A 114,256-nucleotide genomic window follows, 5' to 3' on the forward strand; every position below is an offset into this window, starting at 1 on the left:
GGCAGACAATATTCCACCGCTTCGCCCGTGTAGCTGCCGTCCACCGATACAAACATTTGGCTGTATGTGCCGCCATCTTGTACGGGTTTGCGGGCTTTCATCACCGTCCATTGCCAGTTGTGCGACAAGGTCGGTTGTGCCAAATAATCAACATTTTGCCATGCAGGGGAATTACTGTAGTGCAGCACGATTTTGCCGTTTTCGGGCTGCCCTTCGGGGACGCGGGCGCACACCGCCAAAATGTAATATTCGCCTTTTTCCCATAGGGCAGCAACGGTATAAATGCCTTTGGTGCTGCCGTTGCGCCCCTGCCACGAAATGCGTACGGCACGGGATTTGTCCGCGCCGCCGTCAATGCGGGTAACGGTGTGCGCTTGGGCGGTACGGTTGTTGTTGTACACATACCAAGCAACAGGCAGGGCGGGATTGCCCGTCCAGTTGTCCAAACTGGCATTGGGCAGCAGGTTTGCGCCCGCCGCCCTGCCGAATGATGCCCGCAGTTCGCTGACGGCGGTGGCTGCCGCTTGGCGGTCATTGGCAACCGTCTGCCGCAGTTCGCCGATGCCGCTTTCCGCCGCGCCCAATCGGATTTTGGCGGCATTCAGTTCGCGGGTATTCGCCGCATCGCCGTCTATCCGTGCTTGTCGTTCCGCCGTCAGCGCGGCGGCGTGCTGCCCCACCGTTGCCGCCAGCGTTTCGCGGGCGCGGGCTTCGGCGGCATCGCCGTTGGCGCGGGCGGTTTTTTCCGCTTCAAGGGCGGCGGCGGCGGTGCGACCTTGCGCGGCGGTTACGGTTTGGATGGCGCTTGCCTGTTCGCGATTGACGCTTTCGGCGGCAGTAATGCGGTTGCCGAGCTGCTGCGCGGTGCGTACCAATTCGGCGGTTTTGCCGTCCAGCGCGGTTTGCGCCTGCTTGAGTTCGCCGTCTTTGGCGGTAAGCTGCGCCACTTGTGCCGCCAATTCGCTGCGGGCGGTTTGCGCTGCCGATGCGATGGCGGTGTTCAGTCTGCCCGATTCGGCACGCAATGCGGCCGTTTGTTTGTCGGCTTCGCGGCGGATTTCGGCGGTTCGTGCCTGTGTTTCCTGTTGCAGGGCGGCAGCGCGGGCTTGGGCTTCGGCGCGGTCTGCTTCGGCACGGGCGCGCGCTTCCGCCGCCACTTTATTGGCGGCATCTGCCGAAGCTGCGGCTTTGGCGCGGTTTTCGGCGGCGGTGTCGTCCGCCTTGAGTTGGTTGATTAAGGCTTGGCTCAAGCTGCTTTTTTCCACCGCGCCGCGTATCTGTGCCACAATCGGCGCGGGGTTCGGGTCGGCACGTCCGACCACCGCCGCCGTCCACTCGCCCGCACGCCCGTCCGCATCAGCCAGCCGCGCCCAGAAATAATAAGTATCCGTTACCGCCACGCCGGTCAGAGTGTAGCTGTTTTGCGGATAAGGCAGCTTTGCCAAGGGCAAGGCTGCCTGAAAGTCCGCGCGTGTGCCGTAACGCAGTTCGGTTTGCACCTTGCCGGTAACGGTTTCGGGCAAATTCCACGCCAATTCAATGGCAAGGGTTTTGCCGGTGGCACGCAGTCCCTCGATGGCATAATGGATGCGCCAAGCCTTTTGCAGCGTTACCGACCACTCACCGCGTGCGTTGCGGGCGCGGATATCGGCGCGGTAGTCGCCATCGGGCAGGTTTTCCAAGCGGATTTCGGCGGCGGGCGCATCGGGAATGTGGCGGTACAGGCTGCCGTTGCGGTAGATTTTGACATCATACGCCAACACATCGCCGTCCGCGCCGCCGCCGTCCCATGTCAAAACCAATGCGCCGTTATCGCCGCGCACTTCGCCGCCGCCCAATTCGGGCGTTTGACCGTGCAAAGTGGTGCGTTCAAACGCCGCGCTGCCGTCCACCGCCGCGTATTTGGCGGGGTCGTGGCGCAGGGCGGTAACGGTGTAAGTGCCGTCCTCCGTGTTTTCGCGCACGGACAAGGCTCGGTACAAACGCGGTTTGACTTGTCCCGCCAACGCCCACACCGCGTTTGCCGCCACATCTGCGGCGGTTTCCACGCGCAGGGTGTCGGGCGCGGTTTGCGCGGCAATGCGGACGTTTTTCAGGCTGCCGTCCGCCGCCGCGTAATGCAGGATTTGTCCCGCCGATGCGGTAACGGCGCGGTCAAGCGTCATCAGGCTGCCTGAAACCGCTTTGACGCGCCCGCCGATGTCCGCACCCGCATAATCGTTGTCGGCGATGCGGATAATGTCGTGCGGCAAATGGCGCAAACCCTCGCGCCCAACGGTAAACGTTACCGTATCCTGCTGGCGCAATTCGGTTTGCAACAGCCATTCGCCGAAACGCACGGCTTGACCGCGCGAATCGCAGCCGAATGCCGTTACCGCCTTGATATTTAATCCGTAACGGGCGATGGCGGCATCATCGGCAAGGTATTCGGTTTTCATGCGCCAACCATCGTGTTTGTCGGCATAACGGACATGGACGGCGGTATGCACGGCTTTGAGTGCCGCGCCCGCATAGGCAAACGCACCGTCCACCACATTCGTATTGCCGTACTGCGCCACCGGTTCGGCGGCAGTATCGGCACGCAGCGACAGGCGTTGGCCGTCCCACACCGGCAAAGCGCAAAACGCCGCCGCCAAATCCGCCAACACGTCCGCCGCCTGCCGCGCATCGGTGAGGTAGGCATTGCAGACAAATCGCGGCTCTTGCCCGCCGAAACCGTCCGGCACGGGCGCATCGCAGTATTTGGCGATTTCATACAAGGCCCATTTGTCAATCTGCGCCGCCGTCAAACGCCGCGCCAATGTGGAATAACGCGGATTGGTGAGCAAATCGTAAAACACCCACGCGGGATTATTCGTCCACGCGGTTTTAAAACTGCCGTCCCACAAGCCCGCATATTGGCGGGTTTCGGGGTCGTAATTGGACGGCACTTGCAACAGCTTGCCGCGCAACAGATAATTGCGGCGCGGAATTTGGTTGCCGAACTGGTCGGAGTCAATTTTTAAGGCAGCCAGCGCGGTATGCGGATACGACAGTTTAATATCGGTGATTTCCACATAAGACGCAAAAAAGGTGTTGTTGATGACGCGGTCGCTGTCGGAATCGGGCGTGTTGCGGCGCACGCGCAGATTAAACGGCACGGGCGGCAGCGCGTCAAACTCCACGTCCTGATAATACGCGCCGCTTGATTTTTCACCGAACAACACGCTGCGGGCTGCCTGAACGCCGTTTGCGCCCACCAGCTCCACCACCAATTCGGTGTTTGCCGCCAAAGTGTCGCCGTTGTCCTGCACCGCCAAATTACGCTCCACGCCCACCGTTACGCGCAGACGGTCGGTTTGCGCGGCGGTTACGGCGCGGACGACCGGCGCGTGGCGTTTGACCGCCGCGCCGACCGCTACCGTGCGCTCGGTGGCGGCGAAGCCCGGAATATAGGGCTGGTCGGGCGTGCCGCGCACGAAAAACGCGGACACGCCTTTGAAATTAAAGCTGCCGTCCGCGTTTTGTACGGGCGTATCGTTAAAAAATACGCTTTTTAAGGGCGCATCGTCGCCGTTGCCGAAGCCTGCCAGTTCGCCCTCCGCCACCGCGTCAATCACGCGCAGCACTTGTGCGCTGCTCAAGCTGTTCGGGGCTTCGTAGGGGACGTGTGCGCCTTGTTCTTTTTTGCCGCCCATATTCTATCCTTTTTCAATCAAAACTGCCGTATAGTTACGGGCGCGAACGGAATCGTTGTCAAAATCGGTGCGGTAGGGCTGCCCGTTGGGTGCAAGGGCGGCCGTGCCGCGTACAAAGGTTTTACGGATATTCACTTCGCGGGCGGTGGGGTTGTCGGCGGCGGGCGCGTCCGCGCCGGTGCGCCGCGTTTCAATCCCCTGCGACACCACGCGGCTGCCGCAGTAAACCAATCCATACGCCAAAGGCACGGGCTGACCTTGCCCCGCCGTATTGTCCAAATTGCTGAATGCGCTGTTGCGCGATGCCGCCACGCCCGTGCGTTCCACTGCTTTGGGCGGGCGTGCCAGCATCTGCGCCACACCGCCCGCCACCAAACCGATGCCCGCGCTGGTAATCCCCGTCAGCAATGCGCCGCCCGCCGCCCAACCAAAGGGATTCCACCATGCAAAGGCTATCAGCACGACACCGGCGACAATCTGTCCTGCACGTCCTGCGCCTGCGGTGCGCGGCACAAGATGCAGTTCGCCAGCAGCAGGCTGCCTGAAACGGTGTTCTGCTTCGTCTGCGGACAAAACCGCGCCGTTGAAGCGCACGAGAAAATGCCCGTCCGCCACCATCTGCCTCAAACCGTCAATCTGCAAAAACAAAGCCCGCAGGGCTTCTGCGGGCGTGTCGGCGTGTAAATCAAAACGGCTGCCGTAAGATTTCAGGCAGCCGTGGAAACGGACGGTAATCATAATTCAAGACCATGTATTAAAAAGAAAAATAATTGGTTTTTTGTGTAGAAAATCCTTGCTGAAAATCATAGTATGTACTATAATTCAATTCATCGGATAAGCCGATACGGGAAACCCCCTACCGAAGCAGGGGGCAACAAAGAAAGGCTAAAAAATGAAGCTGTTACTGCTGATTGTCTTGTTGCTCATTAGTTCTAACGCATACTAAAACAAGACAAACAAAATGAGATAGTGGTAAAACAAGGGGTTGGGTGGCAGCCCACCCCTTCAGCTTCACAAGCTAGCCTTTACAATATACCCTTTAATCACTTTTTTTGCAAGGACAAAATCATGGCACAAACCCAAGCACAAATCCAAAAAAAATCCGATGAAAAACGCGGCGTTAAGCTGTGTTCTTTCAAATTTCATAAAGAAACCATCGAGTTACTTAACCACGCCGCCGAACAAAGCGGTTTATCCAAAACCGCCTTATTAGCCGCCGCGCTGCAAGAATACGCAGAAAAACACAATTTAAACACAATGGATTAAGTCATTACCCACGGCAACCATACAGCCATCGCGCCAATCCCGATGCCGCCACACCGATGCCGTCCGTTGTTGCCAAAAATCGCTGTAGGGTTCGCGGCGCGACAACTGCCCGTAAGCATGGTGCAGCACTTCGCCGCCGCCCAAATACAACATGGCATGATTGGCATGGCCGTTGTGGGCGGTCAGCAGCACATCGCCCGCGCGTAAAGAGGTAAGCGGTACACGGTAAAAACCCGCTTTCGGTGCAAGGGTTTCAAACAGGTTTTGCGCCGCGTCCGTGTCCATCTCACCCCGCTCCACCGCAATCAATTCAATACCCGCCAAATGGTAGGCATCGGCAATCAGGCTGTAGCAGTCCGCCGTGCCGTAGAAAAATTCGCGCCCGCGCAAATGCGGCACGGGACGGAATACGCGCACACGCCTGCGTACCGCCAGCACCCACGGCAAAGCCGTTGCCACCTGTGCCTGTCTGTCCGCGCCCGATAAAAACGGCTCGCCGTCCGGATGCGAATGCACCACCGCCCGCACCGCATCGCCGTAATGCAGCCAATCTTCGGGCGCAATTTCAAAGTTTTTGCGCGGGTCGGCGGCGGTATTCAGGCAGGGGCGGTAAGCCAAGCCGCCGTTCTCAAAAACCAAAAAACCGCAGATTTCCCGTTTCGGGAAAAAAGCGGCGTGGGATAAAATAGCCCGTTTCAGGCTGTCTGAAAGTTCAAGTATCATAATGGGATTTCCACAAGGCAAGTTGGCGGGGCAACGCTGACAGCTTCATAATTGCCGTTCGCACAAATCCGCTCGCCGTTTTCGCGGTTATAGTGAATATCCGCACAACCGTATTGCGTGCGGAGTTGCATTCTAATGTGTTGGTGTGTCCAAGTGATTTTGACGGATTCTGTTTTCACATCATCATGCACTTGGGCATATAATTTTTGTGGCAGCAAATCCATATACTCTAATGCGCCAAACGCCCATGACAAACGGTTATTTCGGTATACTGTTTCAAACTGGCCGCAATCGGTCCGGTAAGTTACCAATACTTCATGCTTACCTGCATACACAACATTTACAGAGTGAATTTTCATGATTTCCATCCGATTTAATCCCTCAATATTCATCAAACATTTGCAAAAAAACATTTTATCCGCCGACAGCTTGATTAAAACCGCCATGCAAACTGACGATATTATCGGCTCGGTACTCCGCACCCACCTGACTGCCGAACAAATATTGACCGCATGGATTTATGCCGCCTGCAACCGTGAAAACTTTTTACACGGCACGCAACTGACTTTCGGTATCAAACTCACGATTGCCGATAATTTGGGTCTGCCCGAATATGCAAGCAAGATATTTCGCAATATCAATAAAATCCGAAACAAACTTGCTCATTCCGGAACAGAAGCGGAAATTGACCCTGACTTGTTGCAGAGTACCAAAGACCTTTTCCACCGCTATATCGCTCACACTTATGACCCCAAGCAACAATACGGAATTTCTTTTTTTGACACTGACGGCAATGCGGAAGTACAGGCTGCATGGAATGATTCCGAACAGCCGCCGCATATTACTTTGGCAGTGATGGTTTCACTGGTTTTATGCAAATTGGCGCAGGACAGTACAAAGCTATTAAAAATCAACCTGCCACCTTGTCCGCACTGACAAACGCCCCAATCGGCAGCACCGCCGTTGCCCCGAACCGCGCCCGACAGCCGCGCAGCGTGCGCGAACACACATCTTTGGCGGGATTGTCTGTCGGCATATCGTCTTTATCGGCAACGGGTCTGCCCGTATAGCCGCAGCCCTCGCCGCGATACTGCCAGCAGCACACGTCCGCCAAAATCAGCCGCGCGGGAATCACCGCGCCATCGGCTTCGGCGGGCGCGGCCAATTCAAACTGCGCCGTTTCCGCCGTCAAAGCCGACAGCCGCTCAATCACAAATTGCGACACCGCTTCCTGCAACGGGTCGGCCTGCGGATTGCCGCCGTCAAAATTGCCCGCGTCCAAAAAACGGGCATAGGTTTGGCGGCGGGTAACTTTTGCGCCAATCAGTTTGTTATGACGCTCTGCCAGTCCCGTTACCAAGCCGAACAGGTTGGACACGGTGAGTTTCGGGCGGTTGCCCGCGCCTTGCGCCGTCAGTTCAAAACCGTCCCCTTGAATGGGATAGCTTTGATACTTTTGCCCTTTCCACAATACAAATTCCTGCCCTTTGCCGTTCAAATGATTGCAAAAGCGCAGCAATCCGCCACCGAAAGGGCGCAAATCCACTTCCCACAGTTCCAGCAGCGCGTCTTGTTCCAGTTCCGACAGCGCGGCTGACATTTTGCTTTGCATCGTCAAACCTCCTCAAATTTAAACGAGATTTCCCACACAATGCCGCCCTGCGTTCTGCGCTCGTATTCCTGCACCCGTACTTCCGCTTCGTTGTACGCCCAAATAAACGATTTGACCCCCTCATGACGGTCAAAAAAAGCAGCGATTTGGTCTATCGTTGCCTTGCTGCCCATCACACTTTCCGCCCAAATGCGGCGGCGGGTGTTAATGCCTTTCGGTTGCACTTGTTTGTAACCGTCGCCGAGCCGCACTTCGCGCACGTCAAAACGCACCGTTTCGGCGTGTTCTGCCGATGCGGTGCGCCAGCGAAAGATTTCTTTGCGTTTTTCTGCCATATTTTAAGCCCTTACCGTTTGATAAATTACGCCATTGGGACGGCATTCGTTGGCAATTCCCTGTTTTACCAAAGATTCAATCAATTTGGGGATTGCCGCTTCCACGCCTTTGCGGGCTTGGGTTTCGGTGTCGCCGTCTCCGCCGTGCACATGGACGGTTACGGCAATCTGTACGCCCGCCGCCGCAGACTGCCGCCTGAACAGGGCAGGGGAGGGCGGCACGCCCACCGCACCGCCGCCCGCATAACCTTTGGCGCGGTGCAGCAGCCCTTCAATCGCGGCTACGCCGCCGAGCTGTCGGACGTTTTCTTGGCTTAAGACGTATTCGCCTTTGTGGACAATGCCGGCGGGTTCGTATTTGCCGCCGTCTCCCGTGTAGCCGCCGCGTGAATAGCCGCCCGACATCGCACGGCCCAATGCACCGACCCAGCCGCCTTGTCCCGCCATAGACTGCCCCGCGTATTTCATGGCGTTAAACACCGCCATTTTCACGGTCATTTTGCTGATGTCCTGCAAAACGGACTGTGCAAAACTGCGAAAATCCGTTTTGCCGGTGGCGACAAAATCCGCCAGTGCATCAGACATTCTGCCCGCGCTGTCGGCCACCAAACCCGTTACCTGTTCGCGCATCGTGCCGAAACGCGCCATATATTGCGACACGCCGTCATTGATGCCGCCCAGCCAATCTTTGTCATAGACGGCCTGTTTTTCAGCCAGCACGCGGCGGGCTTGTTCGGCGGCATCTTTTTGCTGGCGCAAACCGTCCACATACTCGGCAGACGCGCCCGCCGCGATGGCCTGCATGATGTGCATATCGTATTCGCGGGCAAGGGTGAGTTTGGCGATTTCGTCTTTGGTTTTGCCTGCCAACGACAATTCAAACAGTTTTTGATTAAAGCTGTTTTGCGTTTGCTGTGCCAGTTTGTCAATCAGTTCCGATGCCTGCTTGTCGGCTTCAAACTGTTTTTGGCGGGCATCAATCTGCTGTTGCAAAGTGAGCAGTTGCGCTTTGGCTTCGGGCAGCAGGTGTTTCAGGCTGCCTGATTCCAATTCGTACTGCAGACGTTCCGCTTCGGTGGTTTTGCCGACCAAATCCAGCTTTTTCTGCTGGGTTGCCAAATGTTCTTGCGCCAACGCGGTGAGTTTGGCTTGGGTGGCTTCTTGGTCGGCGGCGCGGGCTTTCGCCAGCTCGCCTTGCTGCTGCTCCGCCGTCCAAGTGCCGTATTCGCGGCGGCTGCGTAAAGCCAGCTCGTTTTCAATACTGCCAAACGGATTTTTCGCCCGCAATTCGCTTTCCAGCTTCAGGCGGCGCAGCTTGTCGGCAAAGGTTTCGGTGTATTGCTCGTAATCGGATTTTTTCGGCGCAGCCAAATCCTTATACAAGCCCATGCTGGCAAAGGCTTTCGCCTGCCCGTCCGCGCCGCGTGCGAAACGCGCCGCAGACAGCGCGTTTTGCGATTGAAAATGCCAATGGTCGCCGGTGGAAACCGTGCCGTTTTTATTGCGCTGCCCCGATTTTTCAAATTTAATGCGGAAATCTTTGCCGTCCGCAAAACCCAATTCTTGCAAATAGGCTTTGATTTGCTTCGGCACGGCGGCGCGTTGCGCGGCAGACAGGTGCGCGGCGGGCGTGGCATCAAACGCCAAACCCTGATTGTGTTTGCTGGCTTTGCCGATATGGTAACGGTCATTGATTGCGCCAAAGCGTATCATATTGTTGCCAAGCAGCTTTTGAAAAGCGTGCGCCATCGCGTAAGTGCCGCCGTGCGCTTTGCCGCCCGCTTCCGCCCCCGCTTTCAGGCGCAGCCCTGCGGCGGTAGTCGGAAAGGCAAAACGGCTGCCGCGCGTTTCGCGGAAGGCGGATTTTTTGGCGCGTTCTTGCGCTTCGGCAAGGCGGGCTTGAATATCCGCTTTTTGGATTTTGGCATCGGCTTCGGCTTGGGCAATGGCTTGTTTATTACCTGTGGCACGAACTTTTGCCAAGTTTTCATCTACAACAGATAATTCTTTGCGTAGTTTCTGCACCGTAGGCAAGGCAGCTTCTGCGCCGCGCCGCAATGCGTCCATAGCGGTTACACCGTCTTTTTCGGCTTGCGCTTTTTGCTGCTTGCGCTCCGCCGCAAAGTCCGCCCGCTCTTTCTGCCGCGCCGTTTCCGCACGCTGCTGATACAGGCGGCTTAAAATATTCGGGTTCGGGAAAGGACGGTTTTCTTCCAGCTTGATTTCGTGTTCCAGCAGCGCAAGCTGTTTTTCCAAAGTCGGCTCCGCACCGATGGATTTCATTTCCTGCCAAACCCATGATGCCGTATCGCCGATTTTTTTCCACGCGCTTTCAATCAGCCCCAAATTTTCGGTAACTTTCCGCGCCATATCCGCCGATTCATCGGCGTATTTTTGCTGGATAAGGCGCACGGCTTCCTGCTCGCGCCCCTGTTCTTTCAGTGCGGCGGCTTGGGCGTACACTTCGGCGGTCATGGATTTGTATTTGCCCGACAATTCCACCACCGCTTTCACGGGGTCATCGCCGATTTTTTTGTATTCGCCCACCAAATCCGCCACGCTGCGCCCCGTGGCTTCCGACATCAGCGTAACCGATTCGCCGAAACGGGTGTAATCTTCGGCGGCAATATTGCCGATTTTGCTAAATTCCAGCGCGGCTTCGCGGGCTTGCGCCCAGTTGCCGGTGCTGCGGCCGACACTTTCGGCCATTTGTTGTAAACGTCCGGAAGTGATGCCTGCGGTATCGCCCGCCAAAGTCAGGGCGTTTTGGTATGCGCGGCTTTCTTTGCCGCCCTGATACATGGCATAAGCCAAGCCACCGACTGCCGCCGCGCCGCCGCCCACTGCCAGCTTGAACGGGCTGATGGTGGAAGCGATGCCGCGAAACATATTTTTAAATCCGCCGAAGCTGTCGCGCAACTGTCCGCCCTGTTGCAGCAAGATTAAAAACGGATTTTGCCCGCCCGCAAGCTGGGTAACAATATCCGTCATCTGCATGGGGACGGTACGCAGCGCGGCGTTGTACTGCCCGATGCTGATGGTGTTTTGATGGGTGAGTTTGCGGGCGCGGTCAAGCTGTTGCAGCATCGGCTCAAACCGTGCCGCGTTCAGCCCACGCTGTCGTGCCAAACTTTCGTAATATTGGCGGCTGCCGCGCTCGCCCGCTTCCAACAGGGCGATTTGCCGTTGCAAAGTCCGCTCAATGCTGCGGGCGGCGCGTTCCTGCGATTGGGCGTTGCGGGCGGCGGCTTCGCCGGTGCGGTTCAGGCTGCCTGCGGCGCGGTTACCCGTTTGTTCGGCGGTTTGCCCGAAATGTTGCAGGCTGCGCTCGCCTTGCTGCAAACCTTGCTGCAAGCCGCCCACGTCCGCGCCGATGCGGACAATACTTTCATTTGCCATTATTACGCTCCCAAATCACATTTAATGCCGCCGCTTCCATGATTTGGATATTTTCCAAAAACTCCGCCCATTGGTCGGGTGGGATTTGGCGGATTTCCAGCAGGGTTTTGACGGCGGTGTAATCCAAACCGATGATGCCGCCCATGCCGATGCGCCATTGCGTTTCGCAGTCGATAAACAGCATTACGGCTTCCCAATGTTCCGCCCATATTTCACAAACAGACTGTTCGGAAAAATCGGCTTCACTCAAACCAAACGCCGCCAGATGGTCAGCGTCGGCGGCAGGTTCGTACAAGGCGCGGGCTGCGGCGGTTAGTTTTTTTGCGCGGCTTTGGTGTGTTCGCGCAGATAGGCGTGGATTATCAATTCCGCCGAGCCGATATAGTTTTCTGCCAACAGTTCAAGGTTTTGGTCGTTAAACGGCACGTCCAAATCCCAGCCGGTTACAATATCGGACAAAATGGCGGCATCGCTGCCGTATTCGGGCATTTTTTCGGTAAATTCATTCAATTCCTTGCGGGTACGCGCTTTGCAGGTCAAAACCACCGTTTCGGCTTCCGTCTGCCCCGGCACGGGAATATCCACAGGCACTTTAAAGGTGGGATTGGGTTGCAATTTCAATTTTGCCATGATGTTTTCCCTTTAAAAAAACGTAAAAGATTTCAGGCAGCCTGAAAACGGGCTGCCTGAAACGGGTTTAATAACGGGTCGGCTCGCCGTTTAGGGCATAAGCAAACGATACCGTCATCAACTGCCCTTTTTCCAAGCTCGGCACTTCGTCCAGCGAAGCATAGCCGTTGTACAATACTTGCGAGCCGCCGACCAAATCAATCCGCATCGGAGTCGGCTCACCCGATTCGCCGGCGGCTTTAGCGGCTTTATACCCTGCCAGAGACGGGTCATCGCCAATCGTAAAAGTAATGCTGCGTGCGGAGCGCGTGGTCGGCATCTGCCGTTCAAACTTTTCTTCAAGGTACGAAAACTGCCCGTATTGCTGTTCGCCGCCCTGCATCTGCACATTGGCGATTTGGCGGATTTGCGTCCAAGTATTGATTTTGCGGTAACGACCAATGCCCGCACCCGCAGGATAACGTTTGGTATCGGTGGTATTGATGCCGTCCAAACGGAAACTGTTGGCATCGGCAGACGTTACCTTAAATACACGCCCGTCCAATTCACCCCAGCCTGATTCCAGCACGATAAAATCACCGTTAGCCAAACCGTGTGCATTACTGGTTGCTACCGCCGGATTGGCATTGGTCAGAGCAGTAATGCTTTTTGCCGCCGCCAGTGCCGATGCAATATGAACGGTTGCGCCGTCCGGAAATTTGGAAGCCATAACAAGCCTTTCTTGTTTAAAAAATCCATAAAAAAGCAGCCCGTTCAGGCTGCCTGAAAAACCATTTGCCGCATTTTGCGGTAATTGGCGGTTTCGGTTTCGGCCCAGTGCAAAGCCCGCCAATCGCGCTTCTCCCACAACGTCCAATAATGGGCGTTCCAACGGCAGCACTGGTCTATGTAAAACAGGCTTTCGTTATCCAAATCAAACATCTGTCTGCTCCAAAACGATAAAATCCTGCATCATGCCGCGCCAACCTGTGCCGTCATCAAACGCCGACACCGCCGCGCCCGCCGCCGATACTTCGGGCAGGGCGTACAAGGCAGTTTCAATTTGTTGCGACAGCTCCACCGCCGCCAAACGTTCCGCCGCCCACGCGCTGATTTGGACGCGCACTTCGGCGGCGGCATCACCACCCAAATAAGGCCGTCCCGCACCGCCGACACGCGCCAGCAGCACAAACGGCGGCTTGGCTTCTTCGGGCGCAAAGTCGTGATAAACTTTGGCATCGGCGCGGGCGGCTTTGACGGCGGCAATCAATTTTCGTTCAAGCATTTTGCACCGCCCGCATCACCGTTTCCAACATCAATGCCTGCGCTTCGTCTTTTTTGGCATCAAAAGCAGGGCGGACAAAAGGCGCGGCAGGCTGCCGCACCGTGCCGTATTCCACCATGTGCGCGTATGGCACATAGCCGATGGCGGACGAGCGTTTGCGCCACGAAATCTGATAAACCTCTTTTTCGCCTTTGATTTGCAATTCGTCAAGGTGTTTGAGGTAGATGGACTTTTTCAGGCTGCCGGGCCGGAACAGGTATTTTGCCCCCGCTTGGTCGTCTTTGTGGCGGCGGCTGTAAAACCAGTGCGCTTTTTTGCTTTGCGGAGCGCGGCGGTGGGCTTCATCAAAAACCAGTTTCGCGCCTTTAAATGCCGCTTCGCGCACGCTGTTTTCGGCACGCTCGCCCATGCCGCGCAACTGCGCCAGCGCGGGCGACAAATCCACTTTCATGTTAATCATCAAAGTTCCTTTTGGTTTAAAATCTCGCCGTTTGAGGTGGTAAAATAAGCTTTTATTCGGATGGAGCGTAACTCCATCCGGAATCAGGGCAACACATAGAACTGTGCTTTATGTGTACCCCTGTGAGTTGAAACAGGCTAATCATGGCATCACTCCGTTTTTTCGCACAATAATTCGGTGTATTCGCGTTTTAAATAATCGGGCTGCACGGTCAAAATATTGTAAACCGCACCGCGATAATGCACGCGCATACTGTGGTTGATGCGCTCGGTAAAGCGCACGCGCACGGTGATATGCGGCGATTCGGACAGCTTGCCCGCCTGTATGCTTTCCACGCCGCCGGTTTGCCGGACATGGTGGATGCTCGCCCACAGGCGAAAAAAAACCGCCCAATTTCGGACGGTGGCACCGGCGGCATCTTCGCTTTCGGTTTGGTGGCGGATTTCAATCCGGCAAGTCAGGTTTCCGGCGTGTAGCATGGCACACTCCCACACCCCGCAGGGCAAACCGTGCGGAGTGCTTAACTATTTAATCAAATATTTAATGCTTCAAAGTTTCCGAAGCCGCTTCCATCAGCATGGTGGACAAGCCGTTTAAAATCTTGCCCGCTTCCGCCACTTGCGCCATTTCCTTTTTGCTCAAACGGTCGCTGTCGTAATTGATGTAGGTCAAATGGTCAAACGTGCCGCGCAGCAAAGCCATATCCTGCAAAGCAAATGCCACATCGCCGTCATTCGGTGTTCTTGCACCGTAATTAAACAAAACCTGTCCGATGCTGCCGTCCGAAATCAGCAGTCTCGGCAATGCTTCCGCTTCTTTCGGCTGCAAGGACAAATCCAGCAATTTAAAATCATTGCCCAATACCTGTTTCATGGCAGTTACCAATTTTTCCAACTGTGCATAGCTTGCGCTTTCCAAACTGACGGGGTAGTTCAAATAGGCATTTTGGCGGTTGTGGAAAAATTTTTCACCCAGCCAGCTTTCCAGTTGGTAGTCGTTCCAGTTTTCAAAATCCCGTTTGTAGGCGCATTGACGTTTGAAAATATTGAGCAAATCATCGCGGCGGACACCAAAATCCACCGTAGGCAGCTTGTCCAGTTCTTCATGCAGCCACTCCGCCGCACGCAAAAAAAACCATTTGGACTGATTGAAAAAAGATTCATTGACGCGCCCTTTTTTCTCAATCAGTTGCTGCTCAATTTGACGTTGCGACACGCCCTTGTGTTTTGCCAGTTTCCCCACCAGTTTGTATACATACGCGGCTAAAGGTGCGGGCAATTCAGTCTGTTCTTCTACGGTCAGGGCATAGGGATTGGCGGGCGGCAGGGCGGAAGCTTGCGGTGCGGCGGATTGCTTGCTGTTTAAAAAGGTTTGGATAACCTGAATGGAAAAGGCGGGGCTAATCCACATGCCATAATGCACCACCAGTTCTTTGCAAACGAATGTACCGCGATTTTTGCCGCCATTTACAGTTTTGATGATGCGTTCACGCAGACTTTCTTCATCATCTAAAACAATTTGCTTTGCTTCTTTGCTAATTCCTTGTTTCTGTTCCACTTCTCGTTTTTGAGACTTGGTCATTTCATCAATAAAATCAATGGTTTTTTGACTTCTTAACCAATTAAGCGGTTTATTCTTGGAAGCGTTTCCACTTGCCTTATGCAGGTCAGCCAGCGAATACAAGCCGTTTACTTCACGAATTTGGGTGTTGGCAATGCAGATTGCAGAAATTTGAGTGTTCATTTTAAGTTACTTTCTTTGGATTAGTTGAAAATCCCGACCTAACACCAAATAGGGCGGGCAAACTGGCGGATTGGCGTACCGCTCCAAAGTAACGGCGTATCTTGCGATACTCCGCCAGCTTCCCCATAACAGGTAACTTAAAATGCAACAAAAGAACCGCACGCGGCGGCTTTGAAGCCTTTGGATAAAACGGAACGCCAATTCCGCACGGCTGATTGGAGCCGTATCGGAATGGTAGCGATGCTTTGCTTTGGTGTCAATCAAAAAAGTTAAATTGTTGATTTTATTCCAGAGAACAAATCTGAGCACTGAAATAAAATCAAGCACTTAACAAAAAAGCAAGCCTTTCAGCCTACCATGAAAAAACCGCCTTGCTTGCGCTTGGCGGTCAATAGTCAAAAATTAACGTCTTCGGGAGCGGGTATGTGGTCGTACATACGTTCCATCTTTACGGTAATAACCACGTACATGCACAGTGCCATACCCACTATAAGAAGATGCAGGTTGATAAACAACAGGTGTAGGACATCTACGTTTTTCCCCATTTTTCGTATAGTAGAAATCAATACATCTTGTTTTCTCTCCAAGGCGTATACCAACATTAGTATCACTATTAAATACCGATGTACTTGCTACTTGTGATGGTACTTCTATTTTTGCCTGCCCCGAATCAGACAAACGATTATTTAATTTTGCTGTCTTGGTAAGACCATCTTTCCAGTCTGCCAAGCCAATTTCATATTTTATTTGCTCCGTTAAAACAGCATGGTTTGGGTATCTATCAGGCAAGTCTTCAAAATATTCAACAAATTCTTTTGCGCGGCTTAATTTACATTTGGCAATCCATGCGGATTGTTCTGGAACAGATTTATATAAAGAAACAAAATAACCACATTGATGAATCGCATCTTTGAAAGTTTTAGCATCTCTCCTGATACTGCTGGACTTCAACACATCGGTTTCACTATCCGCCAAACTTTCTATCAATTTGCTACCTACTTGTTCAAGTCTTTCAGCAGCTTCTCTACGACATTGTTCCTGCCCCCTCATAGAATTTTGGCTACTTACCATGCAAGTCAGCATATTGAAGGCAATACTTTGCTTTTCTGTAGTTATACTAGTACCATTATGAGCAAATAAAAATTGCCCACTAAAAAATAAAATTCCAATTAACCAAAGTCGTTTCATTTGCTTCAAATTCCGTCAAATTTAAAGCAAAATATTGTAAAGCCGTTTTAACAAAAACTCAAACCAAAACCGCCCTGCGGCGGCTTCTGAAAATCATCTTTCCCGTTCAATCAAAAACTTATTATTTAAGCCGTTATCCAAAGTCAGCAAGGTCAGTCCATGTACCAAAGCCGTTGCCAACACGATATTGTCCGCCAATTTGATTTTATGGCGCTTTCGCAATTCAACCGCCTTGTTTTGCACGGGTTTGTCCATTTCCAAATGGCGGACTTGGCTTAAAAAAGCCGTCAGTTCCTGCTCATCGCAGGGCGTGATGTCGTGGTATCCCAATAATTCAATCCGGTTTACCACGCTCACGCAGCATTCCGCAAACGGCACATTCCGCATCAATTTGATTGCCTGTTCGTTTTGGTTGTACAAGCCCAAAATAAAACAGGTGTCCAGCAAATATTTACTCATCGCGCAGGGCTTTCTGCACGGCCACGGGGTCGTTGCCGAAACTTTCCAAACGTTTGCCTTGCACAAATTGCGCCACGCTGGGCGGTTGTACCAGCGTGCTGATGTGTTGGAGCAGATAATGCTCCAAGCTCATGCCCGCCTGTTGCGCCTGTGTGATGACGGCACGCTCTACGTTAAGCGGCAAATCCAAAGTAATCATGATATTATCCTTTTGTTTTGCATATTGTTCCAACTTCAGGAAATCATACCATATTCAAAAGCCCATAGTAAAATGACCGTTTCACACGCCCGCCCGTTTGCGGTATTTGTCCAGCAGCCTTTCGGCAGCAAGCGGACGCTCGGCGCTGTCTTCGCGGTGGGCGTACCGCCACGAAAAAACCAGCAATATGGCGGTTTGAATATCGCGGTTGAGCAATACGCCGTCCGTTTCTCCTGCCGCTTCGCCCGCTGCCCGTTCCTGCTCGTCCGTATAAAGCGGACAGTTCAGATAGGCGCGGCAATGTTCTACCGCGCCGTCCAACAGCAGTTGCAACAGCGTGTCTTCTTCATCGCCGTCTATGCGGGCGTGCAGCTTTGCCAGTTCCAGCGCAATCATGTGCCGTCCGCAGGGGGATTTTCGCCATTACCGTTGTTTTCGGCAGGCGGGTTATTTGTGTTGTTGCCGTTATTGTCTGCGGGCGGGGTACTCTCATCTGCGGGCGGCGTGTTGGGCGCGGGCGGCATATCAGATTTGGACTTTTTACCGTCTTTCAGGCAGCCTGCCTCACGGGCGGCTTCTTCCAATTCGGGCGGACATTCATCGCCCTTTTGATAGTGGACGGGGTAAAACGCGCCGTCAGGCACGCCGTAAAAGGGTTTAATCAGTTTCATCTTGTTTTTTCCTTGTCAGGCTGCCTGAAACCTGCTTCGGGCAGCCTTGTTAGGGGTTAGGCGGCAATTTTCAACAGGCGCACCGCTTCGGGGTTGTTTACACCGCCGCCCGTGCGTTTGGTGGTATAAAACTGCACAAAAGGCTTGCGCGTATAAGGGTCGCGCAAAATAGACACGCCTTTGCGGTCAAGCACCATATAGGCGCGTTTCATATCGCCAAACGCAATCGGCAGCGCATTGGCGGCAACATCGGGCATTTCCGCCACTTCATAGCAGGGATAGCCCAACAGCGTGCTGGGTTGTCCCGTCTGCAAGCTCGGCTGCCACAGGTAATTATTGGTGCTGTCTTTCAGCTTGCGGACGGCGGCAAGGGTTTTGCGGTTCATGATAAACACCGCACCTTGCGAAAACTTGGCAGGCAGGTCATACACCAAATCAATAATGCTGTCGGCGGTCAAACCGTTGGCACTGCCGCTTTTAACGGTTTTAATCGCACCAAACGGGTGTTTGTTGGCATTGGTTGCGCCTTCCACATAGGTCAGCAGCCCGAAAGGTTTGCCTTTTTCGCCGTCGCCGCTAATAAAGGCTTTGTTTTCCTGAAGCGAAAACTCCGCCTGTACTTCTTCTGCCAAGAATTTTTCCAAATTGATTTCGGCATCATCCAAAATCTGCTGCGTGGCGGCAGGGTTGGCATAAATCTCGCCCGTTTCAAATTTCAGTTGTTTGAACGTGGGCGTATTGGTGTTGTTGCGGGCATCTTCTTCGCCCACCCAGCCCGATGTCGCGCCGTGCAGGTTATACAGCTTTTCAAAATGCGGCGTGGAAACGGTCTGAACATGAAAAATCCGCCGCAACGGGGAAAATTCCTGCAATTTGTCGGTAATGCTTCTGTCCCACTCGTCCGGCACCAAATAGCCGCCGTTTGCGCTGTCGGATTTTTTCAATTCGGCACGTTCTTCGCCGCGCCGCATAAACGCCAATACCGCTTCGGCGTGTGCCTGTGCGTCCTTATCGGGTTTGCCTGTGCCGCCGTTCAGTTGCGCGGCGGCAAACTGTTCGTTCAGGGCATTCAGCGCGGCTTCGGCGGCAGTCAGTTTTTCCGTCAGCGATTGCACGCTTTCGCTGTCGGCGGTTTTTGCCAATTTTGCCTGCAAATCGGCAATTTCTTGGGTTTTTTCAGTTTTAAATTCTTCAATACCCTTTGCCAGTTTTGCCAGCAGGGTATTGGCATCGGGGGCTTCGCCTTGCGCAAATACGCCAAGCAAGCCGCGTTTCGGGGTAAAAGTCGGTCTTTGTTTCATGTTTTAACCTTTCAAGTTATCCAGTAATTGTTGCAATGCTTCGGGGTCGGGGGTGTCAGCGCGTGGCATGACGGGTACGGCAGCGCGGGGCGTGCCGTGTTTGTAGCTTTGGATAATGGCGCGGGCTTGGCTGCGGCTGTAACCTTGTGCGCGTAAGGCACTTTCAATTTGTGCTTTGGCTTTGCGTTCCGCGCCGCCGTTGTCAGGGTCGGATACGGGGGCATCGTGCAGCTTGGCGGTGGCAAAGCCTTCGGCAAGGGCGGTGTCGGCATTGAGCCATGTTTCTTTATCCATCATGGCGGCAATATCGGCTTGGTCTTTGCCGGTGCGGGCGGCATACAGGCTTGCCATGGCTTCGTCAATTTGGGCGAGCAGGTCTATGCTTTGCGCCAATTCATGACGGTTGCCCCATACTGCACCCCAAGCATTGTGTATCATCACAAACGCGCCATCGCCGATTAGGATTTCATCGCCCGCCATCGCAATCACGCTGGCGGCAGATGCGGCATCGCCGATAATCTGCACGGTGATTTTGTGCGGGTGCGCCCGCAGCAGGTTGTAGATGCCGATGCCTTCAAAATAGCTGCCGCCCGGACTGTTGATGGATACGGTAACATCTTGCCGCTCTGCCAAGAAAGCGGATACCCGCTCGGCAGTAACGGGCTTGTCGCACCAGTCATCGCCGACAATGCCGTACAGTTCCAAGACGGTTTCGCCCGCTTGGGCGCGGGCGGTTTTGTCGGGTTGCCAATGGTTCAGGGCTTCATGAGGCGGGTCAAAGCTGATTTGGGTGCTTTGACGGGCTTGGATTTCGGGCAATTTAATCAGGCTCATCGTCTTTTTCCTTATTGGTTCGGTCTTTGCCTTGCTGCGGCGGTCGCAATTTGTCGGCTTCGGGGTCGGCGATACGCGGCGAATCGCTGATTTCGCGCACTTCGTTTTGCGTGAGCCAGCCGCCGTGTCCGCCGCTACCCAAGGCTTTAGCAAAAAATTCCGCCTGTTCTTTCAGGCTGCCGCGCAACAACGCCCCTGCGTTAAATTTGAATACATAACGGTCTTGCTCTTGGGCGTTCAGCAGGCTGCGGTTGAGTGCCTGTTCCCAAGCGGTCAGCCACGGCAGCAGCCCGTATTTGTGAAAAAACAAACCCAATTCGCTGATGCCGCTACCCCAACTGGTATCGTCCATCATCAACAGGGGGCGCGGCACGGCAAACAGGCGGGCGATTTCTTCAATTTGGTGGTTGCGTTGTTCAATATGCTGGGCATCGCTGGCGGTATTCGCCCATTTTTCCGCTTTTAAACCCTCTTCCAAAATCATAAAGTCGCCCGCCTTATCCGCGCCCTTGTGCCGCTCGTGCAGGCTGTGTTTCAGCCGCTCGTAAGCCTTATCGCTTAAGGCATTGGGCGCAGACAGCGCACCGCCTGCCAATACGCCGTTTTGAAACAGGCTTTCGGCGGCGGTTTCCGCATCAAAAGCAATACCCAGTGCCTTTTTCGCCAGTTTGACCCGCGAAATACCGACAATCCCGTCATCGCTAAAATCACGGATATGCAGCATTTGGCTGCCGTCCAAATCCAGCAACGCCCCGTCTTTACGGGTAATTCGGTAGCGCAGGCTGAAATCGGGGTTTTGCTCTGCCTGTACCTGCATCGGGTGGATAGGGTGCAATGCCAGCACTTTACCGCCCACGCCGCGCACAATGCGGGCATAGGCATTGCCGTATTGCAACACCCAGCCCTGCATCAGCAGGCGGAACTCATAGGCGGTTTGGTAGGCATTGGGCTGTTTTTTCAACAGGCGGTAAAGCGGATTGTCCGTTGCCGCCTGTTTGCCCTCATCATCGTGTATCAGATTAAGCGGCAGCATGGCAACGCTTTGGGCAATCAGGGTAACGCAACGGTACAACGCCATATTCGCCAATGCTTTGCGTCCGTTGCTGTTTACCCCGCTTTGGGTCTGCCCCGTGCGGATAAATTCCAATACCTCAGGGTCATTCAGGCTGTCAAAGCTCTGCCCGCCCGATTCGGCGCGGACACGGGCGGATTTTTTGGTTTTGTGTTTGTCTTTTGCCATAAGTTACTGTCTATAAAAAACGCAAACCGCGCTGTTCATATACCGAGCGGCGCGATTGCGGGTTCAATGCCATCAGCGAAACGGCGTTAAACAGGGCTATCAAAGGGTCAATTTTTGCCGTGCCGGAAGCCTGTTTGGTAATCAAAATACCGTTGGCACGCGCTTCCACACGGGCATTGCCCACCACCCAATTCATCATCGCGCTGCCGCCGTGTTTCAGGCAGCCTTCGGCAAGTTTGCGTTCGGCGGTTTTAATCGCCGAACCGAGTTTCCAGCCCTGCGAGATTCCGATAATGGCATCTTCCGGCAGCCCGCGTGCCAGCATTGCGTCCAAAATCGCGCCCACGCCGTGCGGGTCAAGCCCGATTTTGTCCAACAGCCCGCTTTCAAATATATCGGCACAAATGGCGGCAACATCATCGGTGTCTTCGCCGATGTGGTTTACCAGAGTCAAATCGCCGGCGCGGGCAAAATCGTGCAGTTTCGGCGCGATTTCCTTACGGCGTTGCAGCACGGACGGGTGCGCCCATGCGTGATGCCATGCCAGCCATTGGCGCGGATTGCTGCGGCTGCGCCCCACCACCGCCAAACCGAGCAGGTCGTCCAAGCCGCCGCCGTCTATGCCGATGGTGATGACTTCGCTTTCGGCGACAATATCGTCCAGCGAACAGTTGGCAATGGCGGCGGCTTCCCAAAACTCCGCGCCCGCCCAATAATCCGCCGACAGCGAAAGTCCGATTTCAACGTTTAGATGTTTCGCCATAAAACGGCGCAGCGCGGTTTCGCCATCGTGCCGCGCCGTGGCAAATTCGCCCAGCAAAAAGGCTTCCGATACGGAAGCCCCCAAGTTTGGATTGGTGATGTAAAAATTTTCAGGCAGCTTGTGCCGTCCGTCCGCCAGCATGGCGGGCGGAAATTCGTATAACACGGGCAGAAAACGTTTGTTTTCTACTTTGCCATCGCGCACGGCGCGGGCGCGTTTGAGCAGGTCGGCAAATACGCCCGCAGGGGCTTCGTCCGAATGGGTGGACAGGTAAATCACAAAGCCTTCGGGTCGCGCTGCCAAGCCGCCTTTGGCTTCAATAAACATATCGGCGGCTTTGGGGCGTTTGCCGAACAGCCAGACTTCCTCAATCAACACGCCCGTGCCTTTGATGCCGGACACGGTGTCGCTTTCGGCGGCGATGACTTTCAATACCGCACCGGTTTCGCGGTGGACGATTTCGCGGGTGTGGTCGCGCACCTGAAACAGGGCGGACAGCCGCGCATCGGCGCGTATCATGGCTTTGGCGGGTTTAAAGCTGTTGTTTGCCACTTCTACGGTGGGCGCGATAATAAAAAATTCGGCTTCTGCCCGCCAGTTTAAAATCAGGGCGGTGAGCATAATGCCCGCGCTGATGGTGGACTTGGCGTTTTTCTTTGAGATTAAAAGAAAAAACTCTTGTATCAACCGTTCGCCCGTGTTGGGGTTGTATGCGCCGAACACGGCGGCGACAAAATCGTAAATCCATTGCCGCGTTACCATGCCGATTTTCGGCACGCCCGCCACATCGGGCAGCACCAGTTCTTTGAATACCCGCAATGCCAAGTCTGCCTGTTCGGGGAACAGTGCGCCGCAGGGTATCAGGCTTTGTTTTTTGACTATGCGGCTTTGCCAATCGGGGCAAGCAGTGCTGTAATGGGGGTAAGGGTGGCGCATATCAGTGGGTTACGGCGGAAAATAAGCTGTTTTGCTTGTCGGGCGGCGGCGGCATGGGGGCAAACAGGCTGTTTTGCACCACTTGGCGGGCGGCTTCGGCTTCCGCGCCTTTTTTGCCTTGGTCGCCGATTTTGCCGTGCGCGAAAGGCAGCAGGGCTTTGGCTGACTCTTGCTGTTGTTTGCTTAAGGCAATCACGCCGAGCATATGCAGGGTGAGCAGGTCTTTGGGGTCAGACAGGGTGTAGGTTTGTCCGTCCAGTTCCACCGTTTCGCCGTTGAAGACGGCGCGGGCGCGCGCGGGCGGTATGGCGGGTGCGGCTTCGGTCGGCGCGGGCGTTTCCGCTTTTGCGGCAGGGTTTGTCGGTGTATTTTGTGCCATTGCCGTCATCAGGGCTTGCACTTCGGGCTGTTTTGCCAAGCGTGCGCCTGCCGCGCTGGCGGTTTTTTTGCTGTATCCGGCTTCTATTGCGGCTTCTTTATTGCTGGCCCCGCGCACGCGGGCGGCGGCAAACAGGCGGTATTTTTCTTCTTTGCTGCGTTCCATGATGATGCTCCGTGTGTGGGCGGTGGTTTTTTTTCAGGCTGCCTGAATTTGGCATAAAATGCTAAAAAATATTGGTGTTTCAGTTTGTTAAAATGGGATTTAACATTTTCTACAGGGGAAAAAATTCTGCGAATGGGAATCTGCGCGGTGTCCGCCGCCAAGCTGCCCAGACTTTTACCGCCCCCCGCCCTTGCTTTCGGCGGCGGTTTTGGCGGCATGGCAATCGGTGCAAAGTGTTTGCAGATTGACCAAATCATCTGTGCCGCCGCGTGCGGTGTTAATAATATGGTCGGCTTGCAGGTTTTCGGGCAGACAAACCCGTCCGCAATGGCGGCAAGTGTAGCCGTCCCGCAATAAAACCTGCTCACGCAACCGCCGCCAAGGTCTGCCGCCGCGCCCTTTGCCCCAATTTTGAACTTCAGGGGCGGATTTGATGCGGGCGGCGGGCGATGCGGTGATGCGGCTGCCCAATGTTTTTAATCTTGTCATGGCGATTGCCCCATGCAAAACCGCCGCAATACACGGGGCAAGCGGCGGTTTTTGATTTAATTTAAATTCATTAAACCTAATTTTTGCATAATTTAAACATCAAACCGAACCTTTTTCAAGCTGCTTTAACAAGATTTTTGATTAACTGATGGCTATAAATTTGTTTAAATGCAGAATTTAAATTTTTCTCATACGCTCTTAAACCGACACCCATGCGGGCGGCTTTGTCTTTTTGCGTACCGGTTTCCAAAAATTCCAAATACACCGCTTCACGGCGGCGGCGCGGCAACTGTTCAATCACATCATTGATTTGACGATACATCATATCGGCACACCACCGAACCGCCCCACCCTTGCGGAAAGCATAAGGCATTTGCGAGCCGCCCGCACTGCCACCGCCGACATCGCCCGCCATCAAGCGGTAAATCATATTGGGCGGAGAACGGTAAGCGGTTTCATATTCTACCACACCACATTTCCATTTTGCCCAACGCAGCAACAACAAACGCACATTCTGTTTTGACACACTCCTATCCTGACCGACCACACTGAATTTATACAAACGAGCAAGACCTATCGCCAAGCCCTTATTTTTATTTATTCCGCGATTGAATTCGCCGAACACAAGATTATGCAGGCAGCTGTCTTAAACAGTCAAGAATACACAGTCTTTTGTTTTTAAACGGTTCTCATTGTTTTTTAATTTTTCTCCTAATTTCTCCGAACATTTTCTCCTAAATAGACAACTGATTTAAATATGAAAAGATATTTTCTCCTAATTCTCCATGCGGTTTTATTCCATACGCGAGCAATGTTTTTCAAAACCACAACAAATAAACAAATACGGAATAAACAAAAAATATTCTCCCGCACACGGAGCAAAAACATTGTGAGAAATTGAGAGAAAATACAATAATCCAAATAAAACAATGCTTAACTTAGGAGAAAACACTTGGAGAAAATAAGGGATATTTGGAGAAAATCCAAATATCCCTTAAAAACAAAGTTTAATTTAGGAGAAACGGTTTACAGCCAGCTCTGCTTACTCATGGCGCGGGCAAATTTATCAGCCGAATGCAAATAAAATCTCGGCATCGGCATATTATCAGGTTTTTTAATATTTGGGGGAACAACCAGCCATACCTGCTTCTGACTGCCCTCTACCGCCGTCCGAATAACACGGATACCGTTCAAATGGTTCAATGCCATTTTAAAACGTTCTTTTGACATGCCCTTTTCTTTGACCATAACGCACCAAACATTGAAAACCTTAAAGCAGTCATCCAATTTGCACGGAATATACGGCAAACCCAACTCACCGCTCTGCCAATCGTCCGCATAGACTTCATACGGATGGGCATTCCATTTTTTCATGGCTTTTTTGGCATCGGTTTCTGGCGCATGGGTATGGGCATGGTAGGTTTTGCGGCGACCGAAATCGTCCGTATACAATAAGGGTAAGGCATACAGAAAGTCTACAAAATCCTGCACCGCATTGTCATCATAAATTTCGGCCGCCACCGCCGCCGCAAACTGCTCATCCATTTTGTGTTGCGGCGACACAATACAAAAGCGGCGGTCATTTTGCTCTGGCACGACAGGGGAATGGTAATTGGACAAATACACAAAACCGATATAGTTTCGTTGATATACCGTGTCCATACCCTTTTTCTCAATCCGTATAAACTCCCCCGTAATCTCATTTTTCAGCCTGCCCATCAAATCAAAGCGTTTACGCGGGCTGTTTACTTCTTCGTAAACAATGTACAGCTTGTTTTCATACACACCCGAAAATTGGCTTTCCATGTCCGACTGCCCCAACACACCCGCCCAACGTCCGAAAATTTTCGGCAGCAAGGTAGCGAAAATCAAAGACTTGCCCGCACCCTGAACGGGAGAGGCAAAAACCAACGCCGTATCCTGTTTGACGGCGGGGTGGCGCAGCCTGTAGGCAATCCAATTCAACACCCACTCGGTAATGCGGACATCATGATTGCACAGCAACTCAATGGCAGCCAAAATATTGCGGCAACTTTCATAACCAAAAATCAAATCCCGATAATGATTAACCTTTTCCAATTCGCAAATATTTTTCTGTTTAAACGGCAAACCGTCATAAATATTGACGCAAGATAAGAAATTTTCTTCGTCAATATCCAGCGTTTTCCGCAGTTTTTCAGGGTCTTTGCGGTCTTCTTCCGATAAAGCCACATTGTCTTTTCTCGCCATACCGTGCGGGCTGTCGGGGAAAAAACCGAAATCATTCACGCGCACTTGCAGGCGGTTCGGATTGTCTTCCCAAGCCGAATAACGGTCTGCACCCAATGCCGCCCGCAATGCTGCCGCAGGCATTCGTCCGTCCGTACCGCAATAGCCCATTTCTTTGGTGTCGCATACATCGGTTGTGCCGTAAATCAGAACATAACGGTTGGCGTCAAGTTGAAAAATCGGGTCTTGTGCGCGAATTTTGGCATCATGGCGTTCCTTAATCGTATCCGTGCGGACTTTTGACCAATTACGGAATTGGGGATGCGCCAACAATACGGCATAACCGTTTTTCCCCAAACGGTTTGTCAATTCACGTTTTGTCCAATTTGCCGCCAACGGGATGCAAAAAAACCGCTCTTTTCCGTCTACTCGCACCACATTAGCCAACACCCACGCCAATACGCCGCCGTCATCGGCATCTTCCGTTGATGCGGGCGGAACGCCCCCGCCACCCCCGTCAGCAATGTTGGAGTCGGGCGTTCCGTCCGCCCCATCACTTTGAAGGGGCTGCGCGGGGAAACTTGCATTATCATCAACAAATGGATAAACCCGCAAATCCGACAAGGCTGCCTGAAGCGACACCGGCGGCGCGGCATCGTCCAGCAAATCCGCCACATCGTAACCGCACGGCCACACCCCCGCTTCCGGCACGCGCACAAACGACACCGCACAACCCATGATTGCTAACTGCTCCGCAATCCCCAACATCGCCGCCATGCCCGGCTGCTCATCGGCGGGCAGATAGGGCATATCCGATGCGGTCAAACCCGCCGCTTCATCTTTTTTGGTAAGTTTGCGGCGTTGGCTGTCGCAGTCCGGCCAGCATACCACCCGCCGCCCCGCCAACGGCTGCCAATCGGTTTTTTTCCAAGCGTTTGAGCCGCCCGCCCACGACACCGCCACATAGTCCGACAAATCCGCACAAGCCGCCGCCGCGTCTTTGCACTTTTCGCCCTCTACCAATAAAACAGGTGCATCGGGTTTCGCCGCCAGCGCTTCCAAACCGTAAAGCGGGCGCGGCTCGTCAAATCCCCGAAACCGCCACATCATGTTTCCGTGTTGGTCGCGGCAAAAAGTGCAAGGCATATCATCTTTGCTACCGTCCGCATGGCGGAAACGCATCACCGCGCCTAATACCCGCCCTTGTGCATCGCGGTATAATGACACCCGCTCTGCATTTTGCCGCCCCTTGTCCTTAAAGTGGTGCGAAGTCGGCATGGAAGCCAAATAACGCTCATCAACGGGCAAAATAGGTGTCCAAGTATTCCGCGCTTTTTTGGTGGCGGTAAAAGCCTGTTTGTCGGCGGCGGGAAAATTACCGATACGCAGTCGCTCCGCCACCGCCCGACACGCTTCGCCCTGCGACACGCCGAACAAATAGGCATACAGCGATACTAAATCCCCGCCCTTGTCATCAGTGGCAAAGTCCGCCCACGAACCTTTGCGGACATTGATGCGGAACGAACCGGCATGTTTGTCGGCGCGGGTGGGGTTGAGTGCCACATATTCGTGGCGGTCATAACGTCCGCTAGGCAACCATTCGGCTAACAAACCGTCCGCGTGCGCCAACGCTGCCGATTTGACTGTCTCAAAATCCAATTTATCCATGATGTACCCCCAAACAGCCAAACAGCCATTCAAACAAGGCCGCCACCACCGCAAACGCCAAACGCTCCAAACGCAAGCGTTCCGCCGCCGATACCGAACCCGCCGCTTGCACAGACAATACTGCCTGAAACAATTCAGCCAGTGATAAAGACACCGTCATCACACTGCGCTCGCCATCATTTTCCCACCCGCATTTCGGCAAAGGCACAAACACCCCGCCCAACAGCCGTGCCATTTCCTGTACCGTGTGGCGACTGCCTGAAACCTGTTGCAAAGCCACCAACTCATCAGGGTGCAAAGCCTGTCCGCGAAAATTAGTGATTTTGTGGCGCAAACCCTGATTGCTGCCGCATACGGCGCGGCTCAAATCCGTCTGTCTGCCTGAAAACGCAGCCGCATCAGCCTTGATTGCCGATGTAAGCAACACATTCAAATTTTGCATAAACAAATACCTACATGATTACTGCCGAAAGGTAGATAAAAAACGATTTAAATTAAACGGGTTTTAAACTAAAATTCGGCTTGTGTTGGCAAAGACAAAAAAAGCCCCACCCCGCGCAAACAGAGTGGGGAAAACCCGCCTTGTGGTCGTAGGCGGCAAACCAAAAGCCGGTCAAGTGCGTTGCTTTAAACGCAGTTTTTCCAGCAAAACCAAAGGGCGCAAATCGGCATCGTCCAATGCACCGTCTGCGGCCTCTTTCATTTTGGCAGCCAAACGCAGGCTGGGAATTTGCCGCCCGCCGCTAAACGCAGACAGTTGGTTGTAATGGCAACCGCAACGCGCGGCAAAGTCGCGTTTTTCGGCAGCCGAAAGCAACCGCCAAAATCCCGCGAAATCGGGTGTAAAACCTGTTTGGCTCATCAAGCTCTCCTGATTTAAATTTGATTAAATTTAATCAAATTTAAATCAATAGTTCAACCTATTTTTTAAATTAATTACCTAAACCGATATGTTTAAAGAGAAAAAAAATGAATTAAGCGACATTCGCCGCATTTTGATTCAGCAAGTTATCGCCGAAGATTTTCAAGGCCATCAAAGCAATTTTGCCGAGAAAGTCGGAAAACCCGTCCAACAAATCAATAATATCATTCGCAACCAACGTGCGGCGGGCGATAAAGTCGTGCTGGATATTGAAACCGCTTTGGGCAAACCTGTCGGCTGGCTTTCGGACAGCAAAAACATCAACCCGAACTTTTTAAACGTAGTGATGGTGCAAGAAAAATTTGAACGGGACTTTGAAGAGATTGAAAGCGCGTTTACCCAGAATTTGCCTGTGAATTGCGTTGAAATTCCGATTTTTAACGTGGATACGGTCGGACAATATGTTGGTGGAAGCAATCCTCCGCCCATCAACACCACATTTAGCGGCATTCAGGCAGGAACGGGCTTATTCGGTTTTTTGATGCCGGACGACAGCATGTTTGACCCCAATACCACGATTTTTTTTGATAAAGATGATGTATTGATTATTTCGCCTGAAATCAGAAATTTGCACAGTAGCGACTGCGCTTTGGTACAACTGAAACAGCCCGAACAAACATTTATCATTGCACAGTTTTACAATAATATTCGCGGGCAGTATTTTAAACAGCACCAGGAAGATGAAATCTTAACATTTGACAATATTGAGCAAATTGTCGGCATGGTAGTAGAAAAGCAAAAACCCCTTTTTGATTCCGCCACTTTACAGCAAAAACTCGCCAACCAATAAATTTGATTTTGTTTTAAACCACCGCCTTTCTTATCCGAAAGGCGGTTTTTTTGCGCTTGTTGTCAAAAGAATTTCTTTTTAAAACAATATTAAATACAAAATTTAAAACTTGTTAAACTATTTTACGTTTACTTTTTATTTAAAATGGTTTAAATTTGAAAATAATTAAAACAAATTCATGGGAAAACACCATGCAGAGAACGCAAATTTTTACCGATGCCGTTTTATCCAAAATCAAAGACGCGTCAATTCATGCCTTGATTTTGCTGGAACGCGGAGATTTTAACGCTTTTGATGCTGCCGCCCAAAAACTGAAAGGCATGCTGCAAACCGTTGTTGCCGCTTACGCGGTTGGCATGATTAGCACGGCGCAACACCGTCAAATCCAGTTTGTTTACCGCACGTTCCGCAAACAGGCAGATGCAACGTTTATCCAATTATCACAGTAAGGGAAACCTGCCATGAAAACAACCAAACTCCCCCGCAAACTCCAAGCCATCTTGGACAAAGTAAACGTTCCCCTCCCCAACCGTCCGGAGGGCGATGAAAACGAATTTATCCGCAACCACATCATTCGGCGTTGGCAAGCCCAAACCAAGCTCAAAATGCCCCTGCATCAAAAGCTGTATTTCGCCGAGCAATCCATGCTCTCCGCCAACAGCGATTACAAAAGCAAACCCGTTTATTCACTCACCAAACAGAAGGCAGTCTGAAATGGAACAAGAAATCACCTTTACCCTGTCCTTATATACTCTTGTCGGCGGCTGTCTGCTCGGCGGCATCGTCTTGGGCGTATTGCTGGCGGTGGCGTTTTATAAGCGCGGCCATCTCAAAGACCTAGTTAATGAAAAACTGTAAGCCGCCATGTCCGCCCCAAAAGGAAAAATCATGCAAACCGACACCCCGAATACTGCCTTTATGCTGGCGATGCGCTACCAATCCACCACCGTGCCGCTTGATGAAATCCTCAAACACTATCTGCCGCATATCGGCATAGACCAAGCCAAACGCCGCGCCGCCGAACAAACCCTGCCGTTTCCCGCATTCAAGGCCGACAAAAACAGCAAAAAATCGCCGTATCTGGTGCGCGTGGCGGACGTGGCGGCTTGGTTGGACAGTCAGGCGGCGGAAGCGGCAGATGATTGGCGCAAGGTAAATCATTAAAACAAACCGCCCGAAACAGGGGCGGTTTACATTCAAAACAAAGTACTTTGTGTTTCTACAGGAACAGTAATTTCGCTAACATCAACAGCTTGAATTTTAAATTGCTGTTCGGCCAAATATCGTGCCGCGTTAAGTAATCCTTTATCATTTGAAATAATCAACTTTGCTTTATTGCTAATGGCAATAGCAAGAATTTGGCGGTCTACTTTGACTTTTTGACGCGGCTCTTTACTACACTCATTCGGACGATTATTCATTATATCCGAAATCATCGTACACATTACCGAGCTTTTCATATCAAAATCCAATATTTGATATACCTTGCTTTTTCCGGAAAATAAGCTTAAGAATTCTTGGCGTTTGGCCGGATTGGGTTCGCCAATCAGAAATTCTGCCAATGCAGGAGCGGGGATGCCGAAAGTTTTCTTTGCCCGTTTCTGCTCATCAAATAAATATTGCATTTTATGATGCAAATCTTGCTGGCCGCCGGCAGGACGATATAAAAAAACCAACGCATTATTATCCAAAACAATCATTTCAGCCTTCCCGAATAGATTCCAACTTGGCAATAGGGTCAGCAATATACCGCCATTCGGAATCCACTGCTCTAAACCGACTCAACCAATCTTCATAAACGGCATCATTAACTTCATCTAACAATTCAAAATCATAAATACAAAACTTGTCGCCAACCGGTTTCCACTCAAAATCATCGGGATGAAAACGTAAAATCCCACCGCCTTTGCATTCCATAAAGCGATATAGATTCATTGCCAATTTTTGTGCCAGCTCTTTGCTTTCCACCATTAAAGAAACGGTTGCCGAACCGTCATCGTCTGCCAATGTCAGGGATACATTTTTTTTGCCTTTACCGCCAATTTGTACCAACCTTCCCCGAAAGACGTCTTCCTGATAGACTTCGTAGCAGAAATTTTCTACCGTATCCGGTATCAATTCCCTTACAACGCCTTGTGTATCCAACAAAGTGGCACGGTGTCCGTTTTGTTTAAGGCAGTTTAAGATTTTCTTAAAAGGAATTTCACCCAACATACGCAGGCTGCTTGCAAGCCGTTCAAACTCTTGCAAGGGCGGGCGCAATGCGATTTGTGTACAGCCTTCGCTGATTTCATCAAACAAAATACTGTCTTTGCTGATTCCTTCTTGAGCCAGCAGGGAAGTAAACAGGCGCAGATATTCCTGCATAGCCTGCGCGGAAGTTGTGCGTGGGGTAAGATGCCTGTTTTCATCCAGCGATGAAACGCTTAAGGCAAACACGCCTTTTTCGTGGATTTTTATCATTTCATCACCTGTATTGGAAAGTTGATGGAAGAATGGTTTTGCGCTGCGTAAAAGGAAATTTATTTATTCAGTTTCGTATCATAATGGATTTGCCCTGCTGTGGAAACAACGATTTTAGTTTAAAGTTGAATTTGTATCGTTATTATGTCGTATCGCAGCAGACCGAATCAAAAACTCAACAAATTGATTGCTTATAGCATTTCCCCATTTCAGGCAGCCTGAAACTTGCCGCCCGATGCCACCCGCATCGCATCGGCAAAATCCAAACGCTCCGGCCGCCGCCTTAAGTTTACATAACGGCGCAAGGTCTCCCAACTCTCATGCAGCGTGATTTGCTGTATCTGTGGAATCGTCAAACCGTCTTCAGCCAGCCGCGTGCTTGCCTCATGGCGTAAGTCATGAAAACGCAAATCCTCGATACCCAATACTTTGCACGCTGCCTGAAACGCCGTACCGATGCTGGCACTGTTACCGCCAATCAGATAAGCTGCTCCCAATCCGCGCCGTTTCAGCCGCCCGCGCACCGCATCCGACATCATAACGTCCACCACCGTCCGCACGTCATCGCGCACCAAAAACGCATGATGGTTGCCCTTGCTGCCGCGCGGGTGTTTGATGTCGCGCACCAGCCATTCGCCGTGCTGCCTGTCCCAATCGTCCAAACGCAGGCGGGCAATCTCGCTCACGCGCCGCCCCGAATATACCGCAAACCAGATAATCAAGTGCATCGGATATTTGCATTGCGCCGGATAATCCCGCCATTGCCGGTAAAAAAACGTAGTGAGTGCCTGCAACTCCGCGCCGGTCGGCAAGCGGTCGCGCTCCTCCGATTTGCCGATAATGCGCCCGCGCCGCAAGCCCTCCATCGCCAAATCCAAATCCGACCAGCTTACCGGCATGCCCCACACAAAATAAGCGTGTTTCAGCAGCGAGCGCAGATATTGCAAGTCATTGTTGATGGTGGACGGCGACACCGGCGCAATGCCGCGCGAACCTTGCCGCCGCGACAAGGCAAAATCGGAAAAATCTATCTTTCGCAAACGGTCAAGGCGGATTTGGCCAATCGGAAAACGCGCCATAAAACGCATCGATGACGGCTTGTTGCGGCCGAAGTCCCCGTCTGCTTCGGCAATGTAGCGTTCCACCGCTTCGGCCACCGTAGGCATCAGCTCGCGCTTGCGCCCTTTTTCAAACAGAAGGTCGGGATTGGCTTCCAATTCCGCTTCGCGCTTTTTCAGCCACGCGGCGGCCAAGGCTCGTTTGGAAAACGTTTTGCTTTCGGAAAAATTAGGGTATCCTGCCCGAGTGATGCGGATTTGGGCGCGGTAAACCGTTTCGCCGGACGGATTGCTACGCTTAATGATGCTGCCCATTTGCACCATCCTTTCACAGTTTGAAAATGGTGTAGATATGGTACAGCGAATGCGCGAAAATACGCAGGAATAAACGTGAAAACGCGGGTAAAAACAAGATGGATTGTGATAAAAAACGAAAAGAAAACAAGCAAGTTATTGAAAAGTTAAAACAAGCCCGCGTGCTGCTCGCCCCGATGGCGGGCATCACCGACAAGCCCATGAGAATTCTGGCAAAACAATTCGGCGCGGATTGGGCGGTCAGCGAAATGATTACCGACAACCCCGCCTTGCGCCACACCCGCAAAACCTTGAGCCGCAGCGACCATGCGGGCGAAAGCGGTGTGATTGCCGTACAGATTGCCGGCAGCGACCCGCAGCAGATGGCGCAAGCGGCGCGATACAACGTTGCCAACGGCGCACAAGTGATTGACATCAATATGGGCTGCCCCGCCAAAAAAGTGTGCAATGTGCTGGCGGGCAGTGCCTTGTTGCAAAATGAAAAATTGGTGGAACAGATTTTAAACGCGGTGGTGGCGGCGGTGGACGTGCCCGTTACCCTGAAAACCCGTTTGGGCTGGAGCGATGAACATCAAAACCTGCCCCTTATCGCCCGCATCGCCGAGCAAGCGGGCATTGCGGCGCTGGCGGTACACGGGCGCACGCGCACACAAATGTATCGCGGCGAAGCGCGTTATGAATTGATTGCACAGGTAAAACAAGAAATCAGCATGCCCGTGTGGGTAAACGGCGACATAGATTCGCCGCACAAAGCCGCCGCCGTACTCGCACAAACCGGCGCGGACGGCGTAATGCTCGGACGGGCGGCGCAGGGCAATCCTTGGCTGTTCGCGCAAATCAAACAGTTTTTGGAAAACAACACTTTGCCACTGCCCGTACCGTTTCAATCAGCCTGCGAAACGGTTTTGGCGCATTTGGCGGCGATGCACGGCTTTTACGGCGAAACGGCAGGGGTACGCATTGCCCGCAAACACATCGGCTGGTATGTGGCGCATTTGCCCGATGGCGAAGTATTCCGCCAATCATTCAACCGCTTGGACGCAGCGAACGCGCAGCAGGACGCTCTGGCGGCGTTTTTGGCGAAAACGGGGCAATGCCGCGCATTTTGGCATGATGACGCACCCTAAAGGACAAGTCATTCCTGCGTAGCTTGGGTTGAAGCGTAGCGCAAACCCAACAATACATTGTTTTATCGTGAAATCGTTGGGTTTTCACTTCGTTCCAACCCAACCTGCCACTGATTTTCAGTGAAAAAGTCTAAATGATGACACGCTTTAGCCACTTTTCCGCTCGAACACGGCGGCGAAAAAGCCGTCCGTGCCGTGTCGCGCCGTATTCAATTGCAAGTATTTGCCCGTATCCAAATCAATTTTTTGTGTTTGCAGCAATCGGGCGCAGTCCAGCAGCATAAAATCGGAGTGGCTGTCGAGAAAGCGTTGCGCCTGTTGTTCGTTTTCTTCGGGCAGTACGCTGCAGGTGGCGTAGAGCAAACGTCCGCCGTCCCGCACCAATGCGGCAGCCGCTTTCAAGATGTTTTCTTGCTGGAAAACAAGATTTTGCACGGTGGCGGCGGATTGGCGGTATTTCAGGTCGGGATTGCGCCGCAGTGTGCCCAAGCCGGAGCAGGGTGCGTCCACCAGCACGCGGTCGGCTTTACCGCGCAAACGGGCGATGCGCGGGTCGCGTTCGGAGCTGATGCGTTCGGGGCTGATGTTGGTCAAGCCGGCGCGGCGCATGCGCGGTTTGAGCTTGGACAGGCGTTTTTCCGATACGTCAAAGGCATAAATGCGCCCTGTGTTGGCGGTTTGTGCGCCGATTGCCAGTGTTTTTCCGCCCGCGCCCGCACAAAAATCCACGATGATTTCGCCGCGTTTGGCACCGAGCAGCAGGGCGAGCAGTTGGCTGCCTTCGTCCTGTACTTCCAGTGTGCCGTCCAAAAACAGGGGGTGGCGGTTGAGCGCGGGTTTGTCGTGCAAACGCAAGGCATGGGGCGCGTAGGGCGCGGCTTGGGCATCGGGAAATTCTTTTTGCAGTTGTGCCAATACTTTATCGCGCTTGCTTTTCAGGGTATTGACGCGCAAGTCCAAAGGTGCGGGGCGGGAGACGCTGCGTCCGAATGCGGTGATTTCCGCATCCGTCCAATGGGTTTGCAGGTGGGCGAGCAGCCATTCGGGTAGTTCGGCGGCGGTATTGGGGTCGGCGGCAAAGTCGGCTTTGCGGGCTTTGAGCGCGGTGAGAAAATCGCGGTCGCCGTCTGCCAGCAAGGTTTCCAGTTGGCTGATGTTGCAGCCGCGCCCCAGCACCAATGCCGCCAATGCCGCACGTTGGGGGGCTTGGGCAGGTTGGGGCAAAACCGCTTGGATTTTTTGCAGATGGCGCAGGGCGGCGAACGCGGTTTCGGCGATTTCGCGGCGGTCGTTGCGCCCGAGCTTGGGGTGGCGGCGGAAATACGCCGACAGAACGGCATCGGCAGGCTGGGCAAAGGTAAGCATCTGCGCCAAAACGGCGGCAGTGTGGTGCAATTGGGCGGCTGTGGGCGTCATGATAAACAATCCATCGGCAAAATGCTTGATTTTATCGCCAATGGCGCTTAAAACCAATAATCAGCCCCAAGCGTTGGCGGCGCTTGGGGCGGACACGGGTTTATTTTGCGCGAATCAGCTTCATACGGCTGTTGCCCATTTCCATTTCAAATTCTGAACCATCGGCTTGAATGTGTAAAACACCTTCTGATGTGCCTTCCCCCTCAATGTTGAGATTTTTATCTTCCGTTTTCATTTTTGCCTGAACGGAAGAAAATACGGTTACCGGCGCGGTAAAAGCATTTCCTTTATTTTTCAAATCGTTGATTTTTAATTTATAGTTAAAATTGCCTTTTTGCAAGCCCATTTTTTCGAGAAATTCTTTTGTTCCGATGGATTGCTTCACCGCGCCGGTGCAATCAGATTGTTCGTATTGTTCGGCATGTGTGAATTTCAGTGTAACCGTATCGCGACTGTTCCGGCTGATTTTTTGCCTGATGGCAATACCGTCCTGACACATCATCCATTTCCCTTTCAACAGCGCGGCAGCATCGGCGGGCTTGGATTGTTCGGTTAAAGGGGCGGCGGCACAGGCTGCCAGTGCCAGCGCACACGCGCACGCGGCAAACGGTTTGTAAAAAGAACGGATTGTTTGGTTTTGCATGGTTTTGCCTTTGTTGGAGGGTTGTAATCGAAAAGAATTGTAAAAAAAAAAAAAGAAACGTCAAGAAAAGATTTATCATACCGCCGCCAAAATTGAATTTCCCCGATTTCCCGCTTATACTTAACGATTTTTCCGCGCCCCTTGCGGAAACAATGGAATCAATTGAAATGATGAAAAAATCCCGTTACTGCTCGTTTTGCGGTCAAGCCGAAGCCGATGTTGTCCGCCTGATTGAAAATGATTCGGGCAATGCCTTGATTTGCAATGAATGTGTCCGCGATTGCGGTGAGTTGATGAACGGCGGCAGCAGCCCCGCCGAAGCCGCGCCCGCCGCCGAAGAAAAAACCGCCGCCCCCCAAACCGAAGCACTGCCCACGCCGTCCGAAATTGTCGCCCAACTCAATGATTATGTGGTGAAACAGGACGCGGCGAAAAAAGCCCTTGCCGTGGCCGTGTACAACCACTACAAACGTTTGCGCCACCCGCAGGAAAACGGCGCGGTGGAGCTTTCCAAATCCAATATTCTGTTCATCGGCCCCACCGGTTCGGGCAAAACCCTGCTGGCGCAATCGCTGGCGCGGAAATTGAACGTGCCGTTTGCGATGGCGGACGCGACCACGCTCACCGAAGCGGGCTATGTGGGCGAAGACGTGGAAAGCATTGTAACCAAGCTGCTGGTCAGTTGCGAGGGCGATGTGGACAAAGCCCAGCGCGGCATTATCTACATTGATGAAATTGATAAAATTTCCCGCCGCAGCGACAGCCCGTCCATCACCCGCGACGTGTCGGGCGAGGGCGTGCAGCAGGCTTTGCTGAAGCTGGTGGAAGGCACGGTGGCGAATGTTGCGCCGCACGGCGGCCGCCGCAGCCCCGACCAAAAACTGATTGCGGTGGACACCAGTAATATTCTGTTTATTTGCGGCGGCGCGTTTGCGGGACTGGAAAAAGTGATTCGCCAGCGCACCGAGCAGGGCGGCATCGGCTTTGGCGCACAAGTTCACAGCAAGGACGATAACGCCGATATTACCGAATTGTTCCAACAGGTTGAGCCGGAGGATTTGATTAAATTCGGTTTGATTCCCGAACTGATTGGGCGTTTGCCCGTGATTGCCACTTTGGAAGAATTGGACGAGGAAACGCTGGTGCATATTCTCACCGAGCCGAAAAATGCGCTGGTAAAACAATACCAAACCCTGTTCGCTATGGAGGGCGCGGCGTTGGAAATCACACCCGATGCGCTGAAAAGCATCGCCAAACTCGCCATGAAACGCAAAACGGGCGCGCGCGGTTTGCGTTCCATTATGGAAAAGGCTTTGCTGGAAACCATGTACGCGCTGCCCGACAAAAAAGGCGTGGCGAAAGTGGTGGTGGACGCACAGGTGATTGAAGAGGGTGCGCCGCCGAAATTGTTGGACGCGGCGGGGGCGGAAGTGTCATAATGTCATTTGCAAGCGAAAGCAGCAAAAAATTCAAAAACCAAATAAAAGGAAATATCATGAAAAAACTTGTATTTACCGCTATTTGTTGCGCCTTGTTGGGCGCGTGTTCCGCCAACGGCGGCAGCCAAACCCAAATGTACGGCGAAGTGGGCGGCGGCGTGGAAAGCAGCAAAGCTTTCTAGGGTGTGTCATCATTTGACTGCAAAATAACAACGCCGTCATTCCCGCGCAGATGGGAATCCACTGCCCGATGCGTGGCAAGCCATGTGTTATCAAGGTTTGTCGGGCTTTGATTTGGATTCCCGTCTGCGCGGAAATGACGGTGTTGTGTTTTCTTGGTCAATGGATATTTGCCATCAAAAAACAGTCTCTTGCTTGGAAAGAGACTGTTTTTTGATTAGGGTGCTGCCACTGTTTCGGCATCGTCCGCCACCGGTGCGGCGGCGGGCAGGGCAGACGGCGGCGGCAGATTCCGCAGCAGCCGAATCAGCTCCGCCACCCGCATTTTCAGTTCGCGCCTGTCCACAATTTGGTCAATCGCACCTTTTTTCAGCAAAAATTCCGCACGTTGAAAGCCTTCGGGCAGCTTTTCGCGCACGGTTTGTTCAATCACGCGCGGGCCGGCAAAGCCAATCAGCGCATTCGGTTCTGCCAGCACCACATCGCCCAAGAAGGCGAAACTTGCCGATACGCCGCCCATGGTCGGGTCGGTGAGAATGGAAATGAAAGGCAGTTGCTTTTCCGAAAGCAGATGCAGTGCCGCGCTGGTTTTTGTCATCTGCATCAGTGAGTTCAGCCCTTCCTGCATGCGCGCGCCGCCTGATGCCGCCACGCAGATGAAGGCGCAATCGTCTGCCACTGCCCGTTGCACGCCCTGCACGAAACGTTCGCCCACCACCGAGCCCATCGAGCCGCCGATAAAGCGGAATTCAAACGCCGCCGCCACCGCGTCCATGCCGTGAATCCGTCCTTTGGCAACCACCAGCGCATCTTCTTCGCCCGTGCTTTTGCGGGCGGCCGACAAGCGGTCGGGGTATTTTTTGCTGTCTTTAAACTTCAAAATATCAATGGGTTTGATGTGGGCGGCGATTTCTTCGCTGCTGCCTTCGTCCAGCAGCATGTCCAAACGCGCCCGCGCACTCATGGCGTGGTGGTGGGCGCATTTGGGGCAAACGTGGTGGTTGCCCGCCAATTCGGTGGTGTAAAGTGTGGTGCCGCAAGCGGCGCATTTGCTCCACAAGCCTTCGGGAATGGCGGATTTGCCGCCGTCGTTGCCGGCTTTTTTGATTTTCGGGGGCAGGATTTTGTCCAACCAACTCATCACAAACTCCTTGTACGCAAGTACGGAAAACGGGGATTATACCCGAAAAAGCCCAATTCTAGAGTAATCGCATGATAAAGCCCTCCCGCACGGGGGAGGGCGCACAACGGGGGTTTACACCACGATTTCTTCTTTTTCCTGCTGCTGCTTGACGATGTTGCTGCGGTTCAGCCCGAACATCAGCAGCAGGGGGCTGGCCACCAACACCGATGAATAAATGCCGAACACGATGCCGATGGTCAATGCCAGCGCAAAGCCTTCCAGTGCCGCGCCGCCGAACACCAGCATGGAAATCACCATCGCTTCGGTCGAGCCGTGTGTGATGACGGTGCGCCCCATGGTGGCGGTGATGGCGTTGTTGATGATTTCGGGGACGGAGCGGTTACGCATTGAGCCTTTGCGGAAGTTTTCGCGGATGCGGTCGAACACCACCACCGATTCGTTCACCGAATACCCCAATACCGCCAACACGCCCGCCAGCACCGTCAGCGAAAATTCCCATTGGAAAAAGGCAAAGCAGCCAAGAATAATCACCACGTCGTGCATATTGGCGATAATCGCCGAGACGGCAAAACGCCATTCAAAGCGCATGGACAGGTAGATGATGATGCCCACCACCACCATGCCCATTGCCAGCAAGCCGTTGCTTACCAGTTCTTCGCCGACCGAGGGTCCGATAAATTCGACTTGTCGCAGCGACACATCGGGCGTGTCTTTTTTCAAGATGTCCATCACTTGATTGGAAAGCTGGGCGGACGGCACATCGGTTTTGTTCGGCAGGCGAATCATGATGTGTTTGTTGGTGCCGAGTGCCTGTACTTGGATTTCGCCCATGTTCAGGGCTTCCAAACTGTGGCGTACTTTGTCGAGTTGTGCGCCTTGTTGGTATTCGACTTCCATCAGTGTGCCGCCGGTAAATTCCACGGAGTAGTTCAACCCGCGCGTAACCAAGAAAAACACCGACAGGACAAACGTAACCAGTGAAATCAGGGTGGTCAGTTTGCCATAGCTCATAAAGGGAATGTCGCGTTTGAAATGAAACAGTTCCATGATTATTTCCTTTCCGTGTCCGCAGTGGGGATTTCACGGTCGAGTACCGGCGGGTAAGAAACGCCGATGGACAGTTTTTTCAGTTTGCGGCGGCGTCCGTACCACAGGTTTACCAGTGCGCGGGAGACGACCACGGACGAGTAAATCGAGGTAAGAATGCCCAAGCAATGCACGATGGCAAAGCCGCGCACGGGGCCGGAGCCGAACACCAGCAGGGCGATGCCCGCAATCAGTGAGGTGAGGTTGGAGTCCAAAATGGTGTCCCAAGCGTGGTCGTAGCCTTCTTTGATGGCGATTTGCGGTTTTTGTCCGTTACGCAGTTCTTCGCGAATGCGCTCGTTAATCAATACGTTGGAGTCAATCGCCATGCCGAGCGTCAGTGCCATCGCGGCGATGCCCGGCAGGGTGAGCGTGGCTTGGAGTGCGGACAAGATGGCGAACAAGAACAGCAGGTTGGCACTCAAGGCGATGGTGGAGAACACGCCGAACAGGCGGTAGTAAAACACCATGAACACGGCAACGGCGGCAAAGCCCCAAACGGTTGAATCAATGCCTTTTTTGATGTTTTCCGCGCCCAGAGACGGGCCGATGGTGCGCTCTTCGACAATTTCCATCGGTGCGGCCAGCGAGCCGGCACGCAGCAGCAGGGAGACGTCGTGGGTTTCGGCGGTGCTGAAGTTGCCGGTAATCTGTACGCGTCCGCCGGTAATCGGTTCGTTGATGCGCGGGGCGGTAACGATTTCGGATTTGCCTTGGTCGATTAAGACCATTGCCATGATTTTGTTTTTGTTGGCGGCGGTCAGGTCGGCGAAGATGGACGCGCCCGCGCTGTCGAGGTTGATATTGACGGCGGGTTTTTCGTGTTGGTCGAAGCCCGCTTGGGCGGCGTTGATGTTGTCGCCGGTGAGTTCGACCTGTTTGGACACGAGCAGGGTGTATTGGTCTGCGCCACTGCCGCCGCTCAACATTTCGTAGCCTTCGGGAACGTTGCCCGCTTGGGCTTGTTGCAGCAGGGCGGGGTCTTCGGACACCATGCGTACTTCGAGGGTGGCGGTGCGCCCGATGATGTCTTTGGCTTTGGCGGTGTCGGTCATGCCCGGAAGCTGTACCACGATGCGGTCGGCACCTGCTTGTTGAATCACGGGTTCTGCTGTGCCCAGTTCGTTTACGCGGTTGTGCAGGGTGTTGATGTTTTGTTTGACGGCGTCGCTGCGGATTTGTTGCAGCAGGGCATCGGGCAGGGTGAGGGTGAGGCGGTTGCCTTCGGCAGCCAGTGTTACGCCTTCGAGTAGTTTTTGCAGCTCGGGAAAGGCGGTTTTCAAGTCGGCTTCGTCTTGGAAGGGAACGGTGAGGCTGTTGCCGCTTTTTTGTACGCTGCCGGTGCGGATTTTCAGTTTACGCAGTTCGCGGCGGATGTCGCCGGCGTAGCGGTCGAGCGTTTTGTCGAGTGCGGCTTTCATGTCCACCTGCATGGTGAAATGCACGCCGCCGCGCAGGTCAAGACCGAGAAACATCGGGTTGGCATTGATTTTGCCCAACCATTCGGGGCTGTTGGAAATTTGGTTTTGCGCCACGATGTAGCCTTCGCCCAGTGCGGCATCGATGGCGTCGCGGGCGCTGATTTTGTCGGCATCGGAAACGCGCACTTTCAGGCTGCCGCCGGCGAAAAACATGCCGCCGTGTGTGATTTTTGCCTGTTGCAGGGCGTGCTCGACCTGTTTTTGCGTGTCGTCGTTTACCGACAGCGATTGGCGGTTGGTGGAGATTTGAATGGCGGGGGTAACGCCGTAGAAGTTCGGCAGCGTGTACACCAGCGCCAATACCACCGTAAACACAATCAGCAGGTATTTCCAAAGCGGATAACGGTTCATCAAAATTCCTTTTTGGTTTGAAGCCCCGCCGTTTACGGCGGTAAAATGGCTTGATTATTCGGGCGGGGCGTAAGCCCGTCCGAATCGGGGCAACGCATAGGGCTGTGCTTTAGGTGCAGCCCTGTGGGTTGAAACATCGGCATTCCTTAAGTGGTCTGAATCGGGTGGGGAAATTGCCGCGCTCGGGGCGTGCCGTCAATTGCTTTGGGTAGCGGTTTTTCAAGCAAAAATCCGCAGATGCAAGGGTTTGCAATGCGGCAGGTGCGGACTTTGGCTGAACATACCGCCGCATAAGCAATTGACGGCACGCCCCGACAGGCGCGGCGGGCGCGTTATTCGGTTTTGGCGGGCTCTTCGGCGGGGGTGCTGCCGTCTTGGGCGGCTTTGGCGGCAATGGCGTTGCGTTCCACTTCCACCTGCATGCCTTTGCCCAATTCGATGGTGAACACGTGTTCGCCCGGCTTGACCACTTTGCCGTAAAAGCCCGACACCAGCAAGACGCGGTCGCCTTTTTTCAGCTCGGCAATCATGGCTTGACGGGCTTTTTCGCGCTTTTGCTGCGGGCGAATCATCATAAAATACATCAGCGCGAAAATCGCAATCCACGGCAAAATGCCCATCCAAGCGTTGGGTTGGGCGGCGGTGTCGGCGGCGTGGGCAAATTCAATCATGTTGTTTCCTTTGAAAAGCAAAAAAAGCAAAAACGGACATTTTAACAGACTCCGCACCGGCGTGTTTCACGCTTTTGCGGTGCGGGACGATGCGGGGGCGCGGCAGGGCGTGCCGTCCGCTCGGGAAAGCCGCCATTATACCGCCATCGGCGGCGGTTTGCGGTAAAATAAGCCCTTTGTTGCCGAACAAACACGATACCGCCGCACACGGCGGGTGTCCGAACCGAAAAGGAACTGCGATGAAGCCCGTCTTTCCCCTGATTGCTTTGGTTGCCGCCGCGCCCGCCGCCGCCCAAAATTTGCAAAACGTGGTGCGCGAAGCCCTCTCCAAAGACCCCGCCGTGATTGAAGCGAACGCCGATGCCGCCGCCGCCGCAGACGACATCCGCATCGCCCAAGCGGGGCATTATCCCACCCTGTCGCTCACCGGCACGCAAACGCTGCTGCACCGCGACCGCTCGGGGCGCGAACGCAAGTACAAACTCAACCCGGGGCTTCAGGCAACACTGAACCTGTACGCATGGGGCGGGGTGGACGCCAAAGTGCGGCAAAGCCGCCACAAATTCCGCTACCACCGCCACAAAACCGATGAAGTGGCGGGCGAAGTCGGACACGAAGCCGGCACGCTCTATCTGGCGGCACTGCGTGCCAAAGAGCTGATACAAACCGCCCGCCACAACCTGCAACGCCACCACGCCATCATCAAAGACCTGCAAATCATCACCCGCCACGACAAAGGACGGCTCTCCGAACTCGACCAAGCCCAAGCGCGGCGTTTGCAGGTTGAAGCCTACCTTGCCGAACAAACGCGGATTTTGGAATTGAGCCTGAGCCGTTTGGGGCGCTACACCGGCACGCGCATTGCCCCGCAAAGCCTGAACAACCCCTTCGTGCGCGACACCCCCGACAGCTTGGTTACACGCTTCCGCCGTCCGGACTTGGCGCAACTGCCCGGCTACCAAGCCCAAGCCGCCGAGCGCGAAAGCGTGTTGGCGGAAGGCGCGGCACGCAAATCGTCCCGCTATCCCAGCATCAACCTGATTGCCGGCGCCACCCGCGACAACCGCGAAATCTACCTGAACCTCTCGTGGGACGTGTTCAACCCCGCCGCGCACTACGAAGTGAAAAAAAACGCCCACACGCTGGTTGCCGCCGAAGCGAAAATGGACGCCCTGCTGCGCGACAGTGCCGAACGCGGGCGCAGTGCCGAAATGGACATGCGCCAAAGCCTCAAACGCGCCGGCATCGCCCAGCAGCAAATTGCCGCGCAAAAAAAAGTCATCAAAGCCTACGAATTGCAATTCAAAATCGCACGGCGCACCCTGATTGACGTTTTGGACGCTTATTCCGACCTTTCCAACATCGAATTGACCGAAGTGGCGGCGCAAAACGACTTTCGCGATGCCGCGTGGACGTATCTGGCATCGCAAGGCGCGGTGGCGCAATGGGCGCAAGCCGCTCCGCCCGCCGCCCCCGCCGAACCGGCGGATTTTGGCGCACCCCTGCGGCGTTGGCACGACAAAATCAGCGACACCCTGCGCCGCAAAACCAAAAACAAAAACAAAACCGTTGCCCAAACCTTGCCCGACGTGCCTGCCGGCACCAACGCCGCGCCCGCCCGCACCCTGCGCGAACCGAACCCGTTTTCCCCCACCGCCCAACGCGCTTGGCTGCTGGGTCAGGCGAAAAAACAAAAAGCGCAACAGGCAGCAGCCCGACCCGCCGTCAAACCGCCCAAGCGGACGGACGCCGCGCCGCCGCTTTTGCGCGTGGGCAAAGCGGTGGACTTTACCGCCGCCCGTTCCGCCCCGCCCGTGCTGGGCGTGGACACGACCAACGCCCCCGCCTTTGCCGTCAAGCGCACCCCCCTGTAAACCCTACCCCTCCCCGTCATGATGCAATCCATTATCGAACACCTCTCGCTCGCCACCCGTCATTACGGCACGCCCGTTGCCGAAGCCGCCCTGTCTGCGCAAGTGCCGCACGGCGGCGCATTGGGCGACAGCTACCGCGCTCTTTCCGAAGTGTTGCTCAGCTTCGGCTTTGAAAACAGCCTTGCCAAACGCGAGCTCGCCGACATTCCCGCCCTTGCCGTGCCTGTGGTTTTGGTGCTGCGCGACAACGAAGCCGCCCTGCTTACCCGCGTCAGCGGCACGGGGCGTTTGCGCCGCTATGTGCTGCGGCAGGGCAGCCAAGTGGCAATCGAAATCAACCACGAAGATTTGGTGCAGCGTTACTTGGGCTACTGCTGGTTTGTCAAACCGAAAATCGCCGCAGACGGTCGCTCCGAACTGCCCGAATACAGCCTGCCCAAAGCGTGGTTTTGGAAAGTCATCGGACGCTTCCGCCGCTACTACTACCAAGTGATTTTGGCGACTTTCGTGATTAACTTTCTCGCGCTGGTCAGCTCGCTGTATGTGATGCAGGTGTACGACCGCGTGATTCCCAACAAAACCTACGAAACCCTGTGGGCGTTGAGCATCGGCGTGGTGGTGGCGATTGTGTTTGAACTGATTGCCAAACTGGTGCGCGGCCATCTCACCGACATCGCCGGCAAAAAAGCCGATTTGATTATCAGCGCCGCGCTGTTCCGCCGCGTGATGGCGCTGCGGCTGGCTGAAAAACCCGCCTCGGCAGGCTCGTATGCCAGCAATCTGCGCGATTTTGAAGCCGTGCGCGAATTTATGACCAGCGCCAGCCTGCTGGCATTGGTGGATTTGCCGTTTCTGCTGCTGTTTGTCGGCGTGATTGCGATGGTGGGCGGCAAACTCGCACTCGTTCCGCTTACCATTATTCCCACCGTCATCATCGTCAGCCTGCTGGTGCAACGCCCCTTGTCGCGCTACATCAACGAATCCATGCGCGAAAGCTCGCAACGTCAGGGCTTGGCGGTGGAAGCGGTGGAAGGCATTGAAACGCTGAAAGTCAATAACGCGGCCAACTGGGCACAGCAAAAATGGGACGCCTACACCGCCAAAACCGCCGCCGCCTCCATCAAAGTGCGCGACACCAGCAATTTTCTGGTGAATTTCGCCGTGGCGATGCAGCAGTTGAACACCGTGTTTTTGGTGGTGGTCGGCACGTTTCTGATTCACAGCAGCAATCCCGAAGAACAAATCAGCATGGGCGCGTTGATTGCTTCGGTAATTTTGTCGGGACGCGCCCTTGCCCCGCTCGGACAGATTGCCGGTTTGGCAACGCGCTACCAGTCTGCCAAACACGCGCTGGAGGGCGTGAACAAAATCGTGGAACGCCCGATTGAACGCAATCCGGAACGCCAATACATCACTTTGAACGAACCGCGCGGCGAGCTGTGTTTCCGCCAAACCCGTTTCGCCTACCAGCCCGATGCCCAACCCGCGCTCGGCGGCAGCGATTTGCGGATTGCGGCGGGGGAAAAGGTCGCCGTTCTCGGCAGCATCGGTTCGGGCAAATCCACGCTGCTGAAGCTGGCGGCGGGGCTGTACGAGCCGCAGCAGGGCAACGTTACGCTCGACAACGCCGATTTGCGCCAGCTTGACCCGAATTTTCTGCGCCACCACATCGCCCTGCTGAACCAGTCGCCGCGCCTGTTTCTCGGCACTTTGCGGGAAAATATGGATTTGGCGCGTTCGGACGGCACGTTTTCCTCCGACCAAGATTTGTTGGACGCGCTGACCCGTTTTGGTTTGGACAAATTGGTGCAAAACCACCCCAAAGGCTTGGACATGCCGCTCGGCGAAGACGGTTTGGGCTTGTCGGGCGGACAAAAACAGATTGTCGCGCTGGCGCGGCTGACTTTGCGCCGTCCGCGCGTGGTGCTGCTGGACGAGCCGACTACGGGACTTGACCCCTATACGGAAAACCTTGCCCTGAACGCACTGGCGCAATGGGCGAAAGACAAAACCGTGATTGTGGTAACACACCGTCCGCAGGTGTTGAAAATGGTGGAGCGGATTATCGTGATGGACAACGGCATGGTGGCGATGGACGGGCCGCGTGATGCCGTGTTGCAAAAACTGATGGAAAACGAGCGGGCGCAGCAAGCGCAGGCCGGCTGAAGCTGTTTACTCCCTCCCCCCGCTTGCGGGGGAGGGCTGGGGTGGGGGAAAACACGGCATTCCCTTGTTTGTTTCCGTAATCTTTTTTAGAATGACGAAGCATGAGCCGTTAAGCCGAATTGGAAGCACATCATGACAACCCCATCTTTCCCCGAATGCGTGTATCTGGGCGGTTTTCACTCGCCGCAACTGGGCGGCATCGCCGCCTGCCTGCCCGCCGCGCAAGGCGGATTTTGCCTGCACTTCGCCCCCGAACACGAACAGCAAGCCTTACGTTTGGCGGAAAACGCCGCTTTAGCGCTGCTGGCAGACAGCCCCGCCGCCCTGCTGCACCTGCACATCATCGATTTCAGCAACCGTCCGCGCTTTCCCTATTTGAACCAACTGGTCAAACAGCAGCTCTGCCGCACCCTGCTGAACGGACAAGCCGCCCTGCAAGCCTTTAACGAATTGGAACAAATCCTGCAACACCGCTACCACACCCTGTTCCAAAACGGCGAAAACTTTTGGCAATACAACGCCCGCAGCCGCCGCGCCGAAGCTTGCCATGTGCTGATTGTCAATACCGCCTGTTTTCCCGAATACAACAGCCCGTCCCCGCAAAGGCTGCAAGACTTTCTCCGCAACGCGGGCGATGCGGGCGTGTACATCATCGCCCTGCACAACCAAGCCACACCCGCCGAACCGCAGAATCCCTCCCGCGAAAGCCTACTCGCCGCCCTGCCCGCCATACGCCTGAACGCGCAAGGCATCCACACCGATGATGTGCTGCCCGCCGCAACCTTATACCGCGCCGGTTTTGCCTTTACCCCGCTCGATGTGAACCAAGACCAAATTCTCAACACCCTGCGCCAAAACCTTGCGCCCCAATCCGCAGACGAACAAGACTTCCTGCGCATCAAAATCGGCAGCTTTGCAGACGGCAGCGATGCTTATTTTTCGCTCGGCAACGCCTGCGGCAGCCATCACGCCCTGCTGCTCGGCGGCACGGGTTCGGGCAAAAGCAGCCTGTTGAAAAACCTGATTATCCGCATCGGCGAACAACACCACGCCCAACAATTCCGCCTGTATCTGATGGACTACAAAAACGGCGTGGAATTTAATGCCTTCCGCAACCACCCCAATGTGGAAAAAATCTTTTTCAGCCGCGAAGACAATGTACGCGCGGGCATGGACTTTTTAAAACAGGTGCAAGCGCAAATCGAGCAGCGCAACACCCTGTTCCGCGATGCCGCCGTGCAAAACCTGAACGACTACAACGCCAAATACCCCGACACGCCCCTGCCGCGCATTTTGCTGATTATCGATGAATTTCACATTCTGCTGCGCGGCGATTTCCGCCACCAGCAATACGCCAACACCCTGCTGGAAGACATTGCCAAACTGGGTCGTTCCGCAGGCGTGCATTTGCTGTTCAGCACCCAGAGCCTGCGCAATGTGAATTTGGATGCCGCCACCCGCGACCAAATCGGCTTGCGCATCAGCTACCGCGTGGCGGACGAAGGCGCATTGGGCTACGAACTGTTCCGCAATGCCAAAGACATTGTTTCGCTGCCGCCCTATCACGCCTGTTTCCAAAGCGGCGGGCGCAGCGACAGCGTGCAGATTGACCCGCCGCAAGATGCCGAAGCCGCCATCCGCCGCATTCGCGCCGCACGCCCCGCCCATTTGCAGGTGCAAGCCGAAATCATAGACGCGCTTGAAGCGGCGGACGTGCCGCCCGTTGCGGATGCGGAACGCCCCGCCGAAGCCGCCGCGCCCAAAGCCAACCCCATAAAGCAAAACTTTGACGAATTTGACAAAATATGGCAGCAGCCCCCCGCTCCTGCTGAAACAGCTAAACCGGACGATGATGACGAAATATTAAACCCCAAATGGATAAATGAGGAATAAAACCATGCACACCCAATATCAATACTATGCCGACTACCGCCAAGATTTGGATAAAATATTGGTAAAGATTGCGGAAAAAGAACGCCAAGAACAAGAAGCCCGATGGCGGCGCGAGCAGGAAATACAACGCCAACGGGAAATTGAAGAGCAGCGCAAACGTGAAGCCGAAGAAGCAAAACGGCGGCGTGAGCAGGAAGCACAACGCAAACGTGAAACGGAACGAAAACACCAAGCAGATTTACAATCTATTATTGATTGGGCAATTAAAAATAAGATTCCTGCAGATAAATTGCCGCGCAATACTCAGAAATTGTATGAACAGCAGAATTTGGATTTATCAGGATGTAAATTGACCTCACTACCGGAAACTATCGGTAAATTGTCAAATTTACAAACATTGCAGATTAGGTACAACCAATTGACCGTGTTGCCTGAAAGCATCGGCGAGCTGTCAAATTTACAACTATTGGACATTGAAAACAACCAACTGACCGCGCTGCCTGAAACTATCGGCGAATTGGTTCGTCTGAAAGAATTTGATGTCTGCAGTAACCGCCTAACCGTGCTACCCGAAGCCATCGGCAAGCCGAACAATTTGCGGGTATTGCGGATTTCTAGAAATTACCTGACCACGCTGCCTGATGCCATCGGCAAGCTGAGCAATTTGCAGAAGTTGGATGTTGACGGCAACCAACTGACCGCGTTACCTGATGCCATCGGCAAGCTGAACAATTTGCAGAGCTTGAGTGTTGCTGATAACCAATTAACCGCGCTACCTGATACCATCGGCAATCTGACCAATTTGCAGGAATTGTTTGTTAGCTGCAACGAACTGACCGCGCTACCTGATACCATCGGCAATCTGACCAATTTGCAGGAATTGCTTGTTAGCTGCAACGAACTGACCACGCTGCCCGAATCTATCGGTATGTTGTTAAATCTTAAAGAATTGAGTATTGCACTTAATGAGTGCATGACTACATTGCCTCAATATATTCAGGCTGCCGATTACATCTATAAGGAACATGTCATTGCAGAGATAAACCGCAATGCCGAACGCCAAGAACGCGAACGCCAAGAACGCGAACGCCGCGAAATGGAAGAACGCAAACTGATTAACCGTGTGAAAAAATGGTGGTCAGACCTATGAGCAAAACCCCTTTCTACCGCATCTACACCGGCGATTACACCGCAGTGGGCTATCAAAACGGCGTGGCGGACGGCAAACAGGGCAAACCCAAAAACCATTTCGGTATGCTCAAACGCCATTGGTTCAATTATTTTTGGAAAAGCCAAGAAAGCAGCAATAGCTATAGCGCGGGCTACAATTCGGGTCATCAAGACGGCTTGAAAATCCGCGAAAACATTTACCACCAAACAGGAGCAGGCAATATGAATTTGGAGCATTACGAACGTATTTTGACGGGTTTGCGCACCGCCGAAAACAATGTGCGCCAAAACATCAACCAATTGGAATCTTCATTGGCGCATTACGAACGCCAAATCAATGCCATGCAAAGTGCGGGCTTCTTGGAAGATTATGCCGTGCAACTGCGCAAACAGCAGGGCTTGGAAATGCGTATTAAAAAGCTTCAGGAGTTTTTGGAAGAATTGTTGCGTAAGCTGAAAGAAATCGAGCAGCGCATTTTGGCTTTGAAAGCCGAAGCAGAGCGCGGTGGTGCGTAACCATATTGATTTAAATAAAGGAATATATCATGAGCCAAGCGAAATTAAGCGACCAACTGGGCTGGTGCATCACCAGCAAAGACCATTTGCAAAACCTGTCCGATGCCGTGCAGGTGTCGGCAAACAATTTGGATAATATCATTCAAATGATGCACCAAAGCAGCTTTGCCGAATACAACGCGCTGTTGCTGCCCATTCGGGAAAGGTTTAATCAGGGCAGCACGGAAACACAAAAATTTATTGCCGAACACCATTTGGCTTATTTGGAACGGCAAGCCAAAAGAATTGTTGCTGAATTGAATGGTTTGGGTTGAAAGCAGTAATGCCCCATCTGGGTCGTGTCATCAATTAACCGAAAAAACACCGCGCCGTCATTCCCGCGCAGGTGTAGGTTGGCTTGGCGCGAAGCGCAAACCCGACAAAATCCATAAATTTTCGGAAAATTGAAAATCAATGAAGTATAAAAACTGCCGTCATTCCCGTGAATGCGGGAATCCACTGTCCAATGACCTGCGGGCAATGTTTTTTCAAGGTTTGTTGGAATGTGTTTTGGATTCCCGCCTACGCGGGAATGACGGTGCTGTGTTTTTCGGTCAAACGATTTTTGATTTTCAAACTGCCTGAAACCCCAAAAAACCATTGGAAACCATCATGCCAAACCGTAACAACAAAGATTTCGTCTCCCAATCCGACCTGCATTTAATCAACGACTTAAACGCCGCCCTGCAAACCGAAAAACATCGCGGCCTGTTTGCGGTGGTGCTGCTGCTGTTTGCGCTGGCGGCGGCGTTTGTGGTGTGGGCGTACAACAGCAAGCTGGAGGAAGTAACGCGCGGACAAGGCAGCGTCATTCCCAGCAGCCGCGAACAAATCGTGCAAAGCCTTGACCCCGGCACGATTGCCGAAATGCTGGTCAAAGAAGGCGATGTGGTGGAAAAAGACCAAGTGTTGCTGAAACTGGACGACACCCGCAGCATGGCAGTGCTGCGCGAAAGTGCGGCGAAAGTCATCAATTTGGAAGCAATGATTGCGCGTTTGCGTGCCGAAGCCTACCACGCGCCCCTGAAGTTTCCCGACCATATTCCGCCCGATTTGCGCCAGCGCGAAGCCGCCGCCTACCACGCCCGCCGCCGCGCCATGACCGATTCGGTGCAGGGTTTGAGCGTAAGCAAGGCCACGCTTGACCGCGAAATCGCCATCACCGAGCCGATGGTGAAACAGGGCGTGATGTCGGAAGTGGAATTGCTGCGCATGAAGCGCGAGTCCGCCAATCTCGCCCTGCAAATCGCCGACAAGCAAAACCACTACGCCGCCGAAGCGAATAACGAGCTGGTGAAAGTGGAAGCGGAATTGGCGCAGGCGCGGGAAAACATGGCGGTACGCGCCGACCCCGTTGAGCGTTCGGAAATCCGCGCTCCGCTTCGCGGCATTGTGAAAAACATTAAAATCAATACATTGGGCGGCGTGGTGCAGGCAGGTCAGGAAATTTTGGAAATTGTGCCGCTTGACGACAAATTGCTGGTGGAAGCCTATATCCGTCCGCAAGACGTGGCGTTTATGCGCCCCGGCTTGGAAGCGGTGGTGAAAATCAGCGCCTACGATTACGCCATTTACGGCGGTTTGAACGGCAAAGTTACCCTGATTTCGCCCGACACCTTGAGCAACCAACGCCGCGCCGATGATTTGAAGCTTGACCCGAACCAGCAGTATTACCGTATTTTGGTGGAAACGGACGGCAAGGGCATTACCGACAAAAACGGCAAGCCGATGGAAATCATTCCGGGCATGGTGGCGACCGTGGACGTGAAAACGGGCGAAAAAACCGTGTTTGATTATCTGATTAAGCCGATTACGCGCTTGAAGCAGGCTTTGCGCGAGCGGTAAACAGCGTTTTCTGCTTGGGGTGTGTCATCTATTTTCCGCAAAAAGCACCGCATCGTTATTTCTGTGAATAAATTCAAACCAACCTTGCTAAAACATTGCTTGCCAAGCATCAGGCAGTGGATTTACGCATGCACGGGCATGACGGTGCAGGGGTTTTTCAGTCAAATGATGACACAAGGGATGCGGTTTGCCACAACAAAGCCCCCGCCGCAAACACGACAGGAACTTTTTGCAGTCTCACAACATGAGAACAATACCAACTATTCCCACTCAATCGTGGCGGGCGGTTTGCCGCTCACATCGTACACCACGCGGTTGATGCCGCGCACTTCGTTAATGATGCGGTTGGACACGCGCCCCAGCAAAGCATACGGCAATTCCGCCCAATGCGCGGTCATAAAATCGCTGGTTACCACCGCCCGCAGCGCCACCACATAATCATAAGTGCGCCCGTCTCCCATCACGCCCACCGATTTCACCGGCAAAAACACCGCAAACGCCTGACTGGTCAAATCATACCAAGACGTGCCGTTGTCATCTGTGCTGCGGCGCAGTTCTTCAATAAAAATATCATCGGCGCGGCGCAGCAAATCGGCGTATTCGCGTTTGACTTCGCCCAAAATCCGCACTCCCAAGCCGGGGCCGGGGAAAGGGTGGCGGTAGACCATCTCGCGCGGCAGACCGAGTGCCACGCCCAATTCGCGCACTTCGTCTTTAAACAGGTCGCGCAAAGGCTCCAGCAGTTTCAAATTCAGCGTTTCAGGCAGCCCGCCCACGTTGTGGTGCGATTTGATGGCGTGGGCTTTATTGGTTTTCGCGCCCGCGCTTTCAATCACATCGGGATAAATCGTGCCTTGCGCCAACCACTTGGCATTGTGCAGCTTGGCGGCTTCGCGCTGGAACACGGCCACAAATTCCGCGCCGATGATTTTGCGTTTTTGTTCGGGGTCGGACACGCCCGCCAGTTTGGACATAAAGTCGTCCGCAGCGTCAATATGCACCACGTTCACGCCCAAGTTGCGGGCAAACATCTCCATCACTTTTTTGCCTTCGTTCAGGCGCAGCAAGCCGTGGTCGACAAACACGCAGGTGAGTTGGTCGCCGATGGCGCGGTGAATCAACGCCGCCGCCACGCTGGAATCCACGCCGCCCGACAAGCCCAACACCACTTGTTCGCCGCCGACCTGTTCGCGGATTTTGGCAACGGCTTCGTCAATATAATTGGGCATCGTCCACGACGGTTGCGCGGCGCAGATGTCCAGCACAAAGCGGTTCAGCAAGGCACGTCCTTGCTTCGTATGGGTAACTTCGGGGTGGAACTGAATGCCGTACCAGCGTTTGTCGGCGCGTTCCATGATGGCAACGGGGCAACTGTCGGTTTTGCCGGTGATGGCAAAGCCTTCAGGCAGCTTGGACACTTTGTCGCCGTGGCTCATCCACACGTCCAAACCGCCCGCTTCGCCGTCAAACAGTCCGCGCGTCAAATCGCTGTCGGCGGTTTGCACGCGGGCGTAGCCGAATTCGCGCTGGTTGCCCGCTTCCACCGCGCCGCCCAGATGGTGCGCCATAAACTGCATGCCGTAGCAGATGCCCAGCACCGGTACGCCCAGTTCAAACAGGGCGGGGTCGGCGTGGTATTCGGAGCCGTAAACGGAATTGGGCCCGCCGGAAAGGATAATGCCTTTGGGATTAAAGGCTTTAATCGCTTCCAAAGGCATATCGTAGGGGTGAAGCTCGCAGTAAACGTGTGCTTCGCGCACGCGGCGGGCGATGAGTTGCGTTACTTGCGAACCGAAATCGAGAATCAGGATTTTGTCTTGGGTCATGATGCTTGGCGCGGGAAAACGGAAAAGGCGGATTTTAACACAGACACGGGACGCGGGTGGTTGCGCCCGTCAATCATGATGCGCCCTAAATGACCGGCAAGCGATGTTTTGTCAAGGTTTGTTGTGCTTTGACTTGGATTTCCGCTTGCGCGGGCATGACGGCGCGGTATTTTTTGGATGATTGATGGTACGCCCTAACGGGTTTGCTGCAACAAGTGGTTGATGTCCTGCTGTAATTTGCCGAAACGCTCGGGGTGTTCGGCGGCATACGGCGCAATCAGCTTGGCGGCTTCGCGCAGCAGGGGTTTGGCGCGGTCGGGCTGCCGCCATTCGTGGTAAGCCACGGCGAAATGAAACAGCGTTTCCGCCACTTGGTATTCAAAATGTTGCGGCTGGCTGCGGGCGAGACGGCGGTACAGTTGCAGGGCTTCGCGGTGCAAGGCTTCGGTTTCGCGGCGGCGCTGCGGCTGGTGTTTGAGCACCGCCGCCAAGCCGTTCAAGGTGTTGGCAAGATTGGCTTGAAACACTTCGGGACGGTCGGCCGCCAAACGGCGGTAGGCGTGCAGGGCTTGGCGGAACAGTTGCTCCGCTTCTTCGCGGCGGGCGGGGTCGCCGCCCAACAGCATCGCCAGATTGCTTTGCGCCGATGCGGTTTCGTGGGCGAACACTTCGGGTGTGCGTGCCGACAAGGTGCGGTAGTTCGCCAACACTTCGCGAAATAGCTTTTCGGCTTCGTGTTGCCGTGCCGGGTCTTGCGCGGCGATAATGGCGAGATTGTTGGTGATGCCGGTCAGCTCCGGCAAAAATACGCCGGGCGTGTGCTGCGCCAATTCGCGGTAACCGTCCAAAGCCTGACGGAACAGGGTTTCCGCTTCGGCGCGGCGGTTCGGCTGCTGCACGGTGAAAACCGCCAAATTGTTGCGGACGGCGGCAAGGCGCGGCACAAAATATTCGGGACGTTTTTCAGACAGCCTGACGTACGCCGCCACCGTTTCGCGGAACAGGGCTTCGGTTTCGCGGCGGCGTTTGGGGTCTTTGGCGAGCAGGGCGGCGAGATTGTTCAAGGTTTCCGCCGCATCGCCCGCAAAGGCGGGGTTTTCAGCCAGCCTGCGCCGCAGCGACAGGGCTTCGCGGTACAGCGTTTCCGCCTGCCGCCAACGGGCGGGGTCTTTGGCAATCAGCACCGCGCAGTTGTTGAGCGTGGCGGCAAGGTCGGGTTCAAACGCGGCGGGGCGGTTTTGCGCCAAAGTCCGGTAGCGTTCCGCCGCCTGCAAATACAGGGTTTCCGCTTCGCGGTGGCGGAACGGGTCATGCGCCAGCAGCAATGCCAAATTGTTCAAGGTTTTGGCGGTGTTTTCCCGATAAGCGTCGCCGTTGTCGTCCCGCATTTGCGCGTAGGCGTGCCACGCTTGGCGGTAATACGCTTCCGCTTCACGGTAATATTTGTTTTGTTGGAGGAAATAGGCGTATTGGAACAGGGTTTCCGCCGAGCGTTCCGCCCGCAAAGCGGTTTCAAAAGCGGCGCGGGCGGCGGGAACGCGTTGTTCTTTCAGGGAATAATCCATCGCCGTCAGTTGCGCTTTCAGCAGCCACTCTTGACCGTTGTGCGACAGGCGTTTTTTGTTTTCCGCCGTTTGCGCCGACAAACGCTGTTTGTCCGCCAGCAGTTGTTTTTGTTCCGACAACAGGGTTTCGCCGTTTAAAACGGCGCGGGCTTTGTCCAAACGCCCTTGCTGGAAATAGGCGCGGGCTTGGCGCAAACGGCGGGTGTCGGGCGCGGCGTGGCGGAAGGTTTGCGCCAGTTGCACCACATCGTTTTGAAATTGCTGCACATGGTTGCGGGCGGTTTGCCATTCCTGCTGCACTTCGGCAAGTTCTTGTTTGAAATCGTCATCATCGGGATAGCGGCGCACTTTTTCCTGCAATTTCACATAACGTTGGCGCAGTTTGGTTTCGGCGGCGAGCAATTTTTGATAGTCGGCGGAGGAGGCGATGATGGCTTCGGCATTGGCGGGCGCGGGCGGGAACAGGTGTTTGACGACAGGCAGGTTTTTCGCCCAATCCGTACCGGCGTTGCCGATGATGCCGCCCAGCAGCGCGGTAAACACGAAGACGGTAACCACATTGTTTTTCAGGAACAAACAGGTTTTGCGGCTGCCGCGTTTCAGGCAGCCTGCGGCGCGGCGCAATATCGGCAGCCAAACGGTGCGGGCGGTGGCGGAGAGGATTTTGAGTAGGCAGATGAGTTTGATGACGGCGGTTTTGACTTTCATTGTTGATTTAAAAGGTTATAAAAAAACAAACTGCCTGATAGATTTTTCAGGCAGCCTGTAATTTTACAAAATAGGCTGACGGGCGGACAAGCGCGGGCGCGGTACGGTGTCGGCGGCGCGGTTTTTTGTGGCAAACGGTTGTGGCGGCGCGGCAATGATTTTAGAAAATTTGCCGTTGCGCCGATATTTTTCCGAATTTTGTGCGGATAATTTGCCTGAAAATACCAATTTACTGCCTGATTTGTGTCATCTGATTGAAAAACCACGACACCGTCATGCCCGCGTGGGCGGGAATCCAAACAAACGTTGAAAAACATCGTTTGCCAACCGTCAAACAGTGGATTCCCGCCTGCGCGGGAATGACGGCGGTTTTTATATTTCTTTGATTTAATGATGACACGCGCTGATGCCTGACAAACAGGCTTTCTCGTCCGCCAAAATGTTGTCCAGAGTTTCCCTGCGCCGTATCAGTTTCGCTTCGCCGCCGCACAACAGCACTTCGGCGGCGCGGGGGCGGCTGTTGTAATTGCTCGCCATCGATGCGGCATACGCGCCCGCGCCGTGCACCGCCAGCAAATCGCCCGCCTGCGCTCCAATCAGGCGGTTTTGCGCGAGAAAATCGCCCGTTTCGCACACCGGCCCGACAATATCGGCAACAAAGGCTTCGCGCTCGGCGCTGACGTTGCTGATGTGGTGGTAGGCATCGTAAAGCGCGGGGCGCAGCAGGTCGTTCATGGCGGCATCGGTGATGACGAAATCTTTGTTTTCACCGCGTTTGACATACTCCACCCGCGTCAGCAGCACGCCCGCGTTGCCCACCAAGCTGCGGCCGGGTTCCAAAATCAGTTCCAAACCGCGCCCGTCCAGCAGACGGCGCACGGCGGCGGCGTAGGCGGCGATGTCGGGTTCGGCGTCTTGTTTGGGGTCGTACACGATGCCGATGCCGCCGCCCAAGTCCAAATGTTGCAACACGATGCCTTGCGCCGCCAAGCGGTCAAGCAGTGCCAACAGCCGTTCGCACGCTTCCACCATCGGCGACAAATCAATCAGTTGCGAACCGATGTGGCAATCCATGCCCAGCACGTCCACGTGCGGCAGTTCGGCGGCGCGGCGGTAGGCGGCTTCCGCGTCCGCCATGGCGATGCCGAATTTGTTGTCTTTCAAACCGGTGGAAATATAAGGGTGGGTTTGCGCGTCCACATCGGGGTTAATCCTCAGCGACACGGGGGCGCGGCAGCCCGTTTCGGCGGCAAGGGCGTTGATGCGCTCCAATTCGGGCAGGCTTTCCACGTTGAAACATTTAATCTTGTTTTGCAAGGCGAAACGGATTTCGTCCGCGCTTTTGCCCACGCCGGAAAACACGGTTTTGGCGGGGTCGCCGCCCGCCGCCAGCACCCGCGCCAGCTCGCCGCCCGACACGATGTCAAAACCGCAGCCGCGTGCGGCAAAATGTTTCAAAATGCTCAAATTGCCGTTGGCTTTGACGGCGTAACAAATCAGGGCGCGGCTGCCTGAAAAAGCGTTGAAGTAATTATCTATCGCGGCATCAAGGGCTTGCCGGTCGTAAACGTAGAGCGGCGTGCCGAAACGCGCCGCCAAATCGGTGTAAACGGTGTTCATGGTTGGTTTTCGGGGTCGGGTTGGAGCGGGAGCGGCGCGGTTTGAATCACGCCGAAACGGTTGTCGTCATCGGCTTTGGGCAGGTACAAATCGCCTTTGTAGCCGCAGCCGCCCAGCAGCAGCGCGGTCAAAGCCGACCAAAGTTTCATTCGCGCAAACATGGGTTTCATTTCAAATAAAACGGTCGGGCGATTGTAAACCAGTTTCGCGGCTTTTGCACGGCGCGGCGGGCGGAATGGTTTTTTTACTCTAAAAAACCGCAATGCCGCCGCCATTTGCGCGTTTTTACGCCGAAAAGCCGAGATTTCGCTGGACTTTTGCCATTTTTGCGCTCAAAATCACATGATTTTTACGCCGCAACGCTTTGCTTGCGGCCGCCGATTATCTCTGCGAGGACATACCGAAATGGATTTACGCAAACTGAAAAAACTGATTGATTTGGTGGAAGAATCAGGCATTGCCGAAATTGAAGTAACCGAAGGCGAGGAAAAAGTCCGCATCACGCGCACCGTTGCCGCGCCCGCCGCCCCCGCGCACACGGTTTACGCCGCCGCGCCCGCCCCCGTTGCCGCACCTGCCGCCGCCGCGCCGTCTGCCGCACCCGTTCAGGCAGCCGCGCCTGCCGCGCCCGCCGCCCGCGATTTGTCCAACGCGCAAAAATCGCCGATGGTCGGCACGTTTTACCGTGCGCCCAGCCCGTCTTCGCCGCCGTTTGTGGAAGTCGGTCAAACGGTTAAAGCGGGCGACACGCTGTGCATTATTGAAGCGATGAAGCTGATGAACGAAATCGAGGCGGAAACTTCGGGCGTGGTCAAAGAAATTCTGGTGGAAAACGGCACACCCGTAGAATACGGCGAGCCTTTGTTTATTATTGAATAAACGGAAGGACGGCGCATCATGGCAATCCAAAATCCCGACATCCGCTTAAACGAATGGTTAAGCGAAATGTATGAAGATGATTATTATCCGAATTTTTTGGTGGATAAATGCAAAGCCGTTTTTGAAACCGTGTGCGGACGCATTGAAAGCGAACGCCCGGAAAATTTGGACGCTTTATACGCCATTACCCATGCCGCCACCGAGCAACTCAATGATTTGCAAGATGAGTTTGAGGAAAACGATAGCGAAATTGAAACAGTGGCGCGGGATTGTTTGGGCGTAACCATGTATGTGATTGCCAAAACATACGGTTTTGATGATGCGGATAGTGAAGAATTGATTGCACCGCGTGATTGGTAGCATTTCAGGCAGCCTGAAAACCGTCAAATAAAGGATTAGCACGATGAGTACGCGAAACTCCTTGGAAACGCTGGCGCGTTTCAAGCGCGAAGTGGTCGGCACAGAACATCTGCCGCGCGATTTGGAAGTATTGGCTTGGGCAACGGTTACCGACGCGGGTACGCCCTTTGATGAATTGGAATTGTCTGCCATTTTGCCGGACGAAAAAGAAGCCTTGTTAGATGAACTTGTGTTCGGGCATTCGTATTTAAGCGAAACCGAATTGGCCGACCCCGATATTCAAGCCAATATCAGCGCGATTGAACAGGTCGGGCGCATGATTACTTTTGTCGCCAAAGACGGAGACGGTAATGTGTACGGCTATTGGCACGGTCAATCAAACCGCCCGATTGAACACGCGCCCATCGTGCAATACGATACCGAAGGACAGTTTTACATCATGCCCGGCGCGTCTCTAACCGAAGCGTTTTGCGCGTCTTACTGTTTTGAGGACGATGATTTGTTTGATGATTTCAAACAGGCATTTGCCGAATTGGACGTTCGGTTTGTTTGTGATGGTTGGCAGGCGGTGTACGACAGCGAAATTACGCCGGAAGACGACCCTGCCAACCTGCATTCGGAAATTTATAACCGTGAACGGGTAAAAAGGGGTTTGCCTCCTGTTGAATGAGGTTTCAGGTAGCCTGAAACCCAAATTTTGGGAAAGAAATATGTTGAAAAAAGTCCTTATCGCCAATCGCGGCGAAATCGCCCTGCGCGTGTTACGCGCCTGCCGCGAAATGGGCATCGCCACCGTTGCCGTGCATTCCGAAGCCGACAAAGACAGCCTGCACGTCAAGCTGGCGGACGAATCCGTCTGCATCGGCCCTGCGCCCTCGCCGCAAAGTTATCTCTACATTCCCGCGCTGATTGCCGCCGCCGAAGTTACCCATGCGGACGGCATTCACCCCGGCTACGGCTTTTTGGCGGAAAACGCCAGCTTTGCCGAGCAGGTGGAGCATTCGGGCTTTGTGTTTATCGGGCCGCGCGCCGACACGATTCGTTTGATGGGCGACAAAGTGTCCGCCAAAAAAGCCATGCTTGAAGCGGGCGTGCCGTGTGTGCCCGGTTCGGACGGCGCATTGCCCGACAACCCCGATGAAATTTTGAAAATCGCTGACAAAGTCGGTTTCCCCGTGATTATCAAGGCTTCGGGCGGCGGCGGCGGACGCGGTATGCGTGTGGTTGAAAGAAAAGAAGATTTGCTCAAAGCGGTGGAAATGACCAAAGCCGAAGCTGAAGCCGCGTTCGGCAATCCGATGGTGTATATGGAACGCTTTTTGCAACGCCCGCGCCACATTGAAATTCAGGTGTTGGCAGACGAACACGGCAACGCCATTTATTTGGGCGAGCGCGATTGTTCCATGCAGCGCCGCCATCAAAAAATCATCGAGGAAGCCCCCGCGCCGTTCATCACCGAAGAAGAACGCCGCCGCATCGGCGAATCCTGCGCGGCTGCCTGCCGCCGCATCCGTTATCGCGGCGCGGGGACGTTTGAATTTTTGTATGAAGACGGCGAATTTTTCTTTATTGAAATGAACACCCGCGTGCAGGTGGAACACCCGATTACCGAGCTGGTAACGGGCGTGGACATCGTGCGCGAGCAGCTCCGTATTGCGGCGGGCATGCCGTTGGCGTACGCGCAGGACGATATCCGTTTGCAGGGTCATGCGTTTGAATGCCGCATCAATGCCGAAGACCCCTACAATTTTATCCCCAGTCCGGGCATGATTGAATCCTGCCATTTGCCGGGTGGTTTCGGCGTGCGCGTGGACAGCCACATTTACCAGGGCTACCGCATTCCGCCGAATTACGACAGCTTAATCGGCAAAATCTGCGTGCACGGCGAAGACCGCGCCCAAGCAGTTGCCAAAATGCGCGTGGCTTTGGACGAATTGGCGGTTACCGGCATCAAAACCAATGCCGCGCTGCACCGCGATTTGTTCCGCGACAAGGGTTTTGTGGACGGCGGCGTGAGCATTCATTATTTGGAGCATTGGCTGGCAGAGCGCAAAGCCCAGTTGTCCAAATAAAGCCAACGGCTTGAAGCAGCACCCGCTTCAAGCCGTTTTTTGCGCCGCCGCGCCCCTATTCGATGTTTTGCACCTGCTCGCGCATCTGCTCAATCAGCACCTTCAACTCCACCGACACCTGCGTGCACTCGCTGGCAATCGCCTTGCTGCCCAAAGTGTTGGCTTCGCGGTTGAGTTCCTGCATCAGAAAATCCAAACGCTTGCCCGCACTGCCCTTGTGTTCGGTGATGATGCGGCGCACTTCGGCAATGTGGGTACGCAAACGGCTGAATTCTTCATCAACGTCCGATTTTTGCATAAACAGGGCAAATTCCTGCTTCAAACGGTCGTCGTCCACTCCCGCCGCCGCTTCCGCCAAACGCGCCCGCACGCGGTTCATGTGGTTTTTGAGCAGGCCCGGAAACAGCGATTCCAGCGCGGTAATCAAATCGTCCATCAGTGCCAAACGCTCGAGCAGGTGCTGTTGCAATTTCAAGCCTTCGCGTTGGCGGGTGGCGACAAAATCCGCCAATGCCTGCTCCAGCAGGTCATGCACGCCCGCAATCAGGGCTTGGGCATCTTTTTCGGCACTGACCAGCACGCCCGGAAATTTCAATATTTCGGCAACGGTCAGTTTGCCCAAGCCGTCGTGTTTTTTGCGCCATTTGCGGTTCAGCTCTGCCAATTCGCCCACCAAATCGTGGTTGATGTGCAGTTGCGCGGCGTGTTCGGCAAGTGCGGACAATTGAATGCGGCATTCGATTTTGCCGCGCACAACGTGTTTGCCGATGGTTTCGCGCATGGCACTTTCCAAGTGGCGCAGGTCTTCGGGCATTTTGAACTGCACGTCCAAAAAGCGGTGATTGACGGCGCGGATTTCCAAGTCGATGCGTTTGCCCGCGTATTCGCCCGATGCGTGGGCAAAGCCGGTCATGCTTTTTACGGTCATGGTGTTTCTCTGGGTGGTTGGAAAACAGGCGCAATGGTAACAGACTTGTGCGCGGACGTGTTGCGGCAAACGAAAACGGAACGGGGTGCTTGTCCGTTCCGTTGCCGTGTTTACGCGGGCTGTGCTTCAAAACCCGAATGCCTCAACAATGCGTCAATTTGCGGTGCCCGTCCGCGAAACGCCTTAAAACTCTCCATCGCGCTGCGGCTGCCGCCCACCGCCAAAATCTCGTTCCAGAATTTCGCGCCGGTGAGCTTGGTTTCACCGCTCTCCTCAAACGCCGCGTAAGCGTCCGCGCTCAACACTTCCGCCCACGCGTAGCTGTAATAGCCCGCCGAATAGCCGCCGGCAAAAATATGGCTGAAACTGTTGGCAAAACGGTTGTATTCGGGCGGCTGCACCACCGCCACTTCGCGGCGCACTTCGTCCAACACCCGCGCCCAGTTTTTCAGGCAGCCCGCATCGGTTTCGCTGTAAATTTTCATATCAAACAGGGCAAACTCCATCTGCCGCACCAAAAACAGCCCGCGTTGGAAATTTTTCGCCGCCAACATTTTTTCAAACAAGGCTTCAGGCAGCGTTGCGCTGTCGTCCTCGTGCGCCGACATGCCGCGCAACACCCCGTATTCCCACACGAAATTTTCCATAAACTGACTGGGCAGCTCCACCGCGTCCCATTCCACGCCGTTGATGCCGCTCACGCCCAACTCGTCCACCCGCGTGAGCAAATGGTGCAAACCGTGTCCGGTTTCGTGGAACAGCGTCAAAATCTCATCGTGCGACAGGCGCGATTCCTTGCCGTTTACCGGCGGCGTGAAATTGCACACCAAATAGGCAACGGGCGTTTGGATTTGCCCCGCGCGGTGTCCGTCCGCGAAACGGCGGCGGCCGCGATAATCGTTCATCCACGCGCCGCCACGCTTGCCCTCGCGGGCGAACAGGTCAAAATACACGCCGCCGATGATGGAACCGCCCTTTTCCAACTCAAAATAACGCACGTCTTCATGCCAAACGGGTACGCGCTTTTCAATAAAGTTCACCCCGAACAAACGGTGCACCTGCGCGAACAATCCCGCCAATACCTTGCTGACGGGAAAGTATTTTTTCACTTCCTGCTCGCTGAAGGCGTATTTGGTCTCGCGCAATTTTTCACTGGCATACGCCAAATCCCACGCCTGCAAATCGGCAATGCCCAATTTTTCGGCGGCAAAGGCGCAGACTTCCGCCAAATCGCGCTCGGCAAACGGCTTGGCGCGGCGTGCCAAATCGTTCAGAAAATCCAAAACTTGTTGCGGGCTTTCCGCCATTTTCGTAACCAGCGACAATTCGGCGTAGTTTTGATAGCCCAAAAGTTGCGCCTCTTCCAGCGCGATTTCCAGGCAACGGTTGATGTTGGCGGTGTTGTCCCATTCGGGCTTGCCCAATTCGCTGGCGCGGGTGGTGTAGGCGTAATACAGTTTTTCGCGCAATTCGCGGCGGTCGGCGTGCTGCATCACCGCCAAATAGTGCGGCATTTGCAAGCCGATTTTCCAGCCGTTTTTGCCTTCGGCTTCGGCGGCGGCGCGGAACATGGCGCGGGCATCTTCAGGCAGCCCTGCCAATTCGTCTTCGTTTTCAATGTAATGCGCGAAAGCATCGGTAGCGTCCAACACGTTTTGCGCGAATTGTGCGCCCAGTTGTGCGCCCTCGCTTTGCAGTTCGGCGAAACGCGCCTGCTGTTCGGGCGGCAATTCCGCGCCGCTCAACACGAAGCCGCGCAAGTCGTGCGCCAATTTGGTTTGGCGTGCCGCGTCCAAACGTTCAAATTGCGGCGAAGCCTTGATTTCTTTAAAACGCCGGTAAAGCTCAATATCTTGTCCGATTTCGGTAAAAAAGGCGGTTACTTCGGGCATCAGTTCGTTGTAGGCGGCGCGCAGTTCGGCGGTGTCGGCCACGGCGTTCAAATGCGCCACCACGCCCCAAATGCGCCCTACGCGCTCGGTGGCATCGGTGAGCGGTTCTACGGTGTTCAGCCAGCTTGCCGCTTCCGTTTGCGCTTTGACGGCGGACACGGCGGCGCGGGCTTCGTCCATCGCCTGACGCAGGGCGGGGCGGACGTGTTCGGGGGAAATGTCGGCAAAACGCGGTTCGTCTTGCAGCTTGAGCAGGATATTGTCGGTCATGATGTTTGCGTGTTTGGTCAAAACGCGCATTATATAATTGACCCCGCTTATTTTCCAGCCAAAGCGGTACGGCGGCGGCAGCCTTGTTCCGCCTTGCCCGCACGCCCCATCAATACGGCGGCATGCCACGATTAAAAAAACAAAAACCGCTTGGTTATCGGCACATTTACCGCTAAAATAGCGTTGTTTTTCCCTAATTAACACCGAATATACGGAGTCAAACAAATGACCGCCAAAGGACAATTGTTACAAGATCCTTTCCTGAACGCTTTACGCAAGGAACACGTTCCCGTTTCCATCTATTTGGTAAACGGCATCAAACTGCAAGGGCAAGTAGAGTCTTTCGACCAATACGTTGTGTTGTTGCGCAATACATCGGTTACGCAAATGGTGTACAAACACGCCATTTCCACCATCGTTCCCGCCCGCGCCGTCAGCCTGCAACACGACGGCGGCAAGGCACACAAAGCCCCCGCACCCGCCGCCAACACACTCCAGCAAGTCGAAACCGCCGCACCGTCCGGCAATCTGCTGCCCTAAAACCAAAACCGTATCGCCACAAAACGATACGGTTTTTTTCCGCACAAACCAATCTGCCCGAAACCGCAACAAGGCTTCGGGCAGGTTTTTTTAATGCACGTCTTTCCAAAATTCTTTTTTCAGGAAATACGCCAAGGGCAGCAGCACTGCCAACAGGAACATCAGCACAATGTAGCCGATTTGTTTGCGCTGCACCTGCGCGGGCTCTGCCATATACGACATAAAGTTTACCAAGTCTTTGGCATAATTGTCGTATTCTTTGGTAATCCATTTGCCGTCTTTGGTCAGGCGCGTGTGCGTGCCCGCGCTGACGGGATACAGCTCAGGCACTTTGCCGCCGTGTCCGTCATCTTTCATAATCGGTTTGCCGTCCGCGTCCAGCTTCACTGCCTGAATGCCCTGCTGCTCCCACAAAACGTGCGGCATGGCGGCGTTCGGCAGCACGGTGTTGTTCCAACCGTTCGGACGGGTCGGGTCTTGGTAGAAGCCGCGCAAGTAGGCATAAATGTAGTCTTCGCCACGCGAGCGGGCAATCAGGGTCAAATCGGGCGGCACGGTGCCGAACCATTTTTTTGCATCGGCGGGGTTCATGTGCGCCTGCATCACATCACCGATTTTGTCGGTGGTAAACATCAGGTTTTCCTTGATTTGCTCTTCGGTCAAACCGATGTCTTTCAAGCGGTTGAAGCGCATTGCCGCCGCCGAGTGGCACGACAGGCAGTTGTTCACAAAAATTTGTGCGCCGCGCTGCAAGCTGATTTGGTCGCCGTGGTCGAGTTCCACTTTTTCGTAATTGCCGCCGCCTGCTGCTGCGGCGATGCCGATGGGGGCTGCCAAAGCGATGGCAGCAAGATATTGTTTCAATGATTGTTTCATTTTCTTCACCGCCCTATCAAATATAAACCGCAAACAGGTAGGAGCCAATCAGGGTGATGGCGACATACACAAAGAACATCAGTTTTTGTTTCGGCGTACTCATGGTAACGCGCTCGGGAACGGGTTTGTCCTTGTCCAATTTGGTGTAAAACGGCATGCCCAAGAAGAAGGCAAAATACACCACCGACAAAATTTGCGAAACCAAAGTGCGGGTATCGGTGGCGACTTTCGCACCCAAAATGCCCAAGCCGATAAAGGAAATCAGGAACAAAACCAAAGCGGTTTTGAAAATCGGGCCGCGATAACGCACGGATTTGGTCGGCGAGCGGTCGAGCCAAGGCAGCAGCGCAATCAGCACCACTGCCGCGCCCATCGCCAACACGCCCCACACCTGCGTACCGGCAAAAGACGGCACCGCGCGTAAAATGGCGTAGAACGGGGTGAAATACCATACCGGCGCAATGTGCGGCGGCGTTTTCAGGGGGTCGGCGGGGTCAAAATTGGGTTTTTCCAAGAAATAGCCGCCGCCTTCGGGCGCAAAGAACATCACGCCGCAGAAGAAAATCAAAAACACCACCACGCCCAAAATGTCTTTTACGGTGTAGTAGGGGTGGAAAGGAATGCCGTCCAAAGGAATGCCGTTGGAATCTTTGAGCTTTTTGATTTCCACGCCGTCCGGATTGTTGGAGCCGACTTCGTGCAGCGCAATCAGGTGCGCCGCCACCAAGCCCACCAATACCAAAGGCAGGGCAATCACGTGCAGGGCGAAAAAGCGGTTCAGCGTGGCATCGGATACGTTGAAGTCGCCGCGAATCCAAGTGGACAAATCAGGGCCGATAACGGGAATCGCGCCGAACAGGTTGATAATCACCTGTGCGCCCCAGAACGACATTTGTCCCCACGGCAGCAGGTAGCCCATAAAGGCTTCCGCCATCAGCGCAAGGAAAATCAGCGAGCCGAACACCCACACCAATTCGCGCGGCTTTTTGAACGAGCCGTACACCAAGCCACGAAACATGTGCAGATACACCACGATAAAGAACATGGACGCGCCGGTGGAGTGCATATAGCGGATAATCCAGCCACCCGACACGTCGCGCATGATGTATTCCACCGCCGCGAAAGCCACAGGCAGGTTTTGCGCGTTGGTGGTGCCGTCCGGCTTGAAATTCATGGTGAGGAAAATGCCGCTCACGATTTGAATCACCAGCACCAGCATCGCCAGCGAGCCGAAGAAATACCAGAAATTGAAGTTTTTGGGCGCGTAATATTCGGTTACGTGCTCTTTCATCAGTTTGGACAGGGGGAAGCGTGCGTCCACCCAATCCAGCAGGGCTTTGCCCTTGCTTGTGCCGTTGTTTTGGTTTTCCATGGTTCATGCCCCTCCGTATTATTCTTCGCCGACCAAAATCAGGTTGTCGTTCAGGTATTTGTATGGCGGAATCACCAAGTTGCTCGGTGCGGGTACGCCTTTGAACACGCGCCCTGCCAAATCAAATTTGGAGCCGTGGCAGGGGCAGAAAAAGCCGCCTTTCCAGCTTCCGCCGCCCAAATCCGCCGCGCCCACGTCGGGGCGGTAGGTGGGGGAGCAGCCCAAGTGGGTGCAGATGCCGACCGCCACCCACACGTTCGGTTTGATGGAGCGGGCGGGGTTTTTGCAGCTTTCGGGCTGCTGGTCGGCTTCGGAAGCGGGGTCGGTTAAATCGCCGTCCAGCGTGGGCAGGTCTTTGAGCTGCTCTTCGGTGCGGTTGAGTACGAAAATCGGCTTGCCGCGCCATTCGGCGGTGAGCAGTTGCCCCGGTTCGATTTTGCTGATGTCCACTTCTACCGATGCACCGGCGGCTTTCGCCTTTTCCGATGGAAACCAGCTTGCCACAAGCGGCGTCGCCACGCCCAAGGCGGCAACCCCGCCCGCACCTGCGGTGGCGAGTGTGAGAAAGCGGCGGCGTCCTTGATTGATTTCTTTATTATCCATTATTCGGTTGTCCTGACGTTTGGGGTTTGACACATGCGCCGAAAAGCGCGGACGGAAGGGCGCAAGCCCCAGCCGGTGTGATTTCGCCCGTTGCCGCACGCGGCGGAATACGGGCAAATAAACCATTAAACCCCGCGATTTTACCCGATTTCCCGCCGCGACTTAAAGCATTATTTAAATCAGGTAAAGATTTTCGGGGAAAGTTTGATTTGAAGCAGGGTTTTGCAGAATGGGCGGATTCGGACGGATTGTGGTAAGGTATCGTTCTTTTTTCCGGCGTTATTGCCCATGACACACCCGCGCACCCTGACCCTGATTGCCGCACTGGACGAACAACACTGCATCGGCGGCGGCAACGCCATGCTTTGGCATCTTCCCGAAGACTTTGCTTTTTTCAAACAATACACTTTGGGCAAGCCCGTGATTATGGGACGCAAAACGTGGCTCAGCCTGCCGCGCCGCCCCCTGCCCGGCCGCCGCAACGTGGTGCTGACCCGCCAAAGCGGTTTTGAAGCGGCGGGTGCGGAAGTGTTTGCCGATTTGCCCGCCGCGCTCGCCGCCTGTGCCGCCGCCCCCGAAACCGTGATTATCGGCGGGGCGCAGATTTACGCCCAAGCCCTGCCCCTTGCCACCGATTTGCGCCTGACCGAAGTGCGCCTGAATGTGGCGGGCGATGCGTTTTTCCCCCGATTTTCGCATGACCAATGGCAGGAAATTGCCCGCGAAAGCCGTGTTTCCGCCAACGGCACGGCGTTTGATTTCGTACATTGGCGGCGCAGGCATCGGGGCAGCGCGTAGGGCGTGCCCTGCGCCCGCCGCAGGTCAATCTGCGGGCGCAAGGTCTTCCCGCCATTCGTCATATTCGGATTCGCTTTTGATTTGATTGACGATTTCGTCAAGATGATATTCGAGAATGTCGTCCACCACCTGCGGCACTTCTTCGTTGAGCAGCATTTGCAGGTCGTAGGAAAGCGCGGCGGTTTTGCGCAGCAGCACGCGGTGGGTCAGTCCGGCAACGGCGTTGGCGATGTGGGTGTGCAAACGGCTGCGGATGCCTTCGGTGAGGGCGGTTTCCGACAGGATTTTGACGCGCTTGCCGATGGGCAGCTCGGGCAGGTGGTAGATGTGGACGGTGATGGCGGGGGTGTCCGGCACGTCTGCTTGGCTGTTTTTCAGTGTGTGCGATTGCACGGGCAGCAAAAATTCTTTGCGCTGCTCGCCGGCGAGTGCGTCTTGGGCGGCGAGCCAGTCTTCTTGAATCAGCACGGCGGTGTCGGCTTGGTCGGGGTCGAACAGTCCGTTATTGTGTTCGCCGACAAGGTGGTGCAGATAGCGCAGCCGTCCGTATTCGCGCTCTTCGGGGGTGGTTTCGCGCTCGGGCGGGGCGGGCGGCTCGGTGTCGGGGTGGTCGCGGGTTTCGGCAAGGGCTTCGGGTGATTGCAGTCCGGCAATGCGGGCGGCGAGCGAGTCGGCAGACAGCTCGTCCGTGCGTTCGGCAAGCGGTTTGACGCGCTCTTGGTCGGGCGCGGCGGCTTCGGGTTCGGGCAGGCGGAAGGCGGAAAAATCAGGCTCGGGCAAGGACGGCGCAACGGAAGCGGGGTCGTGCGCGTCTTGTTCGGGGGCGGCGGCATCTGTGGCGGTCGGGTCGGCAGACGCGCCGGCTGCTGCGGTTTCGGGTTCGCGCCAATCGTGCGGCGCGGCTTCCCAGCCGTCTTGTTCGTGCGTGTCGGGGCTGTGCTGTTCGTCTTGAAGGGTGAACACCATGTCGTCCTGTTGCGTGTTGCGCTCTTGCATATCGATGATTTTCCGTTGGTTCCCGATGTCGGTACGGGTCTGGTTGCTTGAAAAATCCCGGCGGCGGTTGCCGATTGGCGGCAGGCGGTTTTACAATGCGCCATTTTCCCTTTGCCGGAGCCGTAATGATGACCCAGTTGGAACAAAGACTCGAAGACTTGGAAGCCGCCAATGACGTTTTGCAGGCACACAACCGTGTGATGGCGGCGGTATTGCGGGGGTTGTTTCGCGCCCTGCCCGCCGATTGGGCGCAAGATGCTGCCGAATCGGTGCAGGTGGCGTTTGAAGACGAGCTTGCCCAACTGGAGTATGAAAACAGCCCGCACACCGAAACCTTTCAAGAAGCGGCAGCCGCGTTTTGGCGCAGCCGCCACTGATGCGGTGTGCGAAAGCTGACGGCAGTTTACCCCAAATCGCCCGTTTTGTGGCGGCAGCATGGCGCTGCGGGGCAAATCGTGCGGGGATTTTTGCATTTAAGGCACACTTTGCCGGCAAAATGCCGCCACGGAACCGCAGGGCTTGTGATATGATTCGCCCCGTTACGACAAAAACTTAACACCATGCAAACCGTTTATCTTTACACGGACGGCGCCTGCAAGGGCAACCCCGGACGCGGCGGCTGGGGCGCACTGCTGCGCTGCGGCGCACACGAAAAAGCCCTGTGCGGCGGCGAAGACCAAACCACCAACAACCGCATGGAGCTGACGGCGGTCATACGCGGGCTGCAAGCGCTCACCCTCCCCTGCCGCGTGCGCGTTTACACCGATTCGCAATACGTCAAAAACGGCATGGAAAGCTGGATTCACGGCTGGAAACGCAACGGCTGGCAAACGGCTGCCAAAAAGCCGGTCAAAAACGGCGATTTGTGGCAAATGCTCGATGCTTTGGCGGCACAACACGAACTTTCGTGGACGTGGGTCAAAGGTCATGCCGGAGATGCCGGCAACGAGCGTGCCGACCGCTTGGCGAATTTGGGCGCGGAACAAGCTGCCGCAAACCACACGCAAGCACAGGGCAGATAGTTGATGCGGTTTGTTGCCCATGCACAATAAACCGAGCACATCAACCACATCATCATTTACATGCGGCAGCTTTCGCGCTGCCGTCCGAAAAATTATGCACATTCACACCCATTACGACAATCTGCAACTGCCACAAACCGCCACCGATGCCGAAATCCGCCAAGCGTACCGCCGCCTGTCCAAACGCTACCACCCCGATTTGAACGCCGACCCGGACGCACACCGCATCATGCAGTTAATCAACCGCGCCTACGAAGTTTTGTCCGACCCGTCCAGCCGTGCCGAACACGACCGTTGGATACGGGCGCAATACCGCCGCCAATACGAAGTCATGCCGCAGCCGATTACCTACTACTATGCTGCCGAAGCCGCCGCGCCGCCCGCCAAGCCCGCCCTGCGCCAGACCAAACTGCTCCTGCTGCTTTCCGCCCTGACCCTGCTGCTGGCGGTATTCGCATTTTGGCTCGGCTTGGGCTGGCTGCAACGCCCGCCGCCCGCGCCTGTTGCCGCCCCGCCCAGCGCCCAACCCATTCACATCAACATCGGCGTGCAAGGCGCGGCCGCCCCCGACACCGCCCCGCCCGAACTGCCGCCCGCCCCTGCCGCCGACTACAACCGCCCCGCCGCCGCCCCCAACGGCAGCGCGTGGCCCGAAGAATCCGGCTACATCCACGGCTACCCGATTATCAGTGGCACGGGCAGCAGCACCATCTACGCCGACAACGTCCGCAACTCGTCAGACGTGTTCGCCCGACTCTACGAAAAACACAACCCGCAGCCCCTGCGCACCTTCTTCCTGCAAGAGCGCAGCGAACTGCCCCTGAACAACCTTGACACGGGTGAATACTTCATCCGCTACCAGCAACTGGACAACGGCGAATTTCTCGACAGCGAAAGCATCGCCGTCAGCGAAAACGGACAAAAAGCCACCATCTACCTGCAACGCGGCAAAGCCCCCGCCCCCAAGCTGCACGACTAAAACAGCACACTCCCTCCCCCGTAAACGGGGGAGGGAATATTTTGGATTTCAAACAGCCCGCATTTCACACGTCCGTCTTGTCCACCAAACCTTCCGCAATCTCCGCCGGTTTGAAGCGCACCGACTGCGGATACGGATAAAAATCGTCCAACTCCCCGCGCAGCAAACGCTCCTTTTTCTCCTGCCAAAATTCCGGCGTGAGCAAATCGGCATGATGCTGCATAAACACCTCGCGCACATCGGGTTCGCCCAACAAAAACGGCGCAAATTCTTCCGGAAAAACATCGCCCTTATGCACGGGATACCACACTTCCCCCGACAGCTCCATTTCGGGATTCGGCGCGGGCGGAATGCGGCGGAATTGGCAATCGGTCATGTACTCGATTTCATCGTAATCGTAAAAAATCACCCGCCCGAAACGGGTCATGCCGAAGTTTTTATACAGCATATCGCCCGGAAAAATATTCGCCGAAGCCAATTCTTTCAAAGCAAAACCGTAATCAATCACGGCGGCGGCTTTTTGTTCGGGCGTGGCTGCCTGCATAAACAAATTCAAAGGCTTAAGCCGGTATTCAATATAAACGTGCTTAATCACCACCCAATCTTCCGACTCTTCCATTTGCGAGGGCGCAAGTTCGCGCATTTCCTGCAAAAACGCTTCGCTGCATCGCGCTTTCGGCAAGGCAACATTGGAAAACTCCAGCGTGTCCGCCATGCGCCCCACGCGGTCGTGTTTTTTCACCAACAAATATTTTTGCCGCACATATTCGCGGTCAAAATCCTTGTTTGCGCCGAAAACGTCTTTAATCACCTTGAAAACATAGGGGAAAGACGGCAGCGTAAACACCGTCATCACCAAACCCTTGATGCCCGGCGCGGGAATAAATTGGTCGTCTGAATGGCGCAAATGCTGCAAAAATTCGCGCCAAAAGATGTTTTTGCCCTGTTTGTGCAAGCCGAGCAGGGTGTAAAAATCGCCGTCATTACGCATCGGCAGCATTTTCCGCAAAAAGCGCACATAGCTGCTGGGCACGGGCATGTCCACTAAAAAATAAGAACGCGCAAAGGAAAACAGCACGGAAATCTGTTGCGGGTCAAACAGTGCGGCATCGACCACCAGCCTGCCTTTGCCGTTGCGGACAACGGGCAGGGCAAAGGGGTGGGAATGGTTGCCGTTGATGATGCGCCCGAAAATATAGGCGGATTTGTTGCGGTAAAACGGCGAGTGAAGCACTTGAATGTGCAGGTTTAATTCTTGAGGCGGCCATTCTTGGCAACTTCGCAGGTGGGCGCGGGCGGCTTGCAGAATATTGGCGATGTCGCGCTTCAAACAGGCAAACGGCGTGCGCCAGCCGAAATGACAGAGCAGGTGTTTCAGGCAGCCTGCCAAACCTTCCGCTTTCGGATAAAACGATACGAATGTGGGCGCATCGCCGTCAATGTATTCGGTGCTGGTGGCGGGCTTGAGAAACAGGTGTTCGTTGTTGTAATAGCGTTTGTCCAGCAGCTTGGTGGACACGGAATTGAAAAAGGTTTCCGCCAATTCGGGCTGCGGGTGGTTGATGAGCAGGGCGATGTATTCGCGTTTGGCTTCCGCCCAAGCGTGGTCTTGCACGGCGGCGGTTTGGCGCAGCAGGGAAACGGTTTCGTCCACGCGCTCGTCATACATTTGAATGCGGTCGGTGCCGAGCTGTTGAATGCCGTGCCAATCGCCCGCGTCAAACAGGGCTTTGGCGGCGGACGATTTGGCGCGGAACAGGGTGTAGTGTTTGTTGAAACCGGCAAGGACGGCGGCGGCGATGGTTTGGGCGTTGCTCATGGTAAAAATCCAATCCAATCAAAAATAAACAATACGGCTCTGACCAAGGCGTGTCATTATTTAAATTTTTATACTGAAAACCGGCATGATACAAAAAACGCCGTCATTCCCGCAAATGCGGGAAGCCACTGCACGATAACCTGCAAGCAGTGTTTTATCAAGGTTTTTCGTGCTCCGACTTGGATTTTCGCCTGCGCGGGCATGACAGCAGTTTTATATTGAACTGATTTTCATGATAAAAATTTAAATGATGACGCGCCCTAACCGTGTCGGGGCGATGGCAACGGTTGCTGTACCAACACCACGCCGCGCACCTGCCAAAAATGGTGCTGCGCCCGTTTCGGGCAAAGCTGCGGCGGCAGTGCCACCGCCAACATATTCGGCGCGGCGCCGGCGCGGTAAACCAAGCGTGCGCCGCATTCCGCCACCGCCGCCAACAGCGCGGCGGCATTGGTGTCGGGGTCGTGCCAAATCAACAGTTCGCAAGTGTGCATGGGCGGTCGTCCTTTCGGGTGTGCCGCCCGATGTTTACGGCGGCGCGGAACAATCAAACATGGTGCTGCTGCTTCGGATAATGCTTTAAAAATGTTCAGGCAGCTTTGCGGGCTGCCTGAAAGCAGGTATTTCTGATAAGACTGAATAAATTACCAAGATAGCGCCGTCATTCCCGCGCCGGCGGGAATCCGTTTTCACCATTCGAAACCATTATTTTCAACGGAATGATTGGGGATTTCCGCCAGCGCGGGCATGACGGGGCGTCATAATAAAATCAAGGTTTCACGGCTTTGCCGTTGATGGTAACGGATTTGAGCGTCAAGTTGTATTTTTTACCGCCGTCCTGATAGGTAATCACGGCGGGAACGTTGTTCAGCGCGGGCACAAAAGCGTAATAAACCGTGTCATCGCCGCGTTTGACGTGAAATTGGTTTACAGCCGTCTGCCCGCCGCCGATATTCATCTGCTTGCTGCCCGCCTTGCTGATACCATTGAGCGGATAGAGTTTTTTGCCGTTGGTGATGCTTAAATTGGCGGGAAGCTGCCCGTCTGCAAACGCCATCTGCCACGACAGGGTAAACAAATCCATCACATTCCCCGATACGGTGCGGCTTTGCGGCGGCTCGCCCGCTTTGCCGTAGCTGGCTTTGTTGCCGGAAAACTGTGCCGAAGCGTAGGTTTTGCCGTTGCGCACGTCGCGGTAGTAAGCGGGTTTCAATTGGTTGCCGACAATTTTGCCGCCGCTTTCAAAACGGATTTTGTACATCGGCACATTGATTTGCGCGGCAACGGTGTAGTTGTCGCCCGTGCGCTTAAACGTCATGGTGGCGGGAATGCCGTAGCTGCCGCTATATTGCAGTGTGGCGGTTTGCGGAATGGGCGCGGCGTGCGCCGACAGGGCGGCACACAGGCTGATGCAGAAAATTGTGCGTGTGAACATGGGTTTGCCTTGATTTTGGAAAAAATCCCAATGTAGCACGGGCAAGTGTTAAGAAACAGACGTTTTGGGTAAGCGTTTGGCGGATTTGGGTAAGGGCGGCTGTTGCCGTTTAAATCGATTTTGCCAAGCGTATGAAACCGTAGGCTTTTTGGTAGTCGTACATGAAATGGTTGCTGCGGTTTTTTTGGTACACGCCCACCAAGCGCGGGGTGATGCCCCAAAATTTGATGTTGTTGTGCCACACGCTGAAGGAAAGGCTGTATTCGGTGTCGCGGCGGGTGATGTTGAAAAAGTCGGCGGCATCGTAGCGGCGCAGGGCGGCGGCAGCGTGTACGGAGGTGTTCAGCCCTTTGCCCCATGTTTGCCCCCAAGTGGCGCGAAGGTTGCGGCGGCGGTAGGCGTCGCTGGGGTCTTGGGCGCGTTTGCGGGCAAAATCGGTGCCGATGCCCAAGCGGCTGCGCGGGGTAACAACCCACGTCAAATCTGCCGAAGCGTTGAACGATGCGCCGTCCAGAAAGCGGCGGCGGTCGTGGCGCAGGCGTGCGGCTTCGCCCGCAAAGGACAAGTGGGCGCGTTTGCCCAAGTGGCGGCTGTGTTCGATGCGCAGCCCTTTTTCGGCGGCGTAGCGGCTGCCACTGTACCAACGCCGTTCGTAATAGGGCATCAGGGCGCTTTGGCTGCGGGCGCTGCGGTAGGCGGGGCCGGCTTGGGCGCGGACGTTCAGTTCATCGTATTTGGAGTGTTCCCAATAGTCTCTGCCGTTGAGCGATAGGGCGGTGCGGATGCGGTGGTTTTTGGGCAGCATCCAGTCTTTTTCGGCTTCGGCGCGGTAGGCGAAGCCTTGCACGGCTTCGGGCTTGGGCAATTCGATGGTGCCGCTTCCGCGTTTGATGACCCGTTGTTTGGGTGTGTTGTTGATGTTGGCATCGCGGACGTAGTGTCCGCCCGCGTGAATGTGCCAACGGCGGCGTTCGGCGATGGCGGCGCGGGCGTTTGCCACCGATGCGGCGGTGCGTTCGGGCAGGGCGGGGTCGGCGGCGATGTCGGCAAGCAGGGCATCGGCATCGCGGTTTTGGTGGTCGCGGGTGAGTGCGGCAGCCAAATTCAGGCGCACCACAGGCATATCGGGTTCGTGTGCGAGTGCATTGCGGTAGTGGGCGGCGGCGCGGCCGGGATGTTGCGCCTGTTCTGCCAACGCCGCTTGTGCCAATTCAATCAGCACTTTGTCGCCGCGTTGGGCTTCGGGCAAACGCAGATACAGGGGCAGCAGCAGTTTGATGTTGTCGGGGTGTTGGCGCAAGACGGCGGCGGTGAGGGCGCGGTGCAGCAAACGGGGCTGCCGTGCCAATTCGTCTGCGGAAAGCTTTATGGTGTGGGCTTGGGGCGGTGCGGGCGGGGTTGCCGTTGCGGGCGGTTCGGCACGGATTTCAGGCGCGGGGTCGGGCAAAGGTTCGGGACGGGCGGGGGGTGTCGGGCTGTGTTCTGCCCAAGCGGCAACGGGCAGCAGCAACATCAGACAGGGTGTGGTTTTCATGGCAATTCCTTGTTGGCGTGAGCTTCCGCCGTGCGGGGCGGCGGTTTTTCATCGGGTGGCGGCGGGTTGGGATTTCCGCCCGTGCGGCAATAGCGATGCCGTGTTTTTCGGTCAATTGATGACACGCCTCAAACGGCAAACCGCGCCCACAGGGTTTGTGCCTGTGCCAAACGTTCGGGCGTGCCGACGTCCAGCCACAGCCCCGTGTGCCGTTCGCCGCCCAAACGCCCCGCCTGTGCCGCCGACACCAGCAAGGGCGCGAGTTTGGCAGGGCGTCCGCGTTCGATGCCGGCAAACAGCGCGGGCGAATACACGCCGATGCCGGCAAACGTCAGCTTGCCGGTGCCTTCGGTGCGGACGCGCCCGCCGTGCAGGGCAAAATCGCCGTGCGGGTGGTGCGGCGGATTGGCGGTCAGCCACAAATGCGCCCAATCGTCTCCCAAAGTTTCGGCGCGGCGGCGCACGGCGGCAAAATCCACATCGGTCAGCACGTCGCCATTGACGACCACAAACGGCGCATCGCCCAATTTGTCTGCAGCGTTGGCGATGCCGCCTGCGGTTTCCAAGCCCGTTTCGCCTTCGGGTGAGTAGGCAATCCGCACGCCAAACGCGCTGCCGTCGCCCAAAGCGTGTTCGATTTGCTGCCCCAGCCATGCGTGGTTAATCACGATTTCGGTGATGCCTGCGGCGTGCAAACGCAGCAGATGCCAAACAATCAGTGGCTTGCCGCATACGGGCAATAAAGGCTTGGGGGTGGTGTCGGTGAGCGGGCGCATCCGTTCGCCGCGCCCTGCGGCAAGAATCATGGCTTTCACGGTTGTTCTCCTGATGATGGTCGGGTTCGGACAGCCCCGACTATACCGCAACCCGCCGCGCCGTGCCGCCAAAACCGTGGCGGCGGTGCGCAAACGTGTTGGCAGGGCGCATCACCGGGCGTGTCGCCAATTGACCAAAAAACCTCTGCACCGTTATGCCCGCGCCGGCGGGAATCCGACAACACATTCAAACAAACTTTGAAAAATCATTGCTTGCAGGTTATCGGGCAGTGGATTCCTGCATTCGCGGGAATGACGGCAGTTTTTTTATTAAACTGATTTAAATTGAAAATTTAATTGATGACGCGCCCTAAATTTTACACATGATAGCCGGTGGATGCGGCGTCGCCGCCCTTGCCCGTCCAATTGGTGTGGAAAAATTCGCCGCGCGGACGGTCGGTGCGTTCGTAGGTGTGTGCGCCGAAATAATCGCGTTGCGCCTGCAGCAGGTTGGCGGGCAGGCGTTCGCTGGTGTAGCCGTCCAAAAAGGCGATGGCGGAAGCGGTGCAGGGCATGGGAATGCCGCTTTCCACGGCTTTTGCCACCACCTTGCGCCACGCGGGCAGGGCGTTTTGCAGGATTTGGCGGAAGTACGGGTCGGCGCCGAGAAACACCAAATCGGGGTTGGTGTCGAAGGCATCGCGGATGTTGTTGAGAAACACGCTGCGGATGATGCAGCCTTCGCGCCAGAGCAGGGCGGTGCGCCCGTAGTTCAAATGCCAGTCGAACTGTTCGCCGGCGCAGCGCATCAGCATGAAGCCTTGCGCGTAGGAGATGATTTTGGACGCCAGCAGCGACAGGCGCAGCGCTTCGAGCCATTCGGCACGGTCGCCCGCCACTTGTGCCACGCCGTGCGGAAACAGCTTCGCGCTTTGGACACGCTGGTTTTTGAGTGCGGACACGCAACGGGCAAACACGGCTTCGGAAATCAGGGTGAGCGGTACGCCCATGTCCAGTGCGTTGATGCCCGTCCATTTGCCCGTGCCTTTTTGTCCGGCGGTGTCGAGAATGCGCTCGAGCAGGGGCGTGCCGTCTTGGTCTTTGAAGGCGAGAATGTCGGCGGTGATGCCAATTAGGTAGGAATCCAGCTCGGTTTGCTGCCAAGCGCGAAACACGGTGTGCATTTGGTCGTGGTTCATGCCCAAGCCTTCTTTCATGAATTGGTAGGCTTCGCAAATCAGTTGCATGTCGCCGTATTCGATGCCGTTGTGCACCATTTTGACAAAATGCCCCGCGCCGTCGTCGCCAACCCAGTCGCAGCAGGGTTCGCCTGCGGGGGTTTTGGCGGCGATGCTTTGCAAGATGGGTTTGACCGCCGCCCAGCCGTCGCGGTTGCCGCCCGGCATGATGGAGGGGCCGTGCCGTGCGCCTTCTTCGCCGCCGGAAATGCCCGCGCCGATGAAGCAGATGCCCTGTTCGCGCAGTCGGGCTACGCGGCGGTTGGTGTCGGGGTAGTTGGCGTTGCCGCCGTCGATGATGATGTCGCCGTGTTGCAAAAGCGGCAGCAGGCGGGCGATGGTGTCGTCCACCGCTTCGCCGGCGCGTACCATCAGCAGGATTTTGCGCGGGCTTTGTAGTTTGCTTACAAATTCGGTCAGGGAAAACGCGCCTTCCACTGCCGTGCCTGCCGCCGCACCGCGCAAAAACGCTTCGGTTTTGTCGGGGCTGCGGTTGTAGGCAATCACTTTTAAGCCTTTGTCGTTCATGTTCATAATCAGGTTTTGTCCCATGACCGCCAAGCCGATGACGCCGATGTCGCCTTGCATGTTCTTTTCCTTCACACGGTAAAAGATGCGCACTTTACCCGATTGCCGCGCCTTCCGACACCGTTTGCGGGCGGTTTTTCGTCAATATGATGATTGGTTTCGGTTTTTCGTGGCGGGGCATTTGGCGGTTGCGCGTTGGGGCAATCGCGGCTACAGTATGGCGGTTTTGTGGAGATTGAAAGGAGTGTGTGCCGTGAATGCGTTGCCACAGGATTTGTTCAAACAGCAGGCGTATGTGGGCGGGGAGTGGACACAGGCGCAAGACGGTGCGGTGTTGCCGGTGTGCAATCCCGCAGACGGTGTGCTGTTGGGCAGTGTGCCGGCGTTGGGCGCGGCAGAAACGGCGGCGGCGGTGGCATCTGCCGAAGCGGCGTTGCCGGCGTGGCGCGGTTTGCCCGCCAAAGTCCGCAGCCGTCTGCTCAAACGCTGGTTTGATTTGATTACCGCCCGCCAGCGCGATTTGGCGTGGCTGCTGACTTTGGAGCAGGGTAAGCCGCTTGCCGAAGCGCAAAGCGAAATTGCCTACGGCGCGTCTTACATCGAATGGTTTGCCGAAGAAGCCAAGCGGGTGTGCGGCGACACGCTGCCCGCGCCCGTTACCGGTCAGCGCGTGCTGGTGTTCAAACAGGCGGTGGGCGTGTGCGCTGCCGTTACGCCGTGGAATTTTCCCAATGCCATGATTGCCCGCAAAGCCGCGCCCGCTTTGGCGGCGGGCTGTACTTTTGTCGTCCGTCCCGCTTCGCAAACGCCGTTTTCCGCGCTGGCGTTGGCGGAATTGGCGCATCAGGCGGGCATTCCCGCAGGGGTGTTCAACGTGGTAACGGGCGATGCCGACACGGTCGGACGGGTATTGACCGAACATCCGTCCGTACGCAAATTCAGTTTTACCGGCTCGACCGCAGTCGGGCGCAAGCTGATGGCGCAATGCGCTTCAACCGTGAAAAAAATCTCGTTGGAATTGGGCGGCAACGCGCCGTTTATCGTGTTTGACGATGCCGATTTGCCCGCCGCCGTTGCCGGTGCGGTGGCGGCGAAATTCCGCAACGCCGGACAAACCTGCATTTGCGCCAACCGCATTTACGTGCAGAAAAACATCTATCCCGCTTTTGCCGAAGCCTTTACCCGCGCCGTTTCCGCTTTGCGCGTGGGCAAAGGCACGGACGAAAGCAGCCACATCGGGCCTTTGATTGACGGCAAAGCCCTGCGGCGCACGCAGGATTTGCTCGCCGATGCCCGCGCACGCGGCGGACGCGTATTGTGCGGCGGCACGCACGAAGGCGCGTTTTTCGCCCCCACCGTGCTGGCAGACGCGCACGATGAGATGCGTTTGGCGCACGAAGAAATCTTTGCGCCGCTTGCCCCTCTGTTTTGCTTTGACGGCGAAGCCGAAGTGTTGCGCCGCGCCAACGCCACCGAATACGGCTTGGCAGCCTATGTGTACAGCCGCGATTTGGCACGGGTGTTCCGCGTTTCCGAAGCGTTGGAATACGGCATGGTCGGGGTCAATACCGGCGTGATTTCCAACGAAGCCGCGCCCTTCGGCGGCATCAAGCAATCGGGCATCGGGCGCGAAGGCTCGCGCTACGGCTTGGACGAATATTTGGAAATCAAATATGTGGCGGTGGACGGGCTTTCCGCCGGTGCGGATGCGGGCGGGGCATGCGCCGACTGAGCGTTGCCGCACCACGCCCGCAAAAAACTGCCTGCCGAAGATGATTCGGCAGGCAGTGGCATGATGATTGTCAATGTTCTTTAATTTTCACACGGCATCGGTTCACCTTTTCTGAAAAATAAATCACATCAACGATATTCATACGCATCAGCGCATGACGGTATGGTTATTTTACGGTCAAGAGCCGATTACAGCATTTCAAACGGCGTTGCATCGTGCGCGGGTGCAAGCATGGTGTTGTCGATGCTGTAATGGGTTTCAGGCGCGTGGTCGGAAACGTCGCTGCCAACGGGTGTGTTGCCGGCAATGTAGTCAAATTCGGACGAATCCAAAACGTCCGACAAGGCAGGGCCGGAAACGGGCAGGGTTTCTTTCCAAGTGCTTGCCGCTTCGGACGGCGTGTCTTGCTCGGCATCGCCGCCATTTTCGGCGGTGGCGGGCGGTGCGGTGCTGCTGTCGTCAGACGGGGCGGGCTGCGGTTGCGGCACGGGTGGTTCGTCAATGGGCTGCGGCATGGGTTCGCCGTGGTACATGGACGGGTTCACCTCCGTTACGGGGGTGAAGTCGAATTGGTCACGGTTTTTGATGTACACATCGTTATCGGCAGCGCTGAGAAAGTGAATGCTGAACTGACTGTCATTCACCGAGCTGGTGTCCAGACCCAAATAATCAATATCTTCTTCATAGTTTGCGTTGGCATTAAGCAGCGATTTGGCATGACCGTGTTGGGACTTGCCATCTTCAAACAGCATGCTCGCCACCGTATCGTAAACTTGGGCTTTCAAAGCGTCCAAAGACAGGTCTTTGCCGTATCTGCCGCCCATGTTTTCATAATAATTGCCGTTGGCATTCAAACCGTGTTTGGCGGCAGCGCGTTTGATGCCGTCGTCATAATGACCGTTGCCGTCCCAAATGCTTTTGCCGTTGGCAGTGTATTCGTCCGCCACATCTTGCGCGAATTTCAACGCGCCTTGGGTAACTTTAAATTTGCCCACGCCCCATTTTTCGCGAATGGGGTTGAGCAGCCCCGCCACAAACAGCGACAGCTCCGCACGCACGGCGTGGGAAAGGTTGTTCAGGTCGCCCACCATGATTTCTTGGTCGGCGGGGTTGGATTGGTAGGTGTTCAGCGCTTTACCGTCTTTGGCTGCTTCGGTGATGGCGCTGTTGGTGCCGGTGCTGAGCAGCTCTTTGGTGTAGGCTTCGGGCAGGACGATGGTGTTGCCGTTCAGGATTTGCGCCATGGTTTTGGGCGGGCGCGGCTGCGGGTCTTCGGGTGGTGTGGGCGGGGTTGTGCTGCCATTGTCGTTACTGCCACCTGCGGGGGGATTGTCGTTACTGCCACCTGCGGGGGGATTGTCGTTACCGCCACCTGCGGGAGGATTGTCGTCGCCACCTGCGGGGGGATTGTCGTTACCGCCACCTGCAGGGGGATTGTCGTTGCCGCCACCTGCAGGGGGATTGTCGTTACCGCCACCTGCGGGAGGATTGTCGTTACCGCCACCTGCGGGGGGATTGTCGTTACCGCCACCTGCGGGAGGATTGTCGTTACCGCCACCTGCTGGGGGATTGTCGTTGCCGCCACCTGCGGGGGGATTGTCGTTGCCGCCACCTGCGGGGGGATTGTCGTTACCGCCACCTGCTGGGGGATTGTCGTTGCCGCCACCTGCGGGGGGATTGTCGTTACCGCCACCTGCGGGGGGATTGTCGTTACCGCCACCTGCGGGGGGATTATCGTTGCCGCCACCTGCGGGCGGGTTTTCGCCGCCGTTGTTGTCGGACGGCTTCGGATAATTCTGAATCAGGTTGTCGTCTTCATCGTGGCGTTTTGCCAGCCATGCGGCACCGCCGATGCCCGCCACCAGTGCGGTCGTCCAAATCAGGGGGCTGACGATGGAAGCTTTGGCGGGAGCGGCGGCGGCAACGGCACTTTCCTGTGCGCCGGCGGGCGAGCCGAAGTAGGGGTTGGCATGGTTGGCGGGCGCGGGGAAGTGCGCGGCGTAGTCGTTCAGAATGAAATCGGGACGGGTGGGCGTGTCGGGCAAATCAATCCACAAATCGCCGTTTTGCTGGATTTGCGCGGTGTGTTGTGCGATGGGGCGTCCGTCCGCGTCCAGCAACTGATACAGGGTGTCGGGCTGGGCGTTGAGTTGGGCGGGCGACGGTTGGGTGCTGATGAATTCGCTTTGTCCGTTACGGGTGATTTTGATAACGGCGGGCATGGTGTCTCTCCCAGTGGGGTTGAAATTCTATGAAGCATAAAATTTTTGCAAGGGAAAGTCAATGTGTTTGCGGGCAAAATGCGGTGTTCAGGCATGCAGTGCGGGCGGTGCTTGGCGGCGGCGGGCGTTGATGACGCGTTTGCCGACAATTTTCAGGCTGCCTGAAACAAAATCCGCCACCGCCTGCGGGAAAATTTGATGTTCCGCCGCCAACACGCGCGCGGCGAGCGTGTCGGCATCGTCCCCGTCCAAAACGGGAACGGCGGCTTGGGCGATAATCGGGCCGTTGTCCAGCTCGGCGGTGGCGAAGTGGACGGTGCAGCCCGCGATGCGGCAGCCTTCGTCCAAAGCGCGTTGGTGGGTGTGCAAGCCGGTAAACGCGGGCAGCAGCGAGGGGTGGATGTTGATTAAACGGTTTTCGTAATGACGGCAAAACTCGGGCGTGAGAATCCGCATAAAGCCCGCCAACACCACCAAATCGGGCGCGTGCGCGTCAATTTTGTCCGCCATGGCGCGGTCAAAGGCGGCGCGGTCGGGAAAATCGCGGTGGTTGAGCGCGGCGGTGGCGATGCCGCGCTCCGCCGCCCATGCCAAACCCGCCGCTTGCGGATTGTTGGACAACACGGCGGCGATGCGGGCATCGGGAATGTTTGCTTCCACAAGGGCTTGCATATTGCTGCCGCGTCCGGAAATCAGGATAACGATGTTTTTCATGGTTTTTTCTCTTTTCAGGCTGCCTGATACAAAATAATGCCGTCATTCCCGCGAATGCGGGAATTCGCCCCCCGATACTTGGCAAGCGATGTTTTATCAATGTTTGCTCGAGTTTGTTTTGGATTCCCACCTGCGCGGGAATGACGGTGCGGTATTTTTTCAGTCAATTGATGATGCGCTTATTGGTTCAAGCGGTTTTTCCAACACAAAAACGGTTTTCATACGGCTGCCGTGCGCGTGGCGGAACGCCGACATTTTGCGGCAAACGGGCGCAAAACCCTGTTTCTGCCAAAAACGGCGGGCATCGGTATTGTCGTGCAACACCGACAAACGCAGCCGCTTCAACCCCGCGCCGCGCATTTGCTGACAAAAACCGGCAACGATGCGGCCGCCCAAACCTTGATTTTGACGGCTGCCGTGCAGCATCAGCAAACCGATGTAGGCGGTGCCGGCATCGGGGAATCCCGTTAAATAATGAATGATGCCAACGGTTTCGCCCGCTTGCTTAATCAAACAGGCGTGGCATTGTTCGGGCGCGAGCGCGGGCGGAAAACGGCGCAAATCGCGGCGCACGCTGTCTGAAGTCGGTTCGCACGGGTCAATCAGGCGCAAATAATGGCGGTTGCTGCGGTAAACGGCGAGCGCGTCCTGCCAATCCTGTTCGCTGCGTATCGGTGAATATGACCACATCAGCCCAAACTCATCATTTCAATTTGTTCCAAACTGCGTCCGAGAAAACGCTCGCCGATGGTTTGGAAACGCAGGGGAATATCGGAAACGTAAAAACGGTAGTCGGGCGCGGGATTGTCGCTGTTGAGCAAGCCCGCCGCGCCCAAAGCGCGGGCGGCGGCTTCGGCGGTGGTGGTGGCGGAATCCACCAGCGTGATGTGCGGCGCTTCCTGTTTGAGCAGGGGTTTGAGCAGGGGATAGTGGGTGCAGCCGAGTACCAAAGTGTCAATCGGGTCGGCGAGCAGGGGTTTCAAATATTCGCGCACGGTCAGGCGGGTAACGTCGTGGTCGAGCCAGCCTTCTTCCACGAGCGGCACGAGCAGGGGACAGGCTTGCGACACAATCCGCGCTTGGGGATTTTGCGCGTGAATGGCGCGGGCGTAGGCATTGGCATTGACGGTGGTGCTGGTGGCGATGACGCCGATGTGGTGGTTGCGGCTTTGGGCGAGCGCGGCTTGCGCACCGGCGGCAATCACGTCCAACACAGGCATACCGCCCGCGCTGTGGCGCACTTTATGTCCGGCAACGGCGGCGATGGTGTTGCAGGCAACCACCAAAGCCTTCACTTCGTGCCCGAGCAGAAAATCCACGATTTGTGCCGTAAAATGTTCGATGGTGGCGCGGGATTTCACACCGTAAGGCACGCGGGCGGTGTCGCCGAAATAAACGATGTTTTCCATCGGCAGACGTTCCATCAGCGCGCGCACGACCGTGAGTCCGCCCACGCCCGAATCAAACACCCCGATGGGGCGGTTGGCAGGTGCAATCATCTTGAGCAAGCCGTTTGGCAAAAACGTGTATTTTAATCCAAATTCCGCCCGCCTTCCGCGTTTGCGGATTGTTTGACGCCTTGACTGATGATATATTTGAAAAGATTGGCGCAAACCGCCGGTGTGGTTAACATGACCGATGTTCCGCAGCGCGTGTCATTATTGACTGATTTTATTGAAAATCAATTTGGTATAAAAGCTGCCGTCATTCCCGCCGGCGCGGGCATGACGGTACGGAGCTTTACCGGTCAATTGATGACACGCCTTGGCGCGCCGGTTTGCCGCGCATTTGAAAATAAATCCTGCCGACCGATGGTCGTGATTTTACCGCACACAAACAAACACCAAAGGAATCCTCATGAAACGCACCGACACCCTGTTTTCCGCACTGCTGCTTTCCGCCACCGCCGCCCATGCCGCGAACGTTCCGCCGCCCAATCCCGCCGCAGACGACGTGCGCGAAAATTTGCGCGAAATCCGCCAAATCGAAGAAACCCTGCGCGAAGATGCCGCATGGTCGATGCAGCAGGCGCAGCCCGAAACACCCGCGCCCGCCGCCACGCCCGATGCTCCCGCACCCGACCGTTCCGGCGAATGCCTGAACTACCGTTCGGTTACTATCGAAGGCATTAAACTGATTGATGATAAAGCATTTCAGCAAAAACTGACAGAATGTGTCAGCCAAAACAGCCTCAATGCCTTAAGCCGCGACATCGTTGCCGCCTACATTAAAAAAGGCTATGTGCATACGGGCATCGATTTTATCGAACACCCCGAAAACCAAACATTGACAATAAACGTCAAAGAAGGACGCATCCGCAAAATCACCGGCAAAAGCCGCACCGTCAATACCGACACCCTGTTTCCCCAACACAAAGGCAAGCCGCTCAATGTGCATTATCTGGAGCAAGGCATTGAACAGGCAAACAAATTGGGCGGAAACAATGTCAGCATGGACATCTATCCGCACGATGACGGCAGTGCCACCGTCGCCCTGCAAAACCACGCAGGCAAAGGCGTGTTCGGCAGCGTGTCGCTGGACAATCGCGGCAATAAACCGAATGTGGCGGTGGCGCGGGTACAGCTCGGCATCGACAGCCCGCTCGGACTTTCCGACAGCGTGTATTTGGGCGGCTACAGCAATGTGCGTCCGGACGGCGAACGCTACAGTCGCGGCGGCAATGTTTTTTACAGTGTGCCTTATGGTGCGTGGACGTTTAGCGGGTACGGAGGATTGTCGAAAAGTCAAAGCGTTACCCGATTTTCCAGTGGCACGAAGCTTGCTTACCGTTCCAAGACCGTAACGGCAGGCGTGAAGGGCGAAAAAACGGTTTCACGCGGGCAAAAGCATTTGGGCGCCGTGTATGCGGGCGCGGATTATGCCAATGTCGCCAGTGAGTTCGGCGGCAGCCGCATCAAAATGCAAAGCCCCAAGCTCGCCACGCTGCAAGTCGGCGCGTCCCACACCAAAATGCTGGAAAAAGGCATTTGGCTGAATGATGTGAATGTGGAAGTGGGGACGCGCGCGCTGGGTGCGAAAGATTCGCCGCAGTCGCCGTTTACCGCACGCTATGTGCGGGTGGCGCTGCAAAGCGATTTGTCGCAAAACCGGCGCGCGGGCAACTGGCTGTTGCGCAACAAACACCGTTTGACGGCACAATACAGTCCGCAGGATTTGTACGCCACCAAGCAATTCGCCTTGAGCGACCGCTCGGCGGTGCGCGGATTCAAAACTTTGTCGCTGAACGGCAACTCGGGCATCGCGCTCAACAACACCTTGTCTGCCCGCCGCCAGTCGGCAAACGGGCTGTATGCCGAACCTTATGCCGGTGCCGATTTGGGTCTGGCAAAAGACCGCGAAAGCCGTTATACGGGGTATGGTGTTGCCGCAGGCATCAATATCGGTTATAAACACCATTGGCAGTTCTCGTTGGAAAGCGCACGCGGATTTTTGCGTGCCAAAAGCGGAAGCAAGAGGCGCGAAGAGCAAATCTCTGCTTCTTTTCGGGTGACGTTTTAAAAGTTGGCATTGCATTTGCTTGTCTCATCGGGACGCTGTGCCAATGCCGATTGTGAAACGGCACACCAACCTAACCATGAAAGAGGAACATCGTTATGCAAACACATAATATGAAATTGTCCGCCACCGGCAAGCTCTTGGTGTCTTTGAGCCTTGCTTACTTGGGTACTTCTGCTGCCGCCGTGGCAGCCAACATCGAAGCCGCCAACGGCAACACCGCCGTCAGCCAAAAAGGCGGCGTGGACATCGTGAACATCGCTGCGCCGAACCAACACGGTTTGTCGCACAACCAATTCAACAAATTCAACGTTGCCAAAGAAGGCGCGGTATTGAACAACGCCCTGCAAGACGGTCGTTCGCAACTGGCGGGCGACTTGGGCAAAAACACCAATCTGCGTGATGCCGCCGCTTCCGTCATCTTGAACGAAGTCGTCAGCAAAAACCCCTCACTGATTTTGGGCAAACAGGAAGTATTCGGCATGGCTGCCGACTACGTGCTGGCGAACCCCAACGGCATCACCGTTAAAGACGGCGGCTTCATCAATGTAAGCCGCGCCACTTTGGCGGCAGCGCGTCCCGAAGTAAACGGCGGACGCTTGGAAGCTTTGGGCTTCGGCGGCAACACGGCTGCCAAATTGGACGTACAAGGCAAATTGGGCGGCGCGGCCGTTTTGGACTTGGTTGCCCCCAAAGTTGCGGTTAATGCCAATGCCAACGTGGAAGCCGCAGATAACATCAACGTGGTTACCGGCACCAGCAAAACCGTTTTGAACAGCGATGGCAGCGTGAGCGCCCAAGCCGTTGACGCGCCCGAAGCCGCGCCCGTTGCGAATGAGCCTGCGCCCACCGTTACCCGCACCCGCACCGTACTCAAATACGTTACCGAAACCGTGCGCGTACGCGGTCGCAACGTAAAACGCACTTATCCCAAATACGTAACGGAAACCTACACCGTTCCCGCGCCGCGCACCGCGCCCGCACCGAAAAAAGCCGCACCCGTATTGGACGGCCAGTTGTTCGGCTCCATGCGTGCCGGCAGCATCCGCGTACACGGTACCAACGAAAAAGGCACGCAAGAATTGCGCGGCACTTTGACGGCTGCCAAAGAATTGGCTACCGACATTGCCGGCCAATTGAACGTGCGTACCGCCAAGCTCTCCGGCGACACCGTTACTTTGAAAGCCAAAAACACCACCGTTGACGGCGTTGTAACCGACAAAACCGACTACAACACCAGCAACAGTGGCACAGGTCGCATGGTTGCCGCTTACCGCCACGAAGAAAACGGCGTGAAATTCAGCGAAACCGCGCACAGCAAATCACAAAGCTTTGAAGGCTCCAGCATCAACGCTGCCAACGGTCTGACTTTTGAAAACGCCGGCCGTTTGAACGTAAAAGGCGCGAAAATCACCGCAGGCACGCTGGACGTGAATGCCGGCAACGCCACTTTTGACGGCCAATTGACCCGCAACGTGAAAAGCAGCACCCTGAACAAGAGCAAAGCGCTGTGGCACAACAACACTTCCTCGTCCGAGAGCGATGAAACCCTGCACACGACTGACATCAAAGTGGGTCAGCAAGCCAACTTCAATGTCGGCGGCAAAGTGGATTTGAAAGCCGTTCAGTTGGACGTGGGCGACACCCTGACGCTCAAAGGCGTACAAGGCGTGAAACTGCAAGGCGACGTGAGCCGCGATTCGCAACGTACTTCTGCGGATTTCAAAAACGAAACCAAAGTACAAAAAGTAAACAACCAACTGCTGAAAACCGGTCATTCCAAAAAAGAATTTGACTTGGAAACCCTGCACGCGACCCAAATCAAAGCCGGCGGTGATGTGATTGTCCAATCCGAACAGGCTCTGGAAACCTACGGCGCGAAAGTACACGCCAAAGGCAACGTGCTGACCCAAGTGAACAACGTGAAATTGGACGCGGTTTCCACCACCGACAAATCCAATGTTGACGACAAAGCCCGCTTCTTCGGCGGCGCAGACGAAGGTTTGAACCGCTTGGTTGACCAAACCCTGCACGGCTCTGCCTTGGTTGCCGGCGGCACCGTGATTTTGGAAGCCAAAAAAGGCGTGAACGTGCGCGGCAGCTCCATCAAAGCGGCTGAAGGCGCATTGGTCAATGCCGGCGCGGGCAAGGCGAACATCACCCATGTGAACGCCACCGACCAATCCGAAAACCGCAAACGCATCGGCACGATTTTCAACATCACCAAAAAGCTCGACCACACCCAAAGCACCGAGCAAACCGCAGTGGGTTCCACCCTGCATTCCGATGTGGATTTGGTGGTGATGAGCGACCGCGAAATCAATGTGTTGGGCAGTAAAATTTTGGCAGCCCGCAATGTTGAGCTGACACCGGCCAACGGCAATGTGAACATCGCTGCCGCCAAAACCAACAGCCAGCACACCAGCAACACGTTTGACATCAAGCCGTTTGCGAAAGTGGATGCCGATAAAGGTCAATTGCTGGACGCCAACGCAAAAGTGGGTGTCGGTCTGAGCTTCGTCAAAGGTTCGCAAACCAGCCACCTGACCCAACATGCGGGCAGCGACGTGCAAGCGGGCGGCAATTTGAAAGTGTCTTCGCAAAACAACGTGAACGTACACGGCAGCACCATCGGTGCCAAAGGCGATGTGGACGTTAGTGCCAAAAACATCAACGTTACCGCAGCGCAAGACACCAACGCCACCGTTTCCAGCAAACGCGTTACCGACATCGGCATCGGCGGGTCTGTTTCTGCCGGCGGCGGCACACCGAAAGTTACCGTGAGCGCGGGCATCACCAGTGGCAAAACCACCGTTGATTCCAAAGCGCAAACCGCCAAAGTTTCCGGCGTGAACGGCGGCAACGTGAACCTGACTGCGGAAAACAACATCAAGCACGAAGGCACGAAGATTCAAGCCACCGGCAATGTAAACCAAACTGCCAAGCAGATTACCAACGCGGCGGCAACCGACACCGTTGATGCAACCACCGTTGAACACAAAGGCGGCATCTCCGTAGAATTGGGCGCATCTGCCAGCAAAGCGGTAAGCCTGAAAGGCACCATCCACGGCTCCGGCGGTACAACCGTCAGCAACAGCACCAGCCAAGCGGGCGGCAGCGTTCAAGCGGGCGGTGATGTGAATGTGGTGGCAAGCGGCAAAGTAACCGATGTCGGCACCAAATACGACAGCAACGGCACTTTGAACATCAATGCCAAAGACTATGTGAACACGGCTGCGGTCAGCACCAACAAGCATGTCAGCAACAAAGGCGGCGCGGAAATCAGCGTGGGTGCATCTACCTCCGATTTCGCCAGCATCGACCTGAGCATTGCAGGCAAGATGTCTTACAACCACGAAAAAGGCAACAAGTCCGAATCGACCAAAGGCACTTTGAACGGCAACAACGTTGTGGTGAATGCGGCGAACACCGCCAGCATCGCGGCTGATGTGAAAGCGCAAAACGACGTGAACATCACTGCGGCCAACGGCGTAACCTTCACCGAGTCCAAAAACACCGAAAACAACGTGAGCGGCGGCTTCGGCTTGGGCGGCAACGTGGGTGTGAAAGTGATTCCCGCCGCAGGCGTGGCGACACCCAATGCGGTCGGCGTGAACGCCAACGTGAACTACGGCAAGAAAGACTACAGCCAAGCTGTGGGCAGCACCGTACAAGCGGGTAACGACATCACAGTGGACGGCGGCAAGCAAGTAACCTTGCAAGGCACCAATGTTGCAGCGAAAAACAATGTTGCCATCAAAGGCGACCAAGTAACGAGCAACTCCGCACTGACCACCAACAACGAAGTAGGCGTGGGCGTGGGCGTGAACCTGAAACTGGGCTTGGCAAACGGCGAAGACCCGATTAAATCCTTCAACGTGGGTGCCGATGTCGATGTGAAACACGACAAAGAGCATACCCATGCCGTGAACACCATTCAGGGCGGTAACGAAGTGAGCATCGCCGGCAACTTCCAAGGCGCAGGCGTGAAACTGACCGGTACCGACGTGATTGGCGCGAAAGTGGACATCACCAACGCAGCCCCCAACGGCAAAGTGGAAATGAGCGGTGTGAACAGCTCCTTCAGCAGCTTCAATGTCGGCGTGGGTGCCAACATCGGCGGCGAGCTGGAAATCGAAAAATGGACGGAGCGCGAAGTACGCACTTGGTTGGACCGTTGCGGTTATCCGCACGTTGAGGTAACCGACAAAGAGCAAATCCGTAAGATTTGGAACCTGACTGGCGGCGGCCGTCTGTTTGTAGACGGTAAAGTCGGCGGCGGTGGCGGCGGCGGTAAGATTACTTACACCCCCAAACCCGACCCCAAACCGACTCCGAAGCCCAATCCGGAACCGCAACCCGAGCCGCAACCGGAACCCCAGCCCGAACCCCAACCGGTTCCGCAGCCCGAACCCCAGCCGGCTCCCCAACCCATCGAACCCATTGAGTTCGAGCCGTCAATCGGCACGGAAATCGATGAATAATCCGCATCACTGATGCAGTCGTGTAAGTAAAGCGGCACACCGTTTCCCGAAACGGTGTGCTTTTTTGCGTGCGGCGGTGTTTCGCACCGAGCGAACAGGGTATAATCCGTTTTGTTTGAACGGGGCGGAAACGCCGTCCCACCGATTGCCTAATGTATTTGAGGAGTAAACACCATGAGTGCCATTGTGGATATTGTTGCCCGCGAAATTTTGGATTCGCGCGGCAACCCCACCGTTGAATGCGACGTGTTGCTGGAAAGCGGCGCAATGGGGCGTGCCGCCGTGCCGAGCGGCGCATCAACCGGCCGCAAAGAAGCATTGGAATTGCGCGACGGCGACAAACTGCGTTATGCGGGCAAAGGCGTATTGAATGCGGTGGCGCACGTAAACAACGAAATCGCCCAAGCCCTGATTGGCATCGATGCGTCCGAACAGGCGTATGTGGACCAAATCATGCTGGATTTGGACGGCACGGAAAACAAATCGCGTTTGGGTGCGAATGCCGTTTTGGCGGTTTCGCTGGCAGTGGCGCGGGCGGCGGCGGAAGATGCGGGCTTGCCGCTTTACCGCTACTTGGGCGGAGTCGGGCCGATGAGTCTGCCCGTACCGATGATGAACGTGATTAACGGCGGCGAGCATGCCAACAACAGCTTGGACATTCAAGAATTTATGATTGTTCCTGTGGGTGCGGAATCCTTTGCCGAAGCCCTGCGCTGCGGTGCGGAAGTGTTTCAGCAACTGAAAAAAATCTGCGACATTCGCGGCTTTTCCACCACCGTAGGCGATGAAGGCGGATTTGCGCCAAACCTGTCCAGCCACGAAGAAGCCCTGCAACTGATTATGGAAGCCGTGAAAGCCGCAGGCTACGAAGCGGGCAAAGACGTGATGCTGGCATTGGACTGCGCTTCCAGCGAATTTTACCACGACGGCAAATACCATTTGAAAGCCGAAGGTTTGACACTGGACAGCGAAGAATTTGCCGAATATCTGGAAAAACTGGTGGACAACTATCCGATTGTTTCCATTGAAGACGGCATGGAAGAGGGCGACTGGCTCGGCTGGAAACACCTGACCCGCAAACTGGGCGACCGCGTGCAACTGGTGGGCGACGACTTGTTTGTAACCAATCCTGCGGTATTGGCAGACGGCATCAACAAAGGCATTGCCAATGCCCTGTTGGTCAAAGTCAATCAAATCGGCACCTTGAGCGAAACCCTGAAAGCGGTGGACTTGGCAAAACGCAACAGCTATGCCTGCGTGATGAGCCACCGTTCGGGCGAAACCGAAGACACCACCATTGCCGATTTGGCAGTGGCAACCAATTGTATGCAAATCAAAACCGGCTCACTGTCGCGCTCCGACCGCATGGCAAAATACAACCAATTGCTGCGGATTGAAGAAGAATTGGGCGAAACGGCACGTTATCCGGGCATGGAAGCGTTTTATCAGTTGAAGCGTTGATTGAAAACGGATTGACAATGGGAAGCCGTCTGCGTACGGCTTCCGAACGGGTGCATAAATGAAATATATCAGTGTGGGGCTTGCGGTGGTGTTTTTGGGGCTGCAATATCAAATTTGGTTTCACAACAAAGGATTGCGCTCGCAATACAGCGAAATGCGCCAAAAAGCGCAGTCCACGGAAGAGCAAAACCGCCGTTTGGCACAGCGCAATCAGGAATTGAAGGCGGAAGTTGATGATTTGAAAAACGGTTATGAAGCGGTAACCGAAATTGCCCGCAGCCAACTGCATTACATTCAGTCGGGCGAAACATTTTATAAAATCCAATAACACTCGGGATGAAAATCATGAAAATCACCACTTGCTTTGACGGCGGCTCGGTTACGGTAAAAGATTTGTCGGACGCGGGCAACATCCGTTTGGCGTTGCGCCCCGACAATGCTTCCGATTTCAAACAATGGTTTTACTTCCGCTTGCAGGGCGCGGCGTACACGCCGTGCGTGATGCATTTTGACAATGCGGGCGAATCGGCGTATCCGGGCGGTTGGGACGGCTATCAGGCGGTGGCGTCCTACGACCGCCAAAACTGGTTCCGCGTGCCTTCGCGCTATGAAAACGGCGTGTTTACCATCGAACACACCCCGCTTGCCAACAGCATTTATTACGCTTATTTCGAGCCGTATTCCAACGAGCAGCATTTGAACCTGCTGGGCGAGGCGCAGGGAAGCGGCTTGTGCCAGATTGACGATTTGGGCAGCACCTTGGACGGGCGCGACATCAATTTGCTCACCATCGGCAATCAGGCAGACAGCGATGTCAAAATTTGGGTAATTGCCCGCCAGCACCCCGGTGAACCGATGGCGGAATGGTTTGTCGAAGGCTTGTTGGGGCGTTTGCTCGACCCGCAAGACCCGACCGCCCGCGCCTTGTTGGACAAAGCGACTTTCTACATCGTGCCGAACATGAACCCCGATGGCGTGGTGCGCGGCAATCTGCGTACCAACGCGGCGGGCGCGAACCTGAACCGCGAGTGGCTGAATCCGAGTGTGGAGCGCAGCCCCGAAGTGTTTTTTGTGCGCGAAAAAATGCACGAAACCGGCGTGGACGTGTTTTTGGACGCGCACGGCGATGAAACCATTCCCTATGTGTTTGTGGCGGGAACGGAGGGTGTGCCGAATTACAACGAGCGCACCGCCGCGCTGGAAACGCTGTTCAAACAGGCGTTTCAAGCGGCTTCGCCCGATTTTCAGGACGAACACGGCTATGCCAAAGACGAGGCGGGGCAGGCGGATTTGCGCTTGGCAACCAATTATGTCGGCAACACGTTCGGCTGTTTGGCGTACACTCTGGAAATGCCGTTCAAGGACAACGACAATTTGCCCGATGACGATTTCGGCTGGAACGGTCAGCGTTCGCTGCGTTTGGGGGAGAGCGTTTTGAGTGCGTTTTGGGCGGTGTGCCGCGAATTGACGGCGGGGCAGGAAGAACAGGCGGCAGCATAATGCAACGGCGCGGTTGGGCAATGGCAACCGCGCCGTTTTCGGTTCGGGGCGTCATCAATTGACCGAGAAAACACAGCACCGTCATTTCCGCGCAGGCGGGAATCCAAGTCGAAGCAAGCGTAGCTTGGGTTGAAACGAAGTGAAAACCCAACATTTTTCCGAAAATTGATGGATTTTGTTGGGTTTGCACTTCGCTCCAACCCAAGCTACACCTGCGCGGGAATGACGGTGCAAAGCAATTGATGACACGCCCTTAGGATTTGCGCTGTCTGCGGCGTTTGGGCGCGTTGTCGGGGGCTTCATCGCATACCCGCGTGATTTTGCCGTTCACCATTTTCAGCGATTTGACGGCGCAGTTCGGAGCAGGCGTTTCCGTTTTGCCGGTGCGGGGTGTACGTTTGGTTTTTTTAACGGGTGCTTCGGCAGGCGTGGCGGGCGGCGCATCTGCCTGTTGAGCCGTTTTTTTGCCGCGTTTGCGCTTCGGTTCGGCGCATAACACCAAATCAATTTTGCTGGTTTCCAAGTCGGCACGCGCCACCTGCACGGTTACGCGGTCGCCCACGCCGAAACGCACACCGCTACGCTCGCCCTCCATCGCCATGATTTCGGGGCGGAAATGGAAATAATCCTCGCCCAAATCGCTCACATGCACCGCGCCTTCCACATGCACTTCGTCCAGCACCACAAAAATGCCGAAGCTCGCCACGCCCGAAATTTTGCCGCCGAACACTTCACCGATTTTGTCCTGCATATAATAGGTTTTCAGCCAGTTTTCCACATCGCGGGAAGCGTCATCGGCGCGGCGTTCGCACAGGGAAGTATGCACGCCCAGTTCCGTCCACGTTTGCGGCGCGACTTTGTGCTGCTGCCCCGCCAACACCGCTTTGATGGCGCGGTGCACCAGCAAATCGGGATAACGGCGGATAGGGGAAGTAAAATGCGCGTAGTGTTCGTATGCCAAGCCGAAATGCCCTTCGTTTTCAGGTGCGTACACGGCCTGCTGCATGGAGCGCAACAGCATGATTTCAATCATTTCGCGGTCGGGGCGGCCGCCGATTTTGGCGGACAGTTCGGCATAATGTTTCGGTTGCGGCTCATCGCCGCCGCCCAAGCTCAAGCCGAGCAAGCCCAGTTGTTCGCGCAGGGTGGCGAGTTTTTCCGGCGTGGGGCCGGCGTGGTTGCGGAACAAGGCGGGGTGTTTGTTTTTCAACAGGAAATCCGCCGCGCACACATTCGCCGCCAACATACATTCCTCAATCAGCTTGTGGGCATCGTTGCGGACAGCGGCTTGAATGCGTTCAATTTTGCCATTTTCGTTGAACACCATTTCGGTTTCGGCGCGTTCAAATTCCATTGCGCCGCGCGTACGCCGTTTTTTCTGCAACACTTGGAATAATTTGTACAAAGTGTTCAGGCTGCCTGAAATTTCGGGCGTAAGCGTGCCGCCGTTTTTGTGTTCCAGCCAATGCCACACCTGCGTGTAGGTCAAACGGGCGTGCGAGCGCATCACGGCGGGGTAGAAACGGTATTCTTTGACGTTGCCCGCGTAGGTCAGCACCATGTCGCACACCATGCACAGCCGTTCCACATCGGGGTTGAGCGAGCAGATGCCGTTGGACAGATTTTCAGGCAGCATCGGAATGACGCGGCGCGGGAAATAGACGCTGGTGGCGCGTTCCAGCGCGTCCGCGTCCACTGCATCGCCGGTGCGGACGTAGTGGCTCACGTCCGCAATCGCCACCACCAAGCGGTAATTGCGCCCGATTTTTTCGGCAAACACGGCATCGTCAAAGTCGCGCGAACTTTCTCCGTCTATCGTTACCAAAGGCAGATGGCGCAAATCTTCGCGCCCTTTGCGGTCGGACGGGCGCACTTTGGCGGGGATTTTCGCCGCCGCTTTTTCGCAGGCAGCGCTGAAACGGTGCGGCAAACGGTGTTTGCGTAAGGCGATTTCAATTTCCATGCCGCTATCGGCGTAATCGCCCAACACTTCAATGATTTGGGCAACGGCAGGACGATGACCTTCGGGATAGCTGTCAATCCGTGCCACCACCACTTGACCTTTTTGCGGACGGTGTGCGGCTACGGAATCTGGTTCCAAAATAATGCTTTGCTGCAAACGGCGGTCTTCCGGCTCCAGCACCGCCACGCCGCGTTCCACATAAAAACGTCCGACCACATCGGTTTGCGCCCGCTCGACAATGTCCAACACCTGACCTTCGCGGCGGCCGCGCCGGTCGCGTCCGGCGGGGCGCACAATCACGATGTCGCCGTGCATCACGCCGCGCATTTGGCGTTCGTACAGCACGAAATCGCCCTCGCCCGTGTGGGTCAAAGGCACGGCGAAACCGAAGCCGTCTTTGTGGGCTTCCACGCGGCATTTCACCAATTCAATCTTGTCTGCCACGCACACCAGCCCGCGCCGGTTAATCAGCACTTGACCGTCCCGCGCCATCGCCTTGATGCGCCGCTCGAAAAACGGCAGCTCGGCATCACTGATGGACAGTTGCTCCGCCAGCGCAGCCGTTTTTTGCGGCACGCCTGCCTGTTCCAGCAGTTGTAAAATCCATTCGCGGCTGGGCAGGGGCGAGTCGTATTTTTCGCGCTCGCGTTGAAGGTAAGGGTCTTTTTCCCGTAGATTCAGTGTGTTTGTTTTTTTCTTGGTTTTCATCAACATTCCTTGTTCGGTTTGAAACCACGCCGTTTGCGGCGGTCAAATCAGCTTTTGTTCGGGCGGGGCATCAGTCCGTCCGAATCGGGGCAGGGCATGGCGCTGTGCTTCCTGTGCGTTGAAATATTGGGCGAATACTAACGCAAACGACATGGAAAAGCAAAACTTGGGTCGCTGTCTGTGCCGTGTATGAAAAACCAATCGCATCAATTATGCGGCGCGCCGTCAATTGACTGAAAAACACTGCGCCGCCATGCCCGCGAATGCGGCAATCCCAAACCCGTTCAAACAAACGTTAAGCATCGGGCGGTGGATTTTTGCATTCGCGGGCATGACGGCGTTTTTATTGTGCTGATTTTCAGTGGAAAAATTCAAATGATAACGCGACCTAGCGCAGCCATGCCAAGGGGTTCATCGGGCGGTTGCGGTAGCGGATTTCAAAATACAGCCCCTGTTCGCCACCGGGCAGGGTGCCGCTCGTGCCGAGCGTTTGTTGCGCGGCCACCGTGCCGCCCGCACCCACGCTCAAGCTGCTCAATCCCGTGTAAACCGACAAATAGCCTTCGCCATGGTCGATAATCACCGTATTGCCGTAGCCGCGCAAATCGGCGGCATACGCCACTTCCCCTGCGGCAATGCTGCGGACGTTGGCGGGCGAAGTGGCGATGAAAATCCCGCGCCAAGTGCCGCCGCTTGCCCGCGCCTGACCGAAACGCCCCGCAATTTTGCCGGCCGCAGGACGGCGCAACTGTCCTTGCAAACGCGCCAGCCCGCTCAAGCCTGCCGGCGCTTTGGCGGCGGCTTCGGCTTTGGCGGATTTTTTGTTTTTGTCGGCGGGTGCCGTTTGTGCGGCTTGGTTGCGCTGCTGTGCCGCTTTGCGGCGGGCGGCGGCTTCGCTGCGGCTTTGTGCGGCGCGGCGGGCGGCGATTTGCGCCAATACATTGTTCAAATTCTGCTCGTTTTGGCGCAACTGCTGCATCTGCTGGTTTTGCTGCCCGATTTCACGGTTCAAACGTTGGCTGTCTGCCACCGCGCTGCGGTGCGCGTCGCCCAACTGGCGCAACTTCGCCTGCTGCTGCGCAATCAGCCGTTTGAGCTTTGCCAACTCCGCCTGAATGGCGGCTTCTTGGCGGGTAAGCTGCTCCTGCTGCTCCGCCAACTGGCGCAACACACGGTTGTTTGCCTCATTGATGTAGCGGCTGTATTGCAGCAAACGCCCCTTTTGCGCCGCATCGACATTCTGAAAAAACAAAATCACCGCTTCCGGACGGCGGTTTTTATAGCTGCTGACCAACAAATTGGCAATTTGCGCCTTCGTACCGCCCACCTCCGTTTCCAAACGCGCCAACTCGTTTTGCAGATTTTGCAGCTTTTCCCACGACACACGCTGCTGGCGGTCGAGCGCCGCCAATTCCGCGCGCGCCTTTTCCAGCGCGATTTGCGTTTGCGAAATCACCTGCTTGGCGCGTTGCTGCTGCACCTGCTTGACTTTCAAATCCTTTTGTACCGTTTGGATTTTTTTGCGGACTTCCTTGAGCTTGACATTCGCTTTCGCGGCCTTGCCCTTCAGCTCGGCGGCGGGAATGGCGGGATTGATTTCAATCACGGTTTCCGGCTCGGCATGGGCGGCGCGGCAGAGCAACACGGCGGCGGCGGCGATGACGGCGATTTTTTTCGTTTGCATGGCGTGTGGTTGGCAAATTAAAGCTGAAAACAGACGAATTATAACGGATTTTTTGCCATATCCGCGCCATTGCATTACCATTGCCGCTTCTTTTTCCGCACGAAAACAACATGACCCACACCGTCCGTTTCCAAATCGACGATTGCCCCAACACCGTATTGCAGCGACTGTGCGGCGTATTGGACGGCAATCTGACCCTGCTCGCCCAAGCCCTGCAAGTGCAGATTTCCCGCCGTTTCAACCAATTTTCCTGCACGGGAGAACACGCCCGCGCCGCCGTTCGCGCCTTGCAATCGCTGCTGGTGTTGGCGGAACACGGCGACCTTGATGCCGAAGCCGTCAACTTGGCGGCGGTGGAAGCCAAAGCCGCCGAAGCCGCAAATCCCGCCGATGACCCCGCCCGTGAATCCCGCCCAACCTGCTTTTTCCACACCAAACGCGGCAGCATCGGCGGGCGCACCCCGCGTCAGAACGGCTACATCCGCGCCCTGCTCAACCACGACGTCGTGTTCGGCTTGGGGCCTGCCGGTACGGGCAAAACCTATCTGGCGGTGGCGGCGGCGGTGGACGCGGTGGACAAACACCAAGTGGAACGCATCGTCTTGGTGCGCCCTGCGGTGGAAGCGGGGGAAAAACTCGGTTTCCTGCCGGGTGATTTGGCGCAAAAAGTCGACCCCTATCTGCGCCCGCTTTACGATGCCCTGTATGATTTGATGGGCTTTGACCGCGTAACCAAACTGATGGAAAAAGGTTTGATTGAAATCGCGCCTTTGGCGTATATGCGCGGGCGCACGCTCAACGGCGCGTATGTGATTTTGGACGAAGCGCAAAACACCACGCCCGAACAGATGAAAATGTTTCTGACCCGCATCGGCTTCGGCACCAAAGCGGTGATTACCGGCGATTTGAGCCAAATTGACCTGCCGCGCCACATCAAATCGGGGCTGCGCGATGCCAAAGAAAAACTTTCAGACGTGGAAGGCATTTATTTTCATGTGTTTACCAGCGAAGACGTGGTGCGCCATCCTTTGGTGCAGAAAATCGTTGATGCCTATGATGCGGCGGACGAACACGAAACTTCGGCGCAAGCTGCCTGAAAATGAATAACAAGACCGGTATTGTCTTTTTGTATGTGCTTGCGCTCTGCATGATGGCGGTAAGTGTGGCAGATGCGGTATTTGTGTTATGGCTTCGGATTGTTGTGGTGTTGTGTTACGGTGTGTTGCTTTGGTGTGTGCGGCGGTTTGCGGCGGACGAAACAATCCGCCGTCATGCCGTTTATTTGTGGGGCAAAACGTGGCGGTTCGTATCGGTGTATGCGGGATTATCGGTGGCTTATTGGCTGCTGCCTTTTTTGCACGGCGCATTGCGGGGAATGTATTGGTCTTCTGACCCGCCGGCCGTGTTGGCGTGGACATATCTAACAATCAGGCTTGTCATTGGTGTTTCGCTGATTTTACTGCTGATTTGGTTTATGGTAAGTTTGTGGCGCGGACGGAAACTCAATGCCCGCCCGTGCGCGAAAACAGATTAATCACCACCACCCCGCCGACAATCATCGCCATGCCGAGCAGCGCGGGCAAATCCGGTTTCTGCCCCAAAAAAATCCAGCCGATGAAAGCCGTCAAAACAATCCCCACTCCCGACCACACCGCATAAGTGATGCCCACCGGCAACACGCGGAACACCAGCGACACCAAATAAAACGCCAGCGCAAACGCCGCCAATGCGCCGATGGTCGGCGCGGCGCGGGTGAAACCGTCGCTGTATTTCAGCAAAGTCGTGCCGCACACTTCGGCGGCAATGGCGCAAGCCAGCAACAGCCAATGGTTCATGAAGTTTCCTTATTTTTGGGCGGGCTGCCTGAAACGGCGCGTTTGTCTTCCAAGCGCGTTCCCGCCAAATAATCATACAAAAACTGCCGTTGCGGATTCAGCAGCGCGAAGCCCCACGGCAAAATCCACCACAGCAGCGCGGCAAAAAACGCCGTACGCGGCGCGATGCCCGCGTGCCGGAACGCCGCATACGCCGCCAACGGCACAAACAGCAACAACACGCACGCCCACGCAAAACGCACCCGCAAACGCGGCAAAGTCGGGCGCGAACCGTCCGCCGCGCTCAAACCGATTTGCCACACCCGCATCGGCAGCGTTTGCGATTCGCGCAGCCAGTTCAGTTTGAAATACAGCCACCACGCGCCCAACAACAGCAGCGCGGCAAACGGCGCAACGGCAGGCAGCAGCGCGGGAAAACGGTGTTGCAGCAGCGTTTGCAGCGCGCCGACCAGCAGCATCGCCAGCATGCCCACCGCGCCGACCAGCAGCGATTCGTAGGCAAGGGCAAACAGTCGGCGCAAAAGCGGGGCAGGGCGGAAATCAGGGGTCATGGTTCGGTCAGCCTTTAATGAGAGTGTCGCGGAGCGGTGTCCCACGGCTCAACGCGTTTGCTGTTGCGGGTGCAATGTGCTTGTTTGCCAAACGGTTTTGACCAACAAACCAGAGCATCGGACGATGGGGCGCGGCGGTTGTGGGCGGACGGGTCGTCCGCGCTACAGGCGTTCAAACAGAAAACGGTTGTTAAAATCCAATATTTCATTGCTTTCTCAAAAGTTTGAAATTCAAATTTCAGGCTGCCTGAAACCTTGCCAAGGCATCACGGGCGGCGCGTTCCAAATCGGCGGCGGACAAAGCGCAAGGGTCAAGCACGGTATCGGCGGGCAAGCGGCGCAGCCAAGTAAGCTGGCGTTTGGCAAGCTGGCGGGTGGCGGCGGTGCCGTGTTCGCGCAACTGCGGATAAGTGATGCGCCCGTCCAAAAAATCCCAAGTTTGGCGGTAGCCCGTGCAGCGCATGGACGGAAGTTCCTGATGCAATTCGGGATAACGCGCCCGCAGCTCCGCCACTTCGTCCGCCAGACCTTGCGCCAGCATCGCCTCAAAACGCTCGGCGATGCGGCGGTGTAGTTCGGCGCGATGGTCGGGAACGAGCGCGAGCGTGTGCAGTGCCAGCGCGGGCGCGGCGGGCTGTTCGGCAAGGTGGCGGCTCAGGGGCTTGCCGGTCAAACGCCACACTTCCAGAGCGCGTTCGATGCGTTGGCTGTCGGCAGGGGCGAGGCGGGCGGCGGTGTCGGGGTCAATTTCCTGCAATTGATTGTATAAAAAAGATAATCCGTGCTGCTGTTTCAGCGCGTTCAGTTCGGCGCGGACGGCGGCATCGGCGGGTGGCAAATTGTTCAAACCCTGTGTAAGTGATTGAAAATACATCATTGTTCCGCCGACAATCAGGGGAATGCGCCCGCGTTGGCGGATTTCGTCCGCCAAACGCAGGCAGTCGGACACGAAATCCGCCGCGCTGTAACTGTGCAAAGGGTCAATAATATCAATCAGATGATGGGGAACGGCGGCGCGTTCGGCGGGCGTGGGTTTCGCCGTGCCGATGTCCATGCCGCGATAAACCAATGCGCTGTCCAAGCTGATGATTTCGCAAGGAAAGTGTTGCGATAAATGCAGGGCGAGCGCGGTTTTGCCGCTTGCGGTGGGGCCGAGCAGGGCAAAGGCGCGGGGTGGGGCGGGGGTCATGCGGGTTGTGTGAATAAAAAATAATTACAATAATTTATGCGTAGGTTGGGTTGGAATGAAGTGGAAAACCAACGTGGTTTGTTGGGTTTTCAACCCAACCTACTTGCCACATTTCAGGCAGCCTGAAAACGCGCCGCCAATGCGTCCGACAATTTGGCGTGAATGCCGCCGAAACCGCCGTTGCTCATGATTAAAATATGGTCGCCCGTTTGCGCCTGCGCGGTGATTTGTGCGACAAAATCATCAAAATCGCTGCTGCAATGCAGTTTGCCGCCCAATGGCGCGAGCGCGTCCGCCACGTCCCAATCCACGCCGCCGCCGTAGCAGAACACGCGATCGGCATCGCGCAGGCTTTCCGGTAAAGCGGCTTTCATCGTGCCGAGTTTCATGGTGTTGGAACGCGGTTCCAGCACGGCGACAATCCGCGCCGCACCGACTTGCTGGCGCAGCCCGCCCAAAGTGGCGGCGATGGCGGTGGGGTGGTGGGCGAAGTCGTCATACACGGTGATTTCCGCCACCCGCGCCTTGATTTCCATGCGCCGTTTCACGTTTTGAAACAAAGACAAAGCGGCGCAGGCTGCCTGAACGTCCACACCAACGTGCGCGGCGGCGGCGATGGCGGCGAGCGCGTTCAAACGGTTGTGTGCGCCACTCAAGTTCCACCCAATGCGCCCGCGTTTTTGTCCTTGATAATACACGTCAAACGCGCCGTCCGCGTCCGCTTCGCCCGCGTGGAACGCCGTTTCGCTGCCGAAGTGTTCCACAGGCGTCCAACAGCCGCGTTGTAACACATTGTCCACATTGGCATCGCCGCCGTTGGCGACAATCAAGCCTTGCGCGGGAACGGTGCGCACCAAATGGTGAAACTGGGTTTGAATGGCGTTCAGGTCGGGGAAAATATCGGCGTGGTCGTATTCCAGATTATTCAGAACCGCCACGCGCGGACGGTAGTGGACGAATTTGGAACGTTTGTCAAAAAACGCGGTGTCGTATTCATCGGCTTCCATCACGAAATAGGGCGAATCGGGCGCGGGCAGGCGGGCGGAAATGCCGAAATTCTGCGGAATGCCGCCAATCAGAAATCCGGGGGCGCGTCCCGAATGTTCCAGCACCCACGCCAACATGGAAGACGTGGTGGTTTTGCCGTGCGTTCCGGCAACGGCAAGTACCTGTTTGCCTTGTAAAATGTTTTCGGAAAGCCATTGCGGGCCTGATGTGTAGGGCAGATTGCGGTTTAAAATTTCTTCCACCACTTCCATGCCGCGCTTGGCAACGTTGCCAATCACATAAATATCGGCGGGGAAACGGGAAAGTTGCGCGGCATCGTAGCCTTCGTGAACGGTGATGCCCAGTTGCGCCAGTTGCGTACTCATGGGCGGATAGAGTTTGCCGTCGCAGCCGCTTACGGTAAAACCCGCCGCCTGCGCCAATGCCGCCAGCCCGCCCATAAACGTGCCGCCGATGCCGATGATGTGGATGTGTGTCATGATGGAAAAAGCAAACCAATGTGAAAATGTGCAAAAGATTATAGCAAAAGCCCCGCACCATTGTTGGCGGATTCGCTGAAACCAAACAAATATTGGAAAAACCCGTTTGCCCGCAAGCGGAGCGGGATTCCCGTCTGCGCGGGAATGACGGGACGGTTTGGGTAATTGGTCGATTTCAATGGGCAATGTTTAACGGCAGAACGGATTTTGGACGGACAGTTTCTGCCCGCGTAAGGGCGTTGCGCCCGTGCAACAGCTTTGTCCCGTCAGGCGCAGCCCGCGTTGTGGCTTACTTCAAAATGCACCGAGCAATCGCCGCAGATGATGTTGAGTTTGGGTTTGCCCCACACGGCGTTCAGGCAGCAGGGACATTGGTATTTCAGGCGGTTGCTGCGGTTTTCGACCACTGTGTTGCCGCTTTGGTAGGACAACAGGCGGCGGACGGCGGCGGGGTCGCGGGAGGGCGGTTCGTTGGGTGCGGCGGAGTCGGCGGGCGGCTCGTTGGCGGCAAGCACCGCCAAAGTCTCTTCGCGCACCAGATGATAAGGCTGCGGCTGGGTTTGGTAGAGCGGGCGCATGCCCCGTTCCACCGCCAAGGCAGGCGGACGTTTCAGCTCGCCGTCAATATTCAGATAATAAGTGTGGGTGAGTGCTTGTCCGAATGAAGCGGGATAGGGCGGATACACATCGTACCAGTGAATCGAAAACTCGGTACGCAGCAAATTCCGCGCCACCTGCATAAACAAACCGTTTTCGATGATGTAATCGCCCATGTGTTCGCCCGTGCGCTTGCCGCCCGGTTTGTGGGTGTCGGAAGGCATCAGCCCGATGGCTTCCATTTTGTCTGCCCATTCTTTGTTGTGGTAGCCGCGCCGTCCGGGCTTGCCGAAATGCTGCTGCCACAAATGGCACATTTCGTGTACCAGCGTGGAGAGCGTGTCCAGCACCGGCAGCACCCCGAAAAACTCCGGATTGAGCGCGATTTCATCGGTATAGCGCCCGTCTTCGGCGATGAAGCGGCGGAACGAAAAATAGCCCTGCGTTTTCGCCTTGCGCTGCAAGGAAATCAAACACGGCGGCAACTGCCCGTGAAACAGGTTTTTATTAAAAAAATCATAGGCAAACTGCAAAGCCTGATGGATTTGTGTGGTCGGCGGGGCGGCGGCGGGCGGATTCATGGGCAAAAGGCAAAAAAAGACAAAACGGAAAAACAAAAATTATCTTATCGATACATCATCTTGTAAAGGCATCTGCCCCCGATGGCGATTGGATTTGCCAATGCGTGTTATCATCTGCGCCGTTTCCAACCACACCTTTTGAGAAAGGCAGCACCATGTCCAAAACCATCATTCACAGCGACCACGCCCCCGCCGCCATCGGCGCATACAGCCAAGCCGTGCGTGCCGGCGACACCGTGTACATCAGTGGGCAAATCCCGCTCGACCCCGCCACCATGCAACTGGTTTCCGAAACCGACTTTGCCGCGCAAACCCACCAAGTATTCAAAAACCTGCGTGCCGTATGCGAAGCGGCAGGCGGCGGCTTGGACGACATCGTCAAACTCAACGCCTACCTGACCGACTTGGGCAACTTCGCCGTATTCAACCAAATCATGGCAGAATACTTCGCCCAGCCCTATCCCGCCCGCGCCGCCGTCGGCGTTGCCGCCCTGCCCAAAGGCGCATTGGTGGAAGCCGAAGCCGTGCTGGTGTTGGCAAAATAACACCCCGCCTGTCGGCGCGGCACACGCAATCCGCCCGATAGCCCCGTTGCAAACCCTTTATCCGCAACACCATCTCCCCAAAAACGGGCGTTACCGCGCCCGTTTGCCCGTTTCTGCCTGCCCGCACGCTCCCGCGAATTGGCGTACAATACCGCCCCGTTGAAACACCCCCGCTAGGAAGCACCCATGTCTTGCGAACACCTCACCATGCAATACAGCACCTTCAGCAAAGAAGCCAACAACGCCCTTGCCGAACCCATGTTTTTCGGACAATCCGTCAATGTCGCCCGCTACGACCAACAAAAATACGAAATTTTTGAAAAACTGATTGAAAAACAACTGTCTTTTTTCTGGCGACCCGAAGAAATCGACGTTTCCCGCGACCGCATCGACTACGGCAACCTGCCCGACCACGAAAAACACATCTTTATCAGCAATTTAAAATACCAAACCCTGCTGGACAGCATTCAAGGGCGCAGCCCCAACGTTGCCCTGCTGCCATTGGTGTCCATTCCCGAACTGGAAACCTGGATTGAAACGTGGTCGTTTTCCGAAACCATTCACTCGCGCAGCTACACCCACATTATCCGCAACATCGTCAATGACCCGTCCATCGTCTTTGACGACATCGTTCAAAACGAATACATTCTCGCCCGCGCCGAAGACATTGCCTGCTATTACGATGATTTGATTGAATATACCCAATATTACAACCTGTTGGGCGAAGGCACGCACACGGTAAACGGCAAAAGCATTACCGTATCCCTGCGCGATTTGAAGAAAAAGCTGTATTTGTGCCTGATGTGCGTCAATGTGTTGGAAGCCATCCGTTTTTATGTGTCGTTTGCCTGCTCGTTTGCCTTTGCCGAGCGCGAGCTGATGGAGGGTAACGCCAAAATCATCAAACTGATTGCGCGGGACGAAGCCCTGCACCTCACCTCCACCCAACACATGCTCAACCTGATGCGTAGCGGCACGGACGACCCCGAAATGGCGGGCATTGCCGCCGAGTTGCAAAACGAATGCTTTGAATTGTTTAAAACGGCGGCGCAGCAGGAAAAAGAATGGGCGGCATATCTGTTTAAAGACGGCTCAATGATTGGTTTGAACAAAGATATTTTGAGCCAATATGTTGAATATATTACCAATCTGCGTATGGCGGCGGTGGGTTTGCCTTTGGCATTCCCCGGTGCGAACCACAATCCGATTCCGTGGATTAACGCGTGGCTGTCGTCCGACAATGTGCAGGTTGCGCCGCAGGAAGTGGAGATTTCGTCCTACCTGATTGGGCAGATTGACGCGAAAGTGGACGCGGAAGATTTGGGCGATTTTGAGCTATGATGCCGCGCGTGCGTACCGCCGATGCGGAATTTGAGTTGCGGGACGGCGAAACGTTGCTGGAGGGTTTGGAACGCACGGGGCATGCGGTGGAATACCAATGCCGGAGCGGTTACTGCGGGGCGTGCCGCGTGCGGCTGTTGGCGGGGGAGGTGGTGTATTCGCAAACGCCGATGGCGTGTGTGGCGGCGGGGGAGATTTTGCCGTGCTGCTGCCGTGCGGCGGGGGCGGTGGAAGTGGCGTGCGGTTTGCATTGTTTGTGCAGTATTAGGCAACAATCGGTATAATTGACATAATATAGAGATGTAAAAGTATGATGGCTATAGCATTTAATCAAATTCGTGCTGTTGAATTATTACGCCAAGCCTCAGGAAAGCCTGACGCACATTTTCGTGATGGTCAAGAAGAAGCCATATCCCATATTGTAACGTCGCCCCAACGTTTGTTGGTTGTGCAGAAAACAGGATGGGGAAAAAGTTTTGTCTATTTTATCGCCACAAAATTATTGCGTGAAGCTGGTTCTGGGCCTGCGCTTTTGGTTTCACCTTTACTGGCATTGATGAGAAACCAAATTGCAGCAGCAGAAAAAATGGGGATAAAAGCCGTAAGTATTAATTCAGATAATACTGATGAATGGTCAAGCATTGAGTATCAAATTGTTTCTGGGCAGGCCGATATTGTTTTAATTTCACCAGAGCGTTTAGCCAACCAACAATTTATCAATAATGTATTAAGTCGAATTTCAGACACCATTTCTCTGTTGGTCATTGATGAAGCACATTGTATTTCAGATTGGGGGCATGATTTTCGTCCCCACTACCGTTTAATTGAAAGAATCATTAGAAACTTGCCGCCTAATTTACGTGTTTTAGCGACCACCGCAACAGCCAATAATCGTGTGATGGAGGATTTGGCTACTGTTTTAGGTTCTAATATTAAAATATTAAAAGGAGATTTAAACCGTCCATCACTTACTTTGCAAACCATTCGGATGCCCAGTCAAGTAGAACGTTTAGCATGGCTTTCGGAGCAATTGCATCATCTGCAAGGCAGTGGCATTATTTATACCCTAACCGTACGAGATGCATACCAAGTCGCAGAATGGTTGAAGTCGCAAGGATTAAATGTTGCTGCTTACACAGGGCAAACAGGAGATGAGCGCGTATATTTGGAAAATGCCTTGTTAAATAACCAGATTAAAGCACTGGTGGCAACGACTGCTTTGGGTATGGGATATGACAAACCCGATTTGGCCTTTGTGATTCACTACCAAAGACCTAATTCTGTAGTAGCGTATTACCAACAAGTGGGGCGGGCGGGACGTGCTTTAGAACATGCTTACGGTGTATTGTTGAGTGGTGTTGAAGATGATGAAATCAGTAAATTTTTTATTGAAAGTGCCTTTCCTGCCCCTGAAGAAGTGGATATCGTTTTATCTGTGCTGGCTAGAATGCCAAACGGCGCATCAGTGCCTGAAATGAGAAATTATCTGAATTTAAGTGATGGCAAAATCAATCAAACCTTAAAATTACTGTCTTTGGAGTCTCCTGCACCTGTCGTCAAACAAGGCTCAAAATGGTTTTTAACCACCGCACCTTTATCGGATTTATTTTGGCAGCGAGTCGAACGTTTGACGAATTTAAGATATGCCGAACATCGGCAAATGCAGGATTACACCCATTTGCCTTTTGGTGAACATATGGCGTTTTTGATTCGGGCGCTTGATGGTGATGTTAATCAGATTTCGACACCTGGCTTACCCCCTTTGCCCGTTTCAACTAATCCGCTATATATCCGGCAGGCAGTTGAATTTTTAAGACGCAGCTCAATCCCTATCGAGCCCAGAAAGCAATGGCCTTTTGGGGGGTTGAGCAAATATGGTGTGAAGGGGGCAATACCTTCTGATTATCGGTCGGAAGAAGGTAAAGCATTATCGGTTTGGGGTGATTCGGGTTGGGGGCAGCAGGTCAAGCAAAATAAATATCAGGATAAGCACTTTTCGGATGAATTGGTGGCGGCTTGTTTGAATATGCTGGAAAACTGGCAACCTCATCCAAAGCCTACTTGGCTGACGTGTGTGCCTTCCTTAAGAAATCCCCATTTGGTTGCAGATTTTGCACGACGTTTGGCGGAAAAGATGGGCTTGCCATTTTATCCGATTATTCAAAAAATCAGAGAAACCGAGCCACAAAAATTGATGAAAAACAGTCATGCACAAGCCTGTAATTTAGATGGTGCTTTTAAATTGATTGATTCTCCGCCCAGAGAACCTGTTTTATTGATTGATGATATGGTGGATTCGCGTTGGACATTCACTATATGTGCCTATTTGCTAAAAAGAGGCGGTAGTGGTGCGGTTTTTCCGCTTGCACTTTCTCAAACCACCAATCAAGGAGGGGAGTGATGTTTGTTTCTGATAATACCAAAGCGATTTTGCTTTTAACCGACTCATTAAAAAATCCAAGAGATGAAAATAAAGTTAAGTTACTAACACCCAAAGAATATCATCAATTTGCAGTTTATCTGCACAGTATTCGTAAGCAGCCTGAAGATTTATTAACATCTGATTTGGATAATATTTTGAAGGATTATCCCAAATTGGAGCGTGTGCGCATCCACCGTTTGTTGGATCGGGGATTTTTGTTGAGTCAAACTTTGGATTATTGGTATACGCGCAATCTTTGGGTTGTCAGTCGTGCTGATAAGAACTATCCCCGTCGTTTTAAAAGCCGTTTGGCTGAAAATGCGCCACCCGTACTTTATGGATGTGGTGATGTTGGTTTATTGAATCGGGCAGGTGGGTTGGCGATTGTTGGCTCTCGCGACATTGATGATGATTTGATTAACTATACCATGCAGGTTGCGTGCTTGGCTGCGCAAGCGGGTTGTATGGTTGTTTCCGGTGGTGCTAAGGGAGCTGACCAAGCAGCAATGAGGGGGGCTTTAGATGCCGGTGGTGTAGTGTGTGGTGTTTTGGCAGATAATTTGGAAAGAGCGGCTTTAAACGCGGAAAATCGTTTGGTATTGCAAGAAGATCGTTTGGTTTTGGTTTCTGCTTGTCATCCGAAATCACGTTTTTTAGTGGGTAATGCGATGCAACGAAATAAATATATTTATGCTTTGTCTGATGCCGGATTGGTTATTAATTCTGATTTCAATAAAGGTGGAACTTGGGCAGGTGTGGTGGAGCAATTGGATAAGTATCAGAATATTCCGATTTATGTCCGTTCGACAGGAATGCGAACGAAGGGTTTAGATGCTTTGTTGGCAAAAGGTGCATCTTTATGGCCTAATTTGGGTGTGAATCATTTTTTGGATATTTTCCATCTGTCTTCACGGCAGAATGTCGGTAATTTGGAACTATTTTCTTAAATCAATGTGATGGAGCAAGGCGGATAGTCTATTTTTGCCATTTTGGGGCAAAATCACGCTTTTGCGGCAGATGCGGCGGTTTTGGTTTACAATCATCTATTTTTTCCCTGCTGCCATGACCGACCACACCGACCGCCTGTCCCTCGCCGACTACGCCCAACGCGCCTACTTGGAATACGCCATGAGCGTGGTCAAAGGCCGCGCCCTGCCCGATGTGCGGGACGGACAAAAACCCGTGCAACGCCGCATCTTGTTTGCCATGAAAGACATGGGCTTGAACCACGCCGCCAAGCCCGTCAAATCCGCCCGCGTGGTCGGCGAAATCCTCGGCAAATACCACCCGCACGGCGATGCCTCCGCCTACGATGCCATGGTACGCATGGCGCAGGAATTCACCCTGCGCTATCCCCTGATTGAGGGCGTGGGCAACTTCGGCTCGCGGGACGGCGACGGCGCGGCGGCGATGCGTTACACCGAAGCGCGGCTCACCGAACTGGCAGGCTTGCTGCTGGACGAATTGGAACAAGGCACGGCGGATTTCGTGCCGAACTATGACGGCGCGTTCCGCGAACCGCAATGCCTGCCCGCCCGCCTGCCGATGCTGCTGCTCAACGGCGCGTCCGGCATCGCCGTGGGCATGGCAACGGAAATTCCGCCGCACAATCTTGCCGAAACCGCCGCCGCCGCCGTTGCCCTGCTGAAAAATCCTAATTTGGACACCGCCGCGTTGATGGCACACATTCCCGCACCCGACTTTGCCGGCGGCGGCCACATCATCACCCCAGCCGAAGACATTCTCCGCATCTACGAAACCGGCAAAGGCAGCCTGCGCGTACGCGCCCGTTACCACACCGAAGCCCTCGCACGCGGACAATGGCGCATCGTCATCACCGAGCTGCCCCCGCACACCAACGCGCAAAAAGTGTTGGCGGAAATTGAAGAACAAACCAATCCCAAACCCAAATCCGGCAAAAAACAGCTTTCCCAAGACCAGCTCAACACCAAAAAACTGATGCTGGATTTGCTGGAACGCGTGCGCGATGAAAGCGACGGCGAACAGCCCGTGCGTTTGGTATTGGAACCGAAATCCGCCCGCATCAAGCCCGAACACTTTATCAACACCCTGATGGCGCAAACGTCTTTGGAAGGCAATGTTCCCGTTAATCTGGTGATGATGGGCGCGGACGGCCGTCCCGCACAAAAAAACCTGAAAACCATTTTGCAAGAATGGCTGGCTTTCCGCGCCGACACCGTTACCCGCCGTTTGGCGCACCGTTTGGCGCAGGTGGAAAAACGCATTCACATTCTGGAAGGACGTTTGACCGTTTTCCTGCATATTGACGAAGTGATTGCCGTGATTCGCGAAGCGGACGAGCCGAAAGCGGAACTGATGGCGCGTTTCCCATTAAGCGAAACGCAGGCAGACGATATTTTGGAAATCCGTTTGCGCCAACTTGCCCGTTTGGAAGGCATCAGGCTGGAAAACGAATTGGCGGATTTGCGCGAAGAGCAAAACGGTTTGCAGCATTTGCTCGCGCATGACGGCGAAAAAAAGAAGTTAATCATCAAAGAAATCCAAGCCGATGCCAAACGTTTCGGCGATGCGCGGCGCACGCTGGTGCAGGAAGCGGAACGCGCCGCGCTCACCCAAAGCACGGCGGACGAGCCGCTCACGCTGATTTTGTCGCAACAGGGCTGGATTCGCAGCCGCGCCGGACACGGCTTGGATTTGGCGCAAACTGCGTTCAAAGAGGGCGATGCGCTGCAACAGGTGCTGGAAATCCGCAGTGCGCGTCCGGTGGTGGTGTTGGACACTTTGGGGCGCAGCTACACCGTTGATGCGGCAGACATTCCGGGCGGGCGCGGCGACGGTGTGCCGCTTGCTTCGCTGATTGCCCTGCAAGCGGGCGCGGGGGTGGCGTGTTTGCTGCACGGTGCGCCGGAGCATCAGTTTTTGCTTGCCAATTCGGGCGGTTACGGCTTTATCGTGCGCTTGGAGCATTTGCTCACGCGCATGAAGGCGGGCAAGGAAGTGATGAAGCTGGAGCGCGGCGAAACGCTGCTGCCGCCCGTGCCGGTATTGCGTGCGGCGATGATTAACCCCGACAGCAAAATCGTGTTTGCCACCGCGCACAACCGCTTGTTGGCGGTGTCGCCCGCCGAAATCAAGGTGATGGCGAAAGGGCGCGGCGTGCAGTTGTTGTCGCTGCACGGGGGCGACCGTTTGACCGTGTGCGCCGCCGTGTCCACCCCCGTGGTTTCGGTGGCATCGGCAAACGGGCGCGGCAAGGTCCGTACCGAAACGCTGCGGATTGCCGACATTGCCGGCAAGCGCGGGCGCAAAGGCAAAGCCATGACGGGCGCAGACCCCGTTTGTGGCATTTTTCCCGTATTTTCTCAAGAGTAAAGCACTATGGCCGTTTCCGCACAACCCGTTTGGCAGGCGCAGGATTGGGAAGTCCAAATCGACCGCATCATCAGCCTGACCAACATCGCCCGCGTTACCGTGTTTTTCACGCTGATGATGTTTACCGCTTTTTCGCAGCAGTGGAGCGATTTGTTTGAAATCCGCCAAGAGCGTTTTTCCGCCTTGTTTGCCTATTTGAACTCGGGGGGCATGCGGGCGTGGCTGTGGGCATACGGCATCATGATGATTGTCTGCATCGTCAATCCCAATTGGCAAAAGCAGGACCGCAGTACCGCACCGAGCATTTCCGCCGTTACCGACATCACCATGATGGTGTTGCTGACGCATTTGCTGGGGGGCATCAATTCGGGCTTTGCGATTTTGATTCTGCCGTTTTTGGCGGTGTCGTGCCTGTTGAGTTACGGGCGTTATCCTTTGCTGTATGCCAGCTATGCGTCCGTGCTGATTTTGCTGCTGCTGATTTGGCGCGAGTGGCCGTTCGGTGCCGATGTGCCGAGCTATTTTAATGCGGTAACGGGCAATGTGCTGCTGATTGCGGGCTGTTATCTGGTGTCGCTGCTGACTTCGTATGCGGCGTCGTTTTTGCTGCGGGCGGGCGAGTCGGTGAAAAAGCACCGCACGGCGTTCGAGCGCATCAGCGCGCTGAACAAGGTGGTGCTCAACCGCATGCAGGAAGCGGTGCTGGTGGTCGATGCCGACTGCCTTGTGTGGCTGCACAACCGCCAAACGCTGAATTATTTTTCCGACATCAAAAACAACAGCCACGCGCCCCTGTTGCGCGATTTGGTGCGGCGCTGGCAGGGCAACAGCAAGCAGTCGTTTGAAACCAATCTGATATTGGGCGGGCGCGACATGAACATCCGCGCCGTGCCGGTGTCGCAGGAAAGCACGGAGCTGCTGATTTTGTTTATCCGTGCCGAAAAGGAACGCCAGTTGGAAGCGCAGTCGGTGAAGCTGGCATCGCTGGGCTTGCTCACCGCCAATTTCGCCCACGAAATCCGCAATCCGCTCTCTGCGGTGCGCCAAGCCAACGGGCTGATGATTGAAAACACCGAAGACGACCCGATGGCGGCGAAGCTGTGCGGCATCATCGACAAAAACATTGCCCGCATCGATAAGATGATTGAGGAGGTTTCCAGCCTGAACAAGCGCGACCGCATCGACCGTCAGAATATTTTGTTTGAAGAGTTTTGGAACAGCTTTCATCAGGAGTTTTTGCTCACGCGCCCCGAAGCGGCGGGCGCGTTCAAAACCAGCTTTATCAAGAATGCGGCGGTGGTGTTCGACCCGATGCACTTGCAGCAGATTTTGTGGAATTTGTGCAATAATGCGTGGCGGCACAGCAGCCGGCGCAAAGATGCGGTAACCGTTACCGTGTATCCGCAAAAAAGCGGCAATTTGTCGCTGCGGGTGTTTGACGATGGCGGCGGCGTGCCCGACAATATTGTCCAGCATTTGTTTGAGCCGTTTTACACCACACAGGCAGAAGGCACGGGCTTGGGGCTGTACATCGCCCGCGAGCTGGCGCACGCCAAT

At 55.2% G+C, this 114,256-nt stretch carries 108 protein-coding genes (1 of these 108 cut by a window edge); 41 read left to right on the forward strand and 67 right to left on the reverse strand.

The features are described from left to right. Together G392_RS11570 and G392_RS0100015 are read right to left on the reverse strand one after the other, a co-directional pair. Positions 1-3,677, reverse strand: a 3,677-nt coding sequence (locus G392_RS11570) for a TipJ family phage tail tip protein (RefSeq protein ID WP_051255478.1), incomplete at its 3' end; no start/stop codon positions are given. Positions 3,678-3,680: 3 nt separating this feature from the next. After that, positions 3,681-4,415 (reverse strand): tail assembly protein, encoded by a 735-nt coding sequence (locus tag G392_RS0100015; protein ID WP_027008562.1) that lies wholly within the window; start codon positions 4,413-4,415, stop codon positions 3,681-3,683. Positions 4,416-4,646: 231 nt separating this feature from the next. Here G392_RS0100015 and G392_RS0100020 point away from each other — a divergent pair, with 231 nt between their 5' ends. Next, complete coding sequence (locus G392_RS0100020; protein WP_245571891.1) at positions 4,647-4,943, forward strand: hypothetical protein; 297 nt, start codon at positions 4,647-4,649, stop codon at positions 4,941-4,943. Here G392_RS0100020 and G392_RS0100025 read toward each other — a convergent pair. Continuing rightward, a complete protein-coding gene (locus tag G392_RS0100025; protein WP_034334087.1) occupies positions 4,926-5,666 on the reverse strand; it encodes a C40 family peptidase in 741 nt (246 codons plus the stop codon). The genes G392_RS0100020 and G392_RS0100025 overlap by 18 nt on opposite strands. Continuing rightward, entirely contained in the window at positions 5,663-6,025 is a 363-nt protein-coding gene (locus G392_RS0100030) for a hypothetical protein (protein WP_156900732.1), read from the reverse strand. Before G392_RS0100030 ends, G392_RS0100025 begins: the two co-directional genes overlap by 4 nt. Between G392_RS0100030 and G392_RS12915 the strand changes: the two genes are divergently transcribed. Then, positions 6,024-6,602, forward strand: a complete 579-nt coding sequence (locus G392_RS12915; protein WP_156900733.1) for a hypothetical protein — start codon at positions 6,024-6,026, stop codon at positions 6,600-6,602. The genes G392_RS0100030 and G392_RS12915 overlap by 2 nt on opposite strands. Here G392_RS12915 and G392_RS0100040 read toward each other — a convergent pair. The 26 genes from G392_RS0100040 to G392_RS0100170 all read right to left on the reverse strand — a co-directional run bounded on the left by G392_RS0100040 (position 6,577) and on the right by G392_RS0100170 (position 28,471). Then, the gene (locus G392_RS0100040) at positions 6,577-7,278 is read right to left on the reverse strand and encodes a phage minor tail protein L (protein WP_027008566.1); all 702 of its coding nucleotides are present in this window, start codon (positions 7,276-7,278) and stop codon (positions 6,577-6,579) included. The genes G392_RS12915 and G392_RS0100040 overlap by 26 nt on opposite strands. A 2-nt stretch (positions 7,279-7,280) precedes the next feature. Then, positions 7,281-7,613, reverse strand: coding sequence for a phage tail protein (locus G392_RS0100045; protein WP_051255481.1), 333 nt, complete (start codon positions 7,611-7,613; stop codon positions 7,281-7,283). A 3-nt stretch (positions 7,614-7,616) separates the two neighbouring features. Then, complete coding sequence (locus tag G392_RS11580; protein ID WP_051255482.1) at positions 7,617-11,012, reverse strand: phage tail length tape measure family protein; 3,396 nt, start codon at positions 11,010-11,012, stop codon at positions 7,617-7,619. Beyond that, a complete protein-coding gene (locus tag G392_RS0100055) occupies positions 11,002-11,307 on the reverse strand; it encodes a DUF1799 domain-containing protein (protein ID WP_169718717.1) in 306 nt (101 codons plus the stop codon). The genes G392_RS11580 and G392_RS0100055 overlap by 11 nt, the downstream gene beginning before the upstream one ends. Positions 11,308-11,324: 17 nt before the next feature. Beyond that, positions 11,325-11,642 carry a phage tail assembly chaperone gene (locus tag G392_RS0100060; protein ID WP_027008569.1) on the reverse strand — a complete coding sequence of 106 codons (318 nt, stop codon included), beginning with the start codon at positions 11,640-11,642 and terminating at the stop codon, positions 11,325-11,327. A gap of 67 nt (positions 11,643-11,709) precedes the next feature. Then, entirely contained in the window at positions 11,710-12,351 is a 642-nt protein-coding gene (locus tag G392_RS0100065) for a phage tail protein (protein WP_027008570.1), read from the reverse strand. 44 nt (positions 12,352-12,395) lie between these two features. Further along, positions 12,396-12,563: a hypothetical protein gene (locus tag G392_RS13425; protein WP_156900734.1), complete on the reverse strand. Its 168-nt coding sequence runs from the start codon at positions 12,561-12,563 to the stop codon at positions 12,396-12,398. Continuing rightward, complete coding sequence (gene gp17, locus G392_RS0100075) at positions 12,556-12,906, reverse strand: tail completion protein gp17 (protein ID WP_027008571.1); 351 nt, start codon at positions 12,904-12,906, stop codon at positions 12,556-12,558. The genes G392_RS13425 and gp17 overlap by 8 nt, the downstream gene beginning before the upstream one ends. Continuing rightward, a complete protein-coding gene (locus G392_RS0100080; RefSeq protein ID WP_027008572.1) occupies positions 12,899-13,366 on the reverse strand; it encodes an HK97-gp10 family putative phage morphogenesis protein in 468 nt (155 codons plus the stop codon). Before G392_RS0100080 ends, gp17 begins: the two co-directional genes overlap by 8 nt. Positions 13,367-13,515: 149 nt before the next feature. Beyond that, positions 13,516-13,845 (reverse strand): phage head closure protein, encoded by a 330-nt coding sequence (locus tag G392_RS12920; RefSeq protein WP_051255484.1) that lies wholly within the window; start codon positions 13,843-13,845, stop codon positions 13,516-13,518. A gap of 61 nt (positions 13,846-13,906) precedes the next feature. Next, on the reverse strand, positions 13,907-15,109 hold the full coding sequence (locus G392_RS12925; RefSeq protein ID WP_084165874.1) for a KilA-N domain-containing protein: 1,203 nt from the start codon (positions 15,107-15,109) through the stop codon (positions 13,907-13,909). 402 nt (positions 15,110-15,511) lie between these two features. Then, positions 15,512-16,297: a hypothetical protein gene (locus G392_RS13430; protein WP_156900735.1), complete on the reverse strand. Its 786-nt coding sequence runs from the start codon at positions 16,295-16,297 to the stop codon at positions 15,512-15,514. A 93-nt stretch (positions 16,298-16,390) separates the two neighbouring features. Continuing rightward, positions 16,391-16,756, reverse strand: a complete 366-nt coding sequence (locus G392_RS13185; protein WP_084165875.1) for a type II toxin-antitoxin system VapC family toxin — start codon at positions 16,754-16,756, stop codon at positions 16,391-16,393. After that, entirely contained in the window at positions 16,749-16,955 is a 207-nt protein-coding gene (locus tag G392_RS0100110; protein ID WP_027008576.1) for a hypothetical protein, read from the reverse strand. The genes G392_RS13185 and G392_RS0100110 overlap by 8 nt, the downstream gene beginning before the upstream one ends. Before the next feature lie 81 nt (positions 16,956-17,036). Beyond that, positions 17,037-17,351, reverse strand: coding sequence for a head-tail connector protein (locus tag G392_RS0100115; protein WP_027008577.1), 315 nt, complete (start codon positions 17,349-17,351; stop codon positions 17,037-17,039). Beyond that, positions 17,348-17,626 carry a hypothetical protein gene (locus tag G392_RS11595; RefSeq protein WP_034334088.1) on the reverse strand — a complete coding sequence of 93 codons (279 nt, stop codon included), beginning with the start codon at positions 17,624-17,626 and terminating at the stop codon, positions 17,348-17,350. The genes G392_RS0100115 and G392_RS11595 overlap by 4 nt, the downstream gene beginning before the upstream one ends. A gap of 56 nt (positions 17,627-17,682) precedes the next feature. Then, positions 17,683-18,927 (reverse strand): phage major capsid protein, encoded by a 1,245-nt coding sequence (locus G392_RS0100125; RefSeq protein WP_027008578.1) that lies wholly within the window; start codon positions 18,925-18,927, stop codon positions 17,683-17,685. Between the two features lie 3 nt (positions 18,928-18,930). Beyond that, on the reverse strand, positions 18,931-19,761 hold the full coding sequence (locus G392_RS0100130; RefSeq protein ID WP_027008579.1) for a head maturation protease, ClpP-related: 831 nt from the start codon (positions 19,759-19,761) through the stop codon (positions 18,931-18,933). Further along, complete coding sequence (locus G392_RS0100135) at positions 19,748-21,001, reverse strand: phage portal protein (RefSeq protein ID WP_027008580.1); 1,254 nt, start codon at positions 20,999-21,001, stop codon at positions 19,748-19,750. The genes G392_RS0100130 and G392_RS0100135 overlap by 14 nt, the downstream gene beginning before the upstream one ends. A 10-nt stretch (positions 21,002-21,011) precedes the next feature. Then, positions 21,012-22,700, reverse strand: a complete 1,689-nt coding sequence (locus G392_RS0100140) for a terminase large subunit (protein ID WP_027008581.1) — start codon at positions 22,698-22,700, stop codon at positions 21,012-21,014. A gap of 1 nt (position 22,701) precedes the next feature. Further along, complete coding sequence (locus G392_RS11600; protein ID WP_051255485.1) at positions 22,702-23,244, reverse strand: terminase small subunit; 543 nt, start codon at positions 23,242-23,244, stop codon at positions 22,702-22,704. A 174-nt stretch (positions 23,245-23,418) separates the two neighbouring features. After that, a complete protein-coding gene (locus G392_RS14270; RefSeq protein WP_027008582.1) occupies positions 23,419-23,733 on the reverse strand; it encodes an HNH endonuclease in 315 nt (104 codons plus the stop codon). A 115-nt stretch (positions 23,734-23,848) separates the two neighbouring features. Further along, the gene (locus G392_RS0100155; RefSeq protein WP_027008583.1) at positions 23,849-24,259 is read right to left on the reverse strand and encodes an RNA polymerase sigma factor sigma-70 region 4 domain-containing protein; all 411 of its coding nucleotides are present in this window, start codon (positions 24,257-24,259) and stop codon (positions 23,849-23,851) included. A gap of 500 nt (positions 24,260-24,759) precedes the next feature. After that, the gene (locus G392_RS0100160; RefSeq protein WP_027008584.1) at positions 24,760-27,609 is read right to left on the reverse strand and encodes a DUF5906 domain-containing protein; all 2,850 of its coding nucleotides are present in this window, start codon (positions 27,607-27,609) and stop codon (positions 24,760-24,762) included. Further along, entirely contained in the window at positions 27,602-28,051 is a 450-nt protein-coding gene (locus G392_RS0100165; RefSeq protein ID WP_156900736.1) for a phage regulatory CII family protein, read from the reverse strand. Before G392_RS0100165 ends, G392_RS0100160 begins: the two co-directional genes overlap by 8 nt. A gap of 171 nt (positions 28,052-28,222) precedes the next feature. Next, positions 28,223-28,471 (reverse strand): hypothetical protein, encoded by a 249-nt coding sequence (locus G392_RS0100170; RefSeq protein WP_027008586.1) that lies wholly within the window; start codon positions 28,469-28,471, stop codon positions 28,223-28,225. Between the two features lie 88 nt (positions 28,472-28,559). Between G392_RS0100170 and G392_RS0100175 the strand changes: the two genes are divergently transcribed. From G392_RS0100175 to G392_RS0100195, 5 genes are all read left to right on the forward strand, one after another. Then, the gene (locus G392_RS0100175) at positions 28,560-29,321 is read left to right on the forward strand and encodes a helix-turn-helix domain-containing protein (protein WP_027008587.1); all 762 of its coding nucleotides are present in this window, start codon (positions 28,560-28,562) and stop codon (positions 29,319-29,321) included. Positions 29,322-29,512: 191 nt separating this feature from the next. Continuing rightward, entirely contained in the window at positions 29,513-29,770 is a 258-nt protein-coding gene (locus G392_RS14005) for a hypothetical protein (RefSeq protein ID WP_211224327.1), read from the forward strand. Positions 29,771-29,782: 12 nt separating this feature from the next. Then, positions 29,783-30,034: a hypothetical protein gene (locus G392_RS0100185; protein ID WP_027008589.1), complete on the forward strand. Its 252-nt coding sequence runs from the start codon at positions 29,783-29,785 to the stop codon at positions 30,032-30,034. Position 30,035: 1 nt separating this feature from the next. Continuing rightward, positions 30,036-30,179: a hypothetical protein gene (locus tag G392_RS13440; protein ID WP_156900738.1), complete on the forward strand. Its 144-nt coding sequence runs from the start codon at positions 30,036-30,038 to the stop codon at positions 30,177-30,179. A gap of 30 nt (positions 30,180-30,209) precedes the next feature. Continuing rightward, positions 30,210-30,485, forward strand: a complete 276-nt coding sequence (locus G392_RS0100195; protein WP_027008590.1) for a pyocin activator PrtN family protein — start codon at positions 30,210-30,212, stop codon at positions 30,483-30,485. Positions 30,486-30,517: 32 nt separating this feature from the next. On the opposite strand, the gene G392_RS0100200 is transcribed toward G392_RS0100195, so the two are convergent. The 3 genes from G392_RS0100200 to G392_RS0100210 all read right to left on the reverse strand — a co-directional run bounded on the left by G392_RS0100200 (position 30,518) and on the right by G392_RS0100210 (position 33,157). After that, entirely contained in the window at positions 30,518-31,021 is a 504-nt protein-coding gene (locus tag G392_RS0100200) for a PIN domain-containing protein (RefSeq protein WP_027008591.1), read from the reverse strand. A 1-nt stretch (position 31,022) separates the two neighbouring features. Continuing rightward, a complete protein-coding gene (locus G392_RS0100205) occupies positions 31,023-31,784 on the reverse strand; it encodes a hypothetical protein (protein WP_027008592.1) in 762 nt (253 codons plus the stop codon). A gap of 209 nt (positions 31,785-31,993) precedes the next feature. Continuing rightward, a complete protein-coding gene (locus tag G392_RS0100210) occupies positions 31,994-33,157 on the reverse strand; it encodes a tyrosine-type recombinase/integrase (protein WP_027008593.1) in 1,164 nt (387 codons plus the stop codon). Between the two features lie 176 nt (positions 33,158-33,333). Here G392_RS0100210 and dusB point away from each other — a divergent pair, with 176 nt between their 5' ends. Continuing rightward, entirely contained in the window at positions 33,334-34,284 is a 951-nt protein-coding gene (dusB, locus tag G392_RS11605; protein ID WP_051255517.1) for a tRNA dihydrouridine synthase DusB, read from the forward strand. A gap of 147 nt (positions 34,285-34,431) precedes the next feature. On the opposite strand, the gene G392_RS0100225 is transcribed toward dusB, so the two are convergent. Next, positions 34,432-35,700: an RsmB/NOP family class I SAM-dependent RNA methyltransferase gene (locus tag G392_RS0100225; RefSeq protein WP_027008594.1), complete on the reverse strand. Its 1,269-nt coding sequence runs from the start codon at positions 35,698-35,700 to the stop codon at positions 34,432-34,434. Between the two features lie 100 nt (positions 35,701-35,800). After that, the gene (locus tag G392_RS0100230) at positions 35,801-36,202 is read right to left on the reverse strand and encodes a hypothetical protein (protein ID WP_156900739.1); all 402 of its coding nucleotides are present in this window, start codon (positions 36,200-36,202) and stop codon (positions 35,801-35,803) included. Positions 36,203-36,510: 308 nt separating this feature from the next. Between G392_RS0100230 and clpX the strand changes: the two genes are divergently transcribed. Next, positions 36,511-37,782 (forward strand): ATP-dependent Clp protease ATP-binding subunit ClpX, encoded by a 1,272-nt coding sequence (clpX, locus tag G392_RS0100235; RefSeq protein WP_027008596.1) that lies wholly within the window; start codon positions 36,511-36,513, stop codon positions 37,780-37,782. Between the two features lie 56 nt (positions 37,783-37,838). Then, positions 37,839-37,964 carry a hypothetical protein gene (locus G392_RS14275; protein ID WP_281168310.1) on the forward strand — a complete coding sequence of 42 codons (126 nt, stop codon included), beginning with the start codon at positions 37,839-37,841 and terminating at the stop codon, positions 37,962-37,964. 215 nt (positions 37,965-38,179) lie between these two features. Here the strand turns inward: G392_RS14275 and accD are convergent, their stop codons facing one another. The 4 genes from accD to yajC form a co-directional block, all read right to left on the reverse strand. Continuing rightward, the gene (gene accD, locus G392_RS11615) at positions 38,180-39,103 is read right to left on the reverse strand and encodes an acetyl-CoA carboxylase, carboxyltransferase subunit beta (protein ID WP_051255486.1); all 924 of its coding nucleotides are present in this window, start codon (positions 39,101-39,103) and stop codon (positions 38,180-38,182) included. A 114-nt stretch (positions 39,104-39,217) separates the two neighbouring features. Continuing rightward, complete coding sequence (secF, locus tag G392_RS0100250; RefSeq protein WP_027008597.1) at positions 39,218-40,153, reverse strand: protein translocase subunit SecF; 936 nt, start codon at positions 40,151-40,153, stop codon at positions 39,218-39,220. A 2-nt stretch (positions 40,154-40,155) separates the two neighbouring features. Further along, positions 40,156-42,024 (reverse strand): protein translocase subunit SecD, encoded by a 1,869-nt coding sequence (gene secD / locus G392_RS0100255; protein WP_027008598.1) that lies wholly within the window; start codon positions 42,022-42,024, stop codon positions 40,156-40,158. A gap of 332 nt (positions 42,025-42,356) precedes the next feature. Continuing rightward, positions 42,357-42,695: a preprotein translocase subunit YajC gene (gene yajC, locus G392_RS0100260; protein WP_027008599.1), complete on the reverse strand. Its 339-nt coding sequence runs from the start codon at positions 42,693-42,695 to the stop codon at positions 42,357-42,359. Here yajC and G392_RS14010 point away from each other — a divergent pair. The 8 genes from G392_RS14010 to G392_RS0100305 all read left to right on the forward strand — a co-directional run bounded on the left by G392_RS14010 (position 42,694) and on the right by G392_RS0100305 (position 52,198). After that, positions 42,694-42,861, forward strand: coding sequence for a hypothetical protein (locus G392_RS14010; protein ID WP_211224328.1), 168 nt, complete (start codon positions 42,694-42,696; stop codon positions 42,859-42,861). The two genes, yajC and G392_RS14010, sit on opposite strands and share 2 nt — an antisense overlap. 73 nt (positions 42,862-42,934) lie before the next feature. Then, a complete protein-coding gene (locus G392_RS11620; RefSeq protein ID WP_169718718.1) occupies positions 42,935-44,569 on the forward strand; it encodes a TolC family protein in 1,635 nt (544 codons plus the stop codon). Between the two features lie 21 nt (positions 44,570-44,590). Continuing rightward, positions 44,591-46,735 carry a type I secretion system permease/ATPase gene (locus tag G392_RS0100275; RefSeq protein ID WP_027008600.1) on the forward strand — a complete coding sequence of 715 codons (2,145 nt, stop codon included), beginning with the start codon at positions 44,591-44,593 and terminating at the stop codon, positions 46,733-46,735. Positions 46,736-46,867: 132 nt separating this feature from the next. Next, positions 46,868-48,628 carry an FtsK/SpoIIIE domain-containing protein gene (locus G392_RS0100280; RefSeq protein WP_034334092.1) on the forward strand — a complete coding sequence of 587 codons (1,761 nt, stop codon included), beginning with the start codon at positions 46,868-46,870 and terminating at the stop codon, positions 48,626-48,628. 4 nt (positions 48,629-48,632) lie between these two features. Further along, the gene (locus G392_RS11625; RefSeq protein ID WP_051255488.1) at positions 48,633-49,778 is read left to right on the forward strand and encodes a leucine-rich repeat domain-containing protein; all 1,146 of its coding nucleotides are present in this window, start codon (positions 48,633-48,635) and stop codon (positions 49,776-49,778) included. Continuing rightward, positions 49,775-50,314, forward strand: a complete 540-nt coding sequence (locus G392_RS0100290; protein ID WP_027008602.1) for a hypothetical protein — start codon at positions 49,775-49,777, stop codon at positions 50,312-50,314. Before G392_RS11625 ends, G392_RS0100290 begins: the two co-directional genes overlap by 4 nt. A gap of 29 nt (positions 50,315-50,343) precedes the next feature. Continuing rightward, positions 50,344-50,628, forward strand: coding sequence for a hypothetical protein (locus G392_RS0100295; RefSeq protein WP_027008603.1), 285 nt, complete (start codon positions 50,344-50,346; stop codon positions 50,626-50,628). A 337-nt stretch (positions 50,629-50,965) separates the two neighbouring features. Further along, the gene (locus G392_RS0100305) at positions 50,966-52,198 is read left to right on the forward strand and encodes an HlyD family type I secretion periplasmic adaptor subunit (RefSeq protein ID WP_027008604.1); all 1,233 of its coding nucleotides are present in this window, start codon (positions 50,966-50,968) and stop codon (positions 52,196-52,198) included. A gap of 260 nt (positions 52,199-52,458) precedes the next feature. Here G392_RS0100305 and guaA read toward each other — a convergent pair whose 3' ends face one another. The 5 genes from guaA to lptM form a co-directional block, all read right to left on the reverse strand. Then, positions 52,459-54,024 carry a glutamine-hydrolyzing GMP synthase gene (guaA, locus tag G392_RS0100310; RefSeq protein WP_027008605.1) on the reverse strand — a complete coding sequence of 522 codons (1,566 nt, stop codon included), beginning with the start codon at positions 54,022-54,024 and terminating at the stop codon, positions 52,459-52,461. 194 nt (positions 54,025-54,218) lie between these two features. Further along, complete coding sequence (locus G392_RS0100315) at positions 54,219-56,297, reverse strand: tetratricopeptide repeat protein (protein WP_027008606.1); 2,079 nt, start codon at positions 56,295-56,297, stop codon at positions 54,219-54,221. Continuing rightward, positions 56,294-56,614 (reverse strand): hypothetical protein, encoded by a 321-nt coding sequence (locus G392_RS13445; protein WP_156900740.1) that lies wholly within the window; start codon positions 56,612-56,614, stop codon positions 56,294-56,296. Before G392_RS13445 ends, G392_RS0100315 begins: the two co-directional genes overlap by 4 nt. 70 nt (positions 56,615-56,684) lie before the next feature. Further along, the gene (gene lysA, locus G392_RS0100325; protein ID WP_027008607.1) at positions 56,685-57,917 is read right to left on the reverse strand and encodes a diaminopimelate decarboxylase; all 1,233 of its coding nucleotides are present in this window, start codon (positions 57,915-57,917) and stop codon (positions 56,685-56,687) included. Then, on the reverse strand, positions 57,914-58,078 hold the full coding sequence (gene lptM / locus G392_RS13450; protein WP_376986477.1) for an LPS translocon maturation chaperone LptM: 165 nt from the start codon (positions 58,076-58,078) through the stop codon (positions 57,914-57,916). The genes lysA and lptM overlap by 4 nt, the downstream gene beginning before the upstream one ends. 244 nt (positions 58,079-58,322) lie before the next feature. On the opposite strand from lptM, the gene accB reads away from it, so the two are divergent. The 4 genes from accB to accC are packed head-to-tail and all read left to right on the forward strand — an operon-like array spanning position 58,323 to position 61,228. After that, the gene (accB, locus tag G392_RS0100340; RefSeq protein WP_027008608.1) at positions 58,323-58,796 is read left to right on the forward strand and encodes an acetyl-CoA carboxylase biotin carboxyl carrier protein; all 474 of its coding nucleotides are present in this window, start codon (positions 58,323-58,325) and stop codon (positions 58,794-58,796) included. Positions 58,797-58,814: 18 nt separating this feature from the next. Continuing rightward, positions 58,815-59,156 (forward strand): DUF5713 family protein, encoded by a 342-nt coding sequence (locus tag G392_RS0100345; protein ID WP_027008609.1) that lies wholly within the window; start codon positions 58,815-58,817, stop codon positions 59,154-59,156. A 43-nt stretch (positions 59,157-59,199) separates the two neighbouring features. Next, complete coding sequence (locus G392_RS0100350; RefSeq protein ID WP_156900741.1) at positions 59,200-59,826, forward strand: hypothetical protein; 627 nt, start codon at positions 59,200-59,202, stop codon at positions 59,824-59,826. Between the two features lie 40 nt (positions 59,827-59,866). Further along, positions 59,867-61,228: an acetyl-CoA carboxylase biotin carboxylase subunit gene (gene accC, locus G392_RS0100355; RefSeq protein WP_027008611.1), complete on the forward strand. Its 1,362-nt coding sequence runs from the start codon at positions 59,867-59,869 to the stop codon at positions 61,226-61,228. A 55-nt stretch (positions 61,229-61,283) separates the two neighbouring features. Here accC and G392_RS0100360 read toward each other — a convergent pair whose 3' ends face one another. Continuing rightward, entirely contained in the window at positions 61,284-62,156 is an 873-nt protein-coding gene (locus G392_RS0100360) for a YicC/YloC family endoribonuclease (RefSeq protein WP_027008612.1), read from the reverse strand. Positions 62,157-62,266: 110 nt separating this feature from the next. Then, positions 62,267-64,318 carry a M3 family metallopeptidase gene (locus G392_RS0100365; RefSeq protein ID WP_027008613.1) on the reverse strand — a complete coding sequence of 684 codons (2,052 nt, stop codon included), beginning with the start codon at positions 64,316-64,318 and terminating at the stop codon, positions 62,267-62,269. Positions 64,319-64,543: 225 nt separating this feature from the next. Between G392_RS0100365 and hfq the strand changes: the two genes are divergently transcribed. Further along, positions 64,544-64,858, forward strand: coding sequence for an RNA chaperone Hfq (gene hfq / locus G392_RS0100370; RefSeq protein WP_027008614.1), 315 nt, complete (start codon positions 64,544-64,546; stop codon positions 64,856-64,858). Positions 64,859-64,948: 90 nt separating this feature from the next. Here hfq and G392_RS0100375 read toward each other — a convergent pair whose 3' ends face one another. Genes G392_RS0100375 through petA form a run of 3 tightly spaced genes read right to left on the reverse strand, consistent with a single transcriptional unit; the run spans position 64,949 to position 67,709 of the window. Continuing rightward, positions 64,949-65,734, reverse strand: coding sequence for a cytochrome c1 (locus G392_RS0100375; RefSeq protein WP_027008615.1), 786 nt, complete (start codon positions 65,732-65,734; stop codon positions 64,949-64,951). A 16-nt stretch (positions 65,735-65,750) separates the two neighbouring features. Further along, complete coding sequence (locus G392_RS0100380) at positions 65,751-67,106, reverse strand: cytochrome b (RefSeq protein ID WP_027008616.1); 1,356 nt, start codon at positions 67,104-67,106, stop codon at positions 65,751-65,753. A gap of 18 nt (positions 67,107-67,124) precedes the next feature. Continuing rightward, positions 67,125-67,709 carry a ubiquinol-cytochrome c reductase iron-sulfur subunit gene (gene petA, locus G392_RS0100385; RefSeq protein WP_027008617.1) on the reverse strand — a complete coding sequence of 195 codons (585 nt, stop codon included), beginning with the start codon at positions 67,707-67,709 and terminating at the stop codon, positions 67,125-67,127. A 288-nt stretch (positions 67,710-67,997) separates the two neighbouring features. On the opposite strand from petA, the gene G392_RS0100390 reads away from it, so the two are divergent. Beyond that, complete coding sequence (locus G392_RS0100390; RefSeq protein ID WP_034334095.1) at positions 67,998-68,507, forward strand: dihydrofolate reductase; 510 nt, start codon at positions 67,998-68,000, stop codon at positions 68,505-68,507. Positions 68,508-68,531: 24 nt separating this feature from the next. Here the strand turns inward: G392_RS0100390 and G392_RS12930 are convergent, their stop codons facing one another. Then, positions 68,532-69,503 carry a hypothetical protein gene (locus G392_RS12930; RefSeq protein WP_051255489.1) on the reverse strand — a complete coding sequence of 324 codons (972 nt, stop codon included), beginning with the start codon at positions 69,501-69,503 and terminating at the stop codon, positions 68,532-68,534. A gap of 128 nt (positions 69,504-69,631) precedes the next feature. Here G392_RS12930 and G392_RS0100400 point away from each other — a divergent pair, with 128 nt between their 5' ends. The 3 genes from G392_RS0100400 to G392_RS0100410 all read left to right on the forward strand — a co-directional run bounded on the left by G392_RS0100400 (position 69,632) and on the right by G392_RS0100410 (position 71,504). Then, positions 69,632-69,880, forward strand: coding sequence for an NGO1151 family protein (locus G392_RS0100400; RefSeq protein ID WP_027008619.1), 249 nt, complete (start codon positions 69,632-69,634; stop codon positions 69,878-69,880). A gap of 183 nt (positions 69,881-70,063) precedes the next feature. Beyond that, positions 70,064-70,525 carry a ribonuclease HI gene (gene rnhA / locus G392_RS0100405; RefSeq protein ID WP_027008620.1) on the forward strand — a complete coding sequence of 154 codons (462 nt, stop codon included), beginning with the start codon at positions 70,064-70,066 and terminating at the stop codon, positions 70,523-70,525. A 94-nt stretch (positions 70,526-70,619) separates the two neighbouring features. After that, positions 70,620-71,504 carry a J domain-containing protein gene (locus G392_RS0100410; RefSeq protein ID WP_027008621.1) on the forward strand — a complete coding sequence of 295 codons (885 nt, stop codon included), beginning with the start codon at positions 70,620-70,622 and terminating at the stop codon, positions 71,502-71,504. 64 nt (positions 71,505-71,568) lie between these two features. Here G392_RS0100410 and aceK read toward each other — a convergent pair whose 3' ends face one another. The 6 genes from aceK to gnd form a co-directional block, all read right to left on the reverse strand. Continuing rightward, the gene (gene aceK, locus G392_RS0100415) at positions 71,569-73,323 is read right to left on the reverse strand and encodes a bifunctional isocitrate dehydrogenase kinase/phosphatase (RefSeq protein ID WP_027008622.1); all 1,755 of its coding nucleotides are present in this window, start codon (positions 73,321-73,323) and stop codon (positions 71,569-71,571) included. Positions 73,324-73,583: 260 nt separating this feature from the next. Beyond that, on the reverse strand, positions 73,584-73,817 hold the full coding sequence (locus G392_RS0100420; RefSeq protein WP_156900742.1) for a hypothetical protein: 234 nt from the start codon (positions 73,815-73,817) through the stop codon (positions 73,584-73,586). Between the two features lie 275 nt (positions 73,818-74,092). Then, positions 74,093-74,758 carry a DUF3108 domain-containing protein gene (locus G392_RS0100425; protein WP_027008624.1) on the reverse strand — a complete coding sequence of 222 codons (666 nt, stop codon included), beginning with the start codon at positions 74,756-74,758 and terminating at the stop codon, positions 74,093-74,095. 109 nt (positions 74,759-74,867) lie between these two features. Beyond that, positions 74,868-76,292 (reverse strand): surface lipoprotein assembly modifier, encoded by a 1,425-nt coding sequence (locus G392_RS0100430; protein WP_034334096.1) that lies wholly within the window; start codon positions 76,290-76,292, stop codon positions 74,868-74,870. Positions 76,293-76,420: 128 nt separating this feature from the next. Continuing rightward, a complete protein-coding gene (gene murU / locus G392_RS0100435; RefSeq protein WP_027008626.1) occupies positions 76,421-77,107 on the reverse strand; it encodes an N-acetylmuramate alpha-1-phosphate uridylyltransferase MurU in 687 nt (228 codons plus the stop codon). A gap of 317 nt (positions 77,108-77,424) precedes the next feature. Then, entirely contained in the window at positions 77,425-78,873 is a 1,449-nt protein-coding gene (gene gnd / locus G392_RS0100445) for a decarboxylating NADP(+)-dependent phosphogluconate dehydrogenase (RefSeq protein WP_027008627.1), read from the reverse strand. 157 nt (positions 78,874-79,030) lie between these two features. On the opposite strand from gnd, the gene G392_RS0100450 reads away from it, so the two are divergent. Continuing rightward, positions 79,031-80,545 (forward strand): NAD-dependent succinate-semialdehyde dehydrogenase, encoded by a 1,515-nt coding sequence (locus G392_RS0100450; RefSeq protein ID WP_051255518.1) that lies wholly within the window; start codon positions 79,031-79,033, stop codon positions 80,543-80,545. 188 nt (positions 80,546-80,733) lie between these two features. Here the strand turns inward: G392_RS0100450 and G392_RS12935 are convergent, their stop codons facing one another. From G392_RS12935 to murI, 4 genes are all read right to left on the reverse strand, one after another. Then, entirely contained in the window at positions 80,734-82,767 is a 2,034-nt protein-coding gene (locus tag G392_RS12935) for an SEC10/PgrA surface exclusion domain-containing protein (protein WP_051255491.1), read from the reverse strand. 87 nt (positions 82,768-82,854) lie between these two features. Beyond that, positions 82,855-83,481 (reverse strand): phosphoribosylglycinamide formyltransferase, encoded by a 627-nt coding sequence (purN, locus tag G392_RS0100460; RefSeq protein ID WP_027008629.1) that lies wholly within the window; start codon positions 83,479-83,481, stop codon positions 82,855-82,857. Between the two features lie 159 nt (positions 83,482-83,640). Next, positions 83,641-84,171: a GNAT family N-acetyltransferase gene (locus G392_RS0100465; protein WP_027008630.1), complete on the reverse strand. Its 531-nt coding sequence runs from the start codon at positions 84,169-84,171 to the stop codon at positions 83,641-83,643. After that, positions 84,171-84,980: a glutamate racemase gene (gene murI / locus G392_RS0100470; RefSeq protein ID WP_027008631.1), complete on the reverse strand. Its 810-nt coding sequence runs from the start codon at positions 84,978-84,980 to the stop codon at positions 84,171-84,173. The genes G392_RS0100465 and murI overlap by 1 nt, the downstream gene beginning before the upstream one ends. A 358-nt stretch (positions 84,981-85,338) precedes the next feature. Between murI and G392_RS0100475 the strand changes: the two genes are divergently transcribed. The 5 genes from G392_RS0100475 (at position 85,339) to G392_RS0100495 (ending at position 94,442) form a co-directional block, all read left to right on the forward strand. Beyond that, complete coding sequence (locus tag G392_RS0100475; RefSeq protein WP_027008632.1) at positions 85,339-87,000, forward strand: ShlB/FhaC/HecB family hemolysin secretion/activation protein; 1,662 nt, start codon at positions 85,339-85,341, stop codon at positions 86,998-87,000. Between the two features lie 95 nt (positions 87,001-87,095). Beyond that, entirely contained in the window at positions 87,096-91,481 is a 4,386-nt protein-coding gene (locus G392_RS0100480; RefSeq protein ID WP_084165879.1) for a hemagglutinin repeat-containing protein, read from the forward strand. A gap of 174 nt (positions 91,482-91,655) precedes the next feature. Beyond that, positions 91,656-92,942 carry a phosphopyruvate hydratase gene (gene eno, locus G392_RS0100485; protein ID WP_027008634.1) on the forward strand — a complete coding sequence of 429 codons (1,287 nt, stop codon included), beginning with the start codon at positions 91,656-91,658 and terminating at the stop codon, positions 92,940-92,942. Positions 92,943-93,000: 58 nt separating this feature from the next. Further along, the gene (locus G392_RS0100490) at positions 93,001-93,270 is read left to right on the forward strand and encodes an FtsB family cell division protein (protein ID WP_027008635.1); all 270 of its coding nucleotides are present in this window, start codon (positions 93,001-93,003) and stop codon (positions 93,268-93,270) included. 14 nt (positions 93,271-93,284) lie between these two features. Then, entirely contained in the window at positions 93,285-94,442 is a 1,158-nt protein-coding gene (locus tag G392_RS0100495) for a M14 family metallopeptidase (RefSeq protein ID WP_027008636.1), read from the forward strand. A gap of 253 nt (positions 94,443-94,695) precedes the next feature. On the opposite strand, the gene rnr is transcribed toward G392_RS0100495, so the two are convergent. After that, positions 94,696-97,113: a ribonuclease R gene (gene rnr, locus G392_RS11655; protein ID WP_084165891.1), complete on the reverse strand. Its 2,418-nt coding sequence runs from the start codon at positions 97,111-97,113 to the stop codon at positions 94,696-94,698. A 388-nt stretch (positions 97,114-97,501) separates the two neighbouring features. After that, entirely contained in the window at positions 97,502-98,797 is a 1,296-nt protein-coding gene (locus G392_RS0100515; protein WP_084165880.1) for a murein hydrolase activator EnvC family protein, read from the reverse strand. 110 nt (positions 98,798-98,907) lie between these two features. On the opposite strand from G392_RS0100515, the gene G392_RS0100520 reads away from it, so the two are divergent. After that, positions 98,908-99,894 carry a PhoH family protein gene (locus G392_RS0100520; protein WP_027008638.1) on the forward strand — a complete coding sequence of 329 codons (987 nt, stop codon included), beginning with the start codon at positions 98,908-98,910 and terminating at the stop codon, positions 99,892-99,894. 405 nt (positions 99,895-100,299) lie between these two features. Here G392_RS0100520 and G392_RS0100530 read toward each other — a convergent pair whose 3' ends face one another. The 5 genes from G392_RS0100530 to G392_RS14140 all read right to left on the reverse strand — a co-directional run bounded on the left by G392_RS0100530 (position 100,300) and on the right by G392_RS14140 (position 105,037). After that, a complete protein-coding gene (locus G392_RS0100530; protein ID WP_027008640.1) occupies positions 100,300-100,632 on the reverse strand; it encodes an SMR family transporter in 333 nt (110 codons plus the stop codon). Next, positions 100,629-101,183, reverse strand: a complete 555-nt coding sequence (locus G392_RS0100535; RefSeq protein WP_027008641.1) for an RDD family protein — start codon at positions 101,181-101,183, stop codon at positions 100,629-100,631. The genes G392_RS0100530 and G392_RS0100535 overlap by 4 nt, the downstream gene beginning before the upstream one ends. A 238-nt stretch (positions 101,184-101,421) precedes the next feature. Beyond that, complete coding sequence (miaA, locus tag G392_RS0100540; RefSeq protein WP_027008642.1) at positions 101,422-102,372, reverse strand: tRNA (adenosine(37)-N6)-dimethylallyltransferase MiaA; 951 nt, start codon at positions 102,370-102,372, stop codon at positions 101,422-101,424. 113 nt (positions 102,373-102,485) lie between these two features. After that, a complete protein-coding gene (mpl, locus tag G392_RS0100545) occupies positions 102,486-103,859 on the reverse strand; it encodes a UDP-N-acetylmuramate:L-alanyl-gamma-D-glutamyl-meso-diaminopimelate ligase (RefSeq protein ID WP_027008643.1) in 1,374 nt (457 codons plus the stop codon). 266 nt (positions 103,860-104,125) lie between these two features. Continuing rightward, the gene (locus G392_RS14140) at positions 104,126-105,037 is read right to left on the reverse strand and encodes a SprT-like domain-containing protein (RefSeq protein WP_051255492.1); all 912 of its coding nucleotides are present in this window, start codon (positions 105,035-105,037) and stop codon (positions 104,126-104,128) included. Between the two features lie 155 nt (positions 105,038-105,192). Between G392_RS14140 and G392_RS0100555 the strand changes: the two genes are divergently transcribed. The 7 genes from G392_RS0100555 to G392_RS0100585 all read left to right on the forward strand — a co-directional run. Continuing rightward, a complete protein-coding gene (locus G392_RS0100555) occupies positions 105,193-105,582 on the forward strand; it encodes a RidA family protein (RefSeq protein ID WP_027008645.1) in 390 nt (129 codons plus the stop codon). A gap of 207 nt (positions 105,583-105,789) precedes the next feature. Next, positions 105,790-106,923, forward strand: coding sequence for a class Ia ribonucleoside-diphosphate reductase subunit beta (gene nrdB, locus G392_RS0100560; RefSeq protein WP_027008646.1), 1,134 nt, complete (start codon positions 105,790-105,792; stop codon positions 106,921-106,923). Next, positions 106,923-107,207 carry a class I ribonucleotide reductase maintenance protein YfaE gene (yfaE, locus tag G392_RS0100565; protein WP_027008647.1) on the forward strand — a complete coding sequence of 95 codons (285 nt, stop codon included), beginning with the start codon at positions 106,923-106,925 and terminating at the stop codon, positions 107,205-107,207. The genes nrdB and yfaE overlap by 1 nt, the downstream gene beginning before the upstream one ends. A 26-nt stretch (positions 107,208-107,233) precedes the next feature. Continuing rightward, positions 107,234-109,324, forward strand: coding sequence for a RecQ family ATP-dependent DNA helicase (locus G392_RS0100570; RefSeq protein WP_245571893.1), 2,091 nt, complete (start codon positions 107,234-107,236; stop codon positions 109,322-109,324). Then, positions 109,324-110,292 (forward strand): DNA-processing protein DprA, encoded by a 969-nt coding sequence (locus tag G392_RS11660; protein ID WP_051255493.1) that lies wholly within the window; start codon positions 109,324-109,326, stop codon positions 110,290-110,292. The genes G392_RS0100570 and G392_RS11660 overlap by 1 nt, the downstream gene beginning before the upstream one ends. A 115-nt stretch (positions 110,293-110,407) precedes the next feature. Beyond that, positions 110,408-112,699 (forward strand): DNA topoisomerase IV subunit A, encoded by a 2,292-nt coding sequence (gene parC / locus G392_RS11665; RefSeq protein WP_034334102.1) that lies wholly within the window; start codon positions 110,408-110,410, stop codon positions 112,697-112,699. Between the two features lie 6 nt (positions 112,700-112,705). Continuing rightward, positions 112,706-114,256 carry the 5' portion of an ATP-binding protein gene (locus G392_RS0100585; RefSeq protein WP_027008649.1) on the forward strand. The gene runs 69 nt beyond the window's last position, so the window shows 1,551 of its 1,620 coding nt (coding positions 1-1,551); its start codon is at positions 112,706-112,708; the stop codon falls past the right edge of the window.

This window comes from Conchiformibius kuhniae DSM 17694 (genome assembly GCF_000428785.1).
Taxonomy (GTDB): domain Bacteria; phylum Pseudomonadota; class Gammaproteobacteria; order Burkholderiales; family Neisseriaceae; genus Conchiformibius; species Conchiformibius kuhniae.

Coding starts and splice junctions, on each gene's coding strand:
- G392_RS0100365 (WP_027008613.1), bottom strand. CDS start 64,318: ATGACCGACAATATCCTGCTCAAGCTGCAAGACGAACCGCGTTTTGCC.
- G392_RS0100135 (WP_027008580.1), bottom strand. CDS start 21,001: ATGGCAAAAGACAAACACAAAACCAAAAAATCCGCCCGTGTCCGCGCC.
- G392_RS0100305 (WP_027008604.1), top strand. CDS start 50,966: ATGCCAAACCGTAACAACAAAGATTTCGTCTCCCAATCCGACCTGCAT.
- clpX (WP_027008596.1), top strand. CDS start 36,511: ATGATGAAAAAATCCCGTTACTGCTCGTTTTGCGGTCAAGCCGAAGCC.
- petA (WP_027008617.1), bottom strand. CDS start 67,709: ATGGATAATAAAGAAATCAATCAAGGACGCCGCCGCTTTCTCACACTC.
- dusB (WP_051255517.1), top strand. CDS start 33,334: ATGGCGGGCATCACCGACAAGCCCATGAGAATTCTGGCAAAACAATTC.
- rnr (WP_084165891.1), bottom strand. CDS start 97,113: ATGAAAACCAAGAAAAAAACAAACACACTGAATCTACGGGAAAAAGAC.
- secF (WP_027008597.1), bottom strand. CDS start 40,153: ATGGAACTGTTTCATTTCAAACGCGACATTCCCTTTATGAGCTATGGC.
- G392_RS11625 (WP_051255488.1), top strand. CDS start 48,633: ATGCACACCCAATATCAATACTATGCCGACTACCGCCAAGATTTGGAT.
- G392_RS0100425 (WP_027008624.1), bottom strand. CDS start 74,758: ATGTTCACACGCACAATTTTCTGCATCAGCCTGTGTGCCGCCCTGTCG.
- G392_RS0100570 (WP_245571893.1), top strand. CDS start 107,234: ATGATGGCTATAGCATTTAATCAAATTCGTGCTGTTGAATTATTACGC.
- G392_RS0100430 (WP_034334096.1), bottom strand. CDS start 76,292: ATGAAAACCACACCCTGTCTGATGTTGCTGCTGCCCGTTGCCGCTTGG.
- G392_RS0100535 (WP_027008641.1), bottom strand. CDS start 101,183: ATGACCCCTGATTTCCGCCCTGCCCCGCTTTTGCGCCGACTGTTTGCC.
- yfaE (WP_027008647.1), top strand. CDS start 106,923: ATGCCGCGCGTGCGTACCGCCGATGCGGAATTTGAGTTGCGGGACGGC.
- G392_RS0100200 (WP_027008591.1), bottom strand. CDS start 31,021: ATGATTGTTTTGGATAATAATGCGTTGGTTTTTTTATATCGTCCTGCC.
- G392_RS0100520 (WP_027008638.1), top strand. CDS start 98,908: ATGACCCACACCGTCCGTTTCCAAATCGACGATTGCCCCAACACCGTA.
- parC (WP_034334102.1), top strand. CDS start 110,408: ATGACCGACCACACCGACCGCCTGTCCCTCGCCGACTACGCCCAACGC.
- G392_RS0100290 (WP_027008602.1), top strand. CDS start 49,775: ATGAGCAAAACCCCTTTCTACCGCATCTACACCGGCGATTACACCGCA.
- rnhA (WP_027008620.1), top strand. CDS start 70,064: ATGCAAACCGTTTATCTTTACACGGACGGCGCCTGCAAGGGCAACCCC.
- G392_RS11600 (WP_051255485.1), bottom strand. CDS start 23,244: ATGGAACGCAGCAAAGAAGAAAAATACCGCCTGTTTGCCGCCGCCCGC.
- G392_RS0100230 (WP_156900739.1), bottom strand. CDS start 36,202: ATGATGTGTCAGGACGGTATTGCCATCAGGCAAAAAATCAGCCGGAAC.
- G392_RS0100110 (WP_027008576.1), bottom strand. CDS start 16,955: ATGATTACTTTGGATTTGCCGCTTAACGTAGAGCGTGCCGTCATCACA.
- G392_RS0100015 (WP_027008562.1), bottom strand. CDS start 4,415: ATGATTACCGTCCGTTTCCACGGCTGCCTGAAATCTTACGGCAGCCGT.
- G392_RS0100465 (WP_027008630.1), bottom strand. CDS start 84,171: ATGTGGTCATATTCACCGATACGCAGCGAACAGGATTGGCAGGACGCG.
- G392_RS0100080 (WP_027008572.1), bottom strand. CDS start 13,366: ATGATTAACATGAAAGTGGATTTGTCGCCCGCGCTGGCGCAGTTGCGC.
- G392_RS0100555 (WP_027008645.1), top strand. CDS start 105,193: ATGTCCAAAACCATCATTCACAGCGACCACGCCCCCGCCGCCATCGGC.
- G392_RS0100350 (WP_156900741.1), top strand. CDS start 59,200: ATGAGTACGCGAAACTCCTTGGAAACGCTGGCGCGTTTCAAGCGCGAA.
- G392_RS0100065 (WP_027008570.1), bottom strand. CDS start 12,351: ATGGCTTCCAAATTTCCGGACGGCGCAACCGTTCATATTGCATCGGCA.
- accD (WP_051255486.1), bottom strand. CDS start 39,103: ATGAGTTGGTTGGACAAAATCCTGCCCCCGAAAATCAAAAAAGCCGGC.
- G392_RS0100170 (WP_027008586.1), bottom strand. CDS start 28,471: ATGAGCCAAACAGGTTTTACACCCGATTTCGCGGGATTTTGGCGGTTG.
- G392_RS0100025 (WP_034334087.1), bottom strand. CDS start 5,666: ATGATACTTGAACTTTCAGACAGCCTGAAACGGGCTATTTTATCCCAC.
- G392_RS14270 (WP_027008582.1), bottom strand. CDS start 23,733: ATGACAAGATTAAAAACATTGGGCAGCCGCATCACCGCATCGCCCGCC.
- mpl (WP_027008643.1), bottom strand. CDS start 103,859: ATGACACACATCCACATCATCGGCATCGGCGGCACGTTTATGGGCGGG.
- G392_RS0100280 (WP_034334092.1), top strand. CDS start 46,868: ATGACAACCCCATCTTTCCCCGAATGCGTGTATCTGGGCGGTTTTCAC.
- G392_RS0100400 (WP_027008619.1), top strand. CDS start 69,632: ATGACCCAGTTGGAACAAAGACTCGAAGACTTGGAAGCCGCCAATGAC.
- nrdB (WP_027008646.1), top strand. CDS start 105,790: ATGCAATACAGCACCTTCAGCAAAGAAGCCAACAACGCCCTTGCCGAA.
- G392_RS0100165 (WP_156900736.1), bottom strand. CDS start 28,051: ATGCAAAATTTGAATGTGTTGCTTACATCGGCAATCAAGGCTGATGCG.
- gp17 (WP_027008571.1), bottom strand. CDS start 12,906: ATGCTTGAACGAAAATTGATTGCCGCCGTCAAAGCCGCCCGCGCCGAT.
- aceK (WP_027008622.1), bottom strand. CDS start 73,323: ATGAGCAACGCCCAAACCATCGCCGCCGCCGTCCTTGCCGGTTTCAAC.
- G392_RS0100210 (WP_027008593.1), bottom strand. CDS start 33,157: ATGGGCAGCATCATTAAGCGTAGCAATCCGTCCGGCGAAACGGTTTAC.
- G392_RS0100130 (WP_027008579.1), bottom strand. CDS start 19,761: ATGAGCCTGATTAAATTGCCCGAAATCCAAGCCCGTCAAAGCACCCAA.
- G392_RS0100140 (WP_027008581.1), bottom strand. CDS start 22,700: ATGCGCCACCCTTACCCCCATTACAGCACTGCTTGCCCCGATTGGCAA.
- G392_RS0100060 (WP_027008569.1), bottom strand. CDS start 11,642: ATGGCAAAATTGAAATTGCAACCCAATCCCACCTTTAAAGTGCCTGTG.
- G392_RS0100345 (WP_027008609.1), top strand. CDS start 58,815: ATGGCAATCCAAAATCCCGACATCCGCTTAAACGAATGGTTAAGCGAA.
- G392_RS13185 (WP_084165875.1), bottom strand. CDS start 16,756: ATGAGTAAATATTTGCTGGACACCTGTTTTATTTTGGGCTTGTACAAC.
- G392_RS11580 (WP_051255482.1), bottom strand. CDS start 11,012: ATGGCAAATGAAAGTATTGTCCGCATCGGCGCGGACGTGGGCGGCTTG.
- G392_RS0100530 (WP_027008640.1), bottom strand. CDS start 100,632: ATGAACCATTGGCTGTTGCTGGCTTGCGCCATTGCCGCCGAAGTGTGC.
- G392_RS12920 (WP_051255484.1), bottom strand. CDS start 13,845: ATGCTACACGCCGGAAACCTGACTTGCCGGATTGAAATCCGCCACCAA.
- G392_RS0100450 (WP_051255518.1), top strand. CDS start 79,031: ATGGCGGTTTTGTGGAGATTGAAAGGAGTGTGTGCCGTGAATGCGTTG.
- G392_RS0100205 (WP_027008592.1), bottom strand. CDS start 31,784: ATGATAAAAATCCACGAAAAAGGCGTGTTTGCCTTAAGCGTTTCATCG.
- G392_RS14010 (WP_211224328.1), top strand. CDS start 42,694: ATGTTGTTTCCTTTGAAAAGCAAAAAAAGCAAAAACGGACATTTTAAC.
- G392_RS0100410 (WP_027008621.1), top strand. CDS start 70,620: ATGCACATTCACACCCATTACGACAATCTGCAACTGCCACAAACCGCC.
- G392_RS0100420 (WP_156900742.1), bottom strand. CDS start 73,817: ATGCACACTTGCGAACTGTTGATTTGGCACGACCCCGACACCAATGCC.
- G392_RS0100195 (WP_027008590.1), top strand. CDS start 30,210: ATGCAAACCGACACCCCGAATACTGCCTTTATGCTGGCGATGCGCTAC.
- G392_RS0100360 (WP_027008612.1), bottom strand. CDS start 62,156: ATGACCGTAAAAAGCATGACCGGCTTTGCCCACGCATCGGGCGAATAC.
- guaA (WP_027008605.1), bottom strand. CDS start 54,024: ATGACCCAAGACAAAATCCTGATTCTCGATTTCGGTTCGCAAGTAACG.
- G392_RS0100515 (WP_084165880.1), bottom strand. CDS start 98,797: ATGCAAACGAAAAAAATCGCCGTCATCGCCGCCGCCGCCGTGTTGCTC.
- G392_RS14140 (WP_051255492.1), bottom strand. CDS start 105,037: ATGAATCCGCCCGCCGCCGCCCCGCCGACCACACAAATCCATCAGGCT.
- G392_RS11660 (WP_051255493.1), top strand. CDS start 109,324: ATGTTTGTTTCTGATAATACCAAAGCGATTTTGCTTTTAACCGACTCA.
- yajC (WP_027008599.1), bottom strand. CDS start 42,695: ATGATTGAATTTGCCCACGCCGCCGACACCGCCGCCCAACCCAACGCT.
- G392_RS0100490 (WP_027008635.1), top strand. CDS start 93,001: ATGAAATATATCAGTGTGGGGCTTGCGGTGGTGTTTTTGGGGCTGCAA.
- G392_RS0100375 (WP_027008615.1), bottom strand. CDS start 65,734: ATGAAACAATCATTGAAACAATATCTTGCTGCCATCGCTTTGGCAGCC.
- G392_RS11620 (WP_169718718.1), top strand. CDS start 42,935: ATGAAGCCCGTCTTTCCCCTGATTGCTTTGGTTGCCGCCGCGCCCGCC.
- G392_RS0100160 (WP_027008584.1), bottom strand. CDS start 27,609: ATGGATAAATTGGATTTTGAGACAGTCAAATCGGCAGCGTTGGCGCAC.
- G392_RS0100380 (WP_027008616.1), bottom strand. CDS start 67,106: ATGGAAAACCAAAACAACGGCACAAGCAAGGGCAAAGCCCTGCTGGAT.
- gnd (WP_027008627.1), bottom strand. CDS start 78,873: ATGCAAGGCGACATCGGCGTCATCGGCTTGGCGGTCATGGGACAAAAC.
- G392_RS12915 (WP_156900733.1), top strand. CDS start 6,024: ATGATTTCCATCCGATTTAATCCCTCAATATTCATCAAACATTTGCAA.
- lptM (WP_376986477.1), bottom strand. CDS start 58,078: ATGTTTGCGCGAATGAAACTTTGGTCGGCTTTGACCGCGCTGCTGCTG.
- G392_RS0100175 (WP_027008587.1), top strand. CDS start 28,560: ATGTTTAAAGAGAAAAAAAATGAATTAAGCGACATTCGCCGCATTTTG.
- G392_RS12930 (WP_051255489.1), bottom strand. CDS start 69,503: ATGCAAGAGCGCAACACGCAACAGGACGACATGGTGTTCACCCTTCAA.
- murI (WP_027008631.1), bottom strand. CDS start 84,980: ATGATTGCACCTGCCAACCGCCCCATCGGGGTGTTTGATTCGGGCGTG.
- G392_RS0100475 (WP_027008632.1), top strand. CDS start 85,339: ATGAAACGCACCGACACCCTGTTTTCCGCACTGCTGCTTTCCGCCACC.
- hfq (WP_027008614.1), top strand. CDS start 64,544: ATGACCGCCAAAGGACAATTGTTACAAGATCCTTTCCTGAACGCTTTA.
- G392_RS0100225 (WP_027008594.1), bottom strand. CDS start 35,700: ATGACGCCCACAGCCGCCCAATTGCACCACACTGCCGCCGTTTTGGCG.
- G392_RS0100030 (WP_156900732.1), bottom strand. CDS start 6,025: ATGAAAATTCACTCTGTAAATGTTGTGTATGCAGGTAAGCATGAAGTA.
- G392_RS14005 (WP_211224327.1), top strand. CDS start 29,513: ATGCAGAGAACGCAAATTTTTACCGATGCCGTTTTATCCAAAATCAAA.
- G392_RS0100040 (WP_027008566.1), bottom strand. CDS start 7,278: ATGCAAAGCAAAATGTCAGCCGCGCTGTCGGAACTGGAACAAGACGCG.
- purN (WP_027008629.1), bottom strand. CDS start 83,481: ATGAAAAACATCGTTATCCTGATTTCCGGACGCGGCAGCAATATGCAA.
- G392_RS0100045 (WP_051255481.1), bottom strand. CDS start 7,613: ATGGCAGAAAAACGCAAAGAAATCTTTCGCTGGCGCACCGCATCGGCA.
- G392_RS0100480 (WP_084165879.1), top strand. CDS start 87,096: ATGCAAACACATAATATGAAATTGTCCGCCACCGGCAAGCTCTTGGTG.
- G392_RS0100315 (WP_027008606.1), bottom strand. CDS start 56,297: ATGAAAGTCAAAACCGCCGTCATCAAACTCATCTGCCTACTCAAAATC.
- G392_RS0100125 (WP_027008578.1), bottom strand. CDS start 18,927: ATGAAACAAAGACCGACTTTTACCCCGAAACGCGGCTTGCTTGGCGTA.
- G392_RS11595 (WP_034334088.1), bottom strand. CDS start 17,626: ATGAAACTGATTAAACCCTTTTACGGCGTGCCTGACGGCGCGTTTTAC.
- lysA (WP_027008607.1), bottom strand. CDS start 57,917: ATGAACACCGTTTACACCGATTTGGCGGCGCGTTTCGGCACGCCGCTC.
- G392_RS0100390 (WP_034334095.1), top strand. CDS start 67,998: ATGACACACCCGCGCACCCTGACCCTGATTGCCGCACTGGACGAACAA.
- G392_RS12935 (WP_051255491.1), bottom strand. CDS start 82,767: ATGCCCGCCGTTATCAAAATCACCCGTAACGGACAAAGCGAATTCATC.
- G392_RS14275 (WP_281168310.1), top strand. CDS start 37,839: ATGAAAAAACTTGTATTTACCGCTATTTGTTGCGCCTTGTTGGGCGCG.
- secD (WP_027008598.1), bottom strand. CDS start 42,024: ATGAACCGTTATCCGCTTTGGAAATACCTGCTGATTGTGTTTACGGTG.
- G392_RS13440 (WP_156900738.1), top strand. CDS start 30,036: ATGGAACAAGAAATCACCTTTACCCTGTCCTTATATACTCTTGTCGGC.
- G392_RS0100275 (WP_027008600.1), top strand. CDS start 44,591: ATGCAATCCATTATCGAACACCTCTCGCTCGCCACCCGTCATTACGGC.
- G392_RS0100185 (WP_027008589.1), top strand. CDS start 29,783: ATGAAAACAACCAAACTCCCCCGCAAACTCCAAGCCATCTTGGACAAA.
- G392_RS0100295 (WP_027008603.1), top strand. CDS start 50,344: ATGAGCCAAGCGAAATTAAGCGACCAACTGGGCTGGTGCATCACCAGC.
- G392_RS0100115 (WP_027008577.1), bottom strand. CDS start 17,351: ATGATTGCGCTGGAACTGGCAAAGCTGCACGCCCGCATAGACGGCGAT.
- G392_RS12925 (WP_084165874.1), bottom strand. CDS start 15,109: ATGAACACTCAAATTTCTGCAATCTGCATTGCCAACACCCAAATTCGT.
- eno (WP_027008634.1), top strand. CDS start 91,656: ATGAGTGCCATTGTGGATATTGTTGCCCGCGAAATTTTGGATTCGCGC.
- G392_RS13430 (WP_156900735.1), bottom strand. CDS start 16,297: ATGAAACGACTTTGGTTAATTGGAATTTTATTTTTTAGTGGGCAATTT.
- accB (WP_027008608.1), top strand. CDS start 58,323: ATGGATTTACGCAAACTGAAAAAACTGATTGATTTGGTGGAAGAATCA.
- accC (WP_027008611.1), top strand. CDS start 59,867: ATGTTGAAAAAAGTCCTTATCGCCAATCGCGGCGAAATCGCCCTGCGC.
- G392_RS13445 (WP_156900740.1), bottom strand. CDS start 56,614: ATGTTTTTCAACGTTTGTTTGGATTCCCGCCCACGCGGGCATGACGGT.
- miaA (WP_027008642.1), bottom strand. CDS start 102,372: ATGACCCCCGCCCCACCCCGCGCCTTTGCCCTGCTCGGCCCCACCGCA.
- G392_RS13425 (WP_156900734.1), bottom strand. CDS start 12,563: ATGTTTGATTTGGATAACGAAAGCCTGTTTTACATAGACCAGTGCTGC.